90 protein-coding genes and 1 pseudogene (1 of these 91 running past the window's edge) are annotated in these 115,343 nt (G+C 72.6%); 54 read left to right on the top strand and 37 right to left on the bottom strand.

Annotated features, from left to right (window positions below; genetic code table 11):
• On the top strand, positions 1–1,203 hold the 3' portion of the coding sequence (locus Q0795_RS00455) for a xanthine dehydrogenase family protein molybdopterin-binding subunit (RefSeq protein WP_298885286.1). The gene continues 1,197 nt to the left of window position 1, outside the view; 1,203 of the gene's 2,400 nt are visible here — the last part of the coding sequence; the start codon falls outside the window, past its left edge; its stop codon occupies positions 1,201–1,203.
• A gap of 9 nt (positions 1,204–1,212) precedes the next feature.
• On the opposite strand, the gene Q0795_RS00450 is transcribed toward Q0795_RS00455, so the two are convergent.
• On the bottom strand, positions 1,213–2,157 hold the full coding sequence (locus Q0795_RS00450; RefSeq protein ID WP_298885284.1) for an aldo/keto reductase: 945 nt from the start codon (positions 2,155–2,157) through the stop codon (positions 1,213–1,215).
• 232 nt (positions 2,158–2,389) lie between these two features.
• On the opposite strand from Q0795_RS00450, the gene Q0795_RS00445 reads away from it, so the two are divergent.
• From Q0795_RS00445 to Q0795_RS00435, 3 genes are all read left to right on the top strand, one after another.
• Positions 2,390–3,280: an oxygenase MpaB family protein gene (locus Q0795_RS00445; RefSeq protein WP_298885282.1), complete on the top strand. Its 891-nt coding sequence runs from the start codon at positions 2,390–2,392 to the stop codon at positions 3,278–3,280.
• Between the two features lie 153 nt (positions 3,281–3,433).
• Positions 3,434–4,054: a 2'-5' RNA ligase family protein gene (locus Q0795_RS00440; RefSeq protein ID WP_298885280.1), complete on the top strand. Its 621-nt coding sequence runs from the start codon at positions 3,434–3,436 to the stop codon at positions 4,052–4,054.
• A 49-nt stretch (positions 4,055–4,103) separates the two neighbouring features.
• Positions 4,104–5,591 carry a cryptochrome/photolyase family protein gene (locus Q0795_RS00435; protein WP_298885278.1) on the top strand — a complete coding sequence of 496 codons (1,488 nt, stop codon included), beginning with the start codon at positions 4,104–4,106 and terminating at the stop codon, positions 5,589–5,591.
• 73 nt (positions 5,592–5,664) lie between these two features.
• Here Q0795_RS00435 and Q0795_RS00430 read toward each other — a convergent pair whose 3' ends face one another.
• From Q0795_RS00430 to Q0795_RS00415, 4 genes and pseudogenes are all read right to left on the bottom strand, one after another.
• Complete coding sequence (locus tag Q0795_RS00430) at positions 5,665–6,141, bottom strand: PPOX class F420-dependent oxidoreductase (RefSeq protein WP_298885276.1); 477 nt, start codon at positions 6,139–6,141, stop codon at positions 5,665–5,667.
• A 59-nt stretch (positions 6,142–6,200) separates the two neighbouring features.
• Positions 6,201–8,453, bottom strand: a complete 2,253-nt coding sequence (locus tag Q0795_RS00425) for a hypothetical protein (protein ID WP_298885274.1) — start codon at positions 8,451–8,453, stop codon at positions 6,201–6,203.
• A 194-nt stretch (positions 8,454–8,647) separates the two neighbouring features.
• Positions 8,648–9,879, bottom strand: a pseudogene (locus Q0795_RS00420) (IS481 family transposase).
• 291 nt (positions 9,880–10,170) lie between these two features.
• Positions 10,171–10,461: a hypothetical protein gene (locus tag Q0795_RS00415; protein WP_298885272.1), complete on the bottom strand. Its 291-nt coding sequence runs from the start codon at positions 10,459–10,461 to the stop codon at positions 10,171–10,173.
• A 63-nt stretch (positions 10,462–10,524) separates the two neighbouring features.
• On the opposite strand from Q0795_RS00415, the gene Q0795_RS00410 reads away from it, so the two are divergent.
• Complete coding sequence (locus Q0795_RS00410; protein WP_298885270.1) at positions 10,525–11,769, top strand: amidohydrolase; 1,245 nt, start codon at positions 10,525–10,527, stop codon at positions 11,767–11,769.
• A 67-nt stretch (positions 11,770–11,836) separates the two neighbouring features.
• On the opposite strand, the gene Q0795_RS00405 is transcribed toward Q0795_RS00410, so the two are convergent.
• Positions 11,837–13,798, bottom strand: coding sequence for a DUF5671 domain-containing protein (locus tag Q0795_RS00405; protein ID WP_298885268.1), 1,962 nt, complete (start codon positions 13,796–13,798; stop codon positions 11,837–11,839).
• Positions 13,795–14,304 carry a hypothetical protein gene (locus Q0795_RS00400; RefSeq protein ID WP_298885266.1) on the bottom strand — a complete coding sequence of 170 codons (510 nt, stop codon included), beginning with the start codon at positions 14,302–14,304 and terminating at the stop codon, positions 13,795–13,797. Before Q0795_RS00400 ends, Q0795_RS00405 begins: the two co-directional genes overlap by 4 nt.
• Positions 14,305–14,351: 47 nt before the next feature.
• Here Q0795_RS00400 and Q0795_RS00395 point away from each other — a divergent pair, with 47 nt between their 5' ends.
• Positions 14,352–15,311: a diacylglycerol kinase family protein gene (locus tag Q0795_RS00395; protein ID WP_298885264.1), complete on the top strand. Its 960-nt coding sequence runs from the start codon at positions 14,352–14,354 to the stop codon at positions 15,309–15,311.
• Positions 15,312–15,356: 45 nt separating this feature from the next.
• Here Q0795_RS00395 and Q0795_RS00390 read toward each other — a convergent pair whose 3' ends face one another.
• Positions 15,357–16,088, bottom strand: coding sequence for an NAD(P)H-dependent oxidoreductase (locus tag Q0795_RS00390; RefSeq protein WP_298885262.1), 732 nt, complete (start codon positions 16,086–16,088; stop codon positions 15,357–15,359).
• A gap of 121 nt (positions 16,089–16,209) precedes the next feature.
• Here Q0795_RS00390 and Q0795_RS00385 point away from each other — a divergent pair, with 121 nt between their 5' ends.
• The 3 genes from Q0795_RS00385 to Q0795_RS00375 are packed head-to-tail and all read left to right on the top strand — an operon-like array spanning position 16,210 to position 19,345.
• Positions 16,210–17,376, top strand: a complete 1,167-nt coding sequence (locus Q0795_RS00385) for a M14 family zinc carboxypeptidase (protein ID WP_298885260.1) — start codon at positions 16,210–16,212, stop codon at positions 17,374–17,376.
• Positions 17,373–18,251 (top strand): NAD(P)-dependent oxidoreductase, encoded by an 879-nt coding sequence (locus Q0795_RS00380; protein ID WP_298885257.1) that lies wholly within the window; start codon positions 17,373–17,375, stop codon positions 18,249–18,251. The genes Q0795_RS00385 and Q0795_RS00380 overlap by 4 nt, the downstream gene beginning before the upstream one ends.
• Positions 18,251–19,345 (top strand): tartrate dehydrogenase, encoded by a 1,095-nt coding sequence (locus Q0795_RS00375; protein ID WP_298885255.1) that lies wholly within the window; start codon positions 18,251–18,253, stop codon positions 19,343–19,345. The genes Q0795_RS00380 and Q0795_RS00375 overlap by 1 nt, the downstream gene beginning before the upstream one ends.
• A gap of 21 nt (positions 19,346–19,366) precedes the next feature.
• Here Q0795_RS00375 and Q0795_RS00370 read toward each other — a convergent pair whose 3' ends face one another.
• A complete protein-coding gene (locus Q0795_RS00370; RefSeq protein WP_298885253.1) occupies positions 19,367–20,401 on the bottom strand; it encodes a LacI family DNA-binding transcriptional regulator in 1,035 nt (344 codons plus the stop codon).
• A 131-nt stretch (positions 20,402–20,532) separates the two neighbouring features.
• Between Q0795_RS00370 and Q0795_RS00365 the strand changes: the two genes are divergently transcribed.
• From Q0795_RS00365 to Q0795_RS00290, 16 genes are all read left to right on the top strand, one after another.
• Positions 20,533–21,876: an ABC transporter substrate-binding protein gene (locus Q0795_RS00365; RefSeq protein ID WP_298885251.1), complete on the top strand. Its 1,344-nt coding sequence runs from the start codon at positions 20,533–20,535 to the stop codon at positions 21,874–21,876.
• Complete coding sequence (locus tag Q0795_RS00360; protein ID WP_298885249.1) at positions 21,876–22,895, top strand: carbohydrate ABC transporter permease; 1,020 nt, start codon at positions 21,876–21,878, stop codon at positions 22,893–22,895. Before Q0795_RS00365 ends, Q0795_RS00360 begins: the two co-directional genes overlap by 1 nt.
• On the top strand, positions 22,892–23,719 hold the full coding sequence (locus Q0795_RS00355; protein WP_298746187.1) for a carbohydrate ABC transporter permease: 828 nt from the start codon (positions 22,892–22,894) through the stop codon (positions 23,717–23,719). Before Q0795_RS00360 ends, Q0795_RS00355 begins: the two co-directional genes overlap by 4 nt.
• Positions 23,720–23,796: 77 nt before the next feature.
• Positions 23,797–26,076, top strand: a complete 2,280-nt coding sequence (locus tag Q0795_RS00350) for a family 43 glycosylhydrolase (RefSeq protein ID WP_298885248.1) — start codon at positions 23,797–23,799, stop codon at positions 26,074–26,076.
• Positions 26,073–27,161: a glycoside hydrolase family 43 protein gene (locus tag Q0795_RS00345; protein ID WP_298885246.1), complete on the top strand. Its 1,089-nt coding sequence runs from the start codon at positions 26,073–26,075 to the stop codon at positions 27,159–27,161. Before Q0795_RS00350 ends, Q0795_RS00345 begins: the two co-directional genes overlap by 4 nt.
• Complete coding sequence (locus tag Q0795_RS00340; RefSeq protein ID WP_298885244.1) at positions 27,158–29,002, top strand: glycoside hydrolase family 2 protein; 1,845 nt, start codon at positions 27,158–27,160, stop codon at positions 29,000–29,002. The genes Q0795_RS00345 and Q0795_RS00340 overlap by 4 nt, the downstream gene beginning before the upstream one ends.
• Positions 29,003–29,016: 14 nt before the next feature.
• Positions 29,017–29,583: an AAA family ATPase gene (locus tag Q0795_RS00335; protein ID WP_298885242.1), complete on the top strand. Its 567-nt coding sequence runs from the start codon at positions 29,017–29,019 to the stop codon at positions 29,581–29,583.
• Positions 29,584–29,804: 221 nt separating this feature from the next.
• Positions 29,805–30,863: a LacI family DNA-binding transcriptional regulator gene (locus Q0795_RS00330; RefSeq protein WP_298885239.1), complete on the top strand. Its 1,059-nt coding sequence runs from the start codon at positions 29,805–29,807 to the stop codon at positions 30,861–30,863.
• Positions 30,864–30,936: 73 nt separating this feature from the next.
• Positions 30,937–31,704 carry an ATP-binding cassette domain-containing protein gene (locus tag Q0795_RS00325; protein WP_298885236.1) on the top strand — a complete coding sequence of 256 codons (768 nt, stop codon included), beginning with the start codon at positions 30,937–30,939 and terminating at the stop codon, positions 31,702–31,704.
• On the top strand, positions 31,701–32,819 hold the full coding sequence (locus Q0795_RS00320) for an ABC transporter permease (RefSeq protein WP_298885234.1): 1,119 nt from the start codon (positions 31,701–31,703) through the stop codon (positions 32,817–32,819). The genes Q0795_RS00325 and Q0795_RS00320 overlap by 4 nt, the downstream gene beginning before the upstream one ends.
• The gene (locus Q0795_RS00315; RefSeq protein ID WP_298885232.1) at positions 32,819–33,826 is read left to right on the top strand and encodes an ABC transporter substrate-binding protein; all 1,008 of its coding nucleotides are present in this window, start codon (positions 32,819–32,821) and stop codon (positions 33,824–33,826) included. The genes Q0795_RS00320 and Q0795_RS00315 overlap by 1 nt, the downstream gene beginning before the upstream one ends.
• Positions 33,827–33,977: 151 nt before the next feature.
• A complete protein-coding gene (locus tag Q0795_RS00310; RefSeq protein WP_298885231.1) occupies positions 33,978–35,438 on the top strand; it encodes an FGGY family carbohydrate kinase in 1,461 nt (486 codons plus the stop codon).
• Between the two features lie 99 nt (positions 35,439–35,537).
• Positions 35,538–36,467: a hypothetical protein gene (locus Q0795_RS00305; protein ID WP_298885229.1), complete on the top strand. Its 930-nt coding sequence runs from the start codon at positions 35,538–35,540 to the stop codon at positions 36,465–36,467.
• On the top strand, positions 36,464–37,195 hold the full coding sequence (locus Q0795_RS00300; protein ID WP_298885227.1) for an SDR family oxidoreductase: 732 nt from the start codon (positions 36,464–36,466) through the stop codon (positions 37,193–37,195). The genes Q0795_RS00305 and Q0795_RS00300 overlap by 4 nt, the downstream gene beginning before the upstream one ends.
• Positions 37,192–38,421: an AGE family epimerase/isomerase gene (locus tag Q0795_RS00295; RefSeq protein ID WP_298885225.1), complete on the top strand. Its 1,230-nt coding sequence runs from the start codon at positions 37,192–37,194 to the stop codon at positions 38,419–38,421. Before Q0795_RS00300 ends, Q0795_RS00295 begins: the two co-directional genes overlap by 4 nt.
• Positions 38,418–39,104, top strand: a complete 687-nt coding sequence (locus Q0795_RS00290; protein ID WP_298885223.1) for an HAD-IA family hydrolase — start codon at positions 38,418–38,420, stop codon at positions 39,102–39,104. Before Q0795_RS00295 ends, Q0795_RS00290 begins: the two co-directional genes overlap by 4 nt.
• A 25-nt stretch (positions 39,105–39,129) precedes the next feature.
• Here the strand turns inward: Q0795_RS00290 and Q0795_RS00285 are convergent, their stop codons facing one another.
• Positions 39,130–40,236 (bottom strand): MFS transporter, encoded by a 1,107-nt coding sequence (locus Q0795_RS00285; RefSeq protein ID WP_298885220.1) that lies wholly within the window; start codon positions 40,234–40,236, stop codon positions 39,130–39,132.
• A gap of 23 nt (positions 40,237–40,259) precedes the next feature.
• Between Q0795_RS00285 and Q0795_RS00280 the strand changes: the two genes are divergently transcribed.
• Genes Q0795_RS00280 through Q0795_RS00265 form a run of 4 tightly spaced genes read left to right on the top strand, consistent with a single transcriptional unit; the run spans position 40,260 to position 43,988 of the window.
• The gene (locus tag Q0795_RS00280; protein ID WP_298885218.1) at positions 40,260–40,847 is read left to right on the top strand and encodes a TetR/AcrR family transcriptional regulator; all 588 of its coding nucleotides are present in this window, start codon (positions 40,260–40,262) and stop codon (positions 40,845–40,847) included.
• A 37-nt stretch (positions 40,848–40,884) separates the two neighbouring features.
• Positions 40,885–42,150 (top strand): saccharopine dehydrogenase NADP-binding domain-containing protein, encoded by a 1,266-nt coding sequence (locus Q0795_RS00275; protein WP_298885216.1) that lies wholly within the window; start codon positions 40,885–40,887, stop codon positions 42,148–42,150.
• 49 nt (positions 42,151–42,199) lie between these two features.
• Positions 42,200–43,615, top strand: coding sequence for a VWA domain-containing protein (locus Q0795_RS00270; RefSeq protein ID WP_298885214.1), 1,416 nt, complete (start codon positions 42,200–42,202; stop codon positions 43,613–43,615).
• A 22-nt stretch (positions 43,616–43,637) separates the two neighbouring features.
• On the top strand, positions 43,638–43,988 hold the full coding sequence (locus Q0795_RS00265; RefSeq protein WP_298885212.1) for a 2-polyprenylphenol hydroxylase: 351 nt from the start codon (positions 43,638–43,640) through the stop codon (positions 43,986–43,988).
• 17 nt (positions 43,989–44,005) lie between these two features.
• On the opposite strand, the gene Q0795_RS00260 is transcribed toward Q0795_RS00265, so the two are convergent.
• Both Q0795_RS00260 and Q0795_RS00255 read right to left on the bottom strand, forming a co-directional pair.
• The gene (locus tag Q0795_RS00260; protein ID WP_298885210.1) at positions 44,006–45,409 is read right to left on the bottom strand and encodes an AI-2E family transporter; all 1,404 of its coding nucleotides are present in this window, start codon (positions 45,407–45,409) and stop codon (positions 44,006–44,008) included.
• 34 nt (positions 45,410–45,443) lie between these two features.
• Positions 45,444–47,339, bottom strand: coding sequence for an FAD-binding monooxygenase (locus Q0795_RS00255; RefSeq protein WP_298885209.1), 1,896 nt, complete (start codon positions 47,337–47,339; stop codon positions 45,444–45,446).
• A 175-nt stretch (positions 47,340–47,514) separates the two neighbouring features.
• Here Q0795_RS00255 and Q0795_RS00250 point away from each other — a divergent pair, with 175 nt between their 5' ends.
• From Q0795_RS00250 to Q0795_RS00225, 6 genes are all read left to right on the top strand, one after another.
• Entirely contained in the window at positions 47,515–49,113 is a 1,599-nt protein-coding gene (locus tag Q0795_RS00250) for a fumarylacetoacetate hydrolase family protein (RefSeq protein WP_298885759.1), read from the top strand.
• 56 nt (positions 49,114–49,169) lie between these two features.
• The gene (gene hpaE / locus Q0795_RS00245) at positions 49,170–50,702 is read left to right on the top strand and encodes a 5-carboxymethyl-2-hydroxymuconate semialdehyde dehydrogenase (RefSeq protein WP_298885208.1); all 1,533 of its coding nucleotides are present in this window, start codon (positions 49,170–49,172) and stop codon (positions 50,700–50,702) included.
• Positions 50,703–50,756: 54 nt separating this feature from the next.
• Positions 50,757–51,923 carry a 3,4-dihydroxyphenylacetate 2,3-dioxygenase gene (gene hpaD / locus Q0795_RS00240; RefSeq protein WP_298885207.1) on the top strand — a complete coding sequence of 389 codons (1,167 nt, stop codon included), beginning with the start codon at positions 50,757–50,759 and terminating at the stop codon, positions 51,921–51,923.
• Between the two features lie 16 nt (positions 51,924–51,939).
• Positions 51,940–52,725: a fumarylacetoacetate hydrolase family protein gene (locus Q0795_RS00235; protein ID WP_298885206.1), complete on the top strand. Its 786-nt coding sequence runs from the start codon at positions 51,940–51,942 to the stop codon at positions 52,723–52,725.
• Positions 52,710–53,510 (top strand): aldolase/citrate lyase family protein, encoded by an 801-nt coding sequence (locus tag Q0795_RS00230; protein ID WP_298885205.1) that lies wholly within the window; start codon positions 52,710–52,712, stop codon positions 53,508–53,510. Before Q0795_RS00235 ends, Q0795_RS00230 begins: the two co-directional genes overlap by 16 nt.
• 142 nt (positions 53,511–53,652) lie before the next feature.
• The gene (locus tag Q0795_RS00225) at positions 53,653–55,305 is read left to right on the top strand and encodes a thiamine pyrophosphate-binding protein (RefSeq protein WP_298885204.1); all 1,653 of its coding nucleotides are present in this window, start codon (positions 53,653–53,655) and stop codon (positions 55,303–55,305) included.
• Positions 55,306–55,380: 75 nt separating this feature from the next.
• Here Q0795_RS00225 and Q0795_RS00220 read toward each other — a convergent pair whose 3' ends face one another.
• The 5 genes from Q0795_RS00220 to Q0795_RS00200 all read right to left on the bottom strand — a co-directional run bounded on the left by Q0795_RS00220 (position 55,381) and on the right by Q0795_RS00200 (position 66,126).
• Positions 55,381–57,378: a DUF305 domain-containing protein gene (locus Q0795_RS00220; protein WP_298885203.1), complete on the bottom strand. Its 1,998-nt coding sequence runs from the start codon at positions 57,376–57,378 to the stop codon at positions 55,381–55,383.
• A 419-nt stretch (positions 57,379–57,797) separates the two neighbouring features.
• Positions 57,798–60,719 carry an FAD-binding and (Fe-S)-binding domain-containing protein gene (locus Q0795_RS00215; protein ID WP_298885202.1) on the bottom strand — a complete coding sequence of 974 codons (2,922 nt, stop codon included), beginning with the start codon at positions 60,717–60,719 and terminating at the stop codon, positions 57,798–57,800.
• Positions 60,720–60,759: 40 nt separating this feature from the next.
• Positions 60,760–62,805: a choline BCCT transporter BetT gene (gene betT / locus Q0795_RS00210; RefSeq protein ID WP_298885200.1), complete on the bottom strand. Its 2,046-nt coding sequence runs from the start codon at positions 62,803–62,805 to the stop codon at positions 60,760–60,762.
• Positions 62,805–64,601: a choline dehydrogenase gene (betA, locus tag Q0795_RS00205; RefSeq protein ID WP_298885198.1), complete on the bottom strand. Its 1,797-nt coding sequence runs from the start codon at positions 64,599–64,601 to the stop codon at positions 62,805–62,807. Before betA ends, betT begins: the two co-directional genes overlap by 1 nt.
• Positions 64,594–66,126, bottom strand: coding sequence for an aldehyde dehydrogenase family protein (locus tag Q0795_RS00200; protein WP_298885196.1), 1,533 nt, complete (start codon positions 66,124–66,126; stop codon positions 64,594–64,596). Before Q0795_RS00200 ends, betA begins: the two co-directional genes overlap by 8 nt.
• A 129-nt stretch (positions 66,127–66,255) precedes the next feature.
• On the opposite strand from Q0795_RS00200, the gene Q0795_RS00195 reads away from it, so the two are divergent.
• Positions 66,256–66,714 carry an SRPBCC family protein gene (locus Q0795_RS00195; RefSeq protein ID WP_298885194.1) on the top strand — a complete coding sequence of 153 codons (459 nt, stop codon included), beginning with the start codon at positions 66,256–66,258 and terminating at the stop codon, positions 66,712–66,714.
• 84 nt (positions 66,715–66,798) lie between these two features.
• Here the strand turns inward: Q0795_RS00195 and Q0795_RS00190 are convergent, their stop codons facing one another.
• The 7 genes from Q0795_RS00190 to Q0795_RS00160 form a co-directional block, all read right to left on the bottom strand.
• Positions 66,799–67,803: a thermonuclease family protein gene (locus tag Q0795_RS00190; protein WP_298885193.1), complete on the bottom strand. Its 1,005-nt coding sequence runs from the start codon at positions 67,801–67,803 to the stop codon at positions 66,799–66,801.
• Between the two features lie 251 nt (positions 67,804–68,054).
• The gene (locus Q0795_RS00185) at positions 68,055–68,789 is read right to left on the bottom strand and encodes a CDP-alcohol phosphatidyltransferase family protein (RefSeq protein ID WP_298885191.1); all 735 of its coding nucleotides are present in this window, start codon (positions 68,787–68,789) and stop codon (positions 68,055–68,057) included.
• Between the two features lie 16 nt (positions 68,790–68,805).
• A complete protein-coding gene (locus Q0795_RS00180; RefSeq protein ID WP_298885189.1) occupies positions 68,806–69,522 on the bottom strand; it encodes a hypothetical protein in 717 nt (238 codons plus the stop codon).
• Complete coding sequence (locus Q0795_RS00175) at positions 69,519–69,977, bottom strand: hypothetical protein (RefSeq protein WP_298885188.1); 459 nt, start codon at positions 69,975–69,977, stop codon at positions 69,519–69,521. Before Q0795_RS00175 ends, Q0795_RS00180 begins: the two co-directional genes overlap by 4 nt.
• Entirely contained in the window at positions 69,974–70,351 is a 378-nt protein-coding gene (locus tag Q0795_RS00170; protein ID WP_058891442.1) for a hypothetical protein, read from the bottom strand. Before Q0795_RS00170 ends, Q0795_RS00175 begins: the two co-directional genes overlap by 4 nt.
• Entirely contained in the window at positions 70,348–71,706 is a 1,359-nt protein-coding gene (locus Q0795_RS00165) for a hypothetical protein (protein WP_298885187.1), read from the bottom strand. Before Q0795_RS00165 ends, Q0795_RS00170 begins: the two co-directional genes overlap by 4 nt.
• Positions 71,706–71,981: a hypothetical protein gene (locus tag Q0795_RS00160; protein WP_298885186.1), complete on the bottom strand. Its 276-nt coding sequence runs from the start codon at positions 71,979–71,981 to the stop codon at positions 71,706–71,708. Before Q0795_RS00160 ends, Q0795_RS00165 begins: the two co-directional genes overlap by 1 nt.
• Before the next feature lie 76 nt (positions 71,982–72,057).
• On the opposite strand from Q0795_RS00160, the gene Q0795_RS00155 reads away from it, so the two are divergent.
• A complete protein-coding gene (locus Q0795_RS00155) occupies positions 72,058–72,495 on the top strand; it encodes a hypothetical protein (RefSeq protein WP_298885184.1) in 438 nt (145 codons plus the stop codon).
• 172 nt (positions 72,496–72,667) lie between these two features.
• Complete coding sequence (locus tag Q0795_RS00150; RefSeq protein WP_298885182.1) at positions 72,668–74,812, top strand: DUF6351 family protein; 2,145 nt, start codon at positions 72,668–72,670, stop codon at positions 74,810–74,812.
• 39 nt (positions 74,813–74,851) lie between these two features.
• Here the strand turns inward: Q0795_RS00150 and Q0795_RS00145 are convergent, their stop codons facing one another.
• The gene (locus Q0795_RS00145; RefSeq protein ID WP_298885181.1) at positions 74,852–75,334 is read right to left on the bottom strand and encodes an SRPBCC family protein; all 483 of its coding nucleotides are present in this window, start codon (positions 75,332–75,334) and stop codon (positions 74,852–74,854) included.
• A gap of 120 nt (positions 75,335–75,454) precedes the next feature.
• On the opposite strand from Q0795_RS00145, the gene Q0795_RS00140 reads away from it, so the two are divergent.
• Complete coding sequence (locus tag Q0795_RS00140) at positions 75,455–76,636, top strand: zinc-dependent alcohol dehydrogenase (RefSeq protein ID WP_298885180.1); 1,182 nt, start codon at positions 75,455–75,457, stop codon at positions 76,634–76,636.
• Here the strand turns inward: Q0795_RS00140 and Q0795_RS00135 are convergent.
• Together Q0795_RS00135 and Q0795_RS00130 are read right to left on the bottom strand one after the other, a co-directional pair.
• Positions 76,626–77,621 carry an SDR family NAD(P)-dependent oxidoreductase gene (locus Q0795_RS00135; RefSeq protein WP_298885178.1) on the bottom strand — a complete coding sequence of 332 codons (996 nt, stop codon included), beginning with the start codon at positions 77,619–77,621 and terminating at the stop codon, positions 76,626–76,628. The two genes, Q0795_RS00140 and Q0795_RS00135, sit on opposite strands and share 11 nt — an antisense overlap.
• Before the next feature lie 83 nt (positions 77,622–77,704).
• A complete protein-coding gene (locus Q0795_RS00130; RefSeq protein WP_298885176.1) occupies positions 77,705–78,451 on the bottom strand; it encodes a hypothetical protein in 747 nt (248 codons plus the stop codon).
• A gap of 221 nt (positions 78,452–78,672) precedes the next feature.
• On the opposite strand from Q0795_RS00130, the gene Q0795_RS00125 reads away from it, so the two are divergent.
• From Q0795_RS00125 to Q0795_RS00090, 8 genes are all read left to right on the top strand, one after another.
• Positions 78,673–80,664 carry a GAF domain-containing sensor histidine kinase gene (locus Q0795_RS00125; protein ID WP_298885174.1) on the top strand — a complete coding sequence of 664 codons (1,992 nt, stop codon included), beginning with the start codon at positions 78,673–78,675 and terminating at the stop codon, positions 80,662–80,664.
• Positions 80,661–81,311 (top strand): response regulator transcription factor, encoded by a 651-nt coding sequence (locus Q0795_RS00120; protein ID WP_298885172.1) that lies wholly within the window; start codon positions 80,661–80,663, stop codon positions 81,309–81,311. Before Q0795_RS00125 ends, Q0795_RS00120 begins: the two co-directional genes overlap by 4 nt.
• A 138-nt stretch (positions 81,312–81,449) precedes the next feature.
• Entirely contained in the window at positions 81,450–81,971 is a 522-nt protein-coding gene (locus tag Q0795_RS00115; RefSeq protein WP_298885169.1) for a hypothetical protein, read from the top strand.
• Positions 81,972–82,073: 102 nt separating this feature from the next.
• Complete coding sequence (locus Q0795_RS00110) at positions 82,074–85,286, top strand: delta-60 repeat domain-containing protein (protein WP_298885167.1); 3,213 nt, start codon at positions 82,074–82,076, stop codon at positions 85,284–85,286.
• Entirely contained in the window at positions 85,279–88,134 is a 2,856-nt protein-coding gene (locus Q0795_RS00105; protein WP_298885165.1) for a hypothetical protein, read from the top strand. The genes Q0795_RS00110 and Q0795_RS00105 overlap by 8 nt, the downstream gene beginning before the upstream one ends.
• Positions 88,131–92,873, top strand: coding sequence for a hypothetical protein (locus Q0795_RS00100; protein WP_298885163.1), 4,743 nt, complete (start codon positions 88,131–88,133; stop codon positions 92,871–92,873). The genes Q0795_RS00105 and Q0795_RS00100 overlap by 4 nt, the downstream gene beginning before the upstream one ends.
• Positions 92,874–92,890: 17 nt before the next feature.
• Entirely contained in the window at positions 92,891–94,510 is a 1,620-nt protein-coding gene (locus Q0795_RS00095; protein ID WP_298885161.1) for a hypothetical protein, read from the top strand.
• 5 nt (positions 94,511–94,515) lie between these two features.
• Positions 94,516–95,595: a GNAT family N-acetyltransferase gene (locus tag Q0795_RS00090; protein ID WP_298885159.1), complete on the top strand. Its 1,080-nt coding sequence runs from the start codon at positions 94,516–94,518 to the stop codon at positions 95,593–95,595.
• A 41-nt stretch (positions 95,596–95,636) separates the two neighbouring features.
• Here the strand turns inward: Q0795_RS00090 and Q0795_RS00085 are convergent, their stop codons facing one another.
• Positions 95,637–96,746, bottom strand: a complete 1,110-nt coding sequence (locus Q0795_RS00085; RefSeq protein WP_298885157.1) for a histone-like nucleoid-structuring protein Lsr2 — start codon at positions 96,744–96,746, stop codon at positions 95,637–95,639.
• An 83-nt stretch (positions 96,747–96,829) separates the two neighbouring features.
• Positions 96,830–98,152 carry an HNH endonuclease signature motif containing protein gene (locus tag Q0795_RS00080; protein ID WP_298885155.1) on the bottom strand — a complete coding sequence of 441 codons (1,323 nt, stop codon included), beginning with the start codon at positions 98,150–98,152 and terminating at the stop codon, positions 96,830–96,832.
• A gap of 138 nt (positions 98,153–98,290) precedes the next feature.
• Between Q0795_RS00080 and Q0795_RS00075 the strand changes: the two genes are divergently transcribed.
• The 5 genes from Q0795_RS00075 to Q0795_RS00055 all read left to right on the top strand — a co-directional run bounded on the left by Q0795_RS00075 (position 98,291) and on the right by Q0795_RS00055 (position 102,921).
• Positions 98,291–99,199, top strand: a complete 909-nt coding sequence (locus tag Q0795_RS00075; RefSeq protein WP_298885153.1) for a LysR family transcriptional regulator — start codon at positions 98,291–98,293, stop codon at positions 99,197–99,199.
• Positions 99,200–99,285: 86 nt separating this feature from the next.
• A complete protein-coding gene (locus Q0795_RS00070; protein WP_298885151.1) occupies positions 99,286–100,128 on the top strand; it encodes a DUF3100 domain-containing protein in 843 nt (280 codons plus the stop codon).
• Positions 100,125–100,622: a hypothetical protein gene (locus tag Q0795_RS00065; protein ID WP_298885149.1), complete on the top strand. Its 498-nt coding sequence runs from the start codon at positions 100,125–100,127 to the stop codon at positions 100,620–100,622. Before Q0795_RS00070 ends, Q0795_RS00065 begins: the two co-directional genes overlap by 4 nt.
• On the top strand, positions 100,619–101,446 hold the full coding sequence (locus Q0795_RS00060) for an NAD(P)-dependent oxidoreductase (RefSeq protein ID WP_298885147.1): 828 nt from the start codon (positions 100,619–100,621) through the stop codon (positions 101,444–101,446). Before Q0795_RS00065 ends, Q0795_RS00060 begins: the two co-directional genes overlap by 4 nt.
• Positions 101,443–102,921, top strand: coding sequence for an aldehyde dehydrogenase family protein (locus tag Q0795_RS00055; protein WP_298885145.1), 1,479 nt, complete (start codon positions 101,443–101,445; stop codon positions 102,919–102,921). Before Q0795_RS00060 ends, Q0795_RS00055 begins: the two co-directional genes overlap by 4 nt.
• 36 nt (positions 102,922–102,957) lie before the next feature.
• Here the strand turns inward: Q0795_RS00055 and Q0795_RS00050 are convergent, their stop codons facing one another.
• The 7 genes from Q0795_RS00050 to Q0795_RS00020 all read right to left on the bottom strand — a co-directional run bounded on the left by Q0795_RS00050 (position 102,958) and on the right by Q0795_RS00020 (position 111,219).
• Positions 102,958–103,158: a hypothetical protein gene (locus Q0795_RS00050; protein WP_298885144.1), complete on the bottom strand. Its 201-nt coding sequence runs from the start codon at positions 103,156–103,158 to the stop codon at positions 102,958–102,960.
• 281 nt (positions 103,159–103,439) lie between these two features.
• Complete coding sequence (locus Q0795_RS00045; RefSeq protein WP_298885143.1) at positions 103,440–104,402, bottom strand: nuclease-related domain-containing protein; 963 nt, start codon at positions 104,400–104,402, stop codon at positions 103,440–103,442.
• Positions 104,399–105,649 (bottom strand): UvrD-helicase domain-containing protein, encoded by a 1,251-nt coding sequence (locus Q0795_RS00040; protein WP_366942444.1) that lies wholly within the window; start codon positions 105,647–105,649, stop codon positions 104,399–104,401. Before Q0795_RS00040 ends, Q0795_RS00045 begins: the two co-directional genes overlap by 4 nt.
• 116 nt (positions 105,650–105,765) lie before the next feature.
• Positions 105,766–107,112, bottom strand: coding sequence for a UvrD-helicase domain-containing protein (locus tag Q0795_RS00035; protein WP_298885142.1), 1,347 nt, complete (start codon positions 107,110–107,112; stop codon positions 105,766–105,768).
• 94 nt (positions 107,113–107,206) lie between these two features.
• A complete protein-coding gene (locus tag Q0795_RS00030) occupies positions 107,207–107,863 on the bottom strand; it encodes a hypothetical protein (RefSeq protein WP_298885141.1) in 657 nt (218 codons plus the stop codon).
• A 539-nt stretch (positions 107,864–108,402) separates the two neighbouring features.
• Positions 108,403–109,263, bottom strand: coding sequence for an HNH endonuclease (locus Q0795_RS00025; protein WP_298885140.1), 861 nt, complete (start codon positions 109,261–109,263; stop codon positions 108,403–108,405).
• 102 nt (positions 109,264–109,365) lie between these two features.
• Positions 109,366–111,219, bottom strand: a complete 1,854-nt coding sequence (locus Q0795_RS00020; protein WP_298885139.1) for a DUF2075 domain-containing protein — start codon at positions 111,217–111,219, stop codon at positions 109,366–109,368.
• A gap of 751 nt (positions 111,220–111,970) precedes the next feature.
• On the opposite strand from Q0795_RS00020, the gene Q0795_RS00015 reads away from it, so the two are divergent.
• Positions 111,971–113,110, top strand: a complete 1,140-nt coding sequence (locus Q0795_RS00015) for an ImmA/IrrE family metallo-endopeptidase (protein WP_298885138.1) — start codon at positions 111,971–111,973, stop codon at positions 113,108–113,110.
• Positions 113,107–113,613, top strand: a complete 507-nt coding sequence (locus tag Q0795_RS00010; protein ID WP_298885137.1) for a DUF4411 family protein — start codon at positions 113,107–113,109, stop codon at positions 113,611–113,613. Before Q0795_RS00015 ends, Q0795_RS00010 begins: the two co-directional genes overlap by 4 nt.
• Positions 113,614–114,793: 1,180 nt before the next feature.
• On the opposite strand, the gene Q0795_RS00005 is transcribed toward Q0795_RS00010, so the two are convergent.
• On the bottom strand, positions 114,794–114,994 hold the full coding sequence (locus Q0795_RS00005) for a hypothetical protein (RefSeq protein WP_298885136.1): 201 nt from the start codon (positions 114,992–114,994) through the stop codon (positions 114,794–114,796).
• Positions 114,995–115,343: the final 349 nt, after the last annotated feature.

Below are 115,343 nucleotides of genomic sequence, written 5' to 3'. Positions count from 1 at the left end.
GAGGAGTTCCGTCGCCGCAACTTCGTCGCGCCCGCCGACTTCCCGCACACCACCAAGTTCGGTGCCCGCTACGACACGGGCGACTACGCCCGGGCCCTCGAGACGGCCCTCGAGGTGGCGGGCGTCGAGGAGCTGCGGCGCGAGCAGCGACGTCGGCGCGAGACGGGCAGCCCCTGGCAGCTGGGTGTCGGCATCGCGAGCTACGTCGAGATCACCGGGTTCGGTGGCACCGAGTATGCCGGGATCCGGGTGGGGCGGGACGGCTCGCTCACCGTCATGGCCGGGACCTCGGCCCACGGTCAAGGTCACGCCACGGCCTTCTCCATGCTCGTGGCCGACCAGCTCGGGTTGCCGCTGGAGCGCGTGAGCTACGTCCAGTCCGACACCGCCCGGGTCCGTTCCGGCGGGGGGACCGGCGGCGCGCGGTCCCTGCAGCTGGGCGGGAGCGCGGTGCTGGAGGCCGCCGTGCAGCTGCGCGAGCAGGCGACCCGCCTGGCCGCCGAGCTGCTGGAGGTCGCCGAGGTCGACGTCGAGCTCGTCGACGGCACCTTCGGGGTGCGCGGGGTCCCCGGCGCCACCCTCACCTGGGACGCGGTCGCGGAGCGCGCGCACGAGCGCGGGGAGGGGCTCGGGGTCGACCACGACTTCTCGCAGGACGGGGCGACCTTCCCGTTCGGCACCCACGTCAGCGTCGTCGAGGTGGACGTCGAGACCGGTGCCGTGCGGCTGCTGCGGCACGTCGCGGTGGACGACTGCGGCACCGTCGTCAACCCGCTGCTCGTGCGCGGCCAGCAGCACGGCGGGTGCGTCCAGGGCATCGCGCAGGCGCTCTTCGAGGAGTTCCGCTACGACGAGTCCGGCAACCCGGTCACCGGCACCTTCGCCGACTACACGCTGCCCACCGCCGCTGACCTCGTCCAGCTCGAGGCGAGCCTGACCGAGACCCCGACCGACCGCAACCCGCTGGGGGCCAAGGGGATCGGCGAGGCCGCCACCGTGGGGTCGACCCCCGCGGTGCAGAACGCCGTCGTCGACGCGCTCGCGCACCTGGGGGTGCGGCACGTCGACCTGCCGTGCACCCCGGAGCGGGTCCACCGGGCCCTCCAGGAGGCGGCGCGCGGTGAGCACGACCCCTGGCGGGAGCCGCCGGCGCTCTTCGACGACCTGCCCGACGTCGATGCCGTGGACGATGTCGAGGTCTGAGCCGCCGTCCTAGAACGTCGCCGAGACGAGGTCGAGTTCGTCCCTGTCCTCCTCGGTCAGCTCGAGACGGGTGGCCGCCAGCAGCGGCTCCAGCTGCTCGGGACGCGAGGCGGAGGCGATGGGGGCGGTGACGCCCCGGTCCAGGAGCCAGGCCAGGGCCACCGACGCCGGGTCGACCCCGTGCCGGTCGGCGACCGCCACCAGGGCGTCCACGACCGCGAGACCGCCGGCCTCGGCATACCGCCGTGCGGCGCCACCGCGGGCGTTGCCGGCGAAGTCCTCCTCGGTGCGGTACTTGCCGGTGAGGAAGCCCGAGGCCAGCGCGGGGTAGCAGAAGACGGCGAGGTCGAACTCGTCGACGAGCGGCGCCAGGTCGTTCTCGTAGCCCGAGCGGGAGACCAGGCTGTAGCGGGGCTGGATGGCGGTCGGGAGCACCGCGCCCTGTGCTGCGGCGGTCTCCATGAACTCCCGCAGCCGGTCGGGGGAGTAGTTCGACAGGCCGACGGCTCCCACCCTGCCGCTGCGCACGGCCTCGTCGAAGGTCGCCACCTGGTCCTCGATCGCCACCGACTCGTCGTCGGCGTGCGCGTAGTACAGGTCGATCCGGTCGGTCTGCAGCCGCTCCAGGGACTCCTCGAGGGCGGCCAGGACCGAGTCGTGGGCGAGCCCCTCCCGGCCCGGCTTCTTGCCGACCTTGGTCGCCACCAGGACCGCGTCCCGGTTGCCGCGCTCGGCCATCCAGCGGCCCAGGATGCGCTCGGACTCGCCGCCCTCGTGTCCCTCGGCCCAGGAGGAGTAGGCGTCGGCGGTGTCGACGAAGGACCCGCCCGCCTCGAGGAAGGCGTCCAGGACCGCCTCGCTGGCCTCGGCGGAGGAGGTCCAGCCGAAGGGGTTGCCGCCGAGGTTGATCGGCAGGAAGGTGCGGTCGGTGCCGGGGAAGGTCGGGGTGCGCATGGAGCCCGACACTACAAGTCGGTGACCAGGGCCGTCGGGTGGGGAGGACGGTCGGCGTGGGCTGGGCCGCCGGGTCGGTGGCGGGGGGCCGCCGGGTGGGGCGGACGGTCGGCGTGGGCTGGGCCGCCGGGTGGGGTGTGGCGCGTGGGGGGTGGTCGGAGCGGACCGCGTGGACGGGCGGCAGCGGCCGTGCGATAGTGCTGATGTCACGTCTTTGTTCAGCCTCTGTCCTATGTCGGCGAATGCGAGGTCCTCGATGATCGGTCGGTTGCAGAGCGCCCTCGGGTCGGCGCTGCGCTCCCGCGTGGCCGGGGATGACGCGCAGCAGCGGGCGTCGGTGATCTGGGACACCCCGGGGGAGCGGTGGTTCACCCCGCAGGACCCGGTATGGCGGGTGCACGCCGACGCCTCCATGTTCCCGGGCGGCGTCGCCGCGCTGCTCCTGCAGATGCTGCACCCCATGGCCATGGCGGGGGTCGCGGGACACTCCGGCTACAAGGGTGATCCTTGGGGTCGCCTGCAGCGCACCAGCACCTACCTCGCGGCGACGACCTTCGGCACCGTCGAGCACGCCCTGGCGACGATCGGCCACGTCCGGGCGATCCATGAGCGGGTGCGCGGAAAGGACGCCTTCGGACGGCCTTACCGCGCCTCCGACCCGCACCTGCTCACGTGGGTGCACGTCGCGGAGGCGGTCTCCTTCCTCGACGGCTTCCAGGCCTTCTCGGGATCACCTCTGACCGAGGACGAGGCCGACCGCTACGTCGCCCAGGCCGGGGTCTCCGCCCGGCACCTCGGGGTCCCGGCGCCGCCATCGACGGTGCGCGAGCTGCGCGAGGCCCTCGAGGCATACCGACCCGAGCTGGAGGCGACCGAGGAAGCGCGCGAGGCCGCGCGCTTCCTTCTCGCCGAGCCGCCGCTGCCACTCGCCTCGAGACCCGGCTACTGGGCCATCGCGGCGGGGGGCGTGGCCCTGCTGCCGCCGTGGGCGCGCTCCGAGCTGGGACTGCCGACCTCGCCGGCGCTGTCCCGTGCCGTGCTGTCACCCCTGGGCCGGGCCAGCACCTCCACCGTGCGCTGGGCCATGGCCGGGGTGGGCCGGGCGGGTCAGGACGCCGCGTGAGCCGGGCACGGACGACGGGGGCGGCCTCCGGGACGTGGGTCGCCGCGTGAGCCGGGCACGGACGACGGGGGCGGCCTCCGGGACCCGGGACGTGGGTCGCCGCGTGAGCCGGGCGCAGACGACCGGGGCGGCCTCCGGGACGTGGGTCGCCGCGTGAGCCGGGCACACGCGCTGGAGCTCGTGCTCGGCCCGACGGACGACGCGCGGGTGCGTGAGCGCTGGGCGGTGCTGGAGGACGCGGGCATCCCCTCGCTGGGTCGGCACCGCGGGGCCACCCACCGTCCGCACCTCACCGTCGCCTCCTCGCCGCAGCCCCCGGACGAGGAGCTGCTGGCCCTGGCCGGTGAGCTGTGGTCACCTCTGCTCCCGCTGCGGGTGGACGTGACCGGTCTGGTGCTGCTGGGTGGTCGACGGCTGACCCTCGCCGATCTCGTTTCACCGCCGCTGGCCGCTCGGCGGGCCCAGGCGGAGCTGGTCCTGCGCTGGTCCGGGGCCGACGAGCGTCCCTGGGTGCCGCACGTCAGCCTCGCGACCCGGCTCACGACGCAGGTGGCCGGGGCCGCCCTCAGTGCGCTCTCGACCGAGGCTGCCGGGCAGCAGCCTGGTGCGGCGGGTTCTGCCTCTATGCCCCTGACGTCGATGCCCCTGACGTCGCGGTCGCTGACGTCGCGGTCGCTGACGTCGCGGTCCCGGGCGTCGCTGTCCCTGGAGGCGCTGCGGTGGTGGGACCCGGACTCCGAGACCGTCTCCGCCGTAGCGGGAGTGGCCGCGTGAGCCGCGGTCCGGGCGTCACGACCGGCTCTGCCGTCGCGGGGGTCACCGTATGACTCGCGGACCGGACGTGCGGCTGGTCTACCCGCACCAGCTGCACACCGAGCAGCTGGACGTGGACGACCGCACGGTGCTCGTCGTGGTCGAGGACGACCTGCTCTACCGCCAGTTCCCCTTCCACTCGCACAAGCTGGTCCTGCACCGCGCCGCGGTGCGCAGGTTCGTCGACCGGGCCCGCGAGGCGTCCTTCGACGTCGAGGTCGTCGAGTCCTCGCCCGAGCGCAGCAGCGGGGCCGGGCTGGTCGAGCTCGTCCAGCGGGTGCGGCCGGACCGCGTGAGCGTGCTGGACGTCGCTGACGACTGGCTGGGGCGGCACTGCCGGGACCAGCTGCGGGAGGGCGGCTACGAGCTGCGCCCGGAGGACGTCCTGGACACCCCGGCGTTCCTCACCACCCGGGAGCAGATCCACGACCACTTCGCCTCCGGCGGAGCCCGGATGCAGCACTTCTACGCGTGGCAGCGACGCCGGTTGGACGTGCTCATGGACGGCGAGCAGCCGGTCGGCGGCCGGTGGTCCTTCGACGCCGAGAACCGCAAGAAGCTGCCCCGGGGGCACCCCGTCCCCGATCCGTCGCTGGGACCGTCACGACGGCATACCCGGGTCGACGAGGCGGTCGACTGGGTCACCGAGCACTTCCCGGACGCCCCCGGCGACCCGTCGACCTTCTGCTGGGCGACCTCCCCGGGTGAGGCCGACGCCGCCCTGCGCCGCTTCCTCGACGAGCGGTTCGCGCAGTTCGGCCCCTACGAGGACGCCATCAGCAGCGAGCACCCGGTGATCTTCCACGCCGCCCTCACACCAGCGCTCAACTGCGGTCTCATCAACCCCGACCAGGTGCTGGAGCGTGCCTTAGTCGCGGCCGACGAGCAGGACGTCGACCTGCCGAGCCTGGAGGGCTTCGTCCGCCAGCTCATCGGGTGGCGGGAGTACATGCGGGCGACCTACCGGATCTGGGGGCGTCGGATGCGCACCAGCAACGTCCTCGAGCACGGGCGCCCGATGCCGGAGTCGTGGTGGACGGGTGAGACCGGGCTGGAGCCGGTCGACCTCGTCATCCGTCGGGTGCTGGAGCGGGGCTACGCGCACCACATCGAGCGCCTCATGGTGCTGGGCAACGCCCTGTGCCTGCTCCGCGTGCACCCCGACGAGGTGTACCGGTGGTTCATGTCGCTCTTCGTCGACGCCTACGACTGGGTCATGGTGCCCAACGTGTATGCCATGAGCCAGTTCGCCGCGGGCGACGCCATCACGACCAAGCCCTACGTGTCCGGCAGCAACTACCTGAGGAAGATGTCGGACCTGCCCCCGGGGGACTGGCGGCAGGCGTGGGACGGCTTGTACTGGACCTTCGTGGAGGACCACCGCGAGGTGTTCGAGGCGAACAGCAGGGCGAACTTCGCGGTCCGCACGTGGGACGGCATGGCGCAGGAGAAGAAGCAGGACCACCGCGACTCCGCCGCGCCGTGGCTTGGGCGCTGACCCTACTCGGCCAGGAGAGGGGCGGCGCCGATGAGCCCGGACGGGGGTCGACGGCCGCGAGCCGAGAAGCGGCTCAGCCCTCGTCGGGTGCGGCGAGCCGGGCGGGGAAGCCACCCGTGGCGATGGGCGACCACCGCGTCGGGGTGACCCGGATGAGCGACTTGCCCTGGTCGCGCATGGCCTGGCGGTACTCCTCCCAGTCCGGGTGCTCGCCGGAGATGCACCGGAAGTAGTCGACGAGGGGCTCGATGGCGTCCTCGCCGTCGAGGACCTCGCAGGTTCCGTCGACCTGGACCCAGGCGTCGTCGAAGTCGTCGGACAGCACGAGGACGCTGACCTCCGGGTGGCGCCGGGCGTTGGTGGTCTTGGCACGTTCCGGGTAGGTGGAGATGACCAGTCGGCCCTCGTCGTCCACCCCACCGGTGACGGGGGAGGCCTGGGGCCGACCGTCCTGACGCTGCGTGATGAGGACGAGGTGGTGACGGTCCCGGGCGAACTCGAGGAGTCGTTCACGGTCGACGTCCGTGGTCGTGGCGATCGAGCGAGGCATGGACCCACTGTGCCACTCGGTCCGTGGATCGCGCCCCGCGAGGGGCCGATGCCGAGGTGTCAGAAAGGAGGCGGGTCGTCACGGGGGGCCTCCCACGACGGTGGTGGGTCCTCCGACCGGTCTTCCGGGGCGTCGTCGTCGGGCTGAGGGTGGTCGTCGGGCTGAGGGTGGCTGGTCATCCCGAGCAGGCTCGCCACGGTGGCGCAGTCCTCGGGCGGCCCGCCCCGCCGTTGGCCGTCCCGGCCCCGGTGGGCCAGGGTGATCCACCCGCTGAGCCGGGGGTCGTGGTCCGTGGCCCCCTCGGAGTCGTCCGCGTCGGCGAGCAGAGCGGCCACGCCGCGGTGGGCGAGTGCGTGATACAGAGCCCTGCAGGCGAGGTCGAGGTCGTCGTCCTGGGTAGCGGTCACGGGATCGTCGGCGTGTCGTCCGTGTCCGCCCTCCTGGAGGGGACGGCCTGGTTGTTCCGCGGGACCCGACTGATCCGGCCGGCCTGGCTGATCCGGACTGGTTGGCTGGGCGGAGGTCTGGGTGGAGGTCTGGGTGGAGGTCTGGGTGGAGGTCTGGCGGGAGGGGAGGTACTGGCGGTAGTCGTGGCCACGCGTCTGCTCGACCTGGCCGAGGAGGGTCTCCCACCGGACGTCGCGCCGTGGACCCAGCGCGCTGGACCACCATCCCTCGGTCTTGAACTGGTGGCTGCGGACGTCCTTCAGCACGAGGTTGGTCTCGCTGGTGGGTCCCCCCGCAGACCCCCAGGGTTGTTCGTGGTCGAGCTCGCAGGCGAGCGCCGGGCTGCGGCTGCCGGGTGCCCGCGAGTAGACGTCTGCCGCGACGACCTGTCGACGCATGGCGGCGTCGGGGCGGTAGGAGGCGATGGTGCGCTCGATCAGGCGCCCGTCGGCCGGATCGACCAGCAGCCGGGTCAGGGTCGTGCCGGGTGCGAGCGCGAGCTCCCGCGCGTGGCCGGCGGTGATGAAGACGGGATGCCTGCCGAGGACCTCGCCGACGAGGGAGGGTGGGCTCTCACCGGTGCTGGTGGGATGGCGGGGGGCGTCCGTCGCGGGATCGTCCGTCCCGGGATCGTCCGTCGTGGGGCCGCATGGTGTGGCTGAGGCACGGTGCTGGTGGGTGCCGCCCCTCGGTCCGGTGGTGTCGTGAAGGCTGTCGTCCTCTGGGACGTCAACGCCAGGGCAGCTCGGACACGCCGGACGGCCGGAGAGCGCGTCCCAGGGCACGACCACCTCGAGGGAGATCGAGGGCTGTGCCGTGACGATCTGCGCGACCGTCTCGCCCTGGGTCGGTGAGACGAGAGCGTCCTGCGGGTCGGGGAGATCGAGTCCGCCGTGGAGCATCAGGGTCTGGGCGACGTCGGAGCGCAGCTGCGCCAGGGTGCGTTCGTCGCCGCCCTTGCGCAGCGCTTTGGCGCAGACGTCCAGCCGTTGGGAGATCGCACACAGACTGGTCAGCGGACCGGTGATGGCCAGGGTGGCCGTGGAGTCGTCGTCCACTCTCATCCAGACGCGCTGATCCGCACGGGCCCGGCGCCGGCGCTCGCGCTCGGCGACGACATCCTGCCCCTCGACCCGGACCGCCTCCCGCTCCAACGCAGCCCAGAACTCCGCCTGGTGCCACGGCCGGTCGAGCAGCGTCCCGTCCGGGCCCAGCCGCTCGGCCACCACCGTGTCGGTGTCGGAACCGAAGAGAGACTCGCAGACCAGGACTGCTTCGTCCGCGGCGAGGGACCCGCACCGGTCCCAGAACGCCCGCACGTGGCCCCACGAGGCGAGGCCGGTCTCGAGGGCCTCGCCGACCACGGTGCGCACAGGAGCAGGGGCACAGGCGACGCCAATCATCTGTCGTGCCTCCTTGACGCCCAGCCCCAGGGCGACCTGCAGCTCCGCGCAGGCCAGCCGTTTGGTCTCGGCACGCCACCTGCGGCGTTGCGCCGGCGTCAGCTCCTCCACATCGGCGAAACCCTTGTCGGTCAGCAGGGCGCGTCCGACCTCCGCCGAGAGGTCACGGGCGGCTCCGAGGAGCTGGGCCTCCACCGCCGACCTCTGCCTCGCCAGGCTCCGGACCCGGTCGACCGGGTCTGCGGATGTCGGCTCGGAGGGGTCCGCGGGTGCAGGCTCGGCTCGTGGGGCATCCGCGGCAGGAGCGTCGCCGGAGCCGTCCTCCGCGGTGGTGGCACGAGCATCGTCGGTGCAGGTCTCGTCGGTGAGGCCGTCGGTGCAGGTCTCGTCGTCGGTGCACGTGTCATCGGTGGGGAGCGCGATGCGCAGGGCCAACCGAACCTCGTGCAGGTCGAACCTCATGACCGGTGGCTCCAGGTCCGGCGACGATCGGTCGTAGAGCTCTGCCAGCCCGCACTCGATCGGTGAATCGACGTATGGGTGATGCATGATGTCCAACCCCCCTTCTACCCCCATAGTAGAACACGTGTTCGATCATGGCAAGAGGTGGCCCACGGTGAGTCTGTGTGTCTCAGGACATCGGTGACAGTTCTGCATCAGGACTTGGATGACGGGTGGTGTGTCAGGACATCGGTGACGTTCAGGTGTTCGCTGGTCGTGGGCCGGTGGGTCGGCCGTTGCCGACGTAGGTGATGCCGGGTGCAGGTCTGGTGCGTTCGGCGAGGACTTCGCCGTCGGTGGTGGTGATGATGAGGTGGTTGTCGTCGGTGGTGATCAGTACCTGGGGGAACGCGTGCTGGGCGCCGACGAGGTAGGCGACCCTGTCCAGGCTGAACATGCCGGCCGAGCTCAGTCGTCGCACGTGTGTGCCGGCCGGCAGGTCCTGTGGCAACGGGTCGCGGGGTGCGGGCTTGTGGGTCCTGTCGGGCCGCTGGAACAGCGGCCGGAGGGGTCTGGGGCGTGGCGCCTGCGCCTTGGGGGTGGCCTGCCAGGCGACCATCGGCGTGATGCGTCCGGGCAGCCCCTGGTGGCCTCGTTCGGTGTTGTAGATGTGGTCGAAGGCATCGACCTGGGTCTGCAGCTGGGCCAGCGTCTCGGCCAGCGGCTGCTTGGCCAGGTAGCGGAACAGGGTCTGGTGGAAGCGTTCGTTCTTGCCCTGGGTGGTGGGGTGGTTCGGTTTGCCGGTGATCGCTTCCACCCCCAGGGTGGCGGCGTGCTCGACGAGCTGGCCGATGTACCCGCGGCGGGAGGGGTTCAGCGCCGACCCGTTGTCACTGAGCAGTCGTTGCGGCACCCCGTGGGCGCTGACGGCCTTGTCGAAGACGGCGATCGCTGCCTGCGAGGTCTCCCCGGTCGCGACGTGCGATGCCAGCGCGTACCGGGAGTGGTCATCGATGAGCTGCAGGATGACGCACCGGCGGCCGCGGGTCAGGACGTACTCGGTACCGTCCAGCTGCCAGCACGCGTTGGGCGCCGGGTAGACAAACCGCCGCCACGCCGAGCGGGGCTTCTTCCTGGGCTCGGCCCGGGCCACCCCCGCCTCGCGGAAGATCCGCGCCAGCGAGGCCGTCGAGGGAACCGGGTCCAGGCCCAGAGCGACCATCTTGTCGTGCACGCTGATCGGCCCATGGTCCAGCCCGGAGCGCTCCAGCGCCGCACGCACCCCGATCGCCTGGTCCTTGACCGCGTCGTTGACTCGTGACGGGCTCCTGCCGGGGCGTCGTGACCGAGGTTCCAGCGCCGCCGCCGGGCCCTCGTCCAGGGTGCGTCGCCGGATCGCGTAGAACGTCTTGCGCGAGATGCCGTGCTCGAGGCAGAAGGTGCTCACCGCCCCGCGCGGCGCATCAGGAGGCCACTGCGTGATGGCAAGACGGACACGAGGATCAACAGGCTCGTTCTTGGACACCAGCCCAGTTCAGCAACACCACACGCCGCCAAGACCGTCCCGAAGTGTCACCACCAGAGGGCTCTGAACTGTTACCCATGTCCTGATACAGAACCGTCACCGATGTCCTGCGAGATGGCAGACCCACGGTGAGTCTGTGACGTGTCAGCACATCGGTGACAGTTATGCATCAGGACTTGGGTGACGGTTGGTGTGTCAGGACATCGGTGACGTTCAGGTGTTCTTGGGTCGTGGGCCGGTCGGTTGGCCGTTGCCGACGTAGGTAATGCCGGGTGCGGGTCTGGTGCGTTCGGCGAGGACTTCGCCGTCGGTGGTGGTGATGATGAGGCGGTTGTCGTCGGTGGTGATCAGTACCTGGGTGAACGCGTGCTGGGCGCCGACGAGGTAGGCGACCCTGTCCGACGAGGTATGCCTCGATCCGGACCAGGGCTGCGTCCAGCGGGCCCCGGCGCCGGCTCGGCGTCTCCAGGGAGACCAGCAGGTCCAGACCGTCCATGACCGCACCGAGGCGCGCGTCGAGGAGGTCCCGGACGGCGCTCGCGTGCGTGGTCGGCATACCCTCGCCGTATGTCGCCGACGACCACGATCCTGGACGAGTCCGAGCACGCCGACCTGCGCGCGTCGCTGCACGACCTCTACCGGCACCTGCACTCCCACCCGGAGCTGTCGATGCAGGAGGAGGCGACGGCGGCCCTCGTCGAGGAACGGATGAGCGGGCTCGGTTACGACGTCTTCCGGTGCGGCGGGACCGGCGTCGTGGCGACCCTGCGCAACGGCGACGGCCCCGTGGTGGGGTTCCGCGCGGACACCGACGCGCTGCCGGTCGAGGAGGACACGGGTCTGGACTACGCCTCCACCGCCCGGGGCACCCTGCCGGACGGCACCGACGTCCCCGTCATGCACGCCTGCGGCCACGACATGCACGTCACTGCCGCCATCGGTGCGGCGACGCTGCTCGCCCAGGACCGCGCGTCGTGGGCCGGCACCGTCGTCTTCCTCTTCCAGCCGGGGGAGGAGACGGCGCAAGGCGCCGCCGCGATGCTCGAGGACGGGCTGTGGGACCGGGCGCCGCGGCCCGAGGTGATCTACGGCCAGCACGTCTGGCCCGGCGTCTCCGGGACCGTCGACGTGACGCCCGGCCCGGCGATGACCTTCTCCGACGCGTGGAGGGTGACGGTGAAGGGACGGGGCGGGCACGGGTCGCAGCCGGAGTCGACCATCGACCCGGTGGTGCTGGCCGCCCACATGATCGTGCGGATCCAGAGCCTCAAGAGCCGCGAGGTCCCGGCCCAGAAGGCCGCGGTCATCACCATCGCCACGATCCACGCCGGGCTGAAGGAGAACATCATCCCGGCGACGGCCGAGTTCACCGTCAACATGCGCAACCTCGACGCCGACATGCGCGAGCACCTCCTCGGGGCGCTGCGCCGGGTCATCCTGGCCGAGGCGATGGCCTCGGACGCGCCGGAGCCGGAGATCGAGGAGATCTACACCTTCCCGCTGCTCGTCAACGACGAGGAGGAGACGGCGCGGGTCATGGGGGTGCTGCGCGGTGCCCTCGGTGAGGAGCAGGTCAGCGAGATCCCCGCGGTGATGGGCAGCGAGGACTTCGGTGCGCTGCCGGACGCCATCGAGGTGCCGGGCGTCTACTGGTTCTTCGGCGGCCTGACCCGCGAGGAGGTCGAGGGGGAGGAGACCACCGTCACCAACCACTCGCCGCACTTCGGCCCGCAGCTGGAGCCCACCCTGGGGGTCGGGGTGACCGCGGCGTATGCCGTGCTGTCCGAGCGTCTGGGGCGGACCCCGGCCTGAGGGACGTCCGGCAGCGCCGGGAGCCGAGGGCTCGGGGTAGGCGTGGGTGCAGCTGGCCGGGGCTGGGTCAGTCGCGCGTGCGAGGTCGACCGGGGGCTGCGCCGGGCTCCGGCGCGGGTCTCGTCGGTGAGCTGTGTCCCGGAGCTCGGGTCTCCTCCCCTCCGCCGGCCGGCGCGGGCGCCTCTCGGTCGTCCCCGACCGGGATGACCTGCAGTCCGTCCGGGCCGACGAGGAGCACGACGGACCGTCCCGCCACCGGCTCCAGGTGGGTCAGGAGGTCCTCGACCGTCATCGACGGGGCCCCGGACTCGTCCTCCCGGAGGTCCTCGCGCTCCAGCACCCGCACGTGCGCCCCGGTGCGCCGGCGCAGCTGCTCGGCCCACGGGTGCGGACCGGGCGGGCGGACCTCCGGGCGGGAGGGAACGACGAGCAGCAGCTGGCGGCCGTCCTCGAAGAACGCCGCCCGCGCCCCTACGGTGCTGTGATCCCGGGGCACGGCCGGTCGGCTCGCTGGGCTGTGCTCGCGGTCGTCGCGGAAGATGCTCCAGTGGTATGCCGTGAGCAGGCTGGCGGTCACCAGCACCCCGAGCGCGTAGCGCACCGCCCGGAGGGTCTCGGTGCCGAGGCGGCCGCCGAGAGCGTCCTCGAGAACGAGGTAGACGAGGGTGAGCAGGGAACCCACGGCTGTGACCGCGGCCACCCCGAACAGGACGAGGAGGTAGCTGCGGCGGGTGGGGGAGGCCAGCTCCCCCTCCGGGTCCGCCCCCCGGGCGCGCTGGGCCTGGCGCCAGTGGCGCCACCAGACCGGCAGCCCGACGGCCAGCAGGACGATGGTGGCCAGGAGCGTGTTGACCGCCGACCCTGTGGTGAGCAGGTCCGCGTCACCGGCGAGGGCCTCGACGAGCGTGACGATGACCATGACCAGACCAGCCGCCGCGGCCAGCAGGCCGATGGCGGCCAGGAGGTACTCGTAGACCCTCCGCACCTCGCTCCGGCGCCGCGGGCCGGATCCGCGGTCTGCGTCCCCGAGGTCGAGCACGGCCTGGTGATACCACCACACGAGCAGGCCCACCACGCTCACGCCGACCTGGAAGGGCAATGGCCGGAAGTGCTGCGACGCCGAGGTGGCCGCCGGGTCCCCGAGCCACCAGACGAGCACGTCATACCCGACGAGGCTTGCCCCGACGATCGCCATGACGAGGCCGCCGCCCACGCCCGCGAGCAGCACCAGCGCCAGCCACGGCGTGTCCCGGGGGCCGGGCATGCTGCGCATCAGCCAGTGCCACACCCACACGACGCCGCCCACGAGTGCCACGGCGCCGGCCACGAGGATGTCGTCTAGGCGGGTGGAGACGAGAGAGCTCTCGGTCGAGGTCAGCCCGCGCAGCGAGGTGCCGGTCAGCCGGGCCAGGCCGGTCACCGCCACGCCGAGCCCGATGAGCGAGCCGAGCAGGTCGAGGGCCCGGACCGAGCGCGCCCGCGAGGGCCGTTCGGCCCACCACCGGTAGCCGACGTAGACGACGGTCCAGACCAGGGCCTGCGCCACGGTGAAGCCGTCCAGGCGTTCGGGCCCCACCAGCGCCGAGAGCGTCTGGATCCAGCCGACCACCGCCACCACCAGGGCGATCAGCCCGCCGGCGAGCACGGCGAGGGACCACCCGACCGACCGGGCCTCCCGATCGTCCGTGCGGAGCCGACGCGTCGTCCACCACGCGAGGACGGCCCAGACGGGCAGGGCGATGAGCACGAAGGTGAGCTGCAGGGCGAGCTGCTGGTCGTCGCGCTCGAGGGTGTCGCCCCGCTCGAGCAGGCGGCCGAGCAGGCCCGTCAGCCCGGACGCGGCGGCGACGAGCATGCCGGTGAGCAGCAGGTACTGGAAGAACCGCCGGACCGCCGTGCCGGTGATCTCCGGGGACGCACCGTGACCGGACCCGGGGTCGGCGCGACGACGCGCCAGGGCGAGGAGCCCGCTGACCAGCGCCACGACCAGCCCGACGACGACGAGCAGCGAGACCGCGGCGATGATCATCGGCGGTCACCCACCGGGGAGCGCCCGCAGTCGTAGGCGGGCCAGGGGCTGCCGGTCAGCCGCCAGCCGTCGGCGACCTGCTCCAGGCGCAGCACCTGCTCCTCTGCCCACTCCTCGACCTGCACCGGGCCGTCGTCCCCCCGGACGATCTCGATCGTCACCCGGGCCGTGGATCCCTGTGGCGCACCGACTCCATCGCCGGTGGACCCCCCGTCGACCACGGTCTCGACCAGCACGATGCGGGCGTCACGGTCGACATAGCCCTGCTCGAGGTCCTCGACCGTGCACTCCGACGACGGTGCGAGCAGATCCGCGGCGGCCTCGTAGTCGCGGGCGTGGACCGCCTGGACGTAGTCCTGGACCGTGCGCCCCGGCGAGCCGGAAGGCTGGTCGCTCGGCTGGCGGACGACCGAGACGACGGCAGCCACGACCGCGAGCACGACGAGCCCGCCGACGGCGGCGAGCAGCAGACGGGTCGCCCGGTTGTCCATGTCCGAGTATCCCACCTAGGGGCGTAGCGTGGGTGCGTCCCGATCCGACCAGAGGAGATGTCGTGCCCACCGACGAGCGCACCGAGACCGCCGACCCGCGGGTGCTCGTGCTGTCCAACTCCGGAGCCGGGTCCTCGCAGGACCAGGTGGTGGAGCAGGTGTGTCGCGAGCTCGACGCGTGCGCTCCCGACGGGTCGGAGGTCCGCACCCCGGAGACCGACGAGGAGTATGCCGCGGCCGTCGCCTCGGCGGTCGGCCGCGACGTCGTCGTCATGGGCGGCGACGGCTCGGTCCACCGCCTCCTGCAGTCGGTGCACGACCAGGGTCTGCTGGGCCGGGTCGGGGCGGTGGGCGTGGTGCCGCTCGGCACCGGGAACGACCTCGCCCGAGGCGCGGGCATCCCGCTGGACCCGCACGAGGCCGCCCGCGTGGCGGTGGCCGGTGCCCGGACCGAGCGCGGGCTGCTCGTCGACGACGAGGGCTCGGTCGTGGTCAACGTCGTGCACGCCGGGGTGGCGGCGGAGGCGACGGCCCACGCGAGCGAGGTCAAGGGCGTGCTCGGCAAGGCGGCCTACGGCTGGGGCGCCCTGCGGGCCGGCCTCACCTCGAAGGGCTGGCACCTGCGGGTCACCGTCGACGGGGAGGGGATCGCCGACGACGACCGGCCCGAGCTCTTGGTGAGCCTGGCCCTGGGCCGCTCGGTGGGTGGCGGTACCCCGGTGGCTCCGCACGCGCGCGCCGACGACGGCCAGGTCGAGGTGGTCGTGGCACACGGGGTGTCGCCGTGGGCGCGGGTGCGCTTCGCGCTCGACCTGCGCAAGGGCAGGCACACCCAGCGCGAGGACGTGACCCTCGTCTCGGGGCGGGAGGTCGTCGTGACCGCCGACCGCGAGGTGGACGCCTTCCGCGTCAACACCGACGGGGAGGTCGAGGAGCAGCGCGTCCAGCGCCGCTCCTGGCGGCTGCTCGACCAGGGGTGGACCCTGCGCGTGCCGGAGGGGTCGCAGGGCGACGCCGACTGACCTCTCCTGACGTCCGCGCCCCCCGGGGTCGTAGGTGCAGCGTGCTCAGCCCTCCGGGACCGCCTCGGGCTCGGCATACCCGAAGAGCTCGCCGTCGCCGAGCGCGTTGCGGTCGTTGCCGTAGGTCGGGAGCCCGCCGGCCTGCTGCAGCAGGTGCGCGGTGTGCATGAGGTTCCAGCTCATGATCGTCGCGTTGCGGCGGGTGAAGTCGTTGTCGAAGCCGACCGGTCGTCCGCCGTCCTGGGGGTCGCCGTAGGACGGCCCCGGCCCGATCTCGCCCAGCCAGCCGCAGTCGGCCTGGGGCGGGATGACGAGCCCGAGGTGCTGCAGGGCGAAGAGCAGCGACATCGAGGTGTGCTTGACCCCGTCCTCGTTGCCGGTGATGACCGCGCCGCCGACCTTGCCGTAGAAGATGGACTGACCCCGGTCGTTGAGCATCCCGGACATGGCGTAGAGCCGCTCGATGACCCGACGGCATACCGAGGACTCCTCGCCCAGCCAGAGCGGGGTGCCGATGACGAGGATGTCCGCGGCCTCCACGCGCGGCCACAGCTCGGGCCAGGCGTCCTGGTCGAAGCCGTGCTCGCGCATGTCCGGCTGGACGCCCGGGGCGATGTCGTGGTCGACGGCGTGCAGGCGGTCGACCTGCACCCCGGCCCCGGCCATGAGGTGGTCCACCACGTCGAGCAGCCGGCCGGTGTGCGAGGCCGCGGCGTCCGGGGTGAGCGAGCAGTTGACGAGCAGGGCGCGCAGCCCCTGGTAGTCCGGTGCCTCCATGGTGGTCCTCCTGGTCGGGCGTGGCGTGGTCGCACCAGCCTGCCACGGCCCGGACTTGACCTCCCCTTGACCCGCCACCCCGTAGCGTGGACCCACCCACGCTCTCGACGAGGAGACACCCATGACGCACACCCCCATGTCCCGCCGGTCCTTGCTCGGATGGGGCAGCCTGGCCGCCCTGGGCGCGACCGTGACCGGCGCCGGTGCGGCGCAGGCCAAGGCGCAGTTCCCCAACCCCGGCAAGGAGACCCCCCTCGCCGCCATCCGCTCCTACGGCGACATGATCACCCAGCTGGAGCGCCTCGCGAGCAACAGCCGCTACCCCGTCACCGTGCGGACCCTCTCCCAGATCGGCACGGCGGAGTCCCTGAGCGAGCAGGGCCGCGAGCTGTACGTCGCGACCGTCGGCACCGGCGACACACCGGTCTGGGTGCAGGGACGCATCCACGGCAACGAGCCCTACGGTCTCGACTCCACCATGACCGTGCTGCAGAGCCTCGCGACGAGCGGCAGGCGGGAGTGGCAGCAGATCCGGGACGAGTTCACGGTCCACGTCATCCCCTGCTACAACCCGGACGGCTCGGAGGCCAACATCCGCGAGACGATCCTCTGGGACCGTGCCACGGACTCGCCGCGGCTGGACGCGGACGGCGAGCAGCGGCGCGTCGACCTCAACCGCGACTGGGCGCCGGACGCCTTCGTGGCCCGCGAGTCGCTCGCGTGGTACGAGTACTGGGCCATGGTGCAGCCCGCCTACGCCCTCGACATCCACCACCAGGGGCTCAAGACCGACCGGGAGACGGGGGAGGCCATCACCTTCTCGCTCGGGATCTCCTTGGCCCCCGGGGGGCCGACCCTGCCGGGCATCGAGGGCGGGCTCTACGACGTCCAGACCCGGCAGATGCAGAGCCACGTCTGGCTGGAGACCGACCACCTGGGCTTCATCAGCACCGACAAGTACGACGTCGGCTACGGCACCGTCATCGACATCCGCGGTGGCGTGGTGTCGGCGATGATGCTGGGGCTGGACTACAACGGCATGAACCCGTCCGGCCACTCGAACCCGGCGGTCTTCTTCGAGACCTCAGGCAACACCCGGGACGGCAACATCGGGCACAAGGCGCGCGGCAAGATGGTCCGCCAGAACGTCCTCGGCCTGACCGCCTGGCTCGACGGGCTGGCGAGCGGCGAGATCTTCGAGGTGGACCCGACGGTCTGGGACGACCAGATCCCGGGCACCCCGGTGCTGCAGTACTTCACCGACTGGGGTGGCATCATCCCGGCATGAGGATCGCCTTCGTCGGACTCGGTGTCATGGGTGCCCCCATGGCCGCCCACCTGCAGCGCGCCGGCCACGAGGTGCGGGGTCACAACCGCAGCCCGGGCAAGGGTGGCGAGCTCGAGGCGGCCGGCGGCACGACGGTGGACGCGCTGCCCGCGGCCCTGGAGGGCGCCGAGGCGGTCTGCCTCATGCTGCCGGACGGGCCCGACGTCGAGGCGGTGATGGGCGGCGACGACGGCGTGCTGGCACGGGCGGCGGCCGGGACGCTGGTCGTGGACTTCTCCACGATCGCCCCGGCCACCGCCCGGCGCGTCGCCGGGAAGGCGGCGGACCGGGGTATGCCCATGGTCGACGCCCCCGTCTCCGGCGGTCAGGCGGGCGCCCGGGAGGCCCGGCTGTCGGTCATGGTCGGTGGGCAGGAGGACGCGGTCCAGGCCGCCCGTCCGCTGCTGGAGGCCGTCGGAGCCACGGTCGTGCACGTCGGACCGCCCGGCGCCGGCCAGGTGGTCAAGGCCGCCAACCAGGTCGTCGTCGCCGGCAACATCCAGGTGCTCTCCGAGGCGGTCGTGCTCCTGGAGAGCCAGGGCATCGCGCTGGAGGACGCCCTCGACGTGCTGGCCGGGGGGCTCGCCGGCTCCGCGGTCCTGGCGCAGAAGCGGGACAACCTCGTGAGCCGCAGCTTCGAGCCGGGCTTCCGGATGGAGCTGCACGACAAGGACCTGCGCATCGCGGCCGGCCTCGCGGCGAACTCCGGCCTCGACCTGCCGGTCACCCGGGCGGTCGCGTCCCTCGTCGCGCAGGCGTTGGCGGACGGCGACGCCGCCCTGGACCACTCGGCCCTCATCCGCGGGCTGGACCGACGCACCACCGGAGGCAGCTGATGACCCATCCACCCACGTCCGACCGCCCGGTGCGGGTGGCCGTGATCCCCGGCGACGGCATCGGGACGGAGGTGATGGAGCCCACCCTCGGGATCCTCGAGGCCGTGGGGGAGCGGCACGGGCTGACCTTCGAGTGGCGCCACCACGACTGGAGCTGCGAGTACTACACCCGGACCGGTCGGATGATGCCGCAGGACGGGCTGGACCGGCTCGCCGAGGTCGACCAGATCCTGCTGGGTGCCGTGGGCTACCCCGGGGTCCCGGACCACGTGTCGCTCTGGGGCCTGCTCATCCCCATCCGCCGCGCCTTCGAGCAGTACGTCAACCTCCGCCCGGTCCGGCTCCTGCCGGGGATCGAGTCACCGCTGCGGCTGCGGGAGGGCACCTCCATCGACTTCGTCGTCGTGCGGGAGAACAACGAGGGGGAGTACTCCGAGGTCGGCGGGCGGATGTACCGCGGGACCCCGCACGAGTTGGCTGTCCAGGAGTCGGTCTTCACGCGTCGCGGTGTCGAGCGGGTGGCGAGGTATGCCCTCACCCTCGCCGCGGGGCGCGGCGGCACCCTCGCCTCGGCCACCAAGTCCAACGGCATCATCCACACCATGCCCTTCTGGGACGAGGTCGTCCGGGAGACGGCGGCCGACTTCCCGCAGGTGGAGGTCCGGGACTACCACATCGACGCGCTGTCGGCGATGTTCGTCCTGGACCCGGGGCGCTTCGACGTCGTGGTCGCCTCCAACCTGTTCGGCGACATCCTCACCGACCTGGGGGCGGCCATCATCGGCAGCATCGGCATCGCCCCCTCGGCCAACCTCAACCCCGAGCGCCGGCACCCCTCGATGTTCGAGCCGGTGCACGGGTCCGCGCCGGACATCGCCGGTCAGGGGGTGGCCAACCCGCTGGGTCAGCTCTGGGCGGCCTCGATGATGCTGGACCACCTCGGCCACCCGGAGGCGGCGGCGGAGGTCGTCGCGGGGATCGAGGCCAGCCTGACCTCCGGGGTGCGGACCCCCGACCTGGGCGGCACGGCCTCGACGACCGAGGTGGCCCGGGCCGTCCGCGACCACGTCACCGGGCAGGGCGGCGCCGGGTGACCGCGCTCCCCGGCGCCCGGCTCAGGCCGGACCGGGGGCCGCCGGCGCGACCGCCCCACCGGTGGACTCGCGGTGGTGCAGCGTCCACGGCACGACGGGGTGCTCCGGAGGGGCGGCCCACCCCTCGATCCGCCGGACCAGCAGGTCGAGGACGTTGCGCGTGAGGATCTCCAGGTCCGGGGAGATCGTCGTGAGCGAGGGGGCGTGGAAGCGGCCCTCGGCGATGTCGTCGAAGCCGGCCACCGCGATGTCCTCCGGCACCCGGACGCCGGCCTCGTAGCACGCGCGCAGGGCCCCCACGGCCAGGAGGTCGTTGAAGGCGAAGACCGCGTCCGGGCGGCGCTCCGCCGGGAGGTCGAGGAGCTGACGCATCCCGCGGTACCCCTCCTCCCGGCCGAAGCCGTCGACGGTGACCGTGCGCTCGTCGGGGAGCTCGAGGCCCTGCTCGTGCAAGGCGTGGAGGAAGCCCTCCAGCCGCACCGAGGCCGTCCCCTCCCGGCTCTGCCGTCCGATGGCCGCGGGTCGGCGTCGGCCGAGTGCCAGGAGGTGCTCGCCCACGGCCCGGGAGGCGGCCACCGAGTCGACGGCGACGTGGTCGAGGTGCGTCGGGGTCCGGCGCTCGCCCAGCAGGACGAGCGGGATGTCGTCGGTCCGCGCCGCGATCTCCTCGGCCGACAGGGCCAGCGGGCTGAAGATGACCCCGTCGACCATGTGGGCACGTATGCCGGACAGCACGAGCCGCTCCTCGTCCGGGTCCGCGCCGGTGATGTCGAGGAGCAGCAGGAACCCGCGGCGGGTCGCCTCGTCGGACAGGCGGGCGGCGAGCTCGGAGAAGTAGGGCGAGTCGAGCTGGGGGACGGCGAGCGTGATGAACCCGCCGCGGCCGTGCTTGAGCTGCCGGGCGGCGAGGTTGGGGCGGTAGCCCAGCTCGGTCAGTGACGCCTGCACCCGCTCGCGCATGAGGCTGCTGACGTTGGGGTGGTCGTTGACGACGTTGGAGACCGTCTTCACCGAGACCCCGGCGTGCTGAGCGACGTCCTTGAGTCTCACCGGCATGGAGCCATGGTAGGGGTAGGCCGATCGCCGACACGCCGCGCGGCGGTGCTCTTTACAACGTTGCACACCCACGGCATACTCCTGGGTGAACCATGGTGGTTATCCGTTGTAAACGAGGACAAGGACGTCTCATGACCCAGCCGACCCGCTCTCCGTTCAGCCGTCGATCCTTCCTGTCCCTCGCCGCGGCCGGAGGCATGACCGCCTCGCTCGCGGCGTGCGGCGGGAGCTCGCCGCGCGACAGCGCCGACCAGGCAGTGGCCACCGGTGACGGTGGCGCCGGGGGCTACGACGGCCCTCCGGTCGACCTGGCCTTCTGGAACGGCTTCACCGGCGGTGACGGGCCGACCATGAAGGCCCTGGTCGACACCTTCAACTCCGAGCACGAGAACATCGCGGTGACGATGACGACGATGCAGTGGGCGGACTACTACTCCCGGCTCCCCTCCGCGGTCACCTCCGGCAACGGCCCGGACATCGGCATCATGCACCTCGACTCGGTGGCGACCAACGCCGCCCGCAACGTCATCCAGCCGCTGGACGACGTCGCCGCGGCGCTGGAGCTGGCCGAGTCCGACTTCGCGGAGGTCCCCTGGACCGCCGGGATCTACGACGGCCAGCGCTTCGCCATCCCGTTGGACGTCCACCCCCTGGGCTTCTACTACAACAAGGACGTCATGGAGCAGGCCGGGCTGGACCCGGAGGCCCCGCCGACCGACCACGACAGCTACATGGCGGCGCTGGAGGACCTCAAGGCGGCCGGCATCGAGGGGCACTGGGCCAGCCCGTTCCCGTTCACCGGGGGGCTGTCGGTGCAGGCTCTCATCTACCAGTTCGGCGGCAGTCTCTTCAACGACGAGGGCACGCAGGTCACCTGGGGTGAGGCGCCGGGGGTGGAGGCCCTCACCTGGTGGGTGGACCTCGCCAAGAACGGCTACTCGCCGGCCAACGTGGACCAGGACGCCGACTACGTCGCGCTCAAGAACGGCACCACGGCGTTCAACTGGAACGGCATCTGGCAGATCAACGACCTCAAGCAGACCGACATCAGCTGGGGCGTCGCGCCGCTGCCCGACATCGGTGGCTCGGGCGGGGTGTGGGCGGGCTCCCACCAGTTCGTGCTGCCCCGCCAGCGCAACGCCGACGCCGACAAGGCCCAGGCCTCCCGGGTCTTCGTCAGCTGGATCTCCGAGCAGTCGCAGGCGTGGGCCGAGGCCGGTCAGGTGCCGGCCCGCAACTCGGCCCGCGAGACCCCCGAGTTCGAGGCGCTGGAGGAGCAGTCCACCCTGGCGGAGCAGCTCGACGACCTCCGCTTCATCCCGACGGTCCCGGGGATCAGCGACTGCATGGCCGAGTTCGACCGCGCGCTCAACGAGGCCGTCCTCAGCGGCGCCGACCCGGAGGCCATCCTCGCCGACACCGCGTCCCGGGCCCAGGCGATCCTCGACGAGAACGCCTCGCGCTACAGCGGCTGATGGCCACGCCCCGTACCCCGGTCAGGGGCGGGCGCACCGGCTCCCCCCTGACGCCCTACCTGTTCCTGGCGCCCTACCTGGCCCTGTTCGTCGCCTTCGTGGCCTTCCCTGCCGTCTACGGGCTGTGGATCAGCCTGCACGACTGGGACTACATGATGAGCTCGCAGCGCTTCCTCGGGCTGCAGAACTACACCGACCTCATGGACCCCGCCTCGGTGGTCTTCCGGGACTTCTGGAACGGCATGGGCAACACCCTGCTGTTCACGGTGATCAGCGTGCCCTTCCTGCTGGTGCTCCCGCTGCTGCTGGCCCTGCTGCTGCAGCAGAAGTTCCCGGGCCGGACCTTCTTCCGGGCCATGTTCTTCGCGCCCTACGTGCTGGGGGTCGCGGTGATCGGCCTCATGTGGCGCTACCTGCTGGACGGCAACTTCGGGCTGGTCAACGCCTACCTCGGCACCGACATCTCGTGGACCACCTCGCAGCCGTGGGCCTGGGTCAGCCTGGTCGGGGTCACGGTGTGGTGGACCCTGGGCTTCAACGCCGTCATCTTCCTGGCCGGGCTGGGCGACATCCCCGCCGAGCACTACGAGGCGGCCGCCCTCGACGGCGCCGGGTGGTGGGCGAGCTTCGTCCACGTGACCCTGCCCGGGCTGCGCCCGGTCATGATCTTCGTGGTGGTCATCACCGTGCTGGCCAGCGCCAACATGTTCGGCCAGTCCTACCTCATCACCCAGGGTGGACCCTCGCAGTCGACCCAGACGGCGATCATGGTGATCACCGAGCTGGGGCTGAGCCGCTACCAGATGGGGGCGGCGGCCGCGCAGAGCTACCTGCTGGCCCTCTTCCTGGCCGTCGTCTCGATCGCCAACTTCTGGCTCATGCGGGACAAGGACGCGGCCGAGCAGGCCCGGGTGCAGCGCGCGGAGCGACGGCGCCGCAGGGGGAACGACGGGCCTCCCCCGGAGCCGTCGGACCCGCAGGTCCCGGCCACCCCCGCGAGCCTGGGGACCGTGCGATGAGGCGCGCCGCCCGGAACCCGCTGCTGTGGGTGGTGCTGACGCTGCTCTCGGTCGTCTTCGTCGGACCCATCGCGGCCATGCTGCTCACGTCGCTGAAGCCGACCGCGGAGGCGCAGTCCGCCGACCCCGGTCTGCTGCCCGGAGAGATCACCTTCCGGGCCTACGAGGTGCTCTTCACCTCGGCGGACAACCCGGTGCTGCGCTGGTTCCTCAACTCCATGCTCGCGGCCACCGCGCACGCGCTGCTGGTGGTGCTGACCGCGTCGCTGGCCGGCTACGCCCTGGCGCGGATGGACTTCCCCGGGAAGAACCTCATGTTCGGGGTGATCATCTCCACGATGTTCGTCCCCGGGTTCATCTTCCTCATGCCCAACTTCCTCACCCTGGACCGGCTCGGCTGGCTCGACACCCTCGCAGCCATCGTCGTGCCCGGGGCGGCCGGCGCCTTCGGGGTGTTCTTCATGCGGCAGTTCTTCCTGTCCCTGCCCAAGGAGTTCGAGGAGAGCGCCCGGATCGACGGTGCCGGGCCGTTCACCACGTTCTTCCGGATCATGCTCCCGAACGCGACGCCGGCCCTGGTGACCCTGCTGGTGCTGAGCTTCCTGGCGAACTGGAACGACTTCATCTGGCCGCTCTACGTGCTCTTCAACGACGCGCGGCTCACCCTGCCCATCGGGCTGTCCAAGCTGCAGGGCGCCTACACCATCGACTACCCGGTCATCATGGCCGGCGCCGTCATCGCCTCGCTCCCGGTGCTGCTGCTCTACGTCTTCGTCCAGCGCTACGTCATCGACGGCGTGGCCACCTCGGGGGTCAAGGGCTGAGGCGCGCACCGTCCTCGACCCGCCCGCGCCCCGCACTCGCCGACCGTCCCGACCGTCCCGCATCGAAGGAGATGCCCATGACCCACCACCCACGCCGTGCCCTGCTCGCCGCCGGGACCGCGCTCGCCCTGAGCGCGACCCTGGCCGGACCCGGTCTCGCGGCCCCCGCGGCGCCCGCGGCACCCGCCGCCCCCGCGGCGCCCGAGGGCACCTACACCAACGCGGTCAGCGACGCCTTCTCCGACACCTACGCCGACCCGGCGGTCATCCAGGGCAAGGACGGCTGGTGGTATGCCTACGCCACCGCCGACCCGCTCTACGCCGGCCAGGAGCCGGGCATCGGGCACATCTCGCGCACCCGCGACTGGGCGACCTGGGAGTACGTCGGCACCATCTTCGACGACACCAACCGCCCCACCTGGGCGGAGGAGTCGGCGGGCCTGTGGGCCCCCGACATCCGCTACGTCGACGGTCAGTACGTCCTCTACTTCACCGTCACCGACACCACCCGCAACCCCGGTGAGGACTCCGCGATCGGGGTCGCCACCTCCGCGGACCCGGCCGGCCCGTGGGTGCCGGCCGACGAGCCCATCGTGGCGCCGCGGCAGCTGGACGACGGCCGGTTCCTGTGGACCTTCGACCCCGCGGGGTTCACGAGCACCGACGGGCGCCAGTGGCTCTACTACGGCTCCTACTTCGGCGGCCTGGAGGTGACCGAGGTCAGCGCCGACGGCCTCACGCCGGTCGGGGAGCCCACCCCGGTCGCGATCAACGACCGCTACGAGGGCGCCTACGTCGTCGAGCACGACGGCTGGTACTACCTCATGGGCTCCTCCGCCAACTGCTGCGCGGGCCCGGCCACCGGCTACTCGGTCTTCGCCGGTCGCTCGAAGGACCCGCGCGGCCCCTTCCTGGACGCCGACGGTCTCGACCTGTCCGCCTCCGTCACCGGCGGCACGACGGTCCTCACGCAGAACGGCAACAGCTGGGTCGGTGCCGGCCACCACTCCGTCCTCACCGACGCGACCGGACAGGACTTCATCGTCTACCACGCGATCGACAAGGACGAGCCCTGGCTGTCCGACCCGTTCGGCATCAACCGGCGCCCGATGCTCCTCGACCGGCTCGACTGGATCGACGGCTGGCCGCGCACCAACGCCGGCGCCGGTCCGTCCGAGGGCCCGCAGCCGCTGCCGGTGACCTCCTCGCTGCTGCCCGGTGACCCCGCCGACCCGGCCACCGCCTTCACCGGGATGAGCAGGGCTCAGGACCCGCAGGGTGGCGACGTCGGGGTGCTCCAGGGCACCACGACCAGCCGTGCGACGGCCCCCGGCGAAGCGGCCCGGGTGCGCCTGGACGTCCGGGCGGAGGACACGCTCACCCTCACCCTGGGCGCGCACCCGAAGAGGGTCCGGGTCACCTACGACGGCGCGGCCGGCGAGCTGCGGACCGCTGTCCTGATGGGCGCGAAGGAGGTCGTCGACGAGTCCGTCACCCCGCTGCCCACCGGGCAGGGCTGGCGCACGCTCACCGTCGAGGCCGGAGCCCGCAGCGCCACCGCGCAGGTGTCCGCGGCCGATCTCAACGACCCGATGGCGCTGGCCGACGCCTCCTTCCCCGGCTTCTCCCTCGCCGCGGCGCCGGTGCTGCTGGCCGGCGACGGCGCCCGGGTCGACAACGTCGGGGTGCAGACCGAGGCGGTGCCCGTCACCGAGGCGGTGCCGGACCCCGAGCCCGGGGACGTCCTCTTCCGGGACACCTTCACCACCGGGGTGGACCCCTCCTGGGAGTGGGTGCGCCCGCAGGAGGACATCGCCACCGAGGACGGTGACCTCGTCTGGCCGCTCCGGTCGGTCGACGCCGTCGGCGCCACGAACACCGGCGCCCTGCTGCTGCGCGACATGCCGGAGGGTGACTGGATCGCCGAGACCGAGCTGACCCTGGACCTCGGCGAGGACACCGTCCGCAACTACCAGCAGGCCGGCCTCATCGTCCACGAGGACGACGACGACTTCGCCCGGCTGGGATCGGTGGCCATCTGGAACACCCGGACGGTCGAGTACGGCCGGGAGGTCGCGGTCGCCGAGGGCGACGAGCGGACGATCTACGCCGGGGCGATCATCGGGGCTCCGGCCCCGAGGATGGCGATGCGGCTGGCGCACACCACCAACGCCGAGGGCGAGCACGTCTACCGCGCGGGGATCAGCAGGGACGCCGGCGAGTCCTGGGTGTGGGGAGCGGCATGGACCTTCCCCGCGGACACCGACCCCCGCCTGGGCCTCTACGCCGGCGGCGGCGCCGAACCCGCGGTCGACGCCCGCTTCCACGAGCTGACCGTCTACGAGTCGGCGCCGTGAGGCGCCGGACGAGGCGCGCGGTCGGCATACCCCTCGCCCTCCTCGTCCTCGCCGGGTGCGCCGGCGGGGGCGGGGCAGGCCCGGACGCGGCGACCGACCGGACCACCGACCAGACCACCGAGCAGACCACCGAGAGCGAGGCCGACGTGGCCGCAGGCACCGGGTTCACCAACCCTGTCCACCCGACCAACTTCCCCGACCCGCACATCCTGGCCGACGAGGACGGCGGCTACATCGCGTTCGCCACCAACGGCAACGCGATGAACGTGCAGACCGCCCTGAGCGAGGACATGGTCGACTGGTCGCAGGGCAGCGACGCACTACCCGCGCTGCCGGGCTGGTCCACCCCCGGCAAGGTCTGGGCGCCGGAGACGATCCGCTGGGCCGACGGCAGCTACCGGATGTACTACACGACCGCCCTGTCCGGTGAGGACCGGCAGTGCATCTCGGTGGCCGTATCCGACCAGGCGGCCGGGCCGTACGTCGACGAGTCGGACGAGCCGCTGCTGTGCGAGATCGAGGAGGGCGGCTCGATCGACACCAGCCCGTTCATCGCCTCCGACGGCACCGCCTACCTCTACTGGAAGAACGACGGCAACCACGTCGGCGTGGACACCTTCATCCGGGTGGCCCGGCTCGCCGAGGACGGGATGAGCGTGGAGGGGGAGACCGTGGACGTGCTGCAGCAGGACCAGCCCTGGGAGGACATGCTCGTCGAGGGGCCCTCGGTCTGGGAGCACGAGGGCCGCTTCCACCTGTTCTACTCCGGCAACGGCTTCTGGACCGAGGCGTATGCCGTCGGTCACGCCGTCTCGGACAGCCCGACCGGTCCCTTCACCAAGGACCCGGAGCCGGTGCTGGTCGCCAACGAGGTCGCCGCCGGGCCCGGTCACAACTCACTGATCGAGGTCGACGGGCAGCTGTGGATGGTTTACCACGCCTGGGTCCCCGGCGCGGTCGGCGACGAGGCCGTCGGGCGGCAGATGTGGCTCTCCCGGGTGACCTTCACGCAGGACGGCGGCGTCGAGGTGGAGCAACCCACCGTCGACCACCCGGTGGCACCGGAGGCCGGGGTGGGCCGATGAGCGCGGACGTCCCCCGCCCGGAGCACCCCCGCCCCCAGTTCGTCCGCCCGGACGGGCGCTGGATGAGCCTCAACGGCACCTGGGAGTTCGAGCGAGACCCCGGCGACTCGGGCCTGGAACGCGGGCTGCTCGACCGGGAGTTGGGGTCCTCCATCCTGGTCCCGTTCGCCCCGGAGTCCGCGCTGTCCGGGGTCGACGACCTCGACTGGCACGAGGCGGTGTGGTACCGCCGCGCCGTGGAGCTGCCGGCGGACTGGCCGGTCCAGGACCGGGTCCTGCTGCACTGCCAGGCGATCGACCACGACGCCACCGTCTGGGTGGACGGCACCGAGGTCGGCCGGCACCGCGGCGGGCACACCAGCTTCACGCTGGACCTCACCGCGGCGCTGGCCGGCCGTCGGTCGGCGACCCTGGTCATCCGGGCCCGGGACCCGCGGCACGAGCTGCTGCCGCGCGGCAAGCAGGCGACCTGGTTCCACGGCACGCACGCGCAGTACCCGCGCACCACCGGCATCTGGCAGCCGGTCTGGCTGGAGTCGGTGCCGAGCAGCTTCCTGGGCCGGGCGCGGATCACCCCGGACGCCGCCGGGGCCTTCGACGTGGAGCTGCCGGTGACCGGCGGCATACCGGGGCAGCGGGTGCGCGCCACCCTCGGCGACGACGCCGGGGAGGTCGCCACCGCGGAGGCGGCGGTCGGGCGCCAGCTGGTGCCGCGGCTGCGCCTCGACGTCCCCGCCGACCGGCGACGCTGGTGGGGCCCGGCGGACCCGCACCTCTACCGGCTGCACCTGGAGCTGCTGGACGCCGGGGGAGAGGTGCTGGACGAGCTGGAGTCCTACGCCGGGCTGCGCACCCTCGCGATCGACGGGCACCGCATCCTGCTCAACGGCGAGCCCGTCTTCCAGCGCCTGGTCCTGGACCAGGGGTACTGGCCCGACTCGCTGATGACCGCCCCGAGCGAGGAGGCGCTGGTCGCCGACATCGAGCTCGGGCTGGCGGCCGGCTTCAACGGGGCCCGCATCCACCAGAAGATCGCCGAGGAGCGCTTCCTGCACCACTGCGACCGGCTGGGCTACCTCGTCTGGGGCGAGTTCCCCGACTGGGGGGTCTCCGGGGCCGGGCCGGCCGGGCACAACCAGGGGCACGGGCCGACCTTCGTCGCCCAGTGGGTCGAGGCGGTCGAGCGCGACTACTCCCACCCCTCCGTCGTCGGCTGGTGCCCGCTCAACGAGACCCACCAGTTCCTGCACGACCGGTTCACCGCGCTCGACGACGTGACCCACGCGATGTACTGGGCGACCAAGGGCATCGACCGCACCCGACCGGTCATCGACGCCTCGGGATACAGCCACCGGGTCGCGGCCACCGACGTCTGGGACAGCCACGACTACGCGCAGGACCCGGCGGTCCTCGCCGAGCACATGTCCGGCCTGGCGGAGGGGTCGCCCTGGACCAACACCGGGGAGAACACCGGGGCGTGCCAGCCCGGCGCCCCCGCCTACTCCCTGCCGTACGCCGGCCAGCCGTACTTCTGCAGCGAGTACGGCGGGATCTGGTGGGTCCCGGAGCAGGAGCGCTCCCGGTCCGACGAGGCGAACGACTCCGGCGCCTCCTGGGGCTACGGCGACCGGGTGCGGGACGAGGAGGAGTTCTACGCCCGGGTGGAGGGCCTGACCCGGGTGCTGGACCAGGACCCGCTGATGTTCGGCTACTGCTACACCCAGCTCACCGACGTGTTCCAGGAGAAGAACGGCATCTACGGCTTCGACCGCTCGGTGAAGTTCGACATGGCCCGCATCCGCGCGGTCTTCGGTGCCGAGGCGGCCTACGAGCAGGAGTGACTAGTCTGGCCGCCGTGGGAGAGCAGCTGGCAGTGGCGGTCACCGGGGCACCCGGGGCCGGGAAGACCTCGACCGGGCAGGAGCTGGCCCGGGTGCTCGGGGCGGCGCTGCTGGACCTCGACACGGTGACGAACCCGCTCGTGGACCTGCTCCTGGCCTCGCTCGGGGGCCAGGGGTATGACGACCCGCAGGTCGCGCCGCAGGTGCGCCGGGCGAGGTACGCCTGCCTCGTGGGCGCGGCCCAGGACTGCCTGCGCACCGGCACGCCGGTGGTGCTCGTGGCGCCCTTCACGGCAGAGCGGGCGGACCCGGGGGTGTGGGCCGTGCTCGCCCGGACGTTGACCGAGGCCGGCGGTGACCCGTGGCTGGCCTGGCTGGAGATCTCCGCCGGTGAGCTCGGCGAGCGGCTGCGGGCGCGGGGGGCGCAGCGGGACCACGCCAAGCTGGCGGACCTCGACGGCTACCTCGCCGGGGTGGACCTCGCCCCGCCGGCCGCGCCGCACCTCGCGGTGGACGCCACGCTGCCGCCGCCCGAGCAGGCTCGGCACCTGCACCAGCAGCTGGTGAAGGCGCCGCGCTGAGGCTCGCCCGGAACGAGCGCTGCACGTCGCTCTGAGAGGCGCGCGTTCATCCACGTCCAGAAACTCGTCCGGCCGATCCGTTGACAACGGTGTCATCGCCGAGGCAGACTCCTGTTGTCAGCAGATGACAACGATGGACAACGACGACCGGAGGCCTCCATGGCGGAGCGAGCGCACACGCTGCGGCGTGCTGGTGCACCCGGTTCTCGGGGAGGTCGTCGATGACCTCCCTCACCCCCCGCCGGCGGATCTCCGGCCCCACCCTCCGCGACGTCGCCGCGCTGGCCGGCGTCAGCCTCAAGACCGCCTCGCGGGTGCTCAACGACGGGCCGAACGTGTCCAGCGCCACCCGGCAGGCGGTCCAGGACGCGATGGAGTCGCTGGCCTACGAGCCAGACCCCGCGGCCCGCTCGCTGCGCGCGGGCCACGACCGCACCGTCGGTGTCGTCGTCGACAGCATCGGTGACATCTTCTTCTCCGAGCTGGCCGCGACCCTGGAGTCGGTGCTGGACGCCGCCGGCTACAGCTGCCTGCTCGCCTCCAGCAACCGCCAGGAGGGCCGGGAGCGCGACATCGTCCGCAGCCTCGTGCGCCGGCGCTGCGCCGGCGTCATCGTCGCGCCGACCACGCCAGCCTCGATCTCCGCCGCGGACCTGGCCGGCACCCCGGTCGTCTTCGTGGACCGCGTCGGCCACGTCGAGGGGGCCGCCTCGGTGGTCTCCGACGACCCCGGCATGGCCTTCGAGGCGACCCGTCACCTGCTGGCGCACGGCCACCGTCGGGTGGCCCTGCTCAGCGACTCGCTCGACCTGCCCACCACCCGGGGGCGGCAGGAGGGGTACCGCCGCGCGCTGACCGAGGCCGGCGTCGAGGTGGCCCCCGAGCTGATGCGCATGGAGTGCGACGACGAGAGCTCGGCGATGCGCCAGGTGCGCCAGGTGCTGGACCTCGCCGACCCGGCCACGGCGATCTTCTCCTGCAGCTCTCGGCTCTCCCTCGGGGTGGTTCCCGCCCTGCACCAGTTCGGGCGCACCGACGTGGCGCTCGTGTCCTTCGGGGACTTCACCATGGCGGACAGCGTGCAGCCCGCGGTGACCGTCGTCGACCACTCGGCCCGGCGGATCGCGCAGACCGCGGCGGAGGCCCTGCTGGCCCACCTGCCCCCGCACGACCCCGCCCACGGGCCGACCGGGGTCATCGAGGTGCCCGCCCGACTGATCCCCCGTGGGACCGGCGAGATCGCCGCACCCCCCACCCGCCAGCAGATGTCCCGAGCCTGAGAAGGAGGCACATGTTCACCGCGACGACGGGGTGCGACATCCCCGAGGACCACATCAGCAAGGAGCCGACCCGATGAGCACCGACGCGATCTACGAGGCGCGCGGCATCGTCCGCCGGTTCGGCGCCGTGCAGGCGCTGGACGGTGCGGACTTCGACGTCCGTCCCGGGGAGGTCTCCGCGCTCATCGGCGACAACGGCGCCGGCAAGTCCACCCTCGTGCGGATCCTGGCCGGGGCCGACGTCCCGGACGGCGGCACCCTCTCCTTCGAGGGCAAGGAGCTCACGCTCACCAACCCGAACCAGGCACGCGACCTGGGGGTGGAGACGGTCTTCCAGGACCTGGCGCTGGCCAACCACCTCGACCCCATCCAGAACATGTATCTCGGCCGCGAGCTCATGCGGCCGGGGCTGCTGGGCCGGCTCGGCCTCATGCAGCGGGCCGAGATGCGCCGGCGCGGCGCCGAGGCCTTCGACAGCCTCGGTGCGACCGTGCGCGACTACGAGGGAGCGGTCAGCGGCATGTCCGGCGGCCAGCGCCAGGCCATCGCGGTCGCCCGGGCGGCCACCTGGGCCGACAAGGTGATCTTCCTCGACGAGCCGACCGCCGCGCTCGGCGTCGTGCAGACCAAGGGGGTGCTCGACCTCATCCGCCGGATCCGTGACCAGGGGCTGGGCGTCGTCTACATCAGCCACTCCATGCCCGAGGTCCTCGAGGTCTCGGACCGGGTCCACGTCATGCGTCAGGGCCGCCGCGTCGCGGTCTTCGACGCGAAGTCCTCCAGCGTCGAGGAGCTCGTCGGCGCCATGACCGGGGCGCTCGACACCAGGGAGGCATCATGAGCAACGCCACGCACACCAAGGACGACCTCGCCGGCGACCAGCCGGTCGGGGCCGGTGACGCCGAGGCGGCCCCCCGGGCCTCCGTCGGGGAGCAGCTGCGCCGTCGGGTGCAGGCGCAGGCCCTGCAGATCGTGCTCGTCTGGCTGGTCATCTGCGCGATCTTCAGCGCCATGGCCCCCACGGCCTTCCTCGACGTCAACAACTTCCGCAACATCGCGGTCAGCGTCGCCATCCTCGCCGTGCTCGGCGTGGGGACGACCTTCATCATCGTCACCGGTGGCATCGACCTGTCCATGGGCTCGATCCTGGTCTTCAGCGGGGTGGTCTCGTCGCTGACGATGGAACGCCTCGGGGACGGTCAGGGCTGGGGCGTGGCGCTCGTCGGCATCCTGGTGGCGCTGGGCTGCGGGCTGGGGTGGGGCCTGGTCAACGGCTTCTTCGTCGCCAAGGCCAAGGTCCCGCCCATGATCGTCACGCTCGGCACCTTCGGCGCCGCGCTCGGTCTGGCGCAGGTCTTCACCGGCGGCATCGACCGCCGCGCCGTCCCGGACGTCCTGGTCAACACCGTCGGGTTCGGCCAGGTGGCCGGGATCCCCATCCTGGTGCTGGTGGCGGCACTCGTCGTCCTCCTGGGCATCGTGCTGCTGCGCCGCACCCGGTTCGGCCTGCACACCAGCGCGGTCGGCTCCAACCCCGAGGCGTGCCGCCGGGTCGGCATCAAGGTCGACCGGCAGCTCATCAAGGTGTATGCCTTCGCCGGGCTGCTCGCCGGGCTCGCCGGCATCCTCAACCTGACCTTCTTCCGGTCCACCACGATCGCCGGGCACAGCCTCACCAACCTGGACGTCATCGCCGGCGTCGTCATCGGCGGGACCAGCCTCTTCGGGGGCATCGGGACCGTCTTCGGCACGGTGGTCGGCCTGCTCATCCCGGCGACGCTGCGCAACGGCTTCGTCATCCTCGGGGTGGCGCCGTACTGGCAGCAGGTCGTGGTCGGGGCCTTCCTCATCGGCGCCGTCTACTTCGACCAGGTCCGCCGCGCGTCCGCGACCCGCGGCCGCCCCCGCAGCTCTTTCCTCTCCCGCATCTTCACCCACCACCGAAAGGACTCCTGATGCGACTCCACCGATCAATGACGATCCTCGCCGCCGCTCTCGCCACCACGGGGCTGGCCGCCTGCGGAGGCGGTGACGCCGACAGCGGCGGCGACGGCGCCGACGGCACCCAGGCCGAGGGTGGCTCCTCCGGCACCCCCCAGGTCGCCTTCATCCAGGGCGTCATCGGCGACAACTTCTACATCTCCATGGAGTGCGGCGTGCGCGCCGCCGCCGAGGAGATGGGCGCCGAGGTGTCCGTCCAGGGCCCGCAGCGCTGGGACCCGGCGCTGCAGCAGCCGATCGTGACCTCGGTCTCGGCCAACGAGCCGGACGCCATCCTCATCGCCCCGAACGACGTGACCGCGCTGCAGCGACCCCTCGAGGACGCCGCCGAGAACAGCGAGGTCGTCCTGGTGGACACCACGGTGGAGGACCCCTCCTTCGCGGTTTCCGAGATCGCCTCGGACAACGTCGGCGGTGGCGCCGCGGCCTTCGAGGCCATCCAGGAGCTGGCGCCCGACGGCGGCAAGGTGCTCGTCATCGACAACCAGCCGGGCATCTCGACCTCGGACGACCGGGTCCAGGGCTTCGAGGAGGCCGTGGCGCAGGACGACTCCTTCGAGTACGTCGGCGTGGAGTACGCCCAGAACCAGCCGGCGCGGGCGGCCTCGATCGTCACCTCGGCGCTGCAGCGCGACCCCGACCTGGTGGCGATCTTCGCGACCAACATCTTCAGCGCCGAGGGCGCCGCCACCGGCATCGAGCAGGCGGGTGTCTCCGGTGAGGTTCAGGTGGTCGGCTTCGACGCCGGCCCCGCCCAGGTCGAGGCCCTCGAGGACGGCACCGTGCAGGCCATCATCGCCCAGCAGCCCTACGAGATCGGCTACCAGGGCGTCGAGCAGGCCCTCATGGCGCTCGAGGGCGAGGAGACCGAGGCCCAGATCCAGACGGGCTTCACCATCGTCACCGCCGACACCCTGGACAGCGAGGAGGGCCAGGCGGCCCTCTACGCCTCCGAGTGCTGACCCGGCGCTGACCCCCGGGCGTGGTGCCCCGGCCCTGGAACGGGGCACCACGTCCCGGCGCCGGCCGCGACCCGGCGCAGAGCACCGACCATCCCGACCCACCCGACCCCCCGCGGCAGCCCGCGGGAGCACCACGCAGAGAAGGAGCGACGTGCCGACACTGGTAGCCGGGCTCGACCTGGGCAGCACCGGGATCAAGCTGCTCGTCCTGGACGACCGGGGCGAGGAGGTCGCGCTGAGCCGCACCGCCACCCCCTGGGAGGAGGACGAGGCCGGCGCCGTCGTCCTCACCGAGAGTGCCCTGGTCGCGGCCGTGCACGAGGTCCTCGACGACGCGGCCCGCCAGCTCACCACCCTCGGCGGCGGCGACGCCGGGGCCGCCGGGGCGCCGCCCCGGGTCGAGGTCCTGTCCGTCACCGGGATGGGGGAGTCCGGCTTCCTCCTGGGCCCCGACGGCCGGGTGCTCGCCCCCGCCTTCGCGTGGTTCGACCGCACCGGTGCGGACGCGGTCGAGGCGCTGCCGGCCGACCTGCGGGCGCAGTTCCCCGGGCGCACCGGGCTGCCCTGGGGCGTCCAGGTCTCGGCCGCCAAGATCGCCCACCTGCGCGACCGTGGCGCACCGGTGGCGGACGCACGCTGGCTGGGCCTGCCCGAGTTCGTCGTGCACGCCCTCGGCGGGCCGGTCGTCGCGGAGCGCTCGCTGGCGGCCCGCACCGGGCTGCTGCAGGTGGAGACCGGGCAGGTCTGGCCCGAGCTGCTCGCCCACCTCGGCGTGGGGGCGCAGGTCGTCCCGCCGCTGGTCGACGCCGGCACGCCGGTCGGCCGCGTCGACGCCGCCCGGGTCCCCGAGGCGTTCGCGCAGGCCGAGCTCAGCGTCGCCGGGCACGACCACCTGGTCTCGAGCCGCGCGAGCGAGCGCGACCATGCTCACGGCGACGACCACGACCAGGGCGACGACCCTGCGCAGGGCGACGACCACGAGCCCGCAGCCGCAGCCGCGGACCCGGACACCACCGCCTCGCCAGGAGGGCGCTACCACGTCTCCCTCGGGACCGCCGAGGTGCTCCTGCGGGTCATCGACACGCCGCTGACCTTCGAGGCGCGCAGCCGGCTGGGGGCCTCCCTCATCAACTGCGTCCCGCACGTCGTCCCCGGCCGCTGGGTGGTCGTCGCCGGCGTCAAGACCGGCCTGCTCATGCGGCGCACCCTCACGATGCTGGGGATGGTCGACGAGCCGTCCCACCGGGCCCTCGACGAGGCGGTGCTGGCCCTGCCGGCGGACGCCCCCTGCAGCGGCATCACCGTCGCGGGCGCCCGCAACGACGACGGCGAGCTCGCGCTGCGGATCGGCACGGACGAGGTGTCGCCGGCCCTGCTCATGCGGGCGGTGCTCGAGCACGGCAACGAGGAGATCGCGCGCCTCGTCGAGGTCCTGGACCGCGAGCTGCCGCCGGCCACCTCGGCGCTGCTCACCGGCGGCTGGACGTCCTGGGCCAGCGTCCGGGAGGCCCGGGGCCGGGTCCTGCCGCGCCTGGAGGTCTCCCACCGGTCCCAGGACACGGCCTACGGCGCCGCCGTCTCGGCCCTGTCTTTACTCCCCGCACACCGCTGAGCGCCACCGCCGCCCTGAACAGCACCGTCCCCACCCCTGAACAGCACCGTCCCCACCCCTGAACCGCACCACCCCCGCAACCCACGAGGAGCGATCCACATGAACACCCTGTCCACGCTCGAGCGCCGCGCCTTCTCCCGGCTCACCACCCCCGCCGGCCGGATGCTCGTCGTCGCCGCGGACCAGCGCAACGGCATGAAGGCCGTGATGAACGGCCCCGAGGGCCCGGAGGGCATCTCGGTCGAGGAGCTGGCCGAGGCCAAGTCCGACCTCGTCGCGCACCTGGGCAACCACGCCCCCGCCATCCTGCTCGACCCCGAGGTCGCCCTGCCCAAGGTCGTCGACGAGGGCACCCTCGCCGCCGGCACCGCCCTGGTGGTGGGCATGGACGCCTCCGGCTTCGAGACCGTGGACGGGCTGCGCTACACCCGCTACGTGCCCGGGGTCACCGCCGCGACGGTGCGCGAGCTGGGCGGGGACGCCGCCAAGATGCTGTGGTACCTGCGGCCCGACCAGCCGGCGTCCGTCGAGCGGGTCGCCGCCGAGATGGAGGCGCTCGTCGCCGGCTGCGAGGCGGCCGGCCTCCTGCTCATCGTCGAGATCCTCACCTACCGGCTCGAGGACGAGTCGCCGGAGGAGTATGCCGCGCGCTTCGGCCAGCTGGTCGTGGACTCCGCGCGGGTCTCGGTGGAGCACGGCGCCAAGGTGCTCAAGCTGGCCTACCCGGGCTCGGCGCAGGCGTGCGCCGAGGTCAGCGCGGCCGCCGGCGACGTGCCCTGGGCCGTGCTGTCGGCGGGCGTGGACCACGCCACCTTCGTGGAGCAGGTGCGGACCGCCGTCGAGCACGGTGCCGCCGGGGCCATGGCCGGCCGCTCGCTGTGGAAGGACAGCCTGGCCATGACGGCCGGGGAGCGGGAGGAGCTGCTCAGCACCCGGGCCCAGCCGCGGCTGGCCGAGCTGTCCGCCACCATCGACGGTGCCGTCAGGGACGCTGCGACCGCCACGGGTTCCGTCGGGGTCCCCGCGTGAGCGGCGGTCTGGACGGCAGGACCGTCCTCGTCACCGGGGCCTCCGGCGGCATCGGCGCCGAGATCGTGCGCCACCTCGTCGCGGCCGGGGCCGACGTGGTCGCCGCGGCCCGCACGCCGGAGTCGCTCGCCGACCTCGTCGCCGAGACGGGGGTGCGCACCGTGCTGTTCGACCTCGCCTCCGAGGAGCAGATCGCCGCGGCTCTGGACGGCCTCGACCTGTGGGGCGTGGTCAACTGCGGTGGCTTCGGTGGCGAGATCGCGACGCCCACCGAGACCGACATCGAGGTCTTCGACCGCGCGATGGCGGTCAACGCGCGCGGCGCCCTGCTCGTCATCAAGTACGCCGCCCGCACCATGATCCGGCTGGGCGCCGGCGGCTCCATCGTCAACGTGTCCAGCCAGGCCTCGCTCGTGGCGCTGCCGAACCACGTGTCCTACGGCTCGTCCAAGGCCGCGCTGGACAACATCACCCGGGTCAGCGCCCTGGAGCTCGGTCCGCACGGCATCCGGGTCAACAGCGTGCACCCGACGGTCGTCATGACCGAGATGTCGGAGTTCTACTGGGGTCGCGAGGACGTCGGCCCGCCGTTCCTGGAGCAGATGCCGCTCGGGCGCTGGGCGACGCAGGCCGAGGTCGCGGCGCCCGTCGTCTTCCTCCTCGGCGAGGGCGCCTCGATGATCACCGGCGCCCACCTGCCCGTCGACGGGGGGTACACGTGCCGGTGAGCCCCGGCGGACGGGACTACCGGCGCGCGCGGCGCGCGGAGCTGCTGCGCTTCGCGCAGGGCTCGCGGGTGCCCGAGGGCTTCGGCTACCTCGACGACGACGGTGCGGTGGACCCGGGTCACCCCGTGGAGCTCTACGTCACCTGCCGGATGACCCACGTCTTCGCGCTGGGCCTCCTGGCCGGCGACCCCGCGGCGCCCGGAGGACCGGGGCGGGGGGAGCTGGCCGAGCTGGCGGCGCACGGCGTGGCGGCGCTGCTGGACGGCCCGTTGCGGGACGCCGAGCACGACGGCTGGTTCGCGGCGGTCCGCGACGGGTCGGTGCAGGCCCCCACCAAGCAGGCCTACGCCCACGCCTTCGTGGTGCTGGCGGCGAGCACCGCGCGCACGGCCGGCATACCGCGTGCGGACGAGCTGCTGGAGGCCTCGCTCACCGTCCAGGAGCGACGCTTCTGGGACGAGGAGCAGGGGATGGTGGTGGAGGAGTGGGACGCGTCGTGGTCCGAGCTGGACCCCTACCGCGGCATCAACTCCGCCATGCACACCGTCGAGGCCTACCTGGCCGCGTGGGCGGCCGGCGCCGGGCCCCGGTGGCGCGAGCGGGCGCTGCGGATCGCGGGCCGGGTCGTCGGCTGGGCCGAGGAACGCTCCTGGCGCATCCCGGAGCACTTCGACGCCGCCTGGACGCCGCTGCCGGAGCACCACGCGGACCGCCCGGCCGACCCGTTCCGTCCCTACGGCGCGACCGTGGGGCACGGACTGGAGTGGTCCCGGCTCCTCGTGACGCTGGCCACCACCGGCGAGCAGACCGACGACGCCCTGCTGGAGGCCGGGGTGCACCTGGCCGACCGCGCGGTGGCCGACGGCTGGGCCGCCGACGGGCAGGACGGCTTCGTCTACACCACCGACTGGGAGGGTCGACCCGTGGTGCACGAGCGGATGCACTGGGTCCTCACCGAGGCCATCGCCACCTCGACCGTGCTCCACTGGGTCACCGGTGAGGCGCGGCACGCCGTCGACCTGGAGCGCTGGTGGAGCTATGCCGACCGCTACCTGGTCGACGCCGACGGCCGGTCGTGGCGGCACGAGCTGGACCGGCACAACCGGCCCAGCGCGCGCACCTGGTCCGGACGCCCCGACGCCTACCACGCCTACCAGGCGTCGCTGGTCGCCGACGTGCCCGGGGCGGCGTCGTTCGCCGCCGGGGTGGCGACGTGGGCGGGGTGAGCGGACCTGCCCCGGGCCGGCGACAGGTGACCGCGGAGCGTTTCCAGGCCGTCCTGCTCGACAGCGACAGCACCCTCGTGGACTCCGCGGCCGCGGTGCGGCGCAGCTGGGAGGCCTGGGCCCGTCGCTTCGGCGTCCCGGCCGGGCGGCTCGGGGAGACGCACGGGATGCCGAGCGGGCAGACCATCGCCCGTCTGGACCGCGAGCTCGACCTCGGGCTCGACCTGGAGCTCGCCGGGGCGGTCTTCGACGAGATCGAGCTCGGCGACCTCGGCGACGTGGAGGCGCTGCCGGGCGCCGTCGACGCGCTGGGTGCGCTCGGGGACCGGGCCGCGGTGGTGACCTCGGCCGACCGAGCCCTGGCCTCGGCGCGGCTGCGGGCCGCCGGGCTGCCCGAGCCCGCGGTGCTGGTCTGCGCCGACGACGTGGAGCGGGGCAAGCCCGACCCGGCCCCCTACCGGGAGGCGGCCGCGAGGCTGGGCGTGGACCCGGCCTGCTGCCTGGTGGTGGAGGACTCTCCGGCCGGCCTGCGCTCCGGCCGGGCGGCCGGTGCCGCGACCCTGGGGCTGCTCACCACCACCCCGCGGGGGCAGCTGGGCGAGGCCGACCTCGTCGTTCCCGACCTCTCCTGGGTGCGCCTCGGCGTCGACTCTGAGGGGGCGTGGCTCGCCCTCCGCGCGTGAGCCGCGGGGCTCGGGCCGCTGGTCGTCACGCCGGGCCGACGAGCACGGTGCCCACCGCCTGGCCCACCGAGAGCGCGAGGAACAACCACGCGGTGGCCTGCCCCGCGTCCCGTGGTCGCAGCACCCGCCCCCACAGGATGAGGGTCCCGGTCAGCGCCATGTAGGCGGCGCCGAAGAGCGCCAGGCCCAGCACCGCGGGCCACGGCTGCGTGGCCGTCGACACGACGGTGGTGGCCAGGAGGATGGCTGCCGCACAGGCGAGGAAGGCCAGGAACGGGCCGGTGAGGTCGACCAGCCGACCCGCGACGGCCCCGATCAGCCCACCGGCCCCGACGGCCACCCAGAGCCAGCCGATGTACTCGGTGCCGAGGTCGGTGTCCCGCACCACCTCGGAGGGGCCGAAGGTCCAGACGTAGGCCGAGACGCCCCCCGCCGCCGCGGCCAGCAGCCAGGGGAGCGACATCCCGCGGGCGGCGACGGCGGCCCCCGCGACCCGGTCCGGCGCGATTCCTGGCTCGACGTCCGGCACGGCCCCTGGCTCGACGACGCGCACCGCGGGCGCCAGCCTGTGCACGGCCCACCCGGCCCCGACGCACACGACGGCGACCATGAGCCACGGGGTGAGCGCGGCGCTGGTCACGAGCACCACCGTGCCGACGACGAGGAGGCCCACGGCGGTCCCCGAGTTCACCGCGGCCTGCGTCAGCCCGGACCGCGCGGTGGGCACCGCGCGGTCCAGGAGCGGGACCAGGGCCGGGGAGGCCAGACCCGCCCCGGCCCCGGCGACGAAGGCGGCGGCGGTGAAGGTAGCGACGTCCGGCGCGAGCATGAGCCCCAGGGCGCCGGCCCCGGCGACGAGGCCGGCGGCGAGCGCGAGGCGCCGCGCCTGCCTCATGGCCAGCCGGCCCCCCACGAGGACCGCGAGGCAGTAGGACGTGAACTGAGCCGTCCCTGCCGGCCGCAGCGCCCCGTCCAGGTCCGGTCGTCCGGCGACCATCTGCGGGTGCAGGAGGCCGACACCGAACCGCGCCATGCCGTAGGTACCGGCGATGAGCACCACACCGGCCAGCACGAGGGGCAGCGGCGAGCGCGAGGTCGGCGCTGGAGCAAATTGTAACGATCGTTTCAGCATGAAACGCACGTTACACTAGGTCCATGACCAAGGAGCAGACCCGCACCCGGATCCTGGACGCGGCCGAGTCGCTGTTCTTCACCGAGGGCATCGCGGCCACCGGCGTCGACCGGGTGGCGTCCGTCGCCGGGGTCTCGGTCGTCACGCTGTACGCCCACACCGGCAGCAAGGACGGTCTGCTGGCCGACGTCCTGCAGCGTCGGCTCGACGGCTGGCGGGCCGTGTGGGACGAGCAGGTCGCGGCCGCCCCGGGGCCGCAGGAGCGGGTGCTCGCCGTCTTCGACGCGCTCGTGGCCTTCCGGGCCCGCTCGTCGTCGGCCCAGTGGTGCTCCTTCCTCGCGACGGCCTCCGAGCGCCCTGCGTCGTCGGGTGGGGCGGAGGGTGAGGACCGCGCCGGGGACCTGGTCGACGCGGACACGGCCGGTCTCGTCGGTCGGCTGCGCGAGCTGGCCGCCGAGGTCGACCCGGAGCGGGCCGAGGCGATCGCCGACACCGTCCTGCTCCTCTACAACGGCGCCCTGGCCAGCCTGCTGCGTGGCGTCCCGCAGAACCCGGCCGAGCGGGCCGCCGAGGCGGCGCGGGCCGTGCTCGGCTGGGGCAGCCCGGGCTGACCGGGTGAGCACCCCGGTGGTGGGTGACGATGGGGGCATGGCACGCGACATCGACATCGCCCTCTTCGGCGCCACCGGCTTCGTCGGTCGGCTGGTCGCCGAGCACCTCGCGCAGGCCGCGCCCGACGGGGTGGTCGTCGGGTTGGCCGGACGCTCGCGGGAGCGCCTCGAGCAGGTCCGGTCGGCGCTGGGGGCACGCGCTGCGGACTGGCCGCTGCTCGTCGCGGACTCCGGCGACCCCGTCACCCTGCGGGCGCTCGCCGCACGGTCCCGCGTCGTCGTCAGCACGGTCGGGCCCTACCAGCGGCACGGCATACCCCTGGTCGAGGCGTGCGCCGTCGCGGGAGCGGACTACGCCGACCTGACCGGTGAGGTGCTCTTCGTCCGCGAGGTGGTCGACCGCTTCCACGAGCGGGCCCGGGAGAGCGGCGCGCGGATCGTCGTGTCCTGCGGCTTCGACTCGGTGCCCTCCGACCTGGGGGTGCACCTGCTCCAGCGCGCTGCGCAGGCCGACGGTGCCGGCGGTCTCACCGACACCACGCTGTGGGTGCGGGAGGGCAGGGGCGGGGTCAGCGGTGGCACCGTCGACTCGCTGCGGGTCCAGCTGCGGCGCACCCGCGAGGACCCCGCCCTGCGCCGGGTCGTCCACGACCCCTTCGCCCTCAGCGGCGGCCACCGCGGCGCGCCGGGCCAGCGCGAGCACTGGCGCCCCTTCGTGGAGGAGCACACCGGCAGGTGGGCGGCCCCCTTCGTCATGGCGCCCTACAACACCCGGGTCGTGCGGCGCTCCGACGCGCTGCTCGGCGGCGCCTACGGACCCCGTTTCCGCTACCGCGAGCTCGTCGCCACCGGGCGGGGCGTGCGCGGCGCCCTGCGGGCCCGGGCGCTGGTCGCCGCGATGGGCGGGCTCGTGGGGGCGACGGCAATGCCGGGGCTGCGCTCCCTGGTGGACCGCGGCCTGCCCTCGCCCGGGGAGGGCCCGAGCCGGGAGCGGCGCGAGGCCGGGTCGTTCCGCACCGAGACGACGACCACGACCGAGGACGGCTCGAGGTATGCCGCGACCGTCGCCGCCCAGGGCGACCCCGGGTATGCCGCCACGTCCGTGATGCTCGGCCAGTCGGCCCTCGCGCTGCTCGCGACCCGCGACGAGCCGGGCCGCGACGGCGGGGTGCTGACCCCCGCGGTGGCGCTCGGGGACGACCTCGTGGAGGCGCTGCGCAGCCAGGGCTTCACGGTGGACGTGCGACGCGTGGACGGCCCCACGACGCCTCGGGCCAGGGGTGGGCGCAGGGGCCTCCGGTAGTCTCCCGCACGTGCGCCGCGCGGCGCGGGACGTGGGACGTGGAGGCACGATGAGGATTTCTGGGGTGGTCGCGGTGGCGCTCACCGGGGCGCTGCTGCTGGCCGGCTGCGACGGGGGTGCCGGGCCGGAGTCGAGCGACCCGGCTCAGGCCGAGGCGGCCGGGGTGACCAGCCCGTCACCCGGCCCGGACGACGCGGTCGCCAGCACGGCGCCGTCCACCTCCTCGGCCGTGCCCGAGCTGGTGCCGGTCGAGTGGCCGGAGGCCCCGCGCGAGCTGACCGAGGTCGAGCAGGAGTTCATGTACGCCCCCGGGCCCTACGCCGGCGAGGCCTACGCCGAGGAGGCGGCCTACCAGGCGGTGCTGTCGATGGAGCCGCGCAGCGCCGCGGAGTGGCAGCGGGCCATCCAGTCCCAGGTGCAGGGTGACTACGCCGAGGACGTGCAGGCTGCGATCCTCTTCGACCCGAGCCTCTCGGAGGTCTCGGACGGACCGACGCAGGGGGAGGCGCCGGAGGTCGAGACCGTCGGCATCAACCACTTCGCGGTCGTGCTGGACGCCAGCGGCTCGATGTCGGCGCAGGCCAGGGGTGGGACGCGGATGGCGGAGGCGACGGCGGCGATCGCCGACTTCGCCGAGGCCCTGCCCGAGGGGTCGACGCTGAGCCTGCGGATCTTCGGCCACGAGGGCGACAACACCGACGCCGGCAAGGCCGACTCGTGCACCTCCAGCGAGGTCGTGTTCGAGGGCGAGGCCGCGGGCCAGGGCCTGCAGGAGGCACTGACGCAGGTGCAGCCGGTGGGGTGGACCCCGCTCGCGCGCGCGGTCACCGACTCGGCCGAGGACATCCCCGAGGACGCCAGCGACGGGATCGTGTATGTCGTGACCGACGGTCTGGAGTCCTGCGGGGGCGACCCGGTCGAGGCGGCCGAGGACCTGGCCGGGTCCGGCATCGAGCCGGTCGTCAACGTCATCGGCTTCGAGGTCGGTGACGCCGACCAGCAGGCGCTGCGCGCGATGGCCGAGGCGGGGGGCGGTGAGTTCACCGACGTCGACTCGGGGGCGGACCTGGAGGAGTACTGGGCGCAGGAGTACTCCCGGATGATGGACGCCTGGAGCGAGTGGCGGCAGGCCGAGCTGCAGCGGGTCCAGGACGAGGGCCGGGCATCGATGGAGGAGGCCAGCGAGGTCGGGCGACGGCTGATGGACGGCGCGCAGGACGAGGGGCAGCGGGCGATGGACCTCGCCTCCCGCCTACGGGACGAGGACGTCGTCGACCGCGCCACCGGGAACGAGGTCTGGCGGTGGGCGCTGGACCGCAAGAACGAGATGTGGCGCTGGGCACTGGACCGCAAGAACTCCAACTGGCGGGCGGCCTACCGCGAGAAGAACCGCAGCTGGCAGGAGGTCTACGACGAGGGCAACGCCCGGTGGTCGGAGTACTACCGCCAGCAGCGCGGCGACTGAGCGCGGACCGGTGGGGGACGGCGTGAGGGAGAGCGAGGCGCCGGTCGACGACGAGCGCTGGCTGGTCGTGCGCGGCCGTCGCTGGCGCCGGCAGGACCCGTCGCTGCCCGAGGACGTGACTCGGCGGTTGCTCTCACACCTGGGTCGTGGCCGGTCAGGAGTGCGCGCGCTCCGGGCCGCCGGTGAGGACCCGGCGCCCGCACGGCGCCGGGTCGACCTGGCCAAGCACGGGCTGGGGGAGCGCGGCGAGCCGTGGTGGGACCAGGACGAGCAGGAGCGCCGCGAGCGGTGGAAGACCGCGCTGCGCGACCTGGACGCGCTGGACGACACCGGGACCGGTGACCGAGAGGACGACCCGGACGACCCGGACTGACGGACCCGTCGCGGTCGTCAGTGCCGCCCGCAGAGCCAGGCGAGGAAGCCGGGCCGGGGAGGCGCGGCTGAGGCGACCGAGCCGTGCTGCGCGGCCGTCATCGCCTCCTGCTCGGCCTCCCGGGCCGAGATGGCGGCGTGCTCCGCCTGCGCCCCCGCCACGTAGCCCTCCGGCGTGGCGAAGGGGACCTCGGCGGCACTGAGGTCTCCGCTGCGCAGGTCGACCTGCTCGCTGAGGTAGCGCAGGCCCACGACGAAGGTCGCGGCGAACGGCACTGCCAGGAAGGCGCCGATGATGCCGAAGAGGGTGCTCCCCCCGGCGACGGCGAGCAGGATGATCCCGGGGTGCATCTGCATGCTGCGGCCCTGGAGCATCGGCTGCAGCACGTTGCCCTCGATCTGCTGCACGGCGATGACGATGCCCAGGACGATGAGCGCGCTGGTGAGGCCCTGGGTGACGAGGGCGACGAGCACCGCGATGCCGCCGGCGACGACGGCGCCGACGATGGGGATGAAGCCGCCGAGGAAGGTGAGGACCGCCAGGGTCAGCGCGAGCGGCACCTGCAGGATGAGCAGCCCCGCTCCGATGAGGACGGCGTCGACGGCGCTGACGATGGCCTGGGTGCGGATGAAGCCGCCGAGCGTGCTCCACATCCGGGTCAGGGCCTCGGTGAGGTGGCGCCCGACCGTGCGACCGGTGGTGCGCCGCACCCACGGGAGGAACTGGGGGCCGTCCTTGAGGAAGAAGAAGAGCAGGACCAGCATGAGGGCGAGCGTGACCAGGGCGGACCCCACGGCGCCGAGACCGGACGCGACGGCGCCGGCGGCCTCGCTGCTGCGCTCCTGGATCCAGGAGACGGCGGAGTTGAGGTACTCGTCGACCTGCGCGTCGTCCAGGTTCAGCGGTGGTCCGCTGATCCAGCTGCGGACCTGCCCGACGCCCTCGCCGGCCTGGCCGAAGATCTCCCGGGACTGGGTGGCGATGGAGGGCACGAGACCGGCGATGACCCCGGCGAGGAGGGCCAGGGACAGCAGCAGGGTGAGGATGGTCGACAGGCTCGCCGGGAGCCCGATGCGCCGCCCGAGCTGCACCACGGGCGCCAGGACGGTCGCGACGATGAGGGCGAGCAGGATCGGCAGGACCCCGAACCAGACCTTGTCGAGGACCCACCACAGCAGCCACAGCGCCGCCGCCACGATGATCGCCCGCAGCGACCAGGCCGTCACGAACCGGAACCCGTCGCCGATGACTCGCATCCGGTCGACCCCGACGTTGGTGGTCGGCGCCGGGGGGCCGGCGGGCTGCGGACGCGACCCGGGCACGGTGGGGGGCCGGTGGCCCGGCTCGGCGGCGGGCTCCTCGGCCCTGACGTCGAGCGAGGCGGCGATGCGGGCCTCGTGGGGCAGGTCGTGGATCGGCATGTCTGGCAGCATAGGCTCCCGCCGGGTGCCGCACTCAGCGACGGGGCTCCAGCATGTTCGCCGCGAAGTAGGCGTCCAGCTCCTCCGTTTCGGTCAGCGGCAGGATCGCCGAGACGTACTGGTCCGGCCGCACGACGACCACCACGCCGTCCCGGGACAGCCCGCGCTCGACGAAGATGTCCGTGTCCGTCCAGGCGTTGGGCGTGGCGGCGAAGACCTTCTCCCAGTCGGTGAGGTGCAGCGGACCGCTGCGGGGCAGGAACACCGCGGGCACCCGGCCGAGGTCGACGTCCTCATAACCCTGCTGGTAGACGACCTTGACGTCGAAGACCGCGTCGGGGTCGGCCCCCTCGGGAGTGAACCGGGAGACCGGCGAGGCCGGACCGGCCACCCAGGCGGCCCAGTCCGAGAGCGCCGAGGGCTCGCCGGGGGCCGGGCCGTCGGCGAAGGCGTAGATCCGCCAGCGCCCGTCGGCCCGCGCGTGGTGCCCGAGGTGCACGGCGTTGCCGTCGCAGACCCGGACCACCTCGGCGGACTTGAACCGCTTGCCCAGCGGGAACCCCTCGGCGAGCTCCTGGTGGCCGGTGTCCGCGACGAGGGTCGAGGGCGCGTACTGCGTCATGAACCCGGAGGGGAACTCGGCGGTGCCCAGGTAGAAGGTGGCCAGCTCGGAGGGGTCGGAGATGTCCTGCGGCTTGCGCGCCATGAGGGAGGACCACTCGCGGTCGAAGTCGATGAGCTCCTGGGCGACGGGCTGGCGCTCGGCGGAGTAGGTCGCCAGGAGCGAGGCGGGGCTGAGCCCGGTGAGCACGTGCCCGAGCTTCCAGCCGAGGTTGAAGCCGTCCTGCATCGAGACGTTCATGCCCTGGCCCGCCTTGGCGCTGTGCGTGTGGCAGGCGTCGCCGGTGAGGAAGACCCGGGGCGCACGGTCCGAGCCCTCCGGCACGTCGTCGAACTTGTCGGTCACCCGGTGGCCGACCTCGTAGACGCTGTGCCAGGCGACCTCCTGCACGTCGATGGAGTAGGGGTGCAGGATCTCGTTGGCCCGCCGGATGATGTCCTCGATCGGTGTGCGGCGGATGGCGTGGTCGGGGTCCTCGGGCGACTCGCCGAGGTCGATGTACATCCGGCTGAGGTAGCCACCCTCGCGCGGGATGTGCAGGATGTTGCCGGCCTCGGCGTTGATCGCGCACTTGGTGCGCCAGTCGGGGAAGTCGGTGTTGACCAGCACGTCCATCACGCCCCACGCGTGGGCGGCGGACTGCCCGGTGTGTCGCCGCCCGATGGCCTCGCGCACCCCGCTGCGCGCGCCGTCGCAGCCCACGACATACCTCGCCCGGACCGTGCGCTCCTGGCCCTCCCGGTCACCGGCGACGTGCCGGACCCGGACCTCGACGGGGTGCTCGCCCTCCTCGTGCACGGTGAGCCCGAGGAACTCGACGCCGTAGTCCGGGACGATGCGCCCGGGTCCGTGGCGCGCGGCCTCGGCGAAGTAGTCGAGCACCCGCGCCTGGTTGACGATGAGGTGGGGGAACTCGCTGATCTTGAGCCCGTAGTCCTCGGTCCGGGCGGTGCGGACGATGTTCTGCGGGTTCTCCGGGTCGGGGCCCCAGAAGTTCATGTAGGCGATGTTGTAGGCCTCGGCGACGATGCGCTCGGCGAAGCCGAAGGCCTGGAAGGTCTCGACGCTGCGCGGCTGGATGCCGTCCGCCTGGCCCAGCGGCAGCCGTCCGTCCCGACGTTCGATGATCCGGGTGGACACCTGGGGGAACTGCGAGAGCTGGGCGGCCAGGAGCATGCCGGCCGGGCCGGAGCCGACGAGCAGCACGTCGGTGGTGTCCGGGAGCTCGGTGGGTCGGTCCACCCCGGTGCCGGCGGCCTCCTGCACGCGCGGGTCGCCCGAGACGTAGCCGTGGTGGTGGAACTGCATGCTGGTGACTCCTTCGTCGACCGGGGACGGCGGGCTGCGCTGCGCGGACCGGGTCAGCATCGCACGGCGGGCCGGGACGGGATCGGACCCGTCGGACCCGCGGGCCGTGGTCCCCTTCGGCGGGACCACGGACTCCGGCTACGGTCTAGCCATGATGATGAGCGAGGGAGCTCCGATGCCGGCCGACCGCACCGCGGACGGCCCCGACGCCGCAGCCCCGGGGGAGGGCCGGGACCCGCGCTTCGCCGCCCTGCCGTGCCGGCCCGGCAAGGTCATCGCGGTCCACCTCAGCTACGGCTCCCGCGCCGACCAGCGCGGGCGTCGACCGGAGGCGCCGTCCTACTTCCTCAAGCCGTCGAGCTCGGTGGCCGCGTCCCCGAGCACGGTCGAGCGGCCCCCGGGGACCGAGCTGCTGGCCTTCGAGGGTGAGGTGGCCCTCGTCATCGGCAGGCCGGCCCGCCACGTCACCGAGCAGGACGCTTGGTCGCACGTCGGGTGGGTGACGGCCGCCGACGACCTCGGGCTCTACGACCTGCGCGCCAACGACAAGGGGTCCAACACCCGGTCCAAGGGACGGGACGGGTACACCCCGGTCGGTCCGGCGCTCGTGGACGCGAGCACCGTCGACCCGGCCGCGCTGCGGGTCCGCACGTGGGTGAACGGCGACCTCGTGCAGGAGGACACCACCGCGGGCCTGCTCTTCACCCTCCCGCAGATCGTCGCCGACCTCGCCCAGCATCTCACCCTGGAGACCGGCGACGTCATCCTCACCGGCACCCCGGCCGGATCCTCGGTCGTCGTCCCCGGTGACGTGGTCGAGGTCGAGGTGGACGCCCCCACCGCCGAGGGCACCCCCAGCAGCGGTCGGCTCGTCACCACCGTGGTCGAGGGGGAGCGCGGCTTCGACCCGGGCCTGGGCTCGCTGCCCTCGGTCGACGACACGCAACGGGCCGAGGCGTGGGGCTCCCGGGAGGCGGCCGGTCTGTCGACCGCGGACGCCGCGGGTGGCGACACCGCGGGTGAGGAGACCGCGGGCGGGGACACCGCGGCCGAGGGGGAGACCGCGGCCCGACCGGGCCTCGACCCCGACCTGCGGGAGCTGCTCCGGCAGGTGCCCGTCGCCGGGCTGTCGCAGCAGCTGCGGCAGCGTGGCCTCGACAACGTCACCATCGACGGGGTGCGTCCGCTGCACCCCGGCGCCAAGCTCGTGGGGGTGGCCCGCACCCTGCGCTTCGTGCCCAACCGCGAGGACCTCTTCCGCAGCCACGGCGGGGGCTACAACGCGCAGAAGCGGGTCTTCGACGCCGTGCGCGAGGGCGAGGTCGTCGTCATCGAGGCCCGCGGCGAGGCCGGCTCGGGGACCCTCGGCGACATCCTCGCGATCCGGGCCCACGCCAACGGGGCAGCCGGCATCGTCACCGACGGCGGCGTGCGGGACCACGACGCGGTCGCCGCGGTCGGCATCCCCGTCTACAGCGCGGGCGCCCACCCGGCGGTCCTGGGCCGCCGGCACGTGCCCTGGGACCACGACCTCACCATCGCCTGCGGAGGCACGACGGTCCAGCCCGGCGACATCCTCGTCGGCGACGCGGACGGGGTCGTCGTCATCCCGCCGGGCCTGGCCCGCGAGGTCGCCGACGCCGCCCTCGCCAAGGAGTCCGAGGACGCGTGGATCGCCGAGCGGGTCGCCGAGGGCCACCCCGTCGACGGGCTCTTCCCGATGGACGCCGGGTGGCGGGCGAGGTACGACGCATGGCGCAGCGAGCAGGGCTGAGCGGCGCGCTCAGGACGTAGACACGGTCAGACACCGAGGACCTCAGGAGGAGCACGATGAACCACACCACCGACGCCACCGTCACCGGACACGTCCCCGCGGACCTGCCCGAGCGCATCCAGCACTACATCGACGGCGAGCTCGTCGACTCCCTCGACGGGGCGACCTTCGAGGTGCTCGACCCCGTCTCGAACGAGACGTACCTCCAGGCGGCGGCCGGCAAGCAGGCCGACGTCGACCGGGCCGTCGCCGCCGCGCGCCGTGCGTTCACCGAGGGGCCCTGGCCGGGGATGCTGCCCCGGGAGCGCAGCCGGGTCCTGCACCGGATCGCCGACATCGTGGAGTCGCGGGACGCCCGGCTGGCCGAGCTGGAGTCCTTCGACTCGGGGCTGCCGATCACCCAGGCCCTCGGCCAGGCCCGGCGCGCGGCGGAGAACTTCCGGTTCTTCGCCGACCTGGTGGTGGCGCAGGCGGACGACACCTACAAGGTGCCCGGACGCCAGGTGAACTACGTCAACCGCAAGCCGATCGGCGTCGCCGGGCTCATCACCCCGTGGAACACGCCCTTCATGCTCGAGTCGTGGAAGCTCGGCCCGGCCCTGGCCACCGGCAACACCGTGGTCCTCAAGCCGGCCGAGTTCACCCCGCTGTCGGCCTCGCTGTGGGCCGAGATCTTCGAGGAGGCCGGCCTGCCGCAGGGGGTCTTCAACCTGGTGAACGGCCTGGGGGAGGAGGCCGGGGACGCCCTGGTCAAGCACCCGGACGTGCCGCTCATCTCCTTCACCGGGGAGAGCAGCACCGGGCAGCTCATCTTCGCCAACGCCGCGCCCTACCTCAAGGGCCTGTCGATGGAGCTGGGCGGCAAGTCGCCGGCCGTCGTCTTCGCCGACGCCGACCTGGACGCGGCCATCGACGCGACGATCTTCGGGGTCTTCTCCCTCAACGGGGAGAGGTGCACCGCGGGCAGCCGCATCCTCGTGCAGCGCGAGGTCTACGACGAGTTCGTCGAGCGGTATGCCGCGCAGGCGCAGCGCGTCGTCGTGGGGCACCCGCACGACGAGCGGACCGAGGTCGGGGCCCTCGTCCACCCCGAGCACCACGACAAGGTCATGGGCTACATCGAGCTGGGGAAGACCGAAGGCCGTCTGGTCGCCGGCGGCGGTCGGCCCGAGGGCTTCGAGACCGGCAACTTCGTGGCCCCCACGGTCTTCGCGGACGTGCCCCGGGACGCCCGGATCTTCCAGGAGGAGATCTTCGGGCCGGTCGTCGCGATCACCCCCTTCGAGACCGAGGAGGAGGCGCTCGAGCTGGCCAACGGGGTGAAGTACGGGCTCGCCGCCTACATCTGGACCAACGACCTGCGGCGCGCGCACACCTTCGCGCAGAGCGTCGAGGCAGGCATGGTCTGGTTGAACTCCAACAACGTCCGCGACCTGCGCACCCCCTTCGGCGGCGTCAAGGCCTCCGGCCTGGGCCACGAGGGGGGCTACCGCTCCATCGACTTCTACACCGACCAGCAGGCCGTGCACATCACGCTGGGCGCCGCCCACCACCCCACCTTCGGCAAGCAGGACCCGGCGGGCGGCTGACCGCCCGGCCTCCGAGCAGCCGCCCCGACCACCCCGACCTCGCAAGGACGCGACATGAGCGACAGGCATACCGACAAGACCCCCACCTCCTCGGGCTACTACGTGTCCCAGGAAGCGCCCATCCACACCGACGACCCGGTTCCCACGCCCTCGGTGCCGGCGCCGGACATCCTGCGCTGTGCCTCCATGGAGATCGTCGTCACCGACCTGGCCGCCTCGCGGGCGTTCTACGTGGACGTCCTCGGGCTGACCGTGACCGAGGAGGACGACTCGACCGTCTACCTGCGCTCGATCGAGGAGTTCATCCACCACAACCTCGTCCTGCGCCAGGGGCCGGTCGCCGCGGTGGCGGCCTTCTCCTACCGGGTCCGCACCCCGGAGGACCTGGACAGGGCGGTCGCGTTCTACACCGAGCTGGGGTGCCGCGTGGAGCGGCGCCCCGAGGGCTGGGTCCGGGGCGTCGGCGACTCGGTCCGCGTCACCGACCCGCTCGGCTTCCCCTACGAGTTCTTCCACGACGTCGAGCACGTGGAGCGCCTGGCCTGGCGCTACGACCTCTACACCCCCGGTGCGCTGGTGCGCCTGGACCACTTCAACCAGGTGACCCCCGACGTGCCCCGCGCCACGCGGTTCATGCAGGACCTCGGGTTCCGGGTCACCGAGGACATCCAGGACGACGCTGGCACGGTGTATGCCGCGTGGATGCGCCGCAAGCCGACCGTGCACGACACCGCCATGACCGGTGGCGACGGCCCGCGCATGCACCACGTCGCCTTCTCGACGCACGAGAAGCACAACATCCTGGCGATCTGCGACAAGCTCGGGGCGCTGCGCCGGTCGGACGCCATCGAGCGCGGCCCGGGCCGGCACGGCGTGTCCAACGCCTTCTACCTCTACCTGCGCGACCCGGACGGGCACCGCGTGGAGATCTACACCCAGGACTACTACACCGGCGACCCCGACAACCCGGTCATCACCTGGGACGTCCACGACAACCAGCGGCGCGACTGGTGGGGCAACCCGGTGGTGCCGTCGTGGTACACCGAGGCGTCCCTCGTGCTCGACCTCGACGGCAACCCGCAGCCGGTCGTGGCGAGGACGGACGACTCCGAGATGCAGGTGACCATCGGCGCGGACGGCTTCTCCTACACCCGTCGCGACGAGGACGAGGAGATGCCCGACTGGAAGAAGGGCGAGTACAAGCTGGGGCACCAGCTGTGACGAGGGAGGAGCACCCGTGCTGACGACCGAGCAGATCCACGCGATCGCGCAGGAGCTGGCCGAGGCCGACCGGACCCACTCGGTGATCCCCCGGATCACCGCGCGCCACCCCGAGGCGACGATCGAGGACGCCTACGCCATCCAGGGCGTCTGGCGGGACACGAACCTCGCCGCCGGCCGCCGGCTGGTGGGCCGCAAGATCGGCCTGACCTCCAAGGCGATGCAGCAGGCCACGGGGATCACCGAGCCGGACTACGGCGTGATGTTCGACGACACCGTCCACGCCTCGGGGGCGCGGATCCCGGTCGACGACTTCTCCAACGTGCGGGTCGAGGTCGAGCTGGCCTTCGTGCTCGCCGAGCCGCTGACCGGGCCGGACTGCACCCTGGAGGACGCGCTGGCGGCGATCGACCACGCCGTCCCGGCGCTGGAGGTCCTTAACTCCCACATCGAGCTCGAGGGGCGCACCATCGTGGACACCATCAGCGACAACGCGGCCTACGGCGCGATGGTGCTCGGCGACGTCCGCCGCCGCCCGGACGAGATCGACCTGCGCTGGGTGCCCGGCGTGCTGTCCCGCAACGGGGAGGTCGAGGAGACCGGCGTCGCGGCCGGCGTCCTCGGCCATCCCGCCCTGGGGGTGGCCTGGCTGGCCAACAAGGTCCACCAGCACGGGGACCGGCTGGAGGCCGGGGAGACCATCCTGGCCGGCTCGTTCACCCGGCCGGTGTGGGTCTCGAAGGGTGACACCGTCCACTGCGACTACGCCGAGATGGGGACCATCACGTGCCACTTCGTCTGAGCCCCACCCTGCGCGAGGCGCTCGCCGCGAGCGACCGGCCCCTGGTCGGCATGTGGGTCTGCTCGGGCTCGCCGCTCGTGGCCGAGATCGCCGCGGGCTCCGGTCTGGACTGGCTGCTCCTGGACATGGAGCACGCCCCGAACGGGCTGGAGTCGGTCCTCGCGCAGCTGCAGGCGGTCGCGGCATACCCGGTGGTCCCCGTCGTCCGCGTCCCCTCCGCCGACCCCGTCCGCATCAAGCAGGTGCTCGACCTCGGCGCGCACACCATCCTCGTGCCGATGGTCGAGAGCGCGCAGGAGGCCGCCGACGCCGTGTCGGCGGTCCGCTACCCGCCGCGCGGGAAGCGCGGGGTCGGCTCGGCCCTGGGACGGTCCGCCCGGTGGAACCGGGTCGAGGGCTACCTCGCCGACGCCGACGAGCACGTGTCGCTCCTCGTCCAGGTGGAGTCCGCCGCCGCGGTCGCGGCGGCGGGCGAGATCGCGGCCGTCGACGGGGTCGACGGGGTCTTCGTCGGGCCGAGCGACCTGGCCGCCTCGATGGGCCTGCTGGGGCAGCAGACGCACCCGGACGTGCGCGCGGCCGTGCGGCGGACCTTCGACGCCACGCGGGCGGCCGGCACGCCCGTCGGGGTCAACGCCTTCGACCCCGCCGTCGCGGACGACTACCTCGGGCAGGGCGCCTCCTTCGTCCTCGTGGGGGCCGACGTGGCGCTGCTCGCGCGCGGCTCGGAGGCGCTGGCCGCCCGGTTCCTCCCGGGTGGCCCGGGGGAGCAGGAGCGCTCCTGAGGCGGTCGGCGTCGGCCGCGTATGATCGGGGCCGTCCGGCGCTTCGCCGTCGGTGCTCGAAAAAGGAGCACACAGCGGCGTGCCGCACCCGCGAGACACATACGGCCTGACCCCCGTCCGTCTCTCGCGAAGGAGCACCTGCGTGCCCACCGTCTCCGCCCACGTCGCCCTCACCCTGGCCCGCCACGTCGACCACGTCTTCGGGGTCATGGGCAACGGCAACGCCCACGTCCTGGACGCCCTCGAGCGCTCGAGCGACGTGCAGTTCACCGCGGTCCGCCACGAGGCCGGGGGAGTGGTGGCGGCGGATGCCCACCACCGGGCGTGCGGGCGGATCGCCGCCGCCACCTCCACCTACGGTGCCGGGTTCACCAACACGCTCACGGCGCTCGCCGAGGCCGTGCAGGCGCAGGTGCCGCTGCTGCTCGTCGTGGGGGACGAGCCCACCTCGGGCCCGCGACCCTGGGACGTCGACCAGATCGCGCTGGCGTCCGCGGTCGGCGCCCGCACCTACACCGTGGGGCGGACCGATGCCGCCGCCACGACGATCATCGCCATCGAGCACGCCCTGACCTACCGGGTGCCGACCGTGCTGGCGGTGCCCTACGACGTGGCCCGGCTCGAGGTCGGGCCGGTGCCGGAGGTGCCCGCCCCGCTCACCCCGGCGCCCAGGGAGCCCGTCGGCGACTTCGCCGCCGGCTCCATCGCGGACATCGCCACCGCCCTGGCCGGGGCGCATCGGCCGCTGCTGCTCGCCGGGCGCGGGGCGTGGCTGGCCGGCGCGGGGCAGGCGTTGGGGGAGCTCGCCGATGCCGCGGGTGCGGTCACCGCCACCACCTCGCTGGGGCGCAGCATCTTCCCGCGGGCGGAGTACGACCTGGGGGTGGCCGGCGGCTGGGGTGCCGAGGGCGCGATGGACCTCGTCCGCGAGGCCGACGTCGCGGTCGTCTTCGGCGCCTCGCTCAACCAGTTCACGATGCGCTTCGGCGAGCTGTTCGCGCCAGGCACCCGGGTCCTCCAGGTCGACGTCGCGCCGGCCGCCACGCATCCCCACGTCGGGGGCTACGTCCAGGGCGACGCGGCCATCGTGGCGCGGGCGGTCACCGAGCGGCTCTCCGAGCTCGGCCACGCGCCCGGCGGGTGGCGCGAGACCGTGCCCGTCGCCGACCTGCGCGCCTACGACCCGGGGGAGGAGCTGGCACCGGACGGTCGGCTGGACCCGCGGTCCGTGGCCGTCCGGATCGGGGAGCTGCTGCCGCAGGACCGGGTGGTGGTCTCCGACGGCGGGCACTTCATCGGCTGGGCCAACATGTACTGGCCGGTGGCCTCCCCGGACCGGATGATCATGGTGGGGACGGCTTTTCAGTCCATCGGGCTGGGCTGGCCCTCGGTGCTCGGGGCGGCCCTGGCCCGACCGGGGTCGACCGTCGTGCTGACCACGGGGGACGGCGGCGGGCTCATGGCGCTGTCCGACCTGGAGTCGGCGGTGCGGGTCGCCGGCGGGTCGGGCCTGGCCGTGGTGTGGAACGACGCCGCCTACGGTGCGGAGGTCAACCTGTACGGGCTGCAGGGCCTCGCGATGCCGCCCATGCTCATCCCTGAGGTCGACTTCGCCGCCCTGGCCGCCGGTGTCGGCGCCGAGGGGGTCGTGGTGCAGACCCTGGCCGACCTCGACCGGCTGGAGACCTGGGCCGCCGAGCCGCCGGAGACGCGGCGGTTCCTCGTGCTGGACTGCCGGGTGTCCGGCGAGGTCGTCGCGCCCTACCAGGAGGAGATCATCCGGGTGAACAGCTGAGCTCCCCGCGGCCGGCCACCCCACGACAGCACGAAGGGCCCGGTGCCTCGCGGCGCCGGGCCCTTCGTCGCGTCGTCAGCCGACCAGGCGCTGCATCTGGTCGATCTGCACGCCCTGGGTGACCATCATGTCGGTCGCCAGCTGCTGCACGGTGACGTCCGAGCCGTGGATGATCTCGTCCACGGCCATGTCGATGGCCCCCTCGTGGTGGGGCACCATGAGCTCGACGAAGAGGGTGTCGAAGGCCGCGCCCTCCGCCTCGGCGAGCTGCTGCATCTGCTCCGGCGAGGCCATACCCATCTGCTCACGCATGGCGGGGTCGGCGACCATCTGCTCGTAGGCCGCCACCTCGTCGGTGACCGGGTGGCCGTGGGCGCCCTGCCAGCCCTGCATGACGTCGATCTCGAGCTCCTGCTCCAGGAGCATCCGGTCGGCCAGCGCCGCGAGCTGCGGGTCGGCCATCCGGTCCTCGGCGAGCTGCGACATGAGGATCGCCTGGTAGTGGTGCGGGACCATCATCGACATGAACATCGTGTCGGCCTCGGCGGACTGGTGCGCCAGGTCGTGACGGCTCTGCGCGACCAGGCGCTCGGCCTGCGGCGCCGGGACGACCTGCGCCCGGGCGCCCGGAGCGGCCGGGACGACCGCGGAGGTGACGTCCTTGCCGTCGAGCGCGGGGGCGCTCGCGGGGCGGGAGCCGGAGCGGCCCGGGGTGGACTCGTACTGCGTCTGGGCGTTGAGGAAGTCCATCTTCACCCGCCGGTCACCCCGGGTGCCGCTCACCTTGAGCACGTCCAGCCCCTGCGTGATGTCGCTGGAGTAGATGTACCCGTTGTAGTAGTACGCCGACCAGGAGCCACCGAGGACGAGGTTGTCGTCGTCGATCGGACCACGGTCGAAGTAGGCGATCTCCTCGGGGTTGTCGGAGTCGGTGAAGTCGAACACCGAGACGCCGCCCTGGTACCACGCCTGGACCATCACGTCACCCTTGACGACGGGGATGATGGAGCCGTTGTGCGCGACGCAGTTCTCCGTGTCCTCCTGGTAGCGGGGGATCTTGTAGTAGCTGCGGAAGTCCAGCGACGCGGTGTCGTCGTAGGCGATGTCGAAGATCGCGTTGGCGCCGCGGTTCGGCCCGACCGCCTCGTTGCAGGTGGCCGCACCGCCGCCGCCCAGCTCGTCGGTGAAGACCACCTTGGAGCCGTCGTCGTTGAAGGTGGCCGAGTGCCAGAAGGCGAAGTTGGAGTCCTGCACCTGCTCGGTGACGACCGGGTTCACCGGGTCGGAGATGTCCATGAGGATGCCGTCGCCCATGCAGGCGCCGGCGGCCAGGTCACGCTCGGGGTATGCGGTGATGTCGTGGCAGCCGCTCGTGCCCGGTCCGCCGCCCTCGGGGAAGAGGACCGGCTCGGAGACCACCGCGGCCGACGCCGGGTCCTCCGTGGGCACCTCGACGACCGAGATGCCGTCGTGCGGCGGCTGGCAGTTGGGGAAGCGTGAGTTGGGACCGTAGGAGGAGACGTAGAGGTAGTTCGTGCCCTCGTCCTCACCCGGGATCAGGGTGTGGGTGTGCGAGCCGCAGTCGGTGCGCACGGCCTTGACGTAGTCCGGGCTCTCGAGGTCGGAGATGTCGAAGATCCGCATGCCCTCCCAGGAGGCCGGGCTGAGGATGCTGCCGGACGTGCTGGAGCAGGTGTCATCGGAGCGGGGGGAGTCCACCGACATGAAGAGCAGCGAGCCGTCCTCGGAGACGGACACGTCGCCCTGGCCGCCGGGGCACAGCACCTGGGTGACGAGCTCGGGGTCCCGGGGCTTGGAGATGTCCCAGATCCGGAATCCGTCGTAGTTGCCCTGGAAGGCGTAGTCACCCCAGAAGGCGATGTCGGAGTTGAAGCCCTCCAGCGGCGCCTGCTTCGGGGTGTTGCTCAGCAGCGTCATGTTGTCGCTGGTCTCGATGTCGTCCGGGTCGGCCTGGACCGCTCCCGGGAGGTACGCGACGCTCAGGGTCGTCGCGAGGACCGCCGTCGCCGCGGTACGCAGCAGACGTCTGGTCCGGTTCGTGGTGTCGCCCATGACAGCCACCTCCAGTGGTTTTCTCGGGGATCCTTCGACCCTAGGCAGGTGACCCCGCGTCACCGGGCGGACTTGACCGAATCATGGGCCAAACTTTGCCCGCCCCTGGGGTCGGTCGGTGGTCCCAGGCGCGGCCGGCCGGGGCGGGGGAGATCGCCCGTCCGGCCCCGGCCTTCTCTACCCACCGAGCGTCGTGAATGGTTGTCTCTGAACCGACCGGGCGTCGCGAATGGCTGCGCCGGGTCGGCTCCGGCAACCGTTCGCGACGCCCGGTGGGCGGTGGCGCAACCATTCGCGACGCTCGGTGGGCGGTGGCGCAACCATTCGCGACGCTCGGTGGGCGGTGGCGCAACCGTTCGCGACGCTCGGTGGGCGGTGGCGCAACCATTCACGACGCCCGGTGGGGTGGTTGTCGCGGGTCACGCCCGGCTGGCCTCCGCGAGCAGCTCCAGCACGTGCCGGTACGGGTGGCCGGTGGCCCGGGTCATCCCGATCTCGCAGGTGCGGTTGGAGGAGACGAAGCCGGGTTCCTCGGCGAAGTGGTCCACCCGATGATCGGCGCGGTTCTCGGCGGTGCTCAGCGAAGCGTTCTCAGCACCGGGAGACGTCACCCGGGCGACGACGGCCGCGACCTCGGCGGCCTCGGCGGCGGTGGCCGAGGCGGTGAGCTCGGGGTGCAGCAGGCCGCGGTCGCCGGCGAAGGCGCAGCACCCCCAGGAGACGGGCACCACGACGTCGGTCGAGACCGCCCGCGCGAGGTCGACCAAGGCCTCGGTGCTCCCGGAGCGCTCCGAGGAGCACGTGGGGTGCACCACCACCGTGCGGTCGGTGCGGCGGACGTCGAGCCGGGGGAGCACGGTGTCCCGCACGAGGTCCACGGCGTCCACCACCCGCAGGTCCGGGGCGTGCTCGGCCAGCATGACCACCAGCCCCTCCACGCAGGAGGACGCCTCGACCACCACCGGGAGCCGGCCCTCCTCGGTCGCCTCCCGCAGGGCGGGGACCACCCGGTCGGCCATGACGGCATAACCGCTGCTCAGGCCCTTGGACTTCCACGGCGTGCCGCAGCACAGACCGCCGATGCCGGCGGGCGTGCGCAGCGGGACGTCCGCGCGCACGCACAGCTCGACGAGCGCCCCGGTCGCACCGCCGCCGAGCTCACCGGTGTGCCCGCCGGGCTCGGTGCCGAACATCTCGCCGATGCAGGTGCTGAAGAGCACCGCCACGGGGGAGGCGGGGGCCAGCTCGCGCCGCCGGCTGCCGCCGCCGGGCAGCCGGGCGTCGTAGAGCGGCACGGCGTCGGCACCGGCGACCGCGCGCACCAGCCGGGTGGCGGCCACGGGCACGCCGGAGGGCACCAGCCGTGCCGCGCTCAGCGCCAGCCCGCCCAGGGGTGCCACCGTGCCCCACGCCCGGGCCGCCCCCGCCCAGGCCGCGTCGGCCAGCCGGCCGGTCGACTCGCGGCGCAGCCGCCTCGTCAGGTCGCCGGTGTCGATGAGGACCGGGCAGGCGCTCTGGCACATCCCGTCGACCGCGCAGGTCTGGATGCCGTCGTAGTCGTAGTCGCGCTCGAGGGAGTCGGCGAGCGCGTGGTCGCCGGCAGCGCGGGCGGTCTGGATGTCGCGGCGCACCACGATCCGTTGGCGCGGGGTGAGCGTGAGGTCCTTGGAGGGGCAGACCGGCTCGCAGTAGCCGCACTCCACGCAGCGGTCGACCTCCTCCTCGACCGGCGGCGAGGGCTTGAGGTCCCGCAGGTATGACGTCGGCTCGTCGGAGAGCACGGCCGCGGGGTTGAGCAGCCCCCGGGGGTCGAGGAGCCGCTTGATCTCCCACATCACCGCGTACAGCTCGTCGCCATACTGCCGACGGACGAAGGGTGCCATGATGCGGCCGGTCCCGTGCTCGGCCTTGAGCGAGCCGCCCTGGCCCAGCACCAGGTCGACCAGGTCCTCGGTGAAGTCGGCGTAGCGACGCATCGCGTCCACGTCGTCGAAGCGCTCGTTGAGCAGGAAGTGGACGTTGCCGTCGCGGGCGTGCCCGAAGATGACCGAGTCCTCGTAGCGGTGCGTGTCGAACAGCTCGGTCAACGCGACGCAGGTCTCGCCGAGCACGTCGACACCGACCACGACGTCCTCGAGCAGGGCGTTGGTCCCGGCGGGTCGGGCGCCGGCGACCGCGGAGAAGAGGCCCTTGCGGACCGTCCAGAGCGCGGCCCGCTGGCGGGCGTCGCGGGTGAGCCTGGCCGGGGTGGTCAGCGCCAGCCGGTCGAGGGTGGCGGCCGCCGACCTCAGCGTGGCGTCCAGCTCGGCGGGGCTGTCCCCCTGCCACTCCACGAGGAGCGCGGCGTGCTCGTCGACCTCCAGTGCGGCGATCTGCGGCGGGCAGCGGGGGTCCTGCTGGGCCACCCGCAGCGACGCGGCGTCGAGCAGCTCGGCCGTCGCGACACCGGTCCCGGCGAGGTCGGGGACCGAGCCGGTGGCCGCGCCGATGGTGTCGAGGACGAGGAGCCCGGTCGCCACCTCGGGGTGGACGGGCACGGTCGCCAGGACGGCGGAGGCGACGAAGCCTAGGGTGCCCTCGCTGCCCACCATGAGGTGCACGAGCATGTCCAGCGGGCTGTCGTAGTCGAGCAGGGCGTTGATGCCGTAGCCCATGGTGTTCTTCATCGAGAACAGCCGGCGGATCGTCGCCACCGAGTCCGGGTCGGCCAGCACCCGGCGCCGCAGCGCGAGCAGCCCCGCGACCAGCGCAGGCTCGCGGGCCGCCAGCTCGGCCTCGGCGTCCGGCGCGGCCGAGTCGATGACCGTGCCCGAGGGCAGTACGACGGTCAGCGACTCCAGGGTGGCGTAGGTGTTGAGCTCGGTGCCGCAGTGCATCCCGCTGGAGTTGTTGGCGATGACGCCGCCCAGGGTGCACGCGCCCTCGCTGGCCGGGTCGGGCCCGAGCTTGCGGTGGTAGGGCGCGAGCCGGGCGTTCACCGCCCGGACGGTCACGCCGGGCTGCACCCGGACCCGGGCGCCGCCGTCCAGCACCTCGACGTCGGTGAAGTGCCGGCGGGTGTCGACCAGGACCGCGTCGGTGACCGCCTGCCCGGACAGGCTCGTACCGCCGGAGCGGAAGGTGACCGGCGCGCCGACCTCGTCGCAGGCCGCCAGCACCGCAGCCACCTGGTCCGCGGAGGTCGGGCGGACCAGGAGCTCCGGGGTGAGGAGATAGTGCGAGGCGTCGTGGGCCAGCGCGTGCAGGTCCAGCGGCCGGCGGCTGACCGCGCTGCCGCCCAGCCGCTCGCCCAGCGAGGTCTCCAGGTGGCTCCAGGGGATCTCGAGGGTCGTTCGCGGCACGCCAGTCAGCCTAGTGCGCCGGCGTGCCGCAGCCGACGGCTCACACGCTGCGCAGGAAGTCCAGGTGCCGCTCGTAGGCGTCCAGGCAGTCGTGGATCACCTGCGGGCGGCTGTAGCCCATGACGTCGTAGTCTTGCCCGCCGTCGGCCAGGTGCACCTCGAGCCGGGCGTAGCGGTCGCGGTTGCCGATCATCCGCCCGCCGTAGGTCGGGACCGGGTGCAGGGACACCTTGACCCGGTAGACGAACGGGTGCTCGTCGTCGGAGGTCCGCAGCTCGACGAACCTGCCGCCCTCGGCGTCCTGGTCGTCCGGCTGGGCGGTGCCACGGTCGGTGTCCGCCTCGACGCCGCGGGTGCGCAGCTCCTCGGCGACGTCGGTGAGCGCCGGGTCCACGACGCTCTCCAGGTATGCCTCGGCGTCCTGGGTGTCGACGAAGTTGGTCGCGCGGGCCACCCGCGCCTTCCAGGTCTCCCGGTCGCTCTTGCCGTCACCCACGGCATACAGGACGGAGTGGGTGCCGTTGCCGGACTCGACGCGGCGCAGCTCGGTGCGCAGCGCGGTCCACAGACCCCACATGACGAGCACGAGGACGACCGCGAAGGGCAGACCCATGATGACGGTGGCGTACTGGAGCGCGTAGATGCCGCCGACGGAGAGCACCGCGATGGTGAGCAGGCCGGTGGTCGCCGCCCAGACGATCCGCAGCCAGGGCGCGCAGTCCTCCTGGACCTCCCGCAGCTGGGAGCACAGGTTGCCCATGACCAGGGCGCCGGAGTCGGCGGAGGTGACGTAGAACAGCAGCCCGACGGCCGTGGCGAGGAGCACGAGCAGCCCGGCGGCCGGGTAGTCCTGCAGCAGCATGAAGAAGCCGCGGCCGTCGTACTCCTGCGCGGCGGCCGCGAAGTCGGCGTCGCCGCCGCGCACCCGGGCCAGCGCCGCGTTGCCGAAGATCGAGACCCACATGACGATGTAGGCGAACGGGATGACCATCGTCCCCGCGACGAACTGCCGGATCGTCCGGCCGCGCGAGATGCGGGCGAGGAAGAGCCCGACGAAGGACGCCCAGGCCACCCACCAGGCCCAGAAGAAGAGGGTCCACAGGTTCATCCACTCGTTGGCCCCGTCGTAGGCCATCGTGTCCATCGTCATGGTGGGGAAGCGCGCGACGAAGTCGCCGACGTTCATCACCACGCCCTCGACGAGCAGCTGGGTGCGGCCGGTGACGAGGACCCAGGCGGCCAGGCCCAGGGCCAGGATGACGTTGAGCTGGGAGAGGAAGCGGATGCCCTTGTCGACGCCGGTGGTCGCCGAGACCGCGGCGATGGTGATGGCGAGGACGACGAGGCCGATCTGGGCGGCCAGACCCTGGCGGATGCCGAACAGCTCGCCGAGGCCGAAGTTGAGGAAGACGACGCCGATCCCCAGGCTGGTGGCGACACCGAAGATGGTCCCCAGGACCGCGGCGGTGTCGACGGCGTGCCCCAGCGGGCCCTCGATGCGCCGGCCGAAGACCGGGGCCAGGGCCGAGCGGACGGCCAGCGGCAGGTTCAGCCGGTAGGCGAAGAAGGCCAGGGCCATGCCCATGAGCGCGTACATGCCCCACCCGGTGATGCCGTAGTGGAACAGCGTCCAGACCGTCGCCTCCCGGGCGGCCTGCACGGTCTCGCCCTCGATGACCGGCGGGGAGATGTACTGGGTCACCGGCTCGACGACGGAGAAGAACATGACGTCGGTGCCGATGCCGGCGGCGAAGAGCATCGAGGCCCAGGCGAAGGTGGAGAACTCGGGCCGGGAGTGCGCCGGGCCGAGGCGCAGGGTGCCGTAGCGGGAGATCCCGAGGTAGAGGACGAAGACGAGGATGGCGGTGCCCAGGGCGATGTAGAACCACCCGAACGCGCCGCCGACCCACTCGGTGGCGGAGAAGATGATGTCGTAGGCGCGGTCCGGCATGGCGATGGCCCAGATCGCGAAGATGAGCACCCCGACGAGGGAGGAGATGAAGACGGGCATCCGCACCGGCGGGGAGCCGGGCGGCCCGGTGCGCGGGGTCGGGGTGGGGGTGGTCTGCTCGGTGGTGGCGCTCATCACGGGTTCCTCTCGCTGGTGGACCCGGCTGCCCGTCGGAGCCGCTCGGCCGATGGCGGGTCCTTCATCGCGTTCCACGCGTCGTTGCGCGGGTCGCCCGGCGGGTACAGGGGCTGCCCGGTCCCGGAGCGGTACCACGGGACGTCGGACGCGGGCAGCGGGGTGTTGCCGGCGATGAGGTCGGCGGCCTTCTCGGCCACCATCATGACGGGGGCGTAGATGTTGCCGTTGGTGACGAAGGGGAAGACCGAGGCGTCCACGACCGACAGCCCCTCGGTGCCGTGCACCCGCATCGAGGCGGGGTCGACGACCGCCTGGCCGTCCTCGGCGCCACCCATCTTGGCCGTGCACGAGGGGTGCAGCGCGGTCTCGGCGTCGCCGCGCACCCACTCCAGGATCTGCTCGTCGGTCTCGACCTCGGGTCCGGGGGAGATCTCGCCACCGCTGAACGGCGCGAACGCGGGCTGGCCGAGGATGTCGCGCGCGGCCCGGACCACCTCGACCCACTCGCGCCGGTCGGTGTCGGTCGAGAGGTAGTTGAACAGGATCGAGGGGCGCTGCGCCGGGTCGGCGGAACGGATGTGCACGTGGCCCCGGGTGTCGGCATACATGGGGCCGATGTGCACCTGATAGCCGTGGATGCCGTGCTCGGTCTCGGCGGGCTTGCTGCCGTCGTAGCGGATGGCGATCGGGAGGAAGTGGAACATGAGGTTGGGCCACTCGACCTGGTCGTTGGAGCGGATGAAGCCGCCGGCCTCGAAGTGGTTGCTGGCGCCGACCCCACGACGCGCGAAGAGCCACTCGGCGCCGATCCGGGGCTTGTGGTGGTGCGCCAGCCAGGGCGCGATGGAGACCGGCTGGGTGGAGGAGTGCTGGAGGTAGACCTCGAGGTGGTCCTGCAGGTTGGACCCGACGCCGGGCAGGTCGACCCGTGTCTGCACCCCCGCCGCGCCCAGCACCTCGGGGTCCCCGATGCCGGCCAGCTGGAGCAGCTGCGGGGTGGCGAAGGCACCGCCGCAGAGGATGACCTCACCGGCCTCGACGCTGCGGCGCAGCCGCCCGCCGCGCACGTAGTCCACGCCAGTGCACCGGGTCCCCTGCATGCGCAGGCCGGTGACCGTCGCGAGGGTCTCGATGCGCAGGTTGCGCCGGTGCTCCACCGGGTGCAGGTAGGCCCGGGCCGCCGACAGCCGGCGGCCGCGGTGCACGTTGCGGTCGAACTTGGCGAAGCCCTCCTGGCGGTAGCCGTTGACGTCGTCGGTCAGCGGGTAGCCCGCCTCCTGGGTCGCCTCGAAGAACGCGCCGAAGAGCGGCGAGCTGGCCGGTCCCCGCTCCAGCACGAGCGGGCCCGAGCCGCCGCGCCAGGCGTCGGCGCCGGTGCGCCCGTCCTCCAGCAGCACCGTCTCCATCCGCTTGAAGTAGGGCAGGCAGTGCGCGTAGTCCCAGTCCTGCATCCCGGGCTCGGCGGCCCAGCGCTCGAAGTCCATAGGGTTGCCGCGCTGGAAGATCATCCCGTTGATCGAGCTGGAGCCGCCGAGGACCTTGCCGCGCGCGTGGTAGATGCGGCGCCCGCCCATCGCGGGCTCGGGGTCGGACTCGTACTTCCAGTCGTAGAAGCGGCTGCCGATGGGGAAGGGCAGGGCGGCCGGCATGTGGATGAAGGGGTCGAAGCGGAAGTCGTTGCGGCCGGCCTCGAGGACGAGGACCCTGGTCGAGGGGTCGCTGCTGAGCCGGTTGCCCAGCGCGGACCCGGCGGAGCCGCCGCCGACGATGACGTAGTCGTAACGTTCAGGCATCGGGGGCCTCCGTGGGGGTGCTGGGGTCGGTGCTGGTGTGGTCGGCGAACCAGCCGGCCGGCGCCGGGCGGGTGTTGTGCCAGATGTGCTTGGTCTCGCGGTACTCCTCCAGCCCCGCCCGCCCCAGCTCGCGCCCGATGCCGGACTGCTGGTAGCCGCCCCACTCCGCCGCCGGGACGTAGGGGTGGTAGTCGTTGATCCAGATGGTGCCGTGCCGCAGCCGGCCGGCCACCCGCTCCGCGCGCCCGGCGTTCTGCGTCCACACCGCCCCGGCGAGGCCGTAGATCGTGTCGTTGGCGATGGCCACCGCGGCGTCCTCGGCGGAGTCCGGGTCCGGGCCGGAGAAGGTCTCGACGGTGAGGACCGGGCCGAAGGACTCGTCGTGCACGCAGCGCATGTCCTGCGCGCAGCCGTCGAGGATCGTGGGGGAGAAGTACCAGCCGTCGGCCAGAGCCGGGTCCTCCGGCGGGCCGCCACCGCACCGCAGGACGGCGCCGTCCTCGAGCGCCTCGGCGACGTAGCGGGCGACCTTGTCGCGGTGCGCCTCGCTGATGAGCGGCCCGGCCTCCGCGTCCTCCTCGAACGGCCCGCCGAGCCGGATCCCCCGTGCGCGCTCGACCAGGGTGTCGACGACCTCGTCGTGCACGGACTCCTCGACGACGAGCCGGGCGCCGGCGCTGCAGACCTGGCCGGAGTCGAGGAAGATCGCGGTGAGGGCGTTGTCGATGGCGGCCGGGAGGTCGGCGTCGGCGAAGACGACGTTGGGGTTCTTGCCGCCCAGCTCCAGGGCGACCCGCTTCACCGTCGTCGCGGCGGCGGCCATGATCGTCCGCCCGGTCTCGACGCCACCGGTGAAGGAGACGAGGTCGACCGCGTCGTGCGAGGTGAGGGTCGGGCCGACGGTGGCGCCGGAGCCGAGGACGAGGTTGGCGACGCCGTCGGGAAGGCCGGCCTCGGCCAGTGCGCGCACGAGCCAGACCGAGGTGTGCGGTGTCAGCTCACTGGGCTTGAGGACGAAGGTGTTGCCGGCGGCCAGCGCCGGGGCGACCTTCCAGCTGGTCTGCAGCAGCGGGAAGTTCCACGGGGTGATGAGGCTGCAGACCCCGACCGGCTCGTGGACCACCTTGCTGGCGACGTCCGGCATACCGGTGTCGACGACCCGACCCGCCTCGCTCGCGGCGAGATCGGCGAAGTGCCGGAAGACCGCCTCGATGTCGTCGACGTCGATCTGGGACTCGACGAAGCGCTTGCCGGTGTCCAACGACTCGAGGCGGGCGACCTCGTCGCGGTCGGCGGCGAGCCGGTCGGCGAGCCGGCGCAGCAGCGCGGCCCGTTCCGGTGCCGCGGTATGCGGCCAGGTGCCCTCGTCGAAGGCGCGCCGGGCGGCCAGGACGGCCGCCTCGGCATCGTCCGCGGTCGCCTCGGCGACCACACCGACCTCGGTCTGGTCGGCCGGGCAGAGGATCGTCCGCGTCCCCCCGTCCGAGGCGTCGCGCCAGGTGCCGTCGATCAGGAGTTGGCTCATCGCCCATAGATACCAGGAAACCGGCCCCCCGTCGACATACCGTCCGGACGGGGGTGCGGGTTGGCCGTGCGGGCGAGACCGATCTGGTGTTCCGTGGGTCCGATCCCTTTCCCCGATCAGGAGGTATGCATGAGCAACGTCACGGAGTCCGTGGACGTCGAGGTCCCGATCAAGGTCGCGTACGACCAGTGGACGCAGTTCGAGTCCTTCCCGCACTTCATGGAGGGTGTGGAGTCGGTCACCCAGGTCACCGACACCCGCAACCACTGGGTCGTCGAGGTCGGCGGCGCCACCCGCGAGTTCGACACCGAGATCAGCGAGCAGCACCCCGAGGAGCGGGTGGCGTGGACCACCGTCGAGGGTGAGACCAAGCACGCCGGCGTCGTCACCTTCCACAAGCTGAGCGACACGACGACCCGGGTGACCATCCAGATGGACTGGGACCCCGAGGGTCTGCTGGAGAAGGCCGGCGCCCTCGTGGGCGCTGACGACCGCCGGGTCAAGGGCGACGCCAAGCGCTTCAAGGAGTTCATCGAGTCGCGCGAGGTGCCGACCGGCGGCTGGGAGGGCGACGTCCCCCGCGACTGAGCCCCCTGCCGCGTCACGGCAGATCGGCGCCCGTCCCCGTCCGGGGGCGGGCGCCGGTCTGCGTGGTCAGGCGGGACGGATCGGTCAGGTCTCGCAGACGACCCCGTCGCCGTCGCCGTCGCGGTACCAGTGGTACTCCGGGTCGACCCCCACGACGTACCACCCGTAGCCGTTCGCGAGCGCCTCGGCGCAGGTGCCGAACTGCGGGTCGGCGCCGGAGTCGGCGGGTATGGCCGGTGCCGCGGGTGCAGCAGGCGCCGCCGGTTGCGGGGAGGGCTCGGCCTCGCAGGAGAACGCCTGGGGGCTGGCCGCGTCGGCGGCGACGTACTCCGCCTCCCGGTCGTGCCAGCCGTAGCCGTCGCGGGAGTCGTACCGCGCCGTGGCCAGACCCTCCTGGATGAGGGTGAGGCCCACGTCGCGCCCGTCGACGTCGAGGTAGCGGATGAGCCGGCCGTAGCGGTCGATGCTGTCGGCGCCGGCGAGGACGAGCACGGCCTGGCGGTCCCGGGCGAGCTCCATCATCCGCGCGCCCGCCTCGTCGTAGCCGCACTCGCCGCGCTCGGGGGTGTCGATGCCGGCGATCCGGATGCGGGCGCCGTTGGACACGTCGACGGTGTCACCGTCCACGATGGCGACGACGGTCAGGGTGTCGGCGGCGGCCCGCTCGGCGGCCTCCTTGTCGGCATCGGCCTTCTCCGCGGCTGCCTGCTCGGCGGCGGCGTCCTCCGCTGCCTGCTCTGCGGCTGCTCTTTCCTCCGCCTCTTCGGCGGCCGCTTTCTCCGCGGCTTCTTTCTCGGCCGCCTCCTGCTCGGCGGCTTTCTCCGCCGCTTCCTTCTCTGCGGCTTCCTGCCCAGCGGCAGCGTCCTCCGCTGCTTTCTCGGCGGCGGCTTTCTCCTCGGCCGCCGCGTCCTGCTCAACCTGCGTCTCGGCGTCGACGGAGGCCTCGCCCGTGGCGGCCGGTGCTGCCTGGGCGGCAGGCTCGGCGTCCTCGACCCCGAAGAACGCGATCGCCGCGATGACCAGCACGACGAAGCCGCCGACGACGACCCCCACGACGGCCAGCAGACCGATGACGAGCTTGCGCAGCATGGACGTCCCTCACCTCAGGTCCCCCTCCGCAGGCAGGACGACGTCGGTCCCGACCGTGGTCGTGAACCCTTCAACCACAGCCCCCGGAGCACGACGACAAGGTCCCTCGAAGGTCTGAGGACGTGTCGTCATAGCGGTCTCGTCGATCCCCGTGATCGCGAGAAAAGAGAAGCGTTTCGTGTGGTGCTGCACGGACCATACCGCACGAGATTCCTGATTCCTACCTGTCGGTAGGAAGAATGCCTGAGGATTCAGGCGGTCGCGAGCTCGGCGCTGCGGCGCCGGGACAGCGTCAGGTGCAGGCTCAGGGCCGCGTAGTAGACGACGTAGGCCGCCGAGAGCGCGACCGCCCACCAGCTGGGCGAGGGGTACTGCGCCAGCACCACCGCATACAGGACGAACCACAGCGTCGTCAGCGTCATCGTCGGCCACCAGGCGGTCTCGGTCCGGGACGGGTAGACGTAGCGGACCGGGACGAAGACGAGCACCGTGAGCACCAGGAGCGTGACCGTGGTGGCCGTCGTGCCGGCGCCGAGCACGACGAGGTAGAAGGCGGCGATGTTCCAGTAGCTCGGGAAGCCGAGGAAGAAGTGGTCGTCGGTCTTGGCGTCGGTGCGGCAGAACTGGAAGCAGGAGGCCAGCAGCGGGACCGACGCGACCACGCCGCCGAGCCAGCCGGCGGGCAGGAAGCCCGCGCTCCACAGCAGCACCATCGGGGCGAAGGCGTACGTGATGTAGTCGATGATGTTGTCCAGCAGCGCACCGTCGAAGCCGGGCACGAGCGCCTTGACCCGGAACCGGCGGGCGAGGAAGCCGTCGGTGCCGTCCACGACCATGGAGGCGAGGAACAGCCAGAGCACCAGCTCCACCTCCCCCGCGTAGGAGAAGTGGACCATGAGCAGGGCCAGCACCACGCCGAGGGCGGTGTAGGCGTGGACGGCTGCTGCCGCCACGCGTGCGGGGGCGCTGGCAGCAGAAGACGTCATGCGAAGACCCTAGTGGTCAGGGCGGCGGGGCGAGGGCGGGCAGCACCGAGGCGAGCTCACGCCATACCTCGGTGGGGGTGACCGGGACCAGCCGCAGGTCGGGGTCGGCCCCGACGACCCAGAGCCCGCTGTCGCGACCGTCCACCGCGGCGAGCATGAGGGGGGCGTCGTCCGATCCCACGGCGGCGGCGACGAGGCGCCAGGCGCGGTCCGCGCCGACCGATTCGCCGGCGCCGGCCCGTCCGACAGACAGTGTCCCGTGGGACTCGGCACCCTGCCCGACTTCCACGGGACGCTGTGGCATGCCTGCGTCGGCGGGGGCCTCCTCACCCTGGGCGAACCACGCCTCCAGGTCGGACTCGGACACCGGGCGGGGCTCACGGTCGGCGGGGGCGTGCGCCCGGGGAGCCAGCCCGACCATCCGGGCCAGCGAGGCGGCGAGGTGGTCCGGCGGCAGGACGAGCAGCCGACGCTCGTCGCCCCGACCCAGGTCGAGGAGCACGGCAACCGCGTCCTCGCCCACCCACGCCTCGTGGGTGAAGACCCCGCCGGGGGTGGCGGTCTGCACCTGCACGACGGCACGGGGGTCGCGCCCGGCCTCGAGGGCCTGCTCACCCCCGGGTACGTCGGCCGCCACCTGCGCCAGCTCCGGGTCGACCTGCTCCGCCCCCGCCAGCCGTGCCCACGTGCCGGTGTCCACCAGCAGGGCGTCGCCCTCCAGCCGCAGCGTCATCGGTCCTCCCCCCGCGTCACGCGCAGGCTGGCGCAACAGGCCGACAGCTCCTCGGCCGCCACCGGGTAGCGCAGCGCGTCGATCGTCGCAGTGAGGGTGACACCGAGGCCGTCGACCTCGGTGAAGCACTGCTCCATGACCAGCGCCCGGCCCTCGGCGTCGACGTGGTGGGCCAACCGGCTGCCGGTGGGTCGGCCGTCGACCTCGCCGGCGTGCAGGTCGAGCACGAGGTAGTCCGACAGCTCCTGCGGCAGCAGGGCCTCGGTGCCGTTCTGCCAGTCGCGGAAGGAGCGCCCGCCGGTGTCCACGGCGGTGAGCACCAGGTTGGCGCGCACGGTGCCGTCGGCCGGCTCCGGCTCGAGCACCACGAGCACCTCGGGGCGCCCGGTGTCCTCGACCTGCCAACCGTCGGGCGCCTCGAACGTCGCACCCGACCCCTCGTGGGTCACCATCACCTCGACCACCTCTTCTTGTCGAACCGCCGGGCGATGCGCCCGCGGGCCCAGGCGGGCACCGACCAGCGCGGGTAGGGGAGGGCCAGCGCCCCCCAGCCGAACACCAGCCACAGCCCCAGGGGCGCCAGCACGAGGGCGAGGAAGCCCAGGGCGGGCACGTCGGCGATCCACGGGGACAGGCCCACGAGCAGGCTGAGCAGGCCCAGGCCGGGGAGCACGAACAGCGAGCCGCGGATGCTCGCCTCGCTCGGGCCGCGCAGCCAGGCGCGCGCCTGCTCGCCGCGGCCCAGCCGCTCCCAGACGGCGAGCCCGAGCAGCAGGACGCCCAGGGCCAGGCCGACGACGGACACCACGGTGGACACCACGGGGGTCACCAGGGGGTGATGTCGTCGATGAGGTCCCCGGCACTGTCCAGGGCGTCCCCCACCCCGTCGGCGATGTCGCCGCCGATGTCCTTGAGCTGGTCACCCACCCAGGCGCCGGCGCTTCCACCCACGAAACCGCCGATCAGCGCGCCGAGCCCGGCCCCGATGACGGTGCCCACGCCGGGCATGATCGCGGTCCCGATGGCGCCGCCGGCCCAGGCTCCGGCCTTGGCGCCGGCCAGCGCCCCGCCGGTCGTGGCGGCCGATACGGTGACGGTGCGGCCGACGCGCTCGTCGGTGGGGTAGTTCGCGCTCTCGTTCCACTCGTCCCACCCCGAGGTGGCCGCGGTGAGGACGGTCCCGCCGCGGCCGAGCCAGCGTCCGGCGGTGCTCCAGCGCGACGCCGGCGCGCCGTGCCACGGCCGGGCGCTGAAGTGCCCCCGCGGGTCGAAGCCCCGGACCCGCTGCCAGGGGCTGAGCCCGCGGGCGGTGGGGAAGCGGCCCGCCCCGTGCCGCAGCCGCTGCCAGAAGCCCATGTTCGGGGAGACGACCCGGCCCGCGGCGTCGATCGGACGGAAGTGGGAGTAGCGCTGGTCGGCCATCCAGCTGGCCACCGTCGAGGCGCCGAACTGGACCTGCCCGAGGGTGAAGAGCGTCATGCTCACCGAGCCCTCGCCGACCGGCGGCCGGAAACCGAGCCAGGAGTCGAGGGCGGTCTCGCCCACGTTCGTGGCCGGCTGCGACACCGACTCCAGGGCCTCCCACGCGCTCTGCGTGCTCAGCGTGCCGGTGGCCAGCGGGGCCCCGGCGGCGGAGACCCCCGTGCTGCCGTGCACCCGCAGCGCGACCTGGTCCGGGGTCAGCCGGGCGGCCCCGGGCACGAGGATCTCGGTGCCGGCGTCCAGGGCCGCGGCGGTCGCGGTGGCGTCCCGCTCCACCTCGTCGCGGATCTCCTGGGCCTGCTGGCGCAGCCGGGCGACCTCACCGTCGACCTGGCCCTGCAGGGTGTCGTGGCCCTCGTCGTCGGTGTCCACGCCGTCCATCCGGTCCAGCTGCTGCTGCGCCCGCCGCTCGAGGTCCTCGATGTCCTCGATCGCGTTCCGCAGCCGGCGGGCATACCCTCCGACCTGCTCCTGGGCGGCGTCGACGATGCCCGAGGCACCCCCGAGGGTGCCGGCGATGCCGCGACCGGCGTCCTCGAAGTCGCGGGAGCGGGTCGCGCGCCACGTGCCGAGGGTCTGCTCGACCCCGCTCTCGACGTGGCCCTGCTCGGTGGTCAGGTCGCCGGACACCGTGGCCAGCGTCGTGGCGAGGGAGTCCAGCAGCGCGGGGTCGCCCTGCGGTGGTCCGAAACCGGCGACCATCAGCCGCCCCCGGCGGTGTCGATGTCCTGGGCGGCGGCGTCGGCGAGCGCGGCGGCGATCGTGGTCTGGGTGCCGGTGTCCTCGACGGCCGTGCCGACCGCCGACCCGAGCCGCCGGACGGCGGTGGAGAGGTCGGCATACCCGGTGCCCGAGGCCGGCAGCTGCGCCAGCCCGCGCCCGATCTCCTCGACCCGTCCCCCGGTGCGGTGCAGCGCCCGCGCTCCGGCGCCCATCTGCGCCGGGTCTCCTCCCACGAAGCCACCCACGGTCTCCACGCCCTCCCTCCGTCACGAACCGACGTCGAGGATAGTGGCCGCTGCGACGGATCCCAAGCCGTGGCACCCTGGCGCCATGAGCGCTTCCACCCGCTGGGACGACGTCCGAACCCGCCTGGTCGACGAGCTCGCCACCCTCGACGACGGGGAGTCGCTGGTGCTCTCCGAGCCCGACCGGGCGGATCCGCCGGCCCGGCGCCGCTGGTTCGGCCTGGGCCCGCGGCCCGCCGAGAGCGCCGGACGCTACGTGCAGGCCTCACGGCTCGGTGCCGACCTGCTCTGCGAGAGCGTCTCCGCCGCGTATGCCGACCTCACCCCCGAGCAGACCGCCGAGCTGCAGACGCAGGGGTGGTCGGACCCGCAGGAGCAGCCTCGCGGCGTCGCCTCGGAGAACCACGTCTACGTCGGCAGCGTCGAGGACCCCGCGGCCAGCGCCGACATGCTCGTCGGTGCCCTGCGGGCGCTGGGGACCGGGGTACCCGACTCCCGGTGGCGCTGGAACCGCGTCGCCTGACGGCCACGATCCGGTCACGGCCACGGCCACGGCCCTGTCACGGCCACGGCCCTGTGGCGGCCACGATCCGGTCACGGCGACGATCCTGACCAAACCTTGACCTGAGACCCCCTGCGCCGGCGGGAGTGCGCTGCTAGGTTGCTGCTGTAAGCGCTTTCGAAAGGACTCAGCGATGAAGCTGGCAACCGGCGCGGCCACCCTGGCTGCTCTCGTCATCACGGGCACGCAGGCAGCTGCCGCACCCCCCTCACCGAAGCCGTCCGGGCTGGAGGTGAGCACGGTCTCGAGCGCCCCGGACCTCGTCACCGCGGGGGACGCGCTGGTCGAGGTGTCGGTGCCCCGCACCGTCCCGCAGCACCGGGTGCGCGTCGACCTCGACGGCACCGACGTCACCGACGCCTTCGAGTGGGACGCGCAGCGGCGGGTGCTCGTCGGGGTGGTCGAGGGTATGCAGCCGGGCGAGAACGTCATCACCGCCCGGCCGCCGGGCCAGGGCCGCGCCGGTGACTCGCTGACCGTGGTGAACCACCCGGACGAGGGGCCGCTGTTCTCCGGGCCGCACGAGGAGCCGTTCGTCTGCGAGACCGACCTCTTCACGCTCCCGGTCGTCGGCGGCACCCTGGGCGAGCCGCTCGACGACGACTGCTCGGTGCAGGACCGGGTCGACTACTTCTACCGGACCACTGCGGACGCCTACGAGACGTGGCCGGCCGGCGCGACGGCATACCCGGAGGACCTGGCGACGACGACCACCACCGAGGGGGTGGAGGTGCCGTTCATCGTGCGGATGGAGACCGGCACCGCCAACCGGGGGATCTTCCAGCACACCACGCTGCACGACCCGCTGACCGAGGCGCAGCCGTCGCCGGTGGAGCGCGGCGAGGGGTGGAACGGCAAGGTCGTCTACACCCTCGGCGGCGGGTGCGCCGGCGGGTGGTTCCGCCAGGGCAGCAGCACCGGCGGCGTCACCGACGCGTGGATGCTGGGCCAGGGGTATGCGCTGGTGTCCTCCAGCCTCAATGTCTTCGGCCAGAACTGCTCGGATCTGCTGACCTCGGAGACCGCGCAGATGACCAAGGAGGAGTTCCTCCAGCGCTACGGCCGCGACGAGTTCACCATCGGCTTCGGCTGCTCCGGCGGGAGCTACCAGGCGCACCAGGCGGCGGACAACTATCCCGGCATCTTCGACGGCATCGTCGTCGGCTGCTCCTTCCCCGAGGTCGGCTTCGGGACGGTGAACTTCATCACGGACGCGCGGCTGCTCGACCACTACTTCGAGCAGACCGGCACGGCCTGGACCGACGAGCAGAAGCGGCAGGTCACCGGTTTCCAGACGCTGGCCACGATGAGCAACGTCGCCGGCGGCGCGCAGCGCATCGACCCGCGGGTGTTCTGCCCCTCGGTCCTGCCGGAGGAGCTGCGCTACGACCCGGAGACCAACCCCGACGGCGCCCGGTGCGACGTCTACGACCACACGGTCAACGTCTACGGCACCGACCCGGAGACCGGCTTCGCGCTGCGGCCCCTGGACAACGGCGGCATCCAGTACGGTCTTGCGGCCCTCCAGGACGGCACCATCACCGTCGACCAGTTCCTCGACCTCAACGACCAGGTCGGCGGCTTCGACCAGGACGGCGGCTTCCAGGAGGCGCGGACCCAGGCGGACCTGCCCGCGGTCGCGGCGGCATACCGGACCGGGCGGCTGACCAACGGCGGCGGCGGGCTGGCGAGCACCCCGATCGTGGACTACCGCGCCTACTTCGACGACCAGCCGAACGGCGACATCCACGTCCGCTACCACACGAACTCCATTCGGGAGCGGCTGCGCGCGGCCAACGGGTCGGTGGTCAACCACGTCAGCCTGCTCGAGGACGACCGCTACGGGCTCTTCAGCACCGGCAGCCCGCTGCTGCAGCACGGCTTCACCCAGATGGACGCCTGGCTGAGCGGGCTGGACCTCGAGGGTGAGCGGCCCACGCTGGCGGAGATCGGTGCCGCCCGGCCGGAGGCGCTCGTCGAGGGCTGCCAGACGCGGGAGGAGGACCCGAGCTTCGTCGCCGAGACGCTGGACCGTGACCCCGAGGGCACGTGCGAGCAGCTCTACCCCTCCGCCAGCTTCCCGCGGGAGGTCGCCGGCGAGTCGGTCCGGGCGGACGTCATCGACTGCCGGACGACGGAGCCGGCCCGCGAGGACTACCCGCAGATGAGCGATGAGCAGTGGGCGCGCCTCGGCGAGGTCTTCGCCGAGGGCGTGTGCGACTACTCGGTGCCCGGGGTGGAGCAGCAGGGTCTGGCCGGGACCTGGCTGCGCTTCTGAGGGGTATGCCGTCTCCTGGCCGGTCGGGCCGGCGTCCGTTCAGGGCGCCCCCGGCCGGCCGCCGGTCTCGGCGATCTCCTTGATCCGGCCCAGGGTCACCGGGATGCCCGCGTGCGCGGCGCGGGTGCGGACCTCGATCTCGTGCTCGGCCCGGTCGCAGTGCTTCTCCCGGAACATCGCCAGACCGGCGGGCAGGAACTCCCACGACTCGGTGAGCCGCGTGCCCTCCTCGACCGGCTCGAGGGTGAAGCCCCAGCGGACGTAGGCGCCGCCGACAAGCCAGGCGAACTCGCGGCCGCGCTCGGCGGCGACCACCTCGCTGCGGGTCTCCCACGTGCGCTCGGGGGTCTCGTTGCGGCCGGTGAACCAGTCGCCGACCTGGCCGGTGGCGCCCTCGTCCCACCAGCAGCCGGTGCAGATCGGGCTCCACTCGCCGGTCCGGGTGACGTCGGAGACCAGGTCGTAGAGGTCCTCCGGGGTGGCGCGCACGGTGACCGACTCGGCGTAGGTGAGGGAGCTCATACCGTGATCGTCGCAGACCGGGGCAGCGGCCCGGGGTCGGTGGGCCGACGGGAGGTCCCGGCCCCCACCCCCGTGTCGGCTCACCGCGCGAGCGCCTGGGCAGGCTCCTAGCGTGGAGGGATGCGAGCACTCACATGGCAAGGACTCCAGGACGTCTCGGTCCAGTCAGTCCCCGACCCCGTCCTGCAGGACCCGACCGACGCGATCGTGCGCGTCACCTCGACCGCGATCTGCGGCTCCGACCTGCACCTCTACAACGTGCTGGCGGCCTACCTGCACCCCGGTGACATCCTCGGGCACGAGTTCATGGGCGTCGTCGAGCAGGTGGGCAGCGCCGTCGACACGCTGCAGGTCGGCGACAAGGTCATTGTCCCGTTCAACGTCAGCTGCGGGAAGTGCTGGATGTGCGAGCGCGGCCTGTTCGCGCAGTGCGAGACCACCCAGAACGTCGACCAGGGCAAGGGTGCGAGCCTGTTCGGCTACACCGACCTCTACGGCGCGGTGCCCGGCGGCCAGGCCGAGCTGGTCCGGGTCCCGCACGCGGACTTCGGGCCGGTGCGGGTCGACCCCGAGCTGGCCGACGAGCGCGTGCTCTACCTCACCGACATCCTCCCCACCGCCTGGCAGGGCATCGAGTATGCCGACGTGGCCGAGGGCGGCACCCTCGCCGTCATGGGCCTCGGCCCGGTCGGGCAGCTGGCCGTCCGCGCGGCCCGGCACCGTGGCCTGCGGGTCATCGGCGTGGACCGGATCCCGGAGCGCAACGCGCTGGCGGCCCAGTGGGGCGCCGAGGTCGTGGACCTGGCCACCACCAAGGACGTGGGCGGGGCCATCCGCGACCTCACCGACGGGCGGGGCGCCGACGGCGTCCTCGAGGCGGTCGGCATGGAGGCGCACGGCAGCCCCGTGCTGGGTGCCGCGGTCTCGGCGGCCAAGCGGCTGCCCAAGCCCCTCGCCCGCACCGCGATCGAGACCGCCGGGGTGGACCGGCTGGCGGCGCTGCACGCCTCCATCGACGCGGTGCGCCGCGGCGGCACCGTCTCGATCAGCGGCGTCTACGGCGGCATGGCGGACCCGATGCCGATGATGGAGCTCTTCGACAAGGGCGTCCAGATGCGCATGGGGCAGTGCCACGTGCGCCGGTGGACCGACGAGCTCTACGAGCTGGTCAGCGGCGCCGAGGACGTCCTCGGCCTAGAGGACCTGGCCACCCACCGGGTGCCGCTGGAGCAGGCGCCGGAGATGTACCAGACGTTCAACGACAAGCAGGACAACTGCCTCAAGGTCGTGCTCACGCCGTAGGGGCCGACCCCGGGCCGCGCTGGTTGAAGCGCTCCGCGGCCCGGCGGCCCAGGGTGGTGAGGCGGCTCACCACGCCGGACCCCAGCTGCTGCGCCGCGGTCCGCCCGGTCACCGGGCGGGCCGCGTCGCGGTCTGCGGGGGCACCGGGGAGCAGCCGGGAGGTCAGGCCCATGACCCGGACGGTGGTGGCGGGCATGAGCCCGTGCACGCGCATGCCGATCTTGGCCAGCGGCGTGAGGACGACCATGGGCCGGCCGGCCAGGACGCCGTCCACCATCCGGCGGGCCGCGCGCTCGGCGTCCATCGACAGCAGGGGGAGCGAGGCGGCGGGGGCGAACCAGGCATACTCCGCGGCGCGGTCGCCGGTGAACTGCGCGTTCTCGTGGGAGCCGGTGCGCATGAGGCCGGGCACGATCGTGGTGGCGGTGACGCCGGTGCCGGAGAGCTCGCTCGCCAGACCCTGGGTGAGGCCGGTGGCGCCGAACTTGGCGGTGGAGTAGGGGAGCAGGTGCGGCGGGGCGACGACCCCGCCGATGCTGGAGACCACGCCGAGCCGGCCGTGCCCGCGCTCGCGCATGCCGGGCAGCACCGACCACAGGGTGTTGAGCGGGCCCAGGAGCATGGTGCCGAGGGCCTGGTCGAAGGGGTGGAAGGTCATCGTCTCGGCGGGGCCGACCTGGATGATCCCGGCGACGTGGATGCACACCTCGGCCGGCCCGAGGTCGCTCTCCACCTGGGCGACCCACGCCTGGACGGCCTCCCGGTCGGCGACGTCGCACTCGTAGGCGACGACCCGGCCGGCGTCCGCCCCGGCGTGCTCCCGGGCGCGGGTCTCGGCGATCTCGGCGCCGCGCCGGGTCTCCTCGAGGTGTCGCGCGCAGACGGCGACGTCGTAGCCGCGCTGCGCCAGCTCCTGGGCGACCAGGAGCCCGAGGCCGCGGGAGCCTCCCGCGACGAGGGAGACGGGTCGGGTGGAGAGATCCATCTGCCGACCGTATGCACTGACCCGCGGGCCCGCGACCGGGATCGACAGATCCTCGGTGCGGGCCCGGTGCGTCGGACACGGTGTCAGCGGCGACCACGCAAGAGCCGGAACCCCAGGTCGAGGCCGACCACGGCGGGCCACAGGAACCAACCGAAGATCGCCACGTACATGCCCGTGGAGGACACGGGGTTCGCGACGATCAGCTGTCCGAGCGAGACGATCTCTCCCGTGGCGACCAGAAGACCGAACACCGCGACGGGGCGGCTCAGGAAGCGGTACCGCAGCGCCGACCAGGAGACGAGCGCGACCATCGAGCAGGTCAGGACCAGGGTGAGCGACCCGAACGAGTCGCCGAACGCGCCCGCCGAGAAGAGGGTCACCACCGTGGCGTCGTCGAGCGAGGCCACCGGGTCGACGAACACCCACACGCCGTAGACCGAGGCGAAGACGACGAGCTGTGCGGCGGAGAGCACCCCGACGCCGGTGACGTATCGGCCGGCCAGGCTGTCGGGTCGGTGCGACTCGATGAGACTCGCCAGCGCCGAGACCAGCACGAGCAGCGCTGCTGCGACCACGAGGGCACAGACGGCGTTCACCGCCAGCACGTCCAGCTGCTGCTCGACGTGGCTGCGGATCCCGGCGGGGTCGGTGCCTGCCTCCGGCGGCTCGGGCGCGAAGGTCCCGACCCCGGCGACGACGCACAGGGGGCCGGCCCAGGCGGCGGTGCGCTGAGCGCGACGCACGCGGTCCGGGGTCGACGTGACCGGCGTCGTCGGCGCTGGCCGCTGGGTCGGTGGTGGGTCGGAGCGCGGAGTGGTCGGGGTGGTCATGGGAGAACCCTTCCTGGGGATAGATGGGTGGTCGGTCCTACGGTCGTCTGGACGCCGTCCCGAGCCCCAGCGGCAGTGGTCCCGGGTCTGCCCGAGCCTGGGCCCTCCGAGTCGGGACGTCTGTCCCTGTGACCCGGGACGCGGCCAGCGGTACCTTTCAGGCATACCGCCACGCCGGTCGCGGGACCGGTCGACGCCGGTGGTGAGGAAGAAGGTGCGCCGTGACCCGCGCCAGCACCGGACGAGCGGTGGGCCTGGCGCTGGCCGCGGCGACCGTGGTGCTGGCCGCCGGGGTGCTGAGGGTGGGTGGCTGGCTCGGGCCGGGGGGCCTCTCCCTCGGTGACGGTGCCTGGTTCGTCAGCTTCCTGGTGTTCCCGGTCGTCGGCGCCCTGCTGGTCTGGCACCGGCCTGGTCTGGCCATCGGCTGGGTCTACCTCGCGATCGGGCTGGCGCAGACCACCGGCGGAGCCCTGGAGGTGTTGGCGGGCCACCACCTGGCTGCCGGCCGGGCAGATGCGGCCGCCTGGGCGAGCTTGCTCGGCAACGTCGGCCTCGGGACGGCGTGGACCCTGGCCTCGACCCTGGCGCTCCTGCTGTTCCCCGTCGCCCTTCCCCCTCGGTGGCGCCGCAGCCTGCTGGTCGGCTCGGGGGTGGGGTATGTCGTGATGCTGACCGGGTACGCGCTCGCCTCCGGTCCGGTCGACACCGACCTGGGGTTGACCAGCCCGCTGGCGGTGGAGGCCGCCGGCTCGTGGCCGAGGCGGTTGGGTGACCTGGCCGCGGTCGGCCTGCTGGGCGTCACCCTCGCCGCGTTGGTCCTCCTGGTCCTCACGTGGCGCCGCTCCTGGGGCACGGAGCGGACCAGGCTCCTGTGGTTGGCCTTCGGGGCTGTCGTCGCGTTGCTCGCGGCCGTGGTGGCGCTCGTGCTCGTCCCCTGGGCGCCGGACTGGGTGGGGGGCGTCGTCGAGGCGGTCGGCATCGCGGCCGTCCCCGTGGCTACCGGGGTGGGGGTGCTGCGCTCCGGTCTGTTCGACATCGCGGCGGTGCTGGACCTGACCATCGTGTATGCCGTGCTGACCGGCATCGTGCTGGCGACCTACTTCGCCACCCTCGCCCTGGCGACCGGTCTCCTCGGGGCCGATGCCGGCCGCGCCGCATCGCTGCTGGCCAGCGCCACGGTGGCCGTCCTCCTCGCACCGGTGAAGGCCTGGCTCCACCGGGTGGTCGAACGCTCGCTCTACGGCGATCGCGCCCAGCCCTACCAGGTGCTCGCCGACCTGGCCGCACGCCTGGAGCGGACCACGGCGGTCGAGGATCTCATCGCGACGGTGACCGAGACGGTCAGGAGTGCGCTGCGGCTGCCCTTCGTCGACGTCCTGCTCGGGTCTGCCGGTGACCTGCCACCCCAGGGTGCCGTCGCGCTGCCGCTGGTGGCGCACGGGCGGCACGAGGGGGTGCTCGTCGTCGGCCGGCGGCCGGGCCAGGCGGCGTTCTCCCCGGCCGAGGTGCAGCTGCTGCAGGATCTCGCCCTGCAGGTGGCCGGCGAGGTGCGGGTGGCTCGGCTGGCGGAGGACCTGCAGGAGTCACGGGAGCGTCTGGTGCGGGCCCGGGAGGATGAGCGTCTCCGGGTCCGGCGCGACCTGCACGACGGCATCGGCCCCACGCTGGCAGCCGCCGCCCTGCAGGTGGACGCGTTGCGGGAGCGGTGGGTCAGCGACGACCCGCGGGTGGACGCACTGCTGGACAAGGTGCGCACGGAGATCGAGGAGTCGGTGCAGGGCGTCCGTGACGTCGTCGACGGTCTCCGGCCACCGGCGCTGGACGACCTGGGCCTGGTGGGGGTGGTCCGGGAGCACGTGCATGCCCTGGCAGCCTCTGGGCTGGAGGTGGACCTGCGCTGCCCACCGACGCTGGAGGTGGGCAGCGCCGCGGTGGAGGTGGCGGCATACCGGATCGTGACGGAGGCCCTGACGAACGTCGTCCGGCATGCACGGGCCGGCACCTGCCTCGTGCAGCTGCAGATCCGCGACGGGTGGCTGCTGATCGAGGTGCAGGACGACGGCGTCGGGCTGACGGACGCGGCGTCCGGCGTGGGGCTGGTGTCCATGCGGGAGCGCGCCGCCGAGCTCGGTGGGACCCTGGTCACCGGAGCACGACCCGGCGGCGGCACCACCGTCGCCGCCCGGATCCCGATCGGAGGTGGACAGGGATGACGGCCCGGGTGCTGCTCGTCGACGACCACCCGATCTTCCGGGAGGGGTTGCTGGCAGCACTCGAGGACGAGCCCGGCATCGAGATCGTCGGGGAGGTCGGGACGGGGGAGGACGCGGTGGCCGCGGTCGGCCGGTGCACCCCGGACGTCGTGCTGCTGGACCTGAACCTGCCGGGCCTGTCCGGGATCGAGGTGACGCAGGCCGTGGTGCGCGACCATCCGTCGGTCCGGGTGCTCATCCTCACCATGCAGGCGGACGACGAGTCGTTGTTCGCGGCCATCCGGGCTGGTGCGGCGGGGTACCTGCTCAAGGGGGCGCACCGTCAGGAGGTCATCCGTGCGGTGACCGCCGTCGCCGACGGCGAGGCGGTGTTCGGGGCGGAGGTGGCGCACCGGATCCTCGCCCAGCTCACCGGGGACGGCTGCGCAGGGCCTTCGGGCGCACCCTTCCCGCAGCTGACCGTCCGCGAACGGCAGCTCCTGGACCTGGTCGCTCAGGGCCTGGGCAACCAGGCGATCGCCGTCCGGATGCACCTCGCGCCCAAGACCGTCCGGAACAACGTGTCGACGATCCTGCAGAAGGTGCAGGCGGCCGACCGGGCAGGGGCGATCGCGCAGGCCAGACGGCTGGGGCTGGGGCGGCCGTGAGCTGCGCCCCGTGGGTTGCCGTGCCGGCAGGGGAGCGCCGTTCCACACCGGCGACAGGACGGTCCAGGGTGGCGGGACATCGGCGGTCTTCCTAGACTTGAGAGTCGGCGGCTCCGAGCGGGCCGGGAAGGGGTGCGGGTGCCGATCGAGCGGGAGGACGTCGGCTGCTGGGTCGTGCGGGGCAACGCCGGGACAGGAACTCCGACGACCGTCACGTCGACCTCGATCGCCCGCACATCGACCCCGGCGGCGCCTGGACCGGTGCCGCAGGAGTGGTGCCTGGCGCGCACCTACCGCACCCGCCTGGTCGAGCCGGGCGACCTCGTCGTGCGCTACCTCGGTGGCCAGAAGGCGCCTGGCATCGTCGAGCTCGGCCGGGTCACGCACCCGGTGCAACCCGCGGAGGGCTCCGACAAGCCGGAGGTGCGCTACGCCGCCGTGTCCCTGAGGCAGCCGGTCGCCAGGCAGGTGCTCAAGGACGACCCGGTCCTGTCCGGGTGCGAGCTCATCCGGCTCGGCCGGGCGGCCAACCCGCTGCACCTGACGCCGGAGGAGACGCTGGCGCTCACGGCATACCTCGCGGCGGACGACCTGGAGCGAGCCGCGTGGCCCGCGCGACTCGCCGAGAACCCCTTTACACCGTGGACGGGACAGGACTAGCGTCCCTCTCACGCATCGTCTCCCGACGGACCTGACCGCCGGGGCTGGCGCTCGGTCCCGTGGATCGGCGCACCCTTCCGGTCCCTCTCCTGGTGTGGACGTATGGCCGACCTGCTCGCCACCCTCGGCACGGCCCTCGGGGACTGCCTCCGGCAGCCACCGCCACCCGGCCTGCCCCCGCTCCCGACGAGCCTCGCGGCCCTCGGCGAGGGCTCCCTGGACGACCTGTCCGTCGGCACCGACCCCCGCGGTCCCGGCGTCGACCGGTGGTGGGCCCTGCTGCGGTCGAAGGTCACCGACGTGGCGGTCAGGGAGACGCTCGCGGTCCGGGCGCTGCAGCTGAGGCTGCCCCGGGTGGCCGAGGCCCTCACCCTGCTGGGCGTCGTCGAGGTCACCTGGGAAGCGGGCGGGAGCGCCGCCCAGGTCCGCCACCTGCGCCTCCGGTGGGACCGCCTGCGGGGGCTCACCCAGGACCCCGGGCCGGTCGCGCTGACCGCCCTCGCGGGCCGGGTCAACGGGCTCGGCGACGTCCAGTCCCTGCAGGTGCTGCTGCTGCTCCTGCTGGGTGACCCCGGTGCGCTGCTCCGCCTCGAGTATGCCCGGCAGGGCTTCACCGCGCTGCCCACCGGCGACGGGTCCGGGCTGGGGGACCTCGTCGCGATCGTCAACTCACCGGTCTACCTCCCGCTGCCCGCCGGAGGGCTGACCCGGACGCCACCGGCCACCGGCGTGCATCTCGTCGCGACCGGCCCCGACCTGCCGCTGCAGCCCGGGGACCTGGGCGACCTCGCCGTCGCCGCGGTGCTGCCGGCCGGCCAGGCGCCCACCGGCCCGGTCACCCTCGCACCCGGCTGGCAGCTGGTCGTGGAGGCGGCCGGCGGAGGCCAGACCCGGATCGCCCTCGGCGCCGGCGGGGACGTGCTCGACCCGGCGGTGCGCTCCTCCGGTCCGGTCGGCGTGCACGTCACCCCGCAGACCGCGCCGGGCGCGGACGCCTTCCTGGTCGGTGACCGCGGCGGCACCCACGTGGGGCTCGGCCAGGTCCGCCTCGGGGTGGTCCTGCGCAGCGAGCCGGAGACACCGTTGTTCACGCTCCTGCTCAGCCTGGGCCAGGTGCGTCTGGCCCTGGGCGCCGACGTCCTCGGGCCGGTGGCCGGCGGGCTGCCGCTGCCACCGGCCTTCGTCGTGTCCACCGAGGTCCGCACCGCCTTCCTCCAGGGCGCCGGGCTGTCCTCCGGGGGTGTCGGGGCCGACCTCGGGGTGGAGGTCACGCACGCCCTCGACCTGCTGGTCGGCGGGCCCGGCGCAGGCCTGCGGGTCCCCACCGTTCTGGCCCGGCTGGAGCTGCAGGTCGGGACCGACGCGGTGTACCTGCGGGCGTTGATGCGACTGTCGGCCCGGGCCGAGCTGGGCCCGGTCTCGCTGACGGTGACGGGCGCAGGTGCCTGGGTCGGGAGGTGGACGAGCGGCACCGCGGGCCTGCTGCCCCCGACCGGGATCGGGGTCGCCCTGGACTCCGGCCCGGTCTCCGGCGGGGGCTTCCTCGCCCGCCTCGGGCCGCGGGTGCACGGCGGTGCCCTGTCGCTGAGGATCCTCGGGATCGGCGCCTTCGCCTGGGGTGTCCTCGAGGAGCTGCCCGACGGCGCCACCTCGGTCGTGCTGCTCATCGGCATCCGGCTGCCGGTGCCCGGCCTGCAGGTGGGCTTCGGCTTCGCCGTCTCCGGGTTCGGCGGGCTCGTCGGCGCGCACCGTCGCGCCGACCTGGACCGGCTCCGGGAGAAGCTCGGCGACGGCACCTCCGGCGACGTGCTCTTCACCGACGACCCCGTCCGGCACGCGCCCCGGCTGCTGGGCGAGCTCGGGACCCTGTTCCCGGCGGCCCGCGGCAGCCACGTCGTCGGGCCCACCCTGCAGCTCAACTGGCTGTACCTCCTCAGGCTGGACCTCGGGCTCTTCCTCGAGGTCCCCTCCGGGAAGGTGTTCGTGGCCGGTACCGGCCGCTACGTGGTCGGCACCGAGGACTTCGCGCTGGTCCGGTTGCGTCTCGACTTCGTGGGTGGCGTCGACCCGACCCAGGAGTTGCTGTTCTTCGACGGCCACCTGGTGGACTCCACGGTGCTCGGCATCATCCGGATCACCGGCGGTATCGCCTTCCGGCTCGGCGTCGGGGCCAGCCCGTTCTTCGTCTACTCGGTCGGCGGGTTCCACCCCGGCTTCGACGCCCGCGGGCTCACCGTGCCCGCGCTGCCGCGGGCCGGGGCGTCGGTCTCGCTCGGCGTCGTGTGGTTGCGCCAGGAGATGTACCTCGCGGTCACCTCCACCTCCTACCAGCTCGGCACCCGCACCGAGGCCGGCATCAGGATCGGCCCGATCAAGGTCCACGGGTGGGTGCAGTTCGACGCGCTCATCCAGCTCAAGCCGTTCTTCTTCACCGCGCGCATCGACGCCGGCATGGCCGCGGAGTTTGCCGGCGTCGAGTTCGCCAGCATCCGCGTCCTCGGCGAGCTCTCCGGCCCGGGCCCCCTCGTCCTGCACGCCCGCGGCAGCGTCCGGGTGCTCGTCAAGGTCAGCAAGAGCGTCACCATCACCCTGGACAGCTCGCCGCCGGAGCACCTGGAGACCATCACCAACCTGGCCCGGCATCTCGAGGGTGAGCTGTCCCGCCAGGAGAACCTCCGGGCGGAGGGCACCGACCCCGAGGTCGAGCTCGCTCCCGGTGCGGCCGACCCGACGCTGGCGGTCCCGGTCGGTGCCCTCGTCTGGGAGCAGAAGCGGGTGCCGCTCCAGCAGCTGCTCGAGCGCGCCGAGGGCCAGCCGCTCTCCCCGGCCCGGACGCTGCACGTCGAGGTGGCGGGCTGGCAGACGACCCCGGAGCACGACCGCTTCTCGCACGGCACCTTCGCCGACCTCTCGGACGCCCACCAGCTCGCCACCCCCACCTTCGTCGAGGCGATCTCGGGGTTCAGGGTGGGCGTGGGCGGGGAGTTCGAACCCGCCGGGGACAGGGAGCCTGCTCCGCTGACGACCGACGTCATCCGCCTGCCCGAGCGGCAGTCGTTCCTGGGGCGCGCGGCGCGGCTGTCGACAGACCGGCTGGCGACGCTGGTCGAGCGAGCGCAGGGTCCCGCGCTCGCCGCCCAGGAGCCGCAGGTGGGGGTGGTCGCCGAGCCGTGGCGGGTGGGGGAGCGCACCCTCGACGGCTTCGGTATGCCGTTCACCGCCGCCTCGGCGTCGAGCACCGCCCGGCACGCGGGTCTGGTCGCCGCCGCGGCGTCGAGCCCCGTCGTCTCCCTGACGGGGGTCTTCGATGGCTGACGAGCTCGTCTTCACCAGCTGGCGCCAGCCCGCCGTCGTGGCCGCGGCGACGGGGGCCGTCGGTGGGCGGCGCGCCGGCCGGCTCGACCTCACGCTCACCGACTCCACCCGCACCGGCCCGGGCGAGCCGGCCACCGGAGGGGTCGGCTTCACCCTGCGCTCCGGTGCCGACGTCGTCGGCCTCGCACCCTCCGCGATCCGGCACCGGGCGCCGGCGCCGGGGGTCACCGACGCCGAGGACACGAAGTTCCCGCACGTCGACCTGCACGCACCGGACCTGCCCTGGCGCTACTCGGTCCTTCCCACGGAGCAGGGGCAGCTGCGGCCGTGGCTGGCGCTGGTCGTCGGCACGCCGGAGGAGATCCAGGTCTCCGGCCGGTCCGCCACCCTGTCCGCCTCCCTGCTGCAGGACTACCCGCTCGTCAGGTCGCACCTGTGGGCCCACGTCCAGGTGCCGGACGACGAGGCCAAGGACCGCGTCACGATCGGCCAGCGCGCACCGGACCGCTTCTCCCGGGTGCTGTCGCTGCGCCGGCTGCGGGCGCAGACGGCATACCTCGCGGTGCTCGTCCCGACGATCGGCCCCGGTGGTGCCGACCGGTGGGACGACGACGGCGTGGTCGTCGGCGGTCCGGTCCCGGTGCTGGACAGCTGGCGGTTCGCCACCGGGGAGGCCGGGGACTTCGAGAGCCTCTGCCGTGCCCTCCGGCTGCGCGACCCGGAAGGGATCGGCCAGGCGTCACTGACCGCCCGGCTCCCCGGGGACGACCCTGGAGGGCCTGCCACCCGGGTCTTCCTCCAGGTCCGGGGGGCGCTGTCCGCACTGAGCGACGCCACCCCGTCGCCGGACGACGAGGTCCGGTCGGTGACCGCGCACCTGCGCTCCCTGCACGACCTGCCCGTCCCGCCGGGGACCCCCGACCTGCTCGGGCTTCCCGAGTACGGGCCCCCCTGGGTCGATCTCCCCGAGCAGATGCCCCCGGGATGGGTGCGTCAGCTCTACGAGGACCCGCGGCACCGGATCCACGCCGGGACCGGCGTGACCGTCGGGGTGGAGGCGCAGGACGAGCTGATGCGGGCCGCGGTGGAGCAGGCGGGCGCCCTGCACGAGGCGACCGCGCTCATCGCCCGGGCCGCTGCGGGGCTGGCCCTCTCCGGCGACCTGTGGCACCGCTCGCTGCCGGCCGACCCCGTCGCCCGGCTCGCCGTGCTCGCCCCCCAGGCCGCGCGGCTGCGCGACGGCTCCGGCCGGGTGCTCGCCGAGACCGTCTCCGGAGACGGCAGCCCGCTCGTCCCGGAGATGTTCACCGGCGCCGCGCAACGGCTGCTCGACCGCACCGAGGACCCCGCGGCCCTGTGGCGGGCGGCGGTGACCCCGGCCCCCGCGCCGGCACCGCGCGGCGGGTCCGAGGACGAGGCGGTCCAGGCATACCTCGACCCGACCCGTGCCTGGGAGATGGCCAGCGGCGACCCAGAGCTGGCGGACCGGGCCACCGCCTTCCTCACCGAGCTGCTCCAGGAAGCCCTGCGAGTGGGGCGGGACTACCGCCGTGGTCGCGGCGCCCGCCCGGACGATCCGTGGTGGCTCGTCGAGTCGGCCCTGTCCGTGGCCGAGCGCGCCCGCGACCTCGTCGACGAGGTCCTGCCGATGATCCACGAGCGGTGCGGCTGGGGGGCGGTCATGCGTGATGCCGCCGTCCGGGCGGACGCGCACGGCCCGCTGGGCGACGAGCTGGAGCAGTTCGTGGCGGACCGCGGCCAGGACCCCTCCGCCGTGCGGTTCTTCGCCCGTGGCGTCGCCGCCGGTGGTGAGGAGGAGCTGGTCTTCGGAGTCCTGCAGGAGCGGCTGCTCGAATGCCTCGTCCCCGAGTCCCGCGTCCCGCTGCGGCTCCCGGTGCCGGACACCCGGGTGCGGATCGACCCCGTCGGGCTGTCCGGGGCCCTGCAGGACGCCCTCGACCCCCGCCGCGCGGGTGCCCCGGCCCGGGTGTCCCTGGGCGAGCGCGTCACCGGCCTGCCCCTCGCGGACCTCGGCCCGCCCCGCTTCCCGCTCGGGCTGGACCTGCCCACCTGGAGCCTGCTGCGGAGTCACGAACCGGACTGGTTCCTGCCCGGCGCCCAGACGCTCGAGCCGGACACCGTCCTCGCCCTGCGTACCAACCCCGCCTTCATCAGCGCCTTCCTCGTCGGCCTCAACACCCAGTTCCTCGCCGAGGCCCGGTGGCGGGGGCTGCCGGTCGGGCGGCACGGCACCCCGCTAAGGATGTTCTTCGCGCCGGTCGACGCCGTGTCGGGGGAGCGGACCCCTGACGTGCTGCCGATCCAGACCTGGGACGCGCAGGCGGACCTCGGGGACCGGACGCACCTGTTCCCGCCGGGGCTGCCCGTGGAGCCTCCGGCGGAGCAGCTGGTCGTGCTCTTCCGCACCTCGCTGTTCCGCCGCTACCCGAGGACGTCGGTCTACCTGCAGGCGGTCTTCGCCGAGGGCCGGCTGGCCGACCCTCCCGAGTTCGAGGCGCCGGACCTCGACGACGACGAGCTGCTCGCCCTCTGGCACGCCGACCGGGCCTGGATCCCGCCGGCGTTCACCGGGAGCCTCGGACCGGAGACCGTCTTCTTCGTCTTCGACGTGCCGCCGGGCGAGCTGGACGACTACCTCGTCGTCCTCGACGAACCGCCCAGCGAGACCCGCTTCGGCGCGCGACCCGACGACGACCCGCCCGTGACCCTGACCACGCTGCTGGCCCAGCTCAGCAGCGCGAAGGTGGCCGCCATGGCGATCGACCGGCATACCCGGGTCGCCATCAGCGGCACCTACCTGCGCGCCCAGGGCGGAGGGACACCGTGAGCGGCGACGTCGGCGTCCTGCTGCCGCTGCAGCTGGAGACGCTCTTCGACCCCCCGGCCCCGGGCGACGACCGGTGGCGGCTGCGGGTGCGGGTGGTGCCGCAGCCGGTCGCGGTCGACGAGCACGACCCGCAGGTGCGCGACGGCGAGCTCGAGGCGGCCACCGTCTTCTGGCGGGCCGTCCGGCACTCCGGGCGCCTGCGGGAGGCCGACCTGGACAGCGACCGGGTGCGCGACGCCTTCGGCACCCTGGCCCGGGCGACGGGGCCGGCGCGGGCCGCCTGGCTGGCGACGGCCACCCGGGGCGTGCGCCAGGACGGAGCGTGGCACGCCGTGCCCCTCGACCCCCCGGAGGGTGAGCTGCCCGAGGTCTCCGTCGTGCGGGGTATGCCGCCGCGCCTCGCGGTGGCGGTGTGGACCTATGCCGGCGACGGCTCCGAGGCGCTGCAGCGAATCGGCTCGCTGCCGGACGACGCCCAGCCGGCGGAGACGACGATCCCCGACCCGCTCGAGCTCCCCGTCCCGGCCGGGCCGGACGACCTGGCCACGAGCTGGCTCACCGACGCCGGGCGTGCCCGGTCTCTGGGCCTGCTCGGCATCTACGACCTGCCCCCGGGGCTGACACCGGACACCCTCGGCGGGGTCGTCGTCTGGGGGCTCGGGGAGCAGGGCCCGGCCGAGCTGTTCGCCGCGCACGCCCTCACCGGCGGGCTCGGGCCGTTGCCGCTGGGGGCGGCGACGAACAGCGTCGGTGGGGACCCGACCGCGACCACACCCGGGCCGGGTGCGGCCGACGTGACGGGGTGGTGGGCGACGGTGCGGGCGCGGGTGCTGGGCACCATCGGCACCGTGCCGGGCCTGGACCACGCCCTGCAGCGGTTCGTCGTCGGTGCCAGGCTGCCGGCCGTCGCGGGTCCGCTCACCGCGGCTCCGGGCGGCTGGTCGGGGCTGGGGGACCGGGAGGCCGCGGAGGCCCTGCCGGACGACCCGCTCCCCGGGACCGGCCTGTCCCGGCTGCTCACCGCGGCGCTGTGGCCGGCGCTCTGGGGCGGCGCGCTGGTCGACGAGTGGCAGGTCGACCTGCCCGTCGCCGCGGCCCTCACCGGGTGGGCGCTGGAGCACCTCTCGCCGGAGGGGCCGCTGCCCTCGCTCCGGGTGGGGGAGGACCCCTACGGGCTGCTGCCGGTGACCTGGCTGGGCGGCTGGGCACCGGAGGACGACGACCCGGGCGAGCTGCGCGCGGGGCTGGAGCGGCTCCGCTTCGTGCTCACCGAGTCGGTGGCGGACCTGCACGCCCACCTGCGACCGGACGGCACGGTGCGCGGCGCCGGCCCGGCCCGGTATGCCGCGCTGCTCGCCCGCGGCGGCGTCTCCACCGTCTACCGGCAGGTGGGGTTCGGCCGATTCCCGCTGTACGACTACGTCGAGGGGGCCGAGAAGCTGGCCACGGGGACCGTGGACGCGCTCGATGCCCTCGGGCTGCCGGTCCGCCACGACGCCGCCGGACGCCCGGACGTGTCGGTGCGCTTCTGGGACACGAGCCTGGGGCTTCCTCTGCTGCGGCACCCGCACGCGGCCTACGCGCACCGGGAGCGGGAGGCGCGCAGCGTCCCGCTGCCGTGGCTGGTCGACCTGACCCTGGGCCGGGCCGAGCTGGGCCGGCTGGAGCTCGGCGGCGGGCGTCGGCCGACGAGTTTGCGCGAGCTCTTCGAGCTCCCTCAGCACGGCCGGGTCGAGCTGTGGGACGAGGACGGCGGCGACGCTTCGGAGTACCCGTGGCTGCGACGCGCCCCCGACTCGCTGCTGGCCCGGCTGCTGCTGCAGTCCTGCCTCACCGCGAACCGGTGGCGCCGGGACGGCGAGCTGGAGACGCTGGTGCGCCCGGTCGTCGAGGGGGACCCCGGCGCCGACGACCCGCAGGTGACCGCGGCCCTGCAGCTGGCCCGGCTGCTGGACCGCGGACGCTCTGACCCCCTCGAGCCGGTCGACGCGGCCGCGGGTGCCTCGCCGCCCGGCTCCACGGCATACCCCGCGCCGTTCGAGCCCGACCCGGGCGTCGCCGACCGGGTGGAGCGGGCGCTCGCCGCGACCCTGGAGACGACCTCGACCCGGGTGGACCCGTGGGTGACGGCCTTCGCGTGGCGCCGGCTCCGCCGGCTCGTCGACGGCGGCGGGGCGCGGCACCGGCTGGGTGCCTACGGCTGGGTCTGCGGGCCGTTCCTCGGGACGCACGGGCCGACGAGCGCCGGGTTGCTGCACACCCCGTCGCTGGACCAGACGTTGACAGCGACGGTCGCCCGGGACGGGTTCCGGGTCGCCGCCGCCCGCGGGCAGGTCAACGAGCGCGGCACCGTGCCGTGGGACATGGCGGTCACCAGCCGGCGCGTGCGCCTGGCGCTCGAGCTCGCCGACGACCTGCGCGACGGGCTCTTCCTGGAGCAGGCGCTGGGGCTGCGGGTGGAGCAGGTGGTGCTCGACGGGGTGCAGCACGGCGCGACGCCCTCCTGGTACGACCTGCTCACCACCCTGCGCACCACCTGGCCCTCGCACCCCGACGACCCGGACCCACGGGTGGTCTGCCAGGGGGAGCAGGCGCTCGCCGGGCTGCTCGGCCCGACCCCGCCACCGACGGTCGTCCTCGGCCCGGAGCAGCGGGAGGCGCTGGAGGAGCTGCGGGCGGCCCTGGAGACGCTCGCCGACCTGGTGCAGCTGGAGGGGGTCCACGCCACCACCACCCGCAGCACGGGCCGGACGGCCGCGGCCATGGACGTCGCTGCCGGAGCCGGGCCGTTCCCGGAGCTGCGCTTCCCGGCGACCCCGGCCCCGGGGCTCGAGGTCGCCACGGTGGTGCTCTCGGTGCTGCCTGACGCCGGCCCTGCGCCCGTCGCGGGGGTCGCGCCGGGGGCGGCGGCGCTCGCCGAGCCGGCGGTGACGGCCTACCTCGAGCGAGTCCTCGGCACCGGGTGGACCTGGACCGGCACCTTCGAGGACGAGCGGACCGCGTCGGTGACCCTGGCGCAGCTCGGTCTGACGCCGGTGGAGGCGCTGGCCTGGTCGCCCGACCAGCTGCGCGCCCTGGCGGCCAGCGCGATGGGCGCGCGGGGGTCGGGTGTCTCCGAGGCCGCCCAGGGGACGTTCGCCGCGGACGTGCGGACGGAGGCCAACCTGGCCTGGGAGCTCACCCGCCGCGACGGCGTCGTGGTCGGGACGCCCACCTCGGCGACGCTGGGGCTGACCGCCGTGGACCTCGAGGAGCGCGACCCGGAGCAGGTCGCCACGCTGGTCCGGGCGGCGTGGCGGCGCTCTGGTGGCACCCCGGGCAGATATGCCGTCACCCCCGTCCCCGCGCCGGCTCCGACGCTGTGGGTGGTCCGGGACGAGCTGGGCAGCGTGCTGGGCCTGGTCGAGGGGGACGACGAGGCCGGGACCATCGGCGGGAGCGACGACCACGGCGGTGGCGGGCAGGGCCGGCGCGAGCGGCACCGCGCGGTGCGGGTGGCGGTCGGTGCCCCCGGGTGCCGGGTGGTGGACCCGCCGGAGCTGGCCCGGCTGCAGGGGCTCTGCCGGGTGCTGGGCGCCCCTGCCCTGGAGCGGGACCTGGCCGAGCGACGCGAGGAGGTGACGGGGTCGGCGGCGGCCGAGGAGCTGCGGGCGCGCTATGCCGTCGTGCACCGGGACCTGGTGGAGGCCCGGAAGCAGGCGACCGTCGCGGCCGGGGCGCAGGGCGACACCCCTTCCCGGCGGGCGGCGGTGCGGCGGGCCGCGAGCTGGGGCGTGCTGCCGGACCGGACCCCGCAGGACGCGGCGGGCCTGCGGGCCGCCGTCCTCGGGGTCGACCCTCCTGCCGGCGCCACCCCGCTGCGGGCCCTGACCCGGTCCGTCGCGCGGGAGCTACGGGCCCGGCAGGACGCGGCACCCCGACCCGGCCGGCTGCGGGGGGTCGACGCGCCGCTCACCGAGGAGGCGCTCGACGAGTTGCACCGGTCCGACCTGCCGGGCGGCGGGCATACCCTCGCGCAGGCGCTCTCCCGGCTCGTCAGCCCGCAGGGCGGACTGCCGGTGCTGGCCCGGTGGCGGCGCAGCGACCTGGTAGCGAGGGCCCGGCTCGTCGGCCCGGACACGGCGCTGGAGGAGGAGTGGCTGACGCAGGTGGCCCCGGTCCGGCGCCCGCTGGCGCGGGTGGAGGCGGTGCAGCTGGGGGTGCTGCGAGCGGGACCCGGGGCCGGTGCGCCGTTCGAGGCCTGGTCCAGCAGCCCGGGGGACCCGTGGCAGCGGGCCGCGGTCGCGGAGAACGTCCGGCTCCGGACGGACCCTCCCGACCCGGGAGAGGAGCTGAGGCCCGGGCACCAGCGGGACGTGCCTCGGCTGGCGGTAGCCCTGAGCCACGCCGGCGCGGTGGAGGGGAACGGCGACGGCGACGACCTGGTCGCGGTGGGCCTCGTCGACGCCTTCAGCGAGGTCGTCCCGGACCGGGTGCGGGACACGCACGCAGCATTCGGCTTCAACGTGCCCGCGGCCCGGGCACCGCACCTCGTCCTGCTGGCGGTGCCGCCCCGGGCGGGGATGCCGCTGGACGAGCAACTGCTCGGCGAGATCCTGCGGGAGACCCGAACGCTCATGGTGGCCCGCACCGCGCAGGTCCCCGACCTGGGCGTCCTGGACCGGGTGCTGCGCACCACCTGGCTGCCGGACGACGACGGCAGCACCGTGTCCGTCCTCTCCCGCGGCGCGTACGGCTGAGACGGACGGAGAGACCCATGCCCCTACCCCCTCGCCGCAGCGTCCGCCTCGACCCCCGTCCGGTCGGGGACCTCGCCGACGCCGTCCGCGGCAGGGTGCACGACCCGCTGTGGTTCGTGGCCCGCCAGTGGCAGATGGGGGAGTTCCAGGGAGAGGACGCCTCCACCCCGGTGCAGGTGCTCCTGGAGGGGAGCAGCACCCTGGTGCGGCACGTCGACACCGGGCGGGAGGCGGGCATGCATCCGGCGGAGGCCCTGGTGGAGGCCGAGGCCGGCGAGGGGTGGACGACCGGACGCCGGGTCCGGGTCGGTGCGCGGGTGGCGGCGGCGGGCAGAGTCCTGCCCGAGGTTGGCGGGCTTCGGCTGCGCGACCTGCCGCCGCCCTACGAGGCGCTCGACGGGGCGTGGGACGGGCTGGCGCTGTGGCGGCGCCGGGGCGAGCTGGGCATACCCGACGAGGAGTTCGGGGAGGTGCCGGAGGAGGTCGAGCCGAGCTGGGACGACCGGGCCCTGGTCTACGACCGGCAGGACGCGTTCCGGACCGGGGAGGTCTCGCTGCACGTGTCCCGCCACCGCGGCGGGTCGGTGGACTGGTGGACGGTCGACGCGGGCGCCGCGCCGAGTCTGGAGCCGACACCTCCCGAGCAGTGGAATCACCGGCAGCTGCCGACCCGCCTGGAGATGCCCGGTATGCCGCGCTGGGGGCTGTGGGAGATCGAGGACGCCGGCGCGGACATCGGGGCGGTGCCGCCGGACGCCGCGCACACGGCGACCTCGCTCATGACGGCCCTGTTCTTCTCTCAACGCGACGAGTGGTTCGACGTGCCCGTCCCCGCGACCGCCGGGACGGTGGTGCGGATCGGGCGGGTGGTGGTCACCGACTCCTTCGGGTTGCGCTACAGCAGCGACGGCAGCGGGGAGGGCGAGCACGTCGACGGCGGGTGGCCCGGGCTGCGGCCGCCGGCCGGGCCGGAGTGGACGCTCTTCCGGGTCAGCGGGATGGACGTCGCGGACCTGCTGCTGTGGCAGGTGGCGACCCGGCCGCTGGCGGGTGAGCTCCTCGAGCACGTGCAGCTCGGGGTGGACGACGCGAGCAACGTCGTGTGGGCGGTCGAGCGGCGGCTCCGGGGGCGGGACGTCGGGAGCCTCGACGCGGCTGCTGCCGCCGTCGGTAGCGCTGGTGGGGACGGAGGTGGCGACGGAGGCGGGGCTGGTGACGGGACCCCGGGGGAGTCGCTGATCCCGGCGCCCCCGGGGGACACGACCCAGCCGCAGGCCTACGTCTACGTGCCGGGGGAGGGTGCGCAGCCGCACTGGATCCCGTACACGATCGAGGACGAGCCCGGTGGGGTGTCCTTCGTGCAGCGCCGGCTGGCGGACTACTCGACGTCGCCCCCGACGCGGCTGGACGTGGCGCAGGCTGACGTGCTCGCCGGGCGCCCCGGCGAGGTGCACCGCATCGTCCCGGCGGCGGTGCCGCCGACCGGGATGGAGCTCGTCCGGCGCTGGCAGCTCGCCAGGACGGCTGCGGGCGACCCGGTGCTGTGGGTCGAGCGGCGACGCCGCCCGTTGACCGCGCCCCCGGCACGGCGGCTGCGCTTCGACGTCGCTGAGCCGGTCGCGGGGTCGGGGGAGTAGGCACCGTGGCGACGACGACGTGGCACTTCACGCTGACCCCGACGCCCTTCACCGGGCACGAGCGCGATCTGCTGGCCGAGGACCTCGTGCGGTGCGGGTCCGGCCCGTCGCTGCTGCACGTGCTGTCAGCGACGGTCGGCGTGAGCAGCCGGTGGACCCGGCCGATGGTCCTGCGCGGGTTCGGCCCTGACGGCCACCTGCGCGGGGCCGCGGTCGTCTTCCTCTGCCGCGATGCTGGGCCGAGCTTCGGCCTGCCCGGTCCGGTCCGGTCGGCCATCCGCCGGGGGCCCTCGATCTGGTACTGGGAGCGCACGTCGCTCGGCACCGACGGCCACGCCAGCCCTGGGCTGGTGGTCGAGGGGGTGGACCGGGACGAGTTCCGCGACCAGGCCCTGCGCTGGTTGCGTCGGCACCAGCTGTTGGGCGTCGTGGTCGAGGACCGGGCCGATCGGCCGCCGCCTTCCTCACGTGGCACGCGCGGGCTGGGGGTCAGCAGGGTGTCCGTCCGGGAGACCGGGCACGCGTCGCTGCTGGAGCGGCACCGGAACCTGTCCCGCAAGATGCGCCGGTTCGGCAGTCGCGGCGGGACCCTCCGCCGGATCCAGGGGGCGCTGCCCGAGGACCTCCGCGAGGTGCTGCTCGGGGCGTATGCCGTGTCTCGGCCCCTCAACCCGCCGTTCGTCGAGCTGTACCCCCAGATGGTCCGCGCCCACAGCGCCCTTGATTCCCCGGACGCCTGGCACGTCGTCGCCGTGCTGGACGGCCGGCCCGTCGGCTACCACTCGTGGTGGCACAGCGGGCATACCCTCTCGTTGCTGTCCGGGGCGTTCACCCGGCCCCCGGGCGGCACGGTGCACGCCTACGAGAACGTCCTGCTGGAGTCGATGGCCCTGGCCCGCGACCTCGGGTGCCGGACGGCGCAGCTCGGGCCCACGGTCAACGGCGTCAAGCGGGCGCTCTTCGGCAGCGACCCCACGGAGCTGCGCTTCGTCTCAGCCCTGCCGCCCATGCGCTGGGGCGTCGGCCTGGCCCTGCCGCGCAGCGCCCTGGCACCAGCCGAGATCGCGCGGGTCACCGGCGGATAGGTGCAGGAGCTGTGGTGCCCGCCCTCCCGCACGACGAGCGGTCACCGCCTCGCCTCGTAGGCGTCGCGGACCTCGCGCGGGATGCGCCCGCGGTCGGACACGGCATACCCGTGCTGTCGCGCCCACTCGCGGATCTCGCCGGGGCTGGCGGCGCGCGCCGAGGTGAACGGTGTGGCCTCGGTGTCGACGTGGCTCTCCTCGCCCGCGTGGGCGAGCGCAGCGGCGAGGAAGCGGTAGGTCCACTCCTGGGCGAGCGCGCGGGTCTCGCAGAAGACGATGGGCACGGCGGGGAAGCGGGCCTGGCACTCGCCGAGCGCGTCGGCGACGACCGCGGGGCGGACATGCTCGAGCTTGAAGACGGCGGAGTAGCGGTCCTCGACGACGACGGCCGCGGTGGGGAGCGAGGAGAGGTCGGCGAGCAGGTAGCGCATCCGCCCGCTGGTCAACGTGGAGACGAGGTCGACCAGGCTCTTCCGCTCGACCGAGGCGAGGATGCGGCCGGCGACCTCGACCGCGTAGTCGCCGGCCGGGAGCCCGTCGCGGCGGGTGGTGACCTGCTGGTGGTCGAAGGACCAGGCATACCGCTCGTGGCTGTCGACGACGATCTTCAGGGTGGGGATGCCCGAGCCGCGCGCCGTGGGGAGGCTCACCGCCGGCCGCGCCTGCTTGGCAGTGCGCGCGGTCTGCCAGAAGACCGCCTCGCGGCCGCGGGCGCGGGTCAGGACGAACTGTGAGCGGTTCTCCCGGCCGCGGTCGAGCACGAGGTCGATGCTGGCGCCGCGGCGCACGCACGAACGGGTCGGGACGCGCTCCACGAGGTCGGGCTCGCTCGGCCAGCCGGTCGCGCGGTGGCAGTAGACCTTGCCGGTCCGCGGCCACGTCTCCTTGGCCTTGAGCACGATGCCGTCGGGCCCGAGGGGGATGCGGAGCAGGTAGGGCAGCCGCGAGCCGTCCTCGGGGTTGTGGGCGATGAGGAAGTCGTCCGGCACGAGGTCAGGGTATGCCGCCGCGCGGTTCATGCCTCGTACCTTGGCCGGGCTCCCACTGCGGCTCATGCCGTGGCCCTCGGCCGGGCTCCCACTGCGGCTCATGCCGTGGCCCTCGGCCGGGCTCCCACCGCGGCTCATGGCCAGGCTCACACCGCGGCTCATGCCGCAGCCGCGTCGGTGTCGGGTGTCTCGACAGGGCGCAGGCCGGTGGCCCGGCCCACGCAGGGGTCGGGTGCGGGGCGGGGTCATCGCAGTCTCCAGCGGACCCCGGTTGAGTCCACGTCAGCGGACGCGTCGTGCTGGTGCACCCAGGTGTGGTGCCGGGGGCAGAGCAGGGCGTAGTTGCCCAGGTCGGAACGGCCGCCGCGGGCCCAGTGCACGACGTGGTGCGCGTCGCACCAGGTCGCGGGCACGTGGCAGCCCGGGAAGGTGCACCCGCCGTCGCGGTGCGCCAGGGCGCGTCGCTGGCCCGGGGTGACGAGTCTCTTGGCGCGGCCCAGGTCCAGGATCTGCCCCGCTTCCCCGAGCACGGCGGGGATGAGGTCGGCCTCGCACGCCAGCTGGCGCACCTGGTGTGCCGGGATCGTGCCCTCGTGCACCGTGCGCCCAGTACCGGCGAGGGCGCCGCGCAGCTCCTGCAGCCCGATCGTGACCATGACCTGCGCCTTGGGCGTCGTGGGCTGCCCTTCGGTGCCCGCGACGCCGCGCCGGAAGACCGTCATGAAGGCGTCGTAGCGGCGCTGCCCGGCAGTCCTCGTGTCCAGCTCAGCCAGCGTCGCGCCGCCGCCCTCGGCGGGGTCCGCAGCACCACCATCGCCCGTGTTGTCCTGGCGCGGTGTCGGCGCGGCCAGTGGTGACATAAGCACCGCCCGGATCGCCTCGTAGTCCGCGTCGCTGCCCACGGTCACCACGAACCGGCGCAGCGACCCGTCCGCCAACGACGACTCGTGCACGTCGCGCAGCTCGTGCCTGGCCTGCGCCCGGGCCACCTGCTCCTTCTCGGACAAGCAGGTCGCCACGAGCTTGGACATGATCCTGCCCAGGTCCCGCTCATCGAACTCCTCCCGTGCCGCGGCGACAGTCAGCAGCTCGGTCGCCTCGGCATACTCGGCCTCCCCCAGCGCCGGCCGGATCCTGGTCAGCGCCCGCAGGACCTGCGCCGCCCGGTGCACCGGCACCGACCCGTCCTGCACGGCGTCCGCCAACGGGACGTGCACGCCCTGCTGGGCGGCGCGGGCGACCATCGCGATCTCGACCGCGGTCCGTGACGCCAGCCCCGGGCATACGCCCCGGACCCAGTCGACGTCGGAGAACCCTGCCTCCTGGTGCAACCCCCGCCCCAGTCCCTCCCGGACCACCGCCACCAGCAGCGCGTGGGTCCGCGCCGCCACCCCGTCCAGCGCGCTCAGCACCTCACCCAGCTCAAACTCCTGCAACAACGCAGGCGACGCCAACGCCGCCACGGAACGCTCGACCGCGTCAGCCAACTGCGCCACGGCCGCAACCGCACCACCCCCGGCGCCGCCGTCCCGGCCGCCGGTGGCCTCACTGCCCCACCTACCCCTCATGCGAACAAGTGTACGAGTCGGGTCTGACAGACCCCGGCATGACGCCGGCGAGGCCTCCAGGAACGCGCAGCTCCCATCGATGGCCTTCGCCGAGGTCGGGTCGGCGAGGCGACGGGCGCGCTAGCCTGCGTTCTCACCATGCTCGACGACCGAACGCTGCGGTATGTCGCCGCCGTCGCTCGCGCGGGGTCGCTCCGGGGGGCCGCGCGCGAGCTGGGTGTCGCACCGTCGGCGGTGCAGCGTGCCCTTGCGGCGGCGGAGCGACGGGCGGGGTGGCCACTTTTCGAGCGAGGTCCTGAGGGGGCTCGCGTCACGGACGCCGGACGGGTCGTGGTGCGCCACGCCCAGGAGAGGCAGGATCTGGACGCACTCCTGGCGGCCCACCTCGGAGAGGTGACCAGTGCGGCCCGGGGCACCGTCTCGGTCGCGGTCGGCTACGGCTTCGTGGAGGAGTTCACGGCGCAGGTGATCGCGCCCTTCATGCGCGACCACCCCGGGGTGAGCGTCAGCCTCGTCACGGGCGGCACCAGCACCATCAGCGAGCTGGTGCTGGACGACGCCGTGGATCTGGCCATCGCGCTGCACCCGACGCGAGACCGATTCCTCTGCGTCGACAGCACGATGGCACAGCCCGTGGGACTGGCCTGCCCGCCCGACCATCCTCTCGCTGGCGCCGACCTCGTGACCCCCACCGATCTGCAGGGCGAGCGCTTCGCCGTGCTGCCCGAGGGGTTCGGCCTCCGGGCTCTGCACGACGACGTCGTCCGGGCCCACGGCATCGACACCGTGGTGGCGATGGTCAGCGACTCCCAGCCAGCCATCATGGCAGCGATCGCCGCAGGTCAGGCGGTGGCGCTGCTGCCGCCGATCACCGTGGGCCGGTGGCGGGCGGCGGGTCGGCTGCGCCTGGTCCCGGTGGACGACGCCCATCTGCAGGGGGTCCGCGCGGCGGTGCTGACCCGGGCGGGTCGCCGTCTGTCGCCAGCGGCCTCGGAGCTCAGATCCCGCTGTGCCGAGTGGTTCGACGCGCCACCGGTGTTGCCCTGAGGGTGCCACCCCGGGGACCGAAGTGCGGCCTTGTGCAACGACATACCGCCTTCTAGCGTCGCCACATCCCCGCTCAGGAGGTCCACGTGGACACCGTCAAGACCCTCGCACGAGCGTGGCCGATCCATCTGGTGGTGCTGGTCGTCGGCATCGTCAGCCAGCTGATCGGCGTGCGCTCCATCCCCATCGGCATCGGCACGATCCTGCTCCTGCCGCTGCTGTTCGCCTTCGTCTTCACGCTGCTGCTCAACCCGCACGTCGTGCCCCCGATGGGCAGGCTGATCCGACCACGGCTCGCCGCTGCGGCGAGTCCGCTCATCGTGGTCGCGATCATGCCGTTCATCGCCAAGTTTGGGACCACGATCGGCCCGTCCATCGAGGAGATCATCCGCTCCGGGCCGGCCCTGCTGCTCCAGGAGCTCGGCAACCTGGGCACCATCGCCCTCGCCTTCCCGGTGGCCATCTGGGTCTTCCGCATGGGCCGCGAGTCCATCGGTGCTGCCCACTCGATCGCGCGCGAGCCCAACATCGCGATCATCGCCGACCGATACGGGCTCCGCAGCGCCGAGGGGACCGGGGTGATGGGGGTCTACGTGATGGGCACCCTCTTCGGCACCTTCGTCTTCGCCATCGTCGCGTCGGTACTGGCCACGGCCGAGGTGTTCAGCATCGAGGCGCTGGCCATGGCCTGCGGCGTCGGCAGCGGCTCGATGATGGCCGCCTGCTCCGGCGCTCTCGCCGAGGCCGTCCCCGGCTCGACGGACAGCATCGTCGCCCTGGCCGGCGCCAGCAACCTGCTCACCTACGCCACCGGCATGTACGTCAGCCTCTTCGTCGCGCTGCCGCTGGTGGAGTGGATGTACCGCAAGATCCGCCCCGACGACCCGGGCAACCGGCGTCCGGCCGAGACCCAGGAGGCCACGTCGTGACCACCCACGAGACGGAAGAGGACTTCCTCCCGAGCGGCGACGACCGGTCGCTCGTCCTCACCGACACCCTGCGCGACGTGGCGGTCGTCACGGTCATCGCGATCCCCCTGCAGCTCATCGCCACCGACCTGTCGCTCCTGCAGGTGCTGGCCGGCATGCTCGCCCTCTACGTGGTCTGCGTCATCGGGTTGCTCCTCACCACGTTCCTCCCCTTCTACCTCCCGTCGGTCGCCTGGATCTCCTTGGTGGGCATCGCGCTGACCATGCCCTTCATGCCGTGGGCGGAGTGGTTCGTCGGGCTGGTGTCCGGCATCGACTTCCTCGCCCTCGCTGTCCCGTGCCTGGCCTACGCCGGCCTGGCGATCAGCTCGCTCGAGCTCTCCGTCATGCGGCGGTCGGGCTGGAAGATCCTGGTCGTGGCGGTGCTCGTCTTCGTCGGCACCTACGTCGGGTCCGCGGCCATCGCCGATCTCGTCCTGCGGGTGACCTCATGACGATCGCCGTGGTCGGTCTGGGCCAGATGGGCGGCGGGATCGCTGCCTCGTTGGCCCGCACGGGGACGGAGGTGCTCGGGGTCGACCCGCAGGCGCCGCAGACCCCGGACGGTGTGACGCGCACCGAGCTCGCGGACGCGGTCGAGAGGGCGGACGTCCTCGTGCTGTCGCTGCCCGGAGGGGCGCAGGTGGACCAGGTCGTGGCCGGTGTCCTGGAGGCCCCCGCCCCGCGGCTCGTCATCGACACCAGCACCTGCTCCCCGGACGAGACGCGGGCCCGCGCGCAGCGGCTGGGCGAGCAGCGGCATACCTTCGTCGACGCGCCGGTCAGCGGGGGCAGCAGCGGCGCCTGGGCCGGTGAGCTCACGGTCTTCCTCGGGTGCCCGGACAGCGAGCTGGGCCGCGTCCGGAGCGTGCTGCAGCCGCTGGCGTCCCGGATCAACCACGTGGGTGACGTCGGCGCCGGGCACACCGCCAAGCTGCTCAACAATCTGCTCTGCGGCATCCACCTGTGTGCTGCCCGCGCGCTGATGGGGGTCAGCCAGGAGACCGGTGTCGACCCGGAGGCGCTGCTGAGGGCGATCAACACCGCCTCGGGGCGCAGCGCGGTGACCGAGGTCAACCTGCCGCGGTGGGTGCTGAGCGAGGCCTTCGACTCGGGCTTCCCGGTCGGGCTCATGGCGCGCGACGTCGATCTCGCGACCGAGCTCGCCGAGAAGGCGGGGGCCGCCTCGCCGCTCGTCGTCGCGGCCGCGCAGATGTGGCAGGACCTGGGCGAGACGCTCGGCCGGGACGAGGACTTCAACAGGATGGTGACGGGATGAGGTTGTGGCACGAGCTGCTGGGGACCGAGCAGGTGGGGTCCTACATCGGCGGCGAGGTGGTCCCCGGCTCGGGTGATCCGGTGGAGCTGATCGACCCCACGACCGAGGAGACCTATGCCTCCTTCGGTGACGGGGGAGAGGGCGCTGTCTCGGCGGCGACGCAGGCGGCGCACGACGCAGGAGAGGTATGGCGTGCCCTCACCGCCTCCGAGCGCGGCCGGGCCCTGTGGGCGGTCGGGCAGGGGGTGCGGGCGCAGGTGGACGAGCTTGCGCTCCTCGAGGCCCGCTCGGTCGGCAAGCCGCTGCGCGACGCACGAGCGGAGACGACCAAGGTCGCGGAGATGTTCGAGTACTACGCCGGCTGGGCGGACAAGCAGCACGGCGAGGTCATCCCGGTGCCGACCTCCCACCTCACCTACACCCTCCGCGAGCCCTACGGCGTCGTAGCCCAGATGACCCCGTGGAACGCGCCGATCTTCACCGCCGGGTGGCAGCTGGCGCCGGCGCTCGCGGCCGGCAACGCCGTGGTCCTCAAGCCGTCGGAGCTGACGCCGTTGACGTCCGCCCTGCTGGTGCGGATCGCCGAGCGGGCGGGGCTGCCCACAGGGCTGGTCAACGTGGTCGCGGGCCTGGGACCGAGCTCGGGCCAGGCGCTGGTCGCCGACCCGCGCGTCGCCAAGGTCGTCTTCGTCGGCTCGCCGGCGACCGGCCGCCGCATCGCAGCGGCGGCGGGGGAGCGGCTGACGCCGTGCGTGCTGGAGCTGGGGGGCAAGTCGGCCAACATCGTCTTCGGCGATGCCGACCTGGACCGCGCGGTCGGCGGCGCGGCCGCGGCGATCTTCTCCGGCGCCGGGCAGAGCTGTGTGGCCGGTTCCCGGTTGCTGGTGCAGGCCTCCGCCTACGACGAGGTCGTGGGCCGGCTGGCCGAGCTGGCCGGCCGGTTGCGGCAGGGGGTGCCCACCGACGAGGACACGCAGGTGGGCCCGGTGCAGAACGCCCGTCAGCTGACCCAGATCTCGACCATGGTGGACACCGCTGTCAGCGCCGGAGCCCGGGCGGCGGCCGGTGGCTCGCGCGCTGACCAGGACGGCTATTTCTACCGGCCCACCGTCCTGGACGGGGTCGACAACAGCGACCAGATCGCCCAAGAGGAGGTCTTCGGTCCCGTGGTCGTCGCCATCCCGTTCGAGGACGAGCAGGACGCGGTGCGCATCGCCAACGACACCGACTTCGGCCTGGCCGGGGCGGTGTGGACCGGATCGGTCGACCTGGCGCACCGGGTGGCGCGCCAGGTGCGCGCCGGCACGGTGTGGGTGAACTCCTACAAGACGATCAACGTCATGGCACCTTTCGGCGGCTTCGGGGCCAGCGGCCACGGCCGCTCGAGTGGTCATGACGGGCTGCTGGAGTACTCGCAGCCGAAGGCCGTGTGGGTCGAGACCGACGCGGAGGCGCCGCTGGCCTTCGGCTACTGACAGCGCCAGCCAGCCGGCTGCCCTCCGCTGCCGGTCTCAGCGGGAGACGTGCCAATCGTCGGCCTGACGTTGCCGCCTGGCCCGGTCTCGCGCCAGGGCCCCGGACGCCAGTGCGAGTTGGAGACTCTCCTCGAGCCATGCCAACCGCTGCGCCGGCGTGGTCGCCGCACGCGCCTCGATGGCGGACCTCGCGTCCGAGGTGCCGCGCCAGAGATCCGCAGCCTGGGTCGTGCTCATCCCTCACCACCCTAGGTGGGCCCTGCAGCTGCGACAACGCCTCGATGTCAGCCAGGTCCTGCGCGCGCCCGGACCGGCGTTTCATGATCACCAGGTGCTCGACGGACGCCACGCGCACGGGGACGCCGTCGACGTCGACGATGTCCGAGGACGTGCGGAGGGCGGCGAACGGCAGGGGGGTGTCCGCCAGCAGGTCCACCTCGCGCAGCGCGTCGGACGGGTCGTGCAGCGTGAAGGCCACGAGGTTGCGCTCCTCCACCCAGGTGCGTCGGGCTCGCGCGTCAGGCCGGTGGGAAGGCGGTGGCCAGTCGCTGGTGGATCGTGGTGATCTGCTCCTCGCTCAGCGGACCCGGCTCCGCGATCGTGGTCGCCAGCTTCTTCGGCCAGGTCACCGTGACGTCGCGGATCACGAAGTCGCCGCCGAAGAGGGGCCAGTCGGCCTCGACGAAGCAGAGCACGCTGCGCACCTCGACGGTGTCGTCATCCAGTGCTCTGCGCACGAGGTCCGCCTGCTTCAGGCCGGCGTCCACGAGCCGGGTGCAGTCGCGGCGGCCGACGAGCAGCTTGTCGACGCGGGGCGTGAAGAAGCCGCCCTCGACGGCGTGGTGCGGTCGACCCTGGTAGCGCTTCGCGTCCACGACGAAGACCCCGCTGGGGCACACCACCAGATGGTCGAGGTTGGCCCGGCTCCTCGGGATGCCACGGTCGTGCAGGACGCGCACCAGGGGACCGGCGGCGGTGTCGAGGCGGCGCCCCAGACGCTCCTCGCCGGCCGCGCCGGTCGCCCAGGCCTTGGTGGTCTGTGGTTCGTCGTAGAGAGCGAGCAGAAGCCCGCCCAGCCTGGGATACCTGCTCCGGACCCGTTCCTCGCGCTTGGCGACGCGGCGCTCGTGCTCGCGGCGGGCGGAGGAGCCCGCCACGCCCGGGGACGTGTCGACCGCGACCGGCTTCTCGATCGGTGGGGCCATCTCGAAGGGCGCTGGCGCGGGCGCAGGTGGGGGAGCCGGTGCGGTCGCCTGCTCGGTCTCCCCGTGCACCGTGTAGCCGGCTGGGGTGTCGTCGCCGGGCGGCGCCTCGTCCGCGGTGGCAGGGACCGGGCAGCCCAGACAGCAGACCGTCTTCGTCCCCGGGTCGTAGACCGCACGCGTCCCACGGGGAAGCTCGGTGGCGCACTCGCGGCACCGACCGGCATACCGCAGCCGCATCTCCCGAGGGCCGGCAGTGGGCGAGCTTGTCTCTGTCATGGTGCTCCGTCTTTCGAAGAGGTGGCCGACGGGTGAGTGGACGTGGTCGTGCTCGGTCGCTCCCCCGGAGGAGCCACGGTGTTGCAGGTATACGTGCACGCCGGGAAGGTGCTGCAGCCCCAGAAGTGGCCGGTCCGACCGGAGCGTGGACGGAGCACGCCGGCCCGGCACCCGGGGCAGGGGGTGGCGACCGGCCGGGGGCCGACGTCTCGTACGAGCCCGTCTTGAAGGAGCTCGGTCACGAAGGGGGAGGGGTTGTGCTCGGGGCTGATGAGCAGCACCCCGCGGCGTGCCCTGGTGAGCGCCACGTAGAAGAGCCGGCGCTCCTCGGCGTGCGGGTAGGTGTCACCACCGGTCATGGCGAGAGCCAGGACCGAGTCGTCCGCGACCCGGCTCGGGAAGGCGTAGGACCCCGCCGACAGGTTCGGGATGACGACGTAGTCGGCCTCGAGCCCCTTGGCGGAGTGGATGGTGCGGAACGCCAGGTGGATGCCCGGCGGGGCCACCCGCGGCATGAGGCCGCGGTCCTGGTGGTAGCGCCCGAGGACGTCGACGCTCACCGTCTCAGCCGCGATGGCGCCCTCGCCTATGGCGTCGCGCAGCTGGGTGAGGAAGTCGCCGATCGCGCGGGGGACCTCGGCGGCGCTCGGCACCGCGCGCAGCTGCACGCCCTCGCGGGCGGCCGGGTCGACCGGCCGGTCGCTGACCGAAGTGACGGTCTTGCACACCTGGGCGGGGTTCTTCATGACGAAGCGGGCGGCGGTGTCGGTGATGGACTGGTGGCACCGGAAGGTCGTGGTCAGGTGGACCGTGGGGCCGGGGCCGAAGTGGTCGTCAAAGCCCGTCACCACGCTCAGGTCGGCGCCGGCGAAGCGGTTGATGGACTGCCAGTCGTCGCCGACGGCCAGCAGGTGGCGGCCAGGCTGGGCGATTAGGGCCCGGGTGAGCCGCGCCCGGGCCTGGCTGGCGTCCTGGAGCTCGTCGACCATGACCAGCCGGTAGGGGCTGGCATACCTGCCGGACTCGAGGTGGTCGGCGGCCTGCACGAGCATGTCCTCGAAGTCCACGTAGCCGCCGTCAGCGAGCCGGGCCTGCCAGGCGTCATGGATCGGCCAGTAGAGGTCCAGGAAGATCCTGGCGCGCCTCCGGTTCCGCACGAGGCCGACGCCCAGGCGCCGTTCGACCTGCTGCCGGTCCAACGAGTTCGCCTTGACGTGCAGCATGAAGGTCCGCACGAGGCGGAGCATGTCCGCGTCCGTGACGACCCTGACGCCCCGGACGGGTGGTCGGTCGGGGTCCCAGTCCAGGCGTATGCCGTGCCCGACCAGCTCCTTCTCGAGACGCGACAGGCCGTCGCCCTCCATCACCTCGGCCCACGTGGTCTCCACCAGCGTCGTGCCGTGCTCCCGATGCAGCTGTCGCTTCCACTCCATACCGTCGAGGTAGTCGGTCCACCCGGGGCGAGGGTTGCCGTTCGCGTCGAGGCCCCAGTGCTCGTGCCAGACATCGATGTCGGGGTAGTAGAAGTCGGGGTGATACTGCCGGTGCTCGGCGTCGGCGGTGTCGTAGGCATAGGGGCGTTCGTACTCATAGGTGACGCCGTGGAGGTAGAGGAAGTTCGCGACCCAGCGCTCTCCCTCGCTCTTGACCGTGGTGCCGTCCATCGCGCGGTAGCCCGTCGCGCGTCGGGCCGGGTCCCAGGAGTCGGGAGCAGATGGCTCGGTGAAGTCCTCGTCTGGTCGGGTGAAAAGCAGCAGCGGAACCAGTCCCAGGCATACCTGAACCGGGGATCGCTGTCCTTCAGCTCGGCCACGATCTCCGAGAGGACGCCGACCTCGGCGTCGTTGGTCAGCCACGGCGCCACCGTCGGCTTGCCCCCGGTGGCCTGGCCGATGGTCTTGAGCCCGAAGGCGTGGAAGGTCGTCGCCTCGACCCCCTCGGCGGGCAGGCCGGCTGCCGCGAACCGGCGCTGGATCCGCGTCTGCAGCTCGGTGGCGGCGTCCTTGTTGAAGGCGAGGAGCACGATCTCCTCGGGCCTCGCCAGCTCGCGGGAGACGGCATACGCGGCCCGGGCCACCATGACCGACGTCTTGCCCGATCCCGCAGCAGCGATGACATTGACCCGGTTGTCGTAGGTCACGACCGCGCGGGCCTGCTCGTCAGTCAGCGGGCTGCTCGCGACCGTGTCGAAGAACGACCTACGCGACTGGATGACCGCCGCGGCGACCTCGTCGTTGACCGTCTGCACCCACCGACGCGTGCCTTCCTCCGTCAACCAGAGGGGCCCGGCTCCCGGCGCATGGCCGGCAACGGCTGGCTCTTCGTCGGCGATGCTTGGACGGGTCGAGAGCAGTGCGGTGACGTCCTCCTCGGTGATCCACCGGAGGTCTCGCTGAGCCGTCTCGATCGAGGTCGAGAGCTTCTCGGTCCAGGCGGGGAGGGATCCGGACAGTGCATCCTGCACGGCCTTCTCGAGGCGTCGGCCCTCGTCCCCGGACAGGCCGCTCAGGACACCGACCCGCTCCGGCACCCCGGCCACGGTCACGGTGGTCCGCCACCATCGGCGGGTCACCGAGATGCGGTCGGCGCCGGAGAAGGGGATGTGGAATTCGTCGGCGTCAAGGCGAAGAGCGAATCCGTCGTCGCGTCGGACGAGGACCCAGTCCTCGCCGTGCGGCGTGGTCCCGCGCCATATGACGGGAACCGCCAAAGGTCACCCCTCCTCGTCCGGGCTCCCCGGGGCCCTCCTGCTGGATATTCTCACAACGCTTGAGTGCCCGCCTTGGGCCTCAAATTGAGGTGCTCTACTCGATCACCGTTGAGAGCGTCACTCCCTGACTGGAGAAGTCCATCACGTCCTCCACAGTAAGGTCGAAAGGCTCCCCAGCGCTTACCCCATAACCGATGGCGTACTCGAGTTCGCGTCCGGGCTGGATGACTGCGCTCGGCGTCTCTAGTCCCTGTTCATAGTCGTACACCTCTTCGGCGGCCTGGCTACCAGTGGTGGCACGGGTGTAGACGTTGAAGGCTTCGAGTGGCTCCTCACCCGTGTTCTCAACCAGGACGTCCATTCGAATGAACGTCTCCCACTCGCTCGACAGGAAGTCCGTGTTGGAGGGCGTGAACTGCTCCGGCTCGCTGATCGTGACCGTCATACCGTCGCTGACCTGCACCGCCGAACCAAAGGTGGCATCTGAATCAGAACCACTCTCGTCATCCGCTGGCTCCGCCTCATCCGCGGCAGCGGATGTCTCCTCTTCTTGGGCTTCCTGGTCAGTGGTCGCCTCAGCAGGCTCTTCTACCTCTGACGACTCTTCCGAGGCTTCCTCCATCTCCTCATCAGCAGCGGATTCTTCTGACGCTGCAGTTGGCGAGCTGGCAGGCTCATCCTCGGTGTCCCCACACGCAGCCAGAGTGGCTGCGGTGACAAGCAGGGCGACTGGGAGAGTGGCAATGCGCATCGAGAGTCCTTCAAGTTGTCGCAACGGAAGTGGATGGTGGCCCCCGAGAACGTACGTCAAGAGTCGCCCGCCTGCCCACCGAGTTGTTCAATCGTTACTCAACCGATATTTGTCACCCCTTCTTTGGCGTAGGCCCACCGTGGGGCGCTCCGCCGTCCAATTTGATGACGCGATGTCGACGACGATCCACGAGGTCCTTGATGACCTGCGAGCGCCCCGCCACCTCCGAGCACGACAAGGGGAGCCGTCGCAAGCGTCTTATGCTGTCCCATATGTAGACCGACCATGTGTATGCCGACCAGCCCAGCGACATCTGGTTTCAACAGGGCTGGCACGAGCTTGAGCCGGCGAGAAACCGGCACCGATCTCGTGGCTGTGGACCGACTGACTCAGTCGGTGGGTGCTGACTGGCTGTCTCCACTCCCGCAGAACGGTCGGCGTCAGAGACGACACCGAGACGGATGACGTAAAGCATCACAGCCAGCCTCGGTCCGTGGCGCAGATTCGCAGCCGCTCTTGCGAGTCCTGACGTTCATCCTTCAGAGCCAGTCGCACGACTCGTTGTGTCCAGCGAAAGCCTCTGCCAGTGGCTGCTCGTCGAGCCGCCCCGGCAGGTTCACGGTGACGCCCTCCAGCGACTCGTACTCGGAATTACTGAGCGCGGGAGACACCCTTACCCGCATGCTATCGACCTCAACGGTGATGAGGAACAGGTCGAAGAGCGTGTGGATATCCGCGCGAAGGAGCATCCCGTTCCACACCTCGTTGGTGTGCCCACCCTTGTGCGGAGAGATGTGAGCAGCCTCAAGGACCGACTCGACGGCCGTGCCGGTGATCGCGCACCGACCGCCGTAGGCACGCAGGAGATCACTGCGGAATCGAGGCTGGCCCTGGCGTAGGGCAACCAGCTGCAGTCGTCGCACCCGCAGGTCCTCGTCCAGGTCGGCGAAGACGCGCTCCCGCTGGGCATCGCTCAGTGATTGCTGGGGGCTGGGGGCACCCCCCAGATAGCCGTCCATGATCGCCTGCTGTTCGGCGGTCAGCGTCCTGACAAACGTCGGGTTCTTGCTCAGGCCGGTGGCCGCCGCGACGTCGTGCCACCGTGGCTGCTCGGCCGCCTCTCCGGCGAGCACCTCGAGCGGGAAGCGCTGGACGTAAGGCTTGTCCTCCGAACCCGGCCAGTCGTCCCACGGCCCTGGTGTGACCTTCTCGGCGTCGATCGCATAGGCGTCCCGGAGCGCTCGCACCTTGCCGAGCAGGGAGGCGCCGCTCTGCCAGTAGTAGATGACGTCACCGGCCTTGATCCCGCGGGCGGTGATCAGATCCCAGAGTCCGTGCTCCTTGGCGTACTCCCAGTGCTGGGGGTAGTCCTTGCTGATAGTCAGCAGCCATGCCGCCACGGCATGCGCCTTCCGTGCTCATCACGGGGGAGGCGTGTCCAGCGCTGGAAGCCTGTCGATCCGTCGGTGTGTGCTTGTGGTCAAGGGCAGCAAGTCGCCCGGCTATCCCCGGATGAGTCCCCGCAGGAATTCGCGGGTATGCCGGTCGGGGGAGTAGACCCAGGCGCTCTGCATGCCGCGCGTCAGGAGCACCTTGTAGACGTTGCGCACCAGCCGGTCGAAGTCGTGGTCCGACACCTTCGTGCGGTTGCGCAGGGCAGGGTCCCTGTTGCCTTCACGCACGGAGCGCCAGTGACCGTCCCGCCAGACGAGGTCCGGGCCGATGATGATCCCCGCGTGGTCGTACTCGAAGCCCTGGGCGGTATAGATGCACCCCACCTGCCCGAAGCCGGCCGGGTCCGTCGCCCACAGCGCGGCAGCGGGCGCGCCGCCGACCGAGCGATCACCCTTGAGGTTCCACGGTCGCGACCAGTCACCAATTCGCACGTCCGGCACGAGCGTCCCGTCCGGCTCAGGGTCCGACCACGGCCAGCAGTAGCCCGCCGCCATCCGCGCGGTGTAGCCATCGTCCTGGCGCCCGGCCAGCACGTGCTCCAGCTCCTCGGGGGAGTCCACGACGTGCAGCTCGAACGTCCCGTCACCCTCCCAGGCGAAGGGCCCGCCAGGGGCCAGCCCGAGCAACCGCTCGACCCACTCGACGTACAACGCCGACCCGCCGCACCGGAACTGGTCGTCGAGGTCGATCTCGTGCACGTCCATGCCGAGTGATTCGGCATATCCGGTGATCGCTTCCACGGTGCCCATCTCGCCGGGCCGCACCACCTGGTTCTGGTCGAGCAGGAAGACGGGCACTCGCGCGGCGCTGAGGAGTTCATCGAGCTGCGGCCGCCCGGTCCGGTGCTCCTTGCGGGTGAAGCGGGACTCGGACGTCTCCCGGATGCGGTGCGCCTCGTCGAGGATCAGGCACTCCAGCTCGTTCGGCTCCGCCGCCATGAAGCCGTTGAAGTAGCCGAACAGCTTGCGCACCCGCGGTGCCCGCGCGGCGGCCACCTTTCGCAGCGTCTTGGTGAACGACTGCGACCCCGTCGCGTGCATGACCCCACGCCCCTGCCGGGACAGCTCGCCCATCAGGGACAGTGCGATCACGCTCTTGCCACTACCGGGCCCTCCGATGACGACGACAGCTGTTTTCGTGTTCCCGCGCCGCGCCTTCTCCATGGCGTGCAGCACCAGCTCGTAGGCGTCGCGTTGCTCGTCGAGCAGGACGAACTGCTCCCGCCGCTGCACCTCGTCGGCCGCCAGGGCAAGAAGCTGCTTGGAGGGCGCGACGCGGCTGTTCAGCAGTCGGTCGGCATACTCGGCGCCCGCCACCCCGGGCGCGAACCGGCTTCTCAGGTAGTCGAGGAACTGGCTGCGGTCCTGTCCGCTGAACATCCGTGCCGGACGCGCGGCGTCGGGGGTGGCCATGTCACGCAGGTCTGCGATGCCCAGGTTGGTCGCGTTGTGCAGGTATGCCGTGCCGGCGAGCTCGTGCTCGTCCTCGGCCAGCGTGACGACGAAGTCGGTGAGGTAGTCGCAGTAGCCTCGCACCTGCTCCAGCGGGTGCAGCACCGGGCGGTTGCCGTAGCTGTCGATCCGCACGAGGACGTCGCTGTCCTCGAACCGCTCTGCCTCGCTCCACTGCTTGAGCTCGACCACGAGGTATGACGCGCGTCCGGTCTGCGGGTGCTGCCCGGCGAGGACGACGTCGGCCCGCTTGCTGGTGAGAGGGAGCTGGTACTCCACGAGCATCTCGACGTCGCCAAGACCGGCATCTATCAAGTCGGCGCGCAGCCGGGGGAGGCTGCGCTCCCACGAGCGGCACTCGGAGGGGGAGGCCGACCGGCCGGTGGTGATGGCCATCTGCTCCGCGATGTACTGGGCGAGGTGCGCCTCGGAGACGGACAGTCCCTGCACGGACGATCGAAGCAAGAACACCGGCAGGACTCCCCAGGCAGCACGAAACTCGTGCGGGTGGGGGCGTGTCCTGAAAGGAAGCCCGTCGGGCCGCTATGACGTCCCTACTGTAGGTCGCGACCGGACGGTCCTGCGAGACGGAGGTTGGGGTGAACCGAGTAGGCGTCGACGTACGGCATGCACTTGCGGTTGTCACCCAGCGGATGCACGGCCTTGAAAGGGTCCGCAGGCCACGAGGACGCTGCACGTTCAGTGGACGCGTACTGCGCGACCCCGGCACTGTCACATGCCAAGAACCGCAGTCCGTGAGGTCGAGGCGTGCTCAGGTCGCGCACTCGACGATGCGCAAGAGGTCCAGACTGGCAGGTGGGTGCTGGACCGCTCCGGGCGTGGAAAGACGCCTCCCGCGGCCAAGGTTCGACTTCCGCGCTCTGGGGCGCGTCTTTCCGCCCACTATGGGGCAGAGTCGCTCAGCCCGCCTTGGGCTGGGTCGCTCGCGCCCGGTTGAGGGCCGATACATCACGACTTCGCCGAATACAGGACGGATGCGGGGAGAGCCTCCGGACGGTCGAACTCGCCGGTTGCGCATGACAACGCTTCGATCCCTACGCCCTGAAGGGGACGTGCCGTCATCGTGGCGGCACCGGGCGGGCGAAGGCGTAGAGACCCGCACGTGCTTCTCTCCGGGGTGGTCAGAGCGGGACGCTAGGGTGTGGATCAAGAGGCTCAACATGGTGATTGGAGGTCGGCTGTGAGCACGGTTCGCGTTCCCGTCGACCGCGACGTTATGAGATGGGCCCAGCGAGTTGCCTTCGGTGGGGACGTCCCCGCGCGATTTACCAAGTGGATCGGCGGGGATAAGGATCCAACACTGAAGCAGCTTACGGATTTCGCCGCTAGTGCCGGAATTCCATTCGGCTACCTCCTCAGACGTGAACCTCCGCCCTGGAAGTTGCCGGTGCAGGACTTTCGTGACGGCTACGACGCAGCCCCCGACGAGCCGAGCGCTGACCTAATGAGAGTCATTCGTCAAAGCCAGCAGCGCCAAGAGTGGTATCGCGAGTACGCGGAAAGATCTGCCTTTAGTCCGGTTGAAATCGTGGGCGTTGCTGCGTCTTGGGGTCCTGAGCAGACGGCTGATCACATGACACACGTTCTAGACGTGGCGGTCTCTAAGCGTACCGGCACCTGGAGTGACACGCGCAAAACCCTTCTGCGAAACTTCGAAGCCCTTGGGGGCTTAACCGTCGTCACATCCATGGTGGACAACAATAATCACCGAATGCTCGATCCGATGGAATTCCGTGGGTTCAGTCTAGTGGATCCAATTGCGCCCCTGGTCTTCATCAACGCCAATCAGACCCTTAACGGACAGATCTTCACCATCGCTCACGAATATGCTCACGTCTGGCGAGGGATGTCCGGAATCGGCAACGAGGACCCGCGCCGAGAGCCAAAGCACGAACTCGAGCGGTGGTGCAACCAGGTTGCATCTCTGCTCCTAGTCCCCGAGACCGATCTCAAGCATACATGGCCCCATGTGGCTGACAAGACTCTTCCTGAGTCCCTAGATCTTCTCGCGCGACGTTACAAGTGTGGCACACTTGTGGTATTGCAGGCACTGCGCCGCTATGGTATAGAGGCATTTGCGGACTTCGACGCAGTATACGCCTCTGAGGAGGCCCGCGTCATCAAACTAGCCGAAGCTCGCAACTCTAAGGGCGGAGACCACTACGCGAATCTTCCGTTCCGTGTGGGAGAGCGTCTTTCTCGGGCTATCGTGTCTGACACGCTCGGCGGCAACACTACATACACTGAGGCGATGCGCCTGATGTCTATGAAGTCTGCCGTAACGTTCGACAAGTATGCGGGGGAACTCGGAGGGACATGATGTACATATTCGACACAAATGTTTTCATCACGGCGAGTCGAACGTTCTACGGGTTTGACATCGCCCCTGGGTTCTGGGAATGGATCAAGGACGCAGGCCTCACCAACGCCGCGTCGAGCGTTCACACCAAGAGCGAGATAAATGCCGGTAAATACTCGATGGAAGAAGATCCCCTCAAGGCGTGGGCAGCCGGAGTCCGCTCCGACTTCTGGGTCGATGACACCGTTGAAACGGTCGCTGCGATGGTGGAACTGCGAGAGTGGGCCGAGGCGCCCCAGCGCCCTTACCTCGAGAGCGCGGTGGCTGACTTTCTGGATTCGGTAGACTTCCGTATTATCGCTCAAGCGAAGGCACAGGGGGCAATCCTAGTCACGCACGAGTTAAGTGAACCCCAACGCAGAAATAGGGTCAAGATCCCCGACGCCTGCACAGGGGTCGGGGTTGTAAGCCTAGATCCTATCGCTGCGTATCGATCACTCGGACTGCGTCTGAATGCCGCTTGAATGACCCCAAATATGGTGGCCCCCGCCTGGGCCCTAAACGCTACGGCAACGGAGCCGTTCCTAGACGGAACGACAGCGACTCTAATCGTTGCAACTATCGCTGCCGCGGCTTCGTTGCTTACTTTGATCGGAACTCTACTGGGAGACCGGCGTGCAGAAATGCGGGCGGCCCATCGTCTTGCCTTGCAACCGCACTTGGAGGCCCTGGGTGAGGGAATCCATCGGACCGCGGCCTCGGCCACCATCCTTCGGCAGCGCTTCGTGGAAGGGTCCGACCCGGCCCCGTGGAGAGATGCGGGGAGGACTGGAGCGACTCAACTGAAGGAAATTCGACCACGGGTAAAGTACACGCTCTATGGGTTAGACGAGTCTCTTCGGACCTTGTCCCGCATGCCGGAATGGGTTGCCACTTACAAGGACATACCGAAGACAAACGTTGATGATCTCCTTAAGGCCATGAGGAAGTTGGCGCGTGAGGTTGACGCAGCTGTACGCCTCTCGTACCGGCGGGGCCTTCCCCAAACGCATGGCGACGGTGGCGGCTCTACCTGCTCACTAAGCGAGTCCGTACGTTATGGGGCAAGAGATTCGACAATGCAGACCCTCGGCAGCCTGACCGAGCATAGTCCAACCAGAGACTGAGTGATTCCCCAGCCGCCAACTAGGAAGGCTGCAGTTCTCTGGGAACGTTGCCGAACGAGACCCAACGGATCGGCACTGTCGGCAACTACAACTCGATAGGTTGACTCCCCCCGGTCGACCGAGCCGTATCAGGGGCAGGCCGGGGCTATGCCCTATGGATAATCCGGACCTGGACTCTCCGAGAGCTTGCGACGCCGGTCACGACCCAGAACGCACCTGCGAGGCAGACGGGTCTGACGAGCAGTAGGGGTCGGCCCCTGCTGACTGGAGGTGCTTAACGTTCCCAGCGTATCCAGTTCGTCCCGGCACGTAACGCCCGAATCCAGCGGCTTTGGCTCTCACGCAGAGGACCTCACCCTTTCCTCTCATGCGCAGGTTTGCGAGCGGGCAACGGGGAGCGGTGGCACCACCCCACGCCAAGCGCGGTGCGTCGTCTCGTCCACCGGCCCAATCTCGAGCCCGGACTGGCAAATCCAACCTGGGGGGCATCCGCTCGCCCCTCCTCCAGGACCAATGTCGTAAGTCGGACCACGTGGGTTCAGCGATCCAGCCATTCAGGCTTGGCGAACCACGTGGGATCGACGCGGTGACAAATGCCGGGAGAGCGAAAATTGGTGCGCGTGACCTGCTCCCACTCCTTGGCGACAGGGAATTTAGGACGCCGAATGTTCGAGACCAGCCGTCCGTCGTAAATGAGGTTGACCAACAAGGCCTCGAGTTCGCCAACTATCTGCTGCATCTCGGTCCGTGCTAGCCCGGATCGTTCACGGGGTGGCGGTGTGATCGGCGTGTAAAAGCACCGAAGTGCTCCCTGAGCAGGGAAGACTTGGACTTGTCTAAGGTCCCAGGTCGCCCAGCAGGAAGCACTCGGTAAGTGAATCGTACGTCGTGGTCGTCGGGGTTGTCCGTCTCTGCTGATGGTGTCGGCGTGGTGGCGCACGCGGGCAGTGTGGGGTTGCGCCTGCTGGCGGAGCGCACCGGCCTGACCGGTGAGCTGTCCGCGGCGATGGTCCGCCGGTCGTTCGTGCCGGTCCACGACCGCGGGCAGGTGCTGAGCGACGTGGCGGTGATGCTCGCCGACGGCGGGG

Origin of the sequence: uncultured Serinicoccus sp. (genome assembly GCF_947487915.1) — a bacterium.
GTDB lineage: Bacteria > Actinomycetota > Actinomycetes > Actinomycetales > Dermatophilaceae > Ornithinicoccus.
The sequence above is the reverse complement of the archived record's forward strand: the minus strand, read 5'-3'. Positions and strand labels throughout refer to the sequence as shown.

What these genes read in the sequence shown, in the direction of transcription:
- Q0795_RS00450 (WP_298885284.1), bottom strand. Translation starts at nt 2,157, where the DNA reads ATGCGCACCCCGACCTTCCCCGGCACCGACCGCACCTTCCTGCCGATC.
- Q0795_RS00445 (WP_298885282.1), top strand. Translation starts at nt 2,390, where the DNA reads ATGTCGGCGAATGCGAGGTCCTCGATGATCGGTCGGTTGCAGAGCGCC.
- Q0795_RS00435 (WP_298885278.1), top strand. Translation starts at nt 4,104, where the DNA reads ATGACTCGCGGACCGGACGTGCGGCTGGTCTACCCGCACCAGCTGCAC.
- Q0795_RS00430 (WP_298885276.1), bottom strand. Translation starts at nt 6,141, where the DNA reads ATGCCTCGCTCGATCGCCACGACCACGGACGTCGACCGTGAACGACTC.
- Q0795_RS00425 (WP_298885274.1), bottom strand. Translation starts at nt 8,453, where the DNA reads ATGAGGTTCGACCTGCACGAGGTTCGGTTGGCCCTGCGCATCGCGCTC.
- Q0795_RS00410 (WP_298885270.1), top strand. Translation starts at nt 10,525, where the DNA reads ATGTCGCCGACGACCACGATCCTGGACGAGTCCGAGCACGCCGACCTG.
- Q0795_RS00405 (WP_298885268.1), bottom strand. Translation starts at nt 13,798, where the DNA reads ATGATCATCGCCGCGGTCTCGCTGCTCGTCGTCGTCGGGCTGGTCGTG.
- Q0795_RS00390 (WP_298885262.1), bottom strand. Translation starts at nt 16,088, where the DNA reads ATGGAGGCACCGGACTACCAGGGGCTGCGCGCCCTGCTCGTCAACTGC.
- Q0795_RS00385 (WP_298885260.1), top strand. Translation starts at nt 16,210, where the DNA reads ATGACGCACACCCCCATGTCCCGCCGGTCCTTGCTCGGATGGGGCAGC.
- Q0795_RS00380 (WP_298885257.1), top strand. Translation starts at nt 17,373, where the DNA reads ATGAGGATCGCCTTCGTCGGACTCGGTGTCATGGGTGCCCCCATGGCC.
- Q0795_RS00375 (WP_298885255.1), top strand. Translation starts at nt 18,251, where the DNA reads ATGACCCATCCACCCACGTCCGACCGCCCGGTGCGGGTGGCCGTGATC.
- Q0795_RS00370 (WP_298885253.1), bottom strand. Translation starts at nt 20,401, where the DNA reads ATGCCGGTGAGACTCAAGGACGTCGCTCAGCACGCCGGGGTCTCGGTG.
- Q0795_RS00365 (WP_298885251.1), top strand. Translation starts at nt 20,533, where the DNA reads ATGACCCAGCCGACCCGCTCTCCGTTCAGCCGTCGATCCTTCCTGTCC.
- Q0795_RS00360 (WP_298885249.1), top strand. Translation starts at nt 21,876, where the DNA reads ATGGCCACGCCCCGTACCCCGGTCAGGGGCGGGCGCACCGGCTCCCCC.
- Q0795_RS00355 (WP_298746187.1), top strand. Translation starts at nt 22,892, where the DNA reads ATGAGGCGCGCCGCCCGGAACCCGCTGCTGTGGGTGGTGCTGACGCTG.
- Q0795_RS00350 (WP_298885248.1), top strand. Translation starts at nt 23,797, where the DNA reads ATGACCCACCACCCACGCCGTGCCCTGCTCGCCGCCGGGACCGCGCTC.
- Q0795_RS00340 (WP_298885244.1), top strand. Translation starts at nt 27,158, where the DNA reads ATGAGCGCGGACGTCCCCCGCCCGGAGCACCCCCGCCCCCAGTTCGTC.
- Q0795_RS00330 (WP_298885239.1), top strand. Translation starts at nt 29,805, where the DNA reads ATGACCTCCCTCACCCCCCGCCGGCGGATCTCCGGCCCCACCCTCCGC.
- Q0795_RS00325 (WP_298885236.1), top strand. Translation starts at nt 30,937, where the DNA reads ATGAGCACCGACGCGATCTACGAGGCGCGCGGCATCGTCCGCCGGTTC.
- Q0795_RS00320 (WP_298885234.1), top strand. Translation starts at nt 31,701, where the DNA reads ATGAGCAACGCCACGCACACCAAGGACGACCTCGCCGGCGACCAGCCG.
- Q0795_RS00315 (WP_298885232.1), top strand. Translation starts at nt 32,819, where the DNA reads ATGCGACTCCACCGATCAATGACGATCCTCGCCGCCGCTCTCGCCACC.
- Q0795_RS00305 (WP_298885229.1), top strand. Translation starts at nt 35,538, where the DNA reads ATGAACACCCTGTCCACGCTCGAGCGCCGCGCCTTCTCCCGGCTCACC.
- Q0795_RS00285 (WP_298885220.1), bottom strand. Translation starts at nt 40,236, where the DNA reads ATGCTGAAACGATCGTTACAATTTGCTCCAGCGCCGACCTCGCGCTCG.
- Q0795_RS00280 (WP_298885218.1), top strand. Translation starts at nt 40,260, where the DNA reads ATGACCAAGGAGCAGACCCGCACCCGGATCCTGGACGCGGCCGAGTCG.
- Q0795_RS00275 (WP_298885216.1), top strand. Translation starts at nt 40,885, where the DNA reads ATGGCACGCGACATCGACATCGCCCTCTTCGGCGCCACCGGCTTCGTC.
- Q0795_RS00270 (WP_298885214.1), top strand. Translation starts at nt 42,200, where the DNA reads ATGAGGATTTCTGGGGTGGTCGCGGTGGCGCTCACCGGGGCGCTGCTG.
- Q0795_RS00260 (WP_298885210.1), bottom strand. Translation starts at nt 45,409, where the DNA reads ATGCCGATCCACGACCTGCCCCACGAGGCCCGCATCGCCGCCTCGCTC.
- Q0795_RS00255 (WP_298885209.1), bottom strand. Translation starts at nt 47,339, where the DNA reads ATGCAGTTCCACCACCACGGCTACGTCTCGGGCGACCCGCGCGTGCAG.
- Q0795_RS00250 (WP_298885759.1), top strand. Translation starts at nt 47,515, where the DNA reads ATGCCGGCCGACCGCACCGCGGACGGCCCCGACGCCGCAGCCCCGGGG.
- hpaE (WP_298885208.1), top strand. Translation starts at nt 49,170, where the DNA reads ATGAACCACACCACCGACGCCACCGTCACCGGACACGTCCCCGCGGAC.
- hpaD (WP_298885207.1), top strand. Translation starts at nt 50,757, where the DNA reads ATGAGCGACAGGCATACCGACAAGACCCCCACCTCCTCGGGCTACTAC.
- Q0795_RS00220 (WP_298885203.1), bottom strand. Translation starts at nt 57,378, where the DNA reads ATGGGCGACACCACGAACCGGACCAGACGTCTGCTGCGTACCGCGGCG.
- betT (WP_298885200.1), bottom strand. Translation starts at nt 62,805, where the DNA reads ATGAGCGCCACCACCGAGCAGACCACCCCCACCCCGACCCCGCGCACC.
- betA (WP_298885198.1), bottom strand. Translation starts at nt 64,601, where the DNA reads ATGCCTGAACGTTACGACTACGTCATCGTCGGCGGCGGCTCCGCCGGG.
- Q0795_RS00200 (WP_298885196.1), bottom strand. Translation starts at nt 66,126, where the DNA reads ATGAGCCAACTCCTGATCGACGGCACCTGGCGCGACGCCTCGGACGGG.
- Q0795_RS00195 (WP_298885194.1), top strand. Translation starts at nt 66,256, where the DNA reads ATGAGCAACGTCACGGAGTCCGTGGACGTCGAGGTCCCGATCAAGGTC.
- Q0795_RS00190 (WP_298885193.1), bottom strand. Translation starts at nt 67,803, where the DNA reads ATGCTGCGCAAGCTCGTCATCGGTCTGCTGGCCGTCGTGGGGGTCGTC.
- Q0795_RS00185 (WP_298885191.1), bottom strand. Translation starts at nt 68,789, where the DNA reads ATGACGTCTTCTGCTGCCAGCGCCCCCGCACGCGTGGCGGCAGCAGCC.
- Q0795_RS00180 (WP_298885189.1), bottom strand. Translation starts at nt 69,522, where the DNA reads ATGACGCTGCGGCTGGAGGGCGACGCCCTGCTGGTGGACACCGGCACG.
- Q0795_RS00165 (WP_298885187.1), bottom strand. Translation starts at nt 71,706, where the DNA reads ATGGTCGCCGGTTTCGGACCACCGCAGGGCGACCCCGCGCTGCTGGAC.
- Q0795_RS00155 (WP_298885184.1), top strand. Translation starts at nt 72,058, where the DNA reads ATGAGCGCTTCCACCCGCTGGGACGACGTCCGAACCCGCCTGGTCGAC.
- Q0795_RS00150 (WP_298885182.1), top strand. Translation starts at nt 72,668, where the DNA reads ATGAAGCTGGCAACCGGCGCGGCCACCCTGGCTGCTCTCGTCATCACG.
- Q0795_RS00145 (WP_298885181.1), bottom strand. Translation starts at nt 75,334, where the DNA reads ATGAGCTCCCTCACCTACGCCGAGTCGGTCACCGTGCGCGCCACCCCG.
- Q0795_RS00140 (WP_298885180.1), top strand. Translation starts at nt 75,455, where the DNA reads ATGCGAGCACTCACATGGCAAGGACTCCAGGACGTCTCGGTCCAGTCA.
- Q0795_RS00135 (WP_298885178.1), bottom strand. Translation starts at nt 77,621, where the DNA reads ATGGATCTCTCCACCCGACCCGTCTCCCTCGTCGCGGGAGGCTCCCGC.
- Q0795_RS00130 (WP_298885176.1), bottom strand. Translation starts at nt 78,451, where the DNA reads ATGACCACCCCGACCACTCCGCGCTCCGACCCACCACCGACCCAGCGG.
- Q0795_RS00120 (WP_298885172.1), top strand. Translation starts at nt 80,661, where the DNA reads ATGACGGCCCGGGTGCTGCTCGTCGACGACCACCCGATCTTCCGGGAG.
- Q0795_RS00110 (WP_298885167.1), top strand. Translation starts at nt 82,074, where the DNA reads ATGGCCGACCTGCTCGCCACCCTCGGCACGGCCCTCGGGGACTGCCTC.
- Q0795_RS00105 (WP_298885165.1), top strand. Translation starts at nt 85,279, where the DNA reads ATGGCTGACGAGCTCGTCTTCACCAGCTGGCGCCAGCCCGCCGTCGTG.
- Q0795_RS00095 (WP_298885161.1), top strand. Translation starts at nt 92,891, where the DNA reads ATGCCCCTACCCCCTCGCCGCAGCGTCCGCCTCGACCCCCGTCCGGTC.
- Q0795_RS00085 (WP_298885157.1), bottom strand. Translation starts at nt 96,746, where the DNA reads ATGAGCCGCGGTGTGAGCCTGGCCATGAGCCGCGGTGGGAGCCCGGCC.
- Q0795_RS00080 (WP_298885155.1), bottom strand. Translation starts at nt 98,152, where the DNA reads ATGAGGGGTAGGTGGGGCAGTGAGGCCACCGGCGGCCGGGACGGCGGC.
- Q0795_RS00075 (WP_298885153.1), top strand. Translation starts at nt 98,291, where the DNA reads ATGCTCGACGACCGAACGCTGCGGTATGTCGCCGCCGTCGCTCGCGCG.
- Q0795_RS00060 (WP_298885147.1), top strand. Translation starts at nt 100,619, where the DNA reads ATGACGATCGCCGTGGTCGGTCTGGGCCAGATGGGCGGCGGGATCGCT.
- Q0795_RS00055 (WP_298885145.1), top strand. Translation starts at nt 101,443, where the DNA reads ATGAGGTTGTGGCACGAGCTGCTGGGGACCGAGCAGGTGGGGTCCTAC.
- Q0795_RS00050 (WP_298885144.1), bottom strand. Translation starts at nt 103,158, where the DNA reads ATGAGCACGACCCAGGCTGCGGATCTCTGGCGCGGCACCTCGGACGCG.
- Q0795_RS00045 (WP_298885143.1), bottom strand. Translation starts at nt 104,402, where the DNA reads ATGACAGAGACAAGCTCGCCCACTGCCGGCCCTCGGGAGATGCGGCTG.
- Q0795_RS00040 (WP_366942444.1), bottom strand. Translation starts at nt 105,649, where the DNA reads ATGCTCCGCCTCGTGCGGACCTTCATGCTGCACGTCAAGGCGAACTCG.
- Q0795_RS00030 (WP_298885141.1), bottom strand. Translation starts at nt 107,863, where the DNA reads ATGCGCATTGCCACTCTCCCAGTCGCCCTGCTTGTCACCGCAGCCACT.
- Q0795_RS00010 (WP_298885137.1), top strand. Translation starts at nt 113,107, where the DNA reads ATGATGTACATATTCGACACAAATGTTTTCATCACGGCGAGTCGAACG.
- Q0795_RS00005 (WP_298885136.1), bottom strand. Translation starts at nt 114,994, where the DNA reads ATGCAGCAGATAGTTGGCGAACTCGAGGCCTTGTTGGTCAACCTCATT.